The following is a 114734-nucleotide window of genomic DNA, read 5'->3' on the forward strand; positions in this document are numbered from 1 at the left end:
GTTCAGCCAGGCCCAGAACACTGTCACCGGGCGGGCGTTGAGGCAGATCGCCGTTGATAGTTCACCGCCGTCAGCGATGCGCACAAACTCAATCGGTACGGCAGGTCCATCATGATGCCACTGACTGGCCACCGGCAGTGCGCCAGGTTTCCAGATTAACGATCCCCATCCCAGGCAGGCAATTTTCATTCTTTTCTCCTGTGTCCCTGTCGGCGTGATCGCGACAGCGTCAGATAAAGCGTAGCCCGTTACGCTTAATCGTTACAGGGATCACCTTTTCAGGGCAGTAAAGCGGGCGCAAAAATGGCATGATCGCCGCGCAGTCACTTTGCACAACCTGACGGTTTTTTCAGTAATCCATGCGTGTTTGTCTTCGCGGCTTGAACTTTTATCGTCAGGTAGTGTAAAAAGTGGCGCACGCAATCGATTACCTCTGCATGCACGGATCATTTTTACGCTTCACCGATCCGTCTGCAGCTGAGGCTGAGAGTGGGGCAAACGTTTACCTGCCTGACGGCTCAGGTTACTGGCGGCTTTTAAACACGGACTATCTGATGAAAACCACGCAAACTGGCACGCTGGGCGCGCTTGAGAGTGACGTCGATACGGGATGGCGTAAAACCGACACCATGTGGATGCTGGGTTTATACGGCACCGCAATCGGAGCCGGTGTGCTGTTCCTGCCTATCAATGCCGGTGTCGGCGGGCTGATCCCGCTCATTATCATGGCGGTGCTGGCCTTTCCGCTGACCTTCTTCGCGCACCGCGCCCTGACGCGTTTTGTCCTTTCCGGTAAAAATCCGGCGGGTGATATCACTGAGGTGGTCGAGGAGCATTTCGGCGTTGGCGCGGGCAAGCTGATTACGCTGCTCTATTTCTTCGCGATTTACCCGATTCTGCTGATGTACAGCGTGGCGATCACCAACACGGTGGAAAGCCTGATGGTGAACCAACTCGGCCTGGTGCCGCCGCCGCGGGTGCTGCTGTCGCTGCTGCTGATTGTCGGCCTGATGACCATTGTGCGCTTCGGCGAGAAGATGATTGTCAAAGCGATGAGCGTGCTGGTCTATCCCTTTGTGGCGGTTTTGATGCTGATGGCCTGCTATCTGATCCCGCACTGGCACGGGGCTGCACTCTCAACCCTGAACGTTCAGCCTGCGGGCAGCAGCCTGTGGATGACGCTGTGGCTGGCGATACCGGTTATGGTCTTTTCGTTTAACCATTCACCCATCATCTCCTCCTTTGCACTGGCGAAGCGCGAAGAGTATGGCGACGCCGCCGAGAAAAAATGCTCGCGCATTCTGGCCTGCTCGCACCTGATGATGGTGGTGACGGTGATGTTCTTTGTCTTCAGCTGCGTGCTGAGTCTGTCGCCTGACGATCTCCATGCCGCCAAGGCGCAGAACATTACCATTCTCTCCTATCTGGCGAACCATTTTCAGGTGCCGATGATTGCCTGGCTCGGGCCGCTGATTGCCATTGTGGCGATCACCAAATCGTTCCTCGGCCACTATCTGGGCGCGCGCGAAGGGTTTAACGGTATGGTCAATAAGGCGCTGCGCAGCCGCGGTAAAACTATCGCGCCTGCCAGACTGAATCGCCTGACGTCACTCTTTATGTTGCTTACCACCTGGCTGGTGGCAACACTGGACCCGAATATTCTCGGCATGATTGAGACGCTGGGCGGGCCGGTAATTGCCATGATCCTGTTCCTGATGCCGATGTATGCCATTCACAAAGTGCCGGCGATGCGTAAGTACAGCGGGAAAATCAGTAACCTGTTTGTGGTGCTGATTGGTCTGATTGCCATCTCCGCGATTTTCTATTCGCTGGTGAAGTAACAGATCAATCAACAGGCGCCTCTCCGCGGTATTGAGAGGCGTCTGCTGTTCTGCCCGCCACGCGTCATTTCTCCATGTATCGCCAGCCCTTGTCTCCCTGTTTTAACCAGCCGCCGCACAGTGAACCCTCTCCGTCAGACGCATCTCGTCAGCAATATTTACATTTGTTACTTTTTCACATGGTAGAGTTAACGCGAATAATTATTATTCCTTTAAAGGACAGGAGAAAAATGAAAATCGGGATTGTTGCTGCCACCACACTGTTACTGTCAACCGCCTGCGCGGCAACCACCTATCCGGTCACGGTGACTGATATGGATGGTCAGAAAATTACGCTGCAAAAAGAGCCGCAGCATGTGATTTTGCAGGACGGACGCGACGTGATGGCGCTGGCCTTACTGGATCGACAGAACCCGTTTCAGCGGGTCGTTGCCTGGAATAACCTGCCGAAAAAGCAGGATACCCAGACCTGGGATCTGCTGAAGCAGCGCTGGCCGCAGGCGGCATCGATTGTGGATATGGGCTTTAACGATCAGGGGCAGGTCAATCTGGAGAGCGTGCTGGCGAAGCAGCCCGACCTGATGATTGCGCAGCTGCGCGCCAAACCGGCACTGACGCAGTCGGGCGTGCTGGCTACCCTGAAAAATCTGCATATCCCGGTGCTGTTCCTGGATGATGAGCTCCACCCCAAAGAGAACACCCTGAAGAGTGTGAAAGTGCTGGGTACCGTTCTGAATCGCGAAACCGAAGCAAAAGCCTACGCCGATTTTTATCAGCAGCGCTGGCAGATGATTCAGCAGAAGATCGCCCAGGTGCCGCACAAGCCGACGGTATTTATTGAACCGATTGCCGGTAACAGCGACAACTGCTGCTTTACCCATGGTCATAACGGCTGGGGTGCGCTGGTGGAAGCGGTCGGCGGGAAAAATATCGGCTCAGCGCTGCTGCCCGGCAGCTCAGGTTTTGTGTCGCTGGAGAAGATTATCGCCATGAAGCCGGACGTTTACATCATGACCGGCTCGAAGCGTCCGAACAGCAATGTGCTGCCGTTTGGTTATGGTGCCAGTCAGACCGACGTGACAGCTACCTTTAACCGCCTGCAGAGTCGTACCGGACTGGAGCAGATCGAACCGGTGAAACAGAAACGGGTCTATGGCGTTTATCACCATTTTTATAATCACCCTTACAACATCATCGGTATGGAAATTCTGGCTAAAGATCTCTATCCAGAGGTATTCCGTGATCTCGATCCGACGGCCGATTATCACCATATCGTAAAACAGTTCACGGCGTTGCCGGATGCGCCGGTGATCCTCAGCACGCCATAACCGGGTAAAGCGCCGGGGTGCATTTCAGCACCCTGACGTTGAACAGGTTTTAACGGGTCAGCCCGAGACGTGATGTTCAGGCTGCCCGGTTAACATCTGGATTGCGTCAGAAGAGTTTTAAAGATATGACCTGTGTTAAGAAATCGCTAAGCAAGCGTAATACTGTGTAAGTTACGGGATTTTAAGACTTTTACAGATGTCTCTCACCAGAATTATTGCCATGATGCCGATCAACGGTGCCTGAACAGCCGTTATTTTCGGAGGCAGTATCATGAAAAAAACAACATTAACGCTTATCGCTTCACTTTTAACATGCAGCACGCTCTTCTCTCAGGTTTCACTGGCAGACGATCATGATGACGGTCAGCGTAAGCCGGTGCCGCATCAGGACAGTGATAAACGCCCTGACAATCGCGGTCCCGATCAGAATCGAGACCGCGGCAACAATCGCCATGATAATAAGCCTCACGACATGGGCAATAATCGGCATGATGAAGATAACAACCATCGTGGCAGAGAATCCCGCAATGACCGTGACCATTTCGCCTGGCAGGGCCACGACTTCCGTCGCGGCCATCCTGTCCCGCAGGAATACCGTGGCGACCATTACCGCGTAGCCGACTGGCATGAACGCGGTCTGCGTGAGCCGCCGCGCGGTTATCACTGGGCAAACATCGACGGCAACTATGTGCTGATTGCTGCCGCGACCGGTGTGATTACCGCGCTGGTGCTGAACAGCGCCCTGAACTGATTCTATCCTGACCCGATCACCAGGGATGGCTACGGCCATCCCTCTTTTTTTCCGTTTTGCTGCGCCAGCGGCTATCCTGAGACTCCACGCTGAAAATTTCCTGTGTAAGGAGTCATGATGACGACGGTTAAGATGGTTGCAGTCGATATGGATGGCACATTTCTGGACGATAATAAGCAGTACAATCGATCCCGCTTTCTCGCCTGCTATCAGCAACTCACCGCCCGCGACATCAAATTTGTGGTGGCCAGCGGCAATCAGTACTACCAGCTCAAATCCTTTTTCCCGGAGATCGCCAGCGATATCGCCTTTGTGGCGGAAAACGGCGCATGGATTATCGATCGTGACGAGGAGCTGTTTTGCGGTGCCTTTGAACGCCACGATGTAGAAGCGGTGATCAGCACTCTGCAAAACGGCAATTACCCTGGCCTGCGTTACCTGCTGTGTGGTCGTAACAGCGCGTATTACTTCGACGGCATGGAAGAGAGCTGGCTGAAGAAGATGCGCCATTACTGTCACCGGCTGAAGCCGATTCATCATCTGGATGAGGTGCAGGATGACCGGCTGTTTAAGTTCGCGCTGAACCTCTCGGATGATTACATCGAGCCACTGATGGCGGATATTGAGCGACTGCACCAGGGACGGGTGGCCGCGACGTCAAGCGGTCATGGCTCGGTCGATCTGATCGTGCCGGGAAATCACAAAGCGCACGGTCTGGATCTGCTGGCAAAACGCTGGGGGATCACGCACGACCAGGTGCTGGCCTTTGGCGATGGCGGTAACGATCTGGAGATGCTGAAACAGTCCGGCTTCAGTTTTGCCATGGACAATGCGCCAGAGCGGGTGAAGCAGGCGGCACGTTTTGCCGCGGCGTCTAATAATGAGAAGGGCGTGTTGGAGATCATTGAGCAGATGCTGGCAGGTGAGGGGCCTTTTGCCGCCCCGCGGCGCTGAGACTGAACGTGCCAGGATAGCGCTGAGCTGCTGCATGACCTGCCAGGCTGGCAGGTCAGTGAAGGAGGCCAGCGCGTTGATCACGCCGTGATGTGCCAGGCCTGCGCAATCATCGTCTGCATCTGTTCGCGGCTGTAATTCACCAGCGAATTTTTACTGTTGGCACGCGCCAGGATCCACTCCACCTCAGTGCGGCTCAGCGACGGGCCATCCTGCCAGAACGGCGTGATGGCATGCTGCTGCAGCCACTGCTTCAGAAACTGTGCCGGTGAATCTGTGGATTCGCTGAAGAGCTGCGGGTGCAGCTCCGCCATCAGCGTACACTGCAGCGGCTGCTGGCTGTCAGACAGCAGATCCAGGAACGAAAACAGCAGGCGCCCGCACACTTCACCGTGATGGAACGGTTTAATCGCGCCCAGTTCCCCGGCAATACCGTGGATCACGCCCAGACCCGCACTGCTGAGACTGACGCCCCCCAGCCACGATGCCATCATCATTGCTTCACGTGCCGCGTCACCCGCCGCATCCTCGCGATTGAGGGCAGGCCACGCCTGAACAAACTGACGCAGACCGGTCAGCGCCAGCTGGCGGGTGAAGAGGTTGCCTTTGCCGGAGAGATACGCTTCAAACAGATGGGTAAAAGCATCGATGCCGCAGGTCGCCAGCACCTGGTCAGGCGCGCCTTTTAGCAGATCCGGATCAAGAATCGCGACCTCCGGCACAAAGACCGGGTGGCGCAGTGACGCTTTGATCTGAATATCCTGCTGGTCTGTCACCACCGCATTTTGCGTGACTTCGCTGCCGGTCCCGGCCGTTGTCGGAACCGCAACCAGCGGCAGCGTGATGGGCTGAACCGCAGTGTCACCTACCTTCTCCAGATAACGGGCCGTGGGCAGCGGGTGTTGGATCATGGCGCTAAAGGCTTTCGCCGCATCCAGCACGCTGCCTCCGCCAATCGCGACCACCCGATCAACATGACCGCGCCAGCGCGCAACCCAGCCATCGATCTCAGCGGGCGAGGCTTCATGGCTGACAATTTCATAACCGAGAATGTGATCGTTGAGTTCAGCTTTTATCCGGGCATAGGCTGGCCCCTGCAGGAAAGATTGTCCACAAAACAGCAGGGTAGGTTGTGACCGGGCGGCCAGCAGCGGCACCAGTTTATCCAGACTACCGCGGCCAAAGAGGGTTCGTTGATTACTGTACAGCTCACTCAGGTTCTCACTCACCAGCGCATCCTTTTTACATTTCGCTAAAATCTGAGTGTAACGAAAAGCGCGGCGCCAGCATGGGCAAACTTTCTGATAACACACTGGCAAAAAGTTGATCATCTTCGCAAAACAGAAATTCACCGTCGGCGGGGTGGTGCTTTCCTGCGGATGTTACCCTTAACATGTTATCGGTAACAGCGCTTGTCGGGATGTGTAAGCATCTTACAGCGCACTGTTTTGCAGCCCTCCGGGGATCATGATAATAAACCGACACTGAATTCCCTTCAGTGCGCAAGGTGGAGAAAACCTATGCCATTACTCTATGTGGCGATCGGCGTCGCGTTACTGCTGCTGCTGATGATTCGCTTTAAGCTTAATGGATTTATCGCGCTGATCCTGGTGGCGCTGGCGGTCGGTGTGATGCAGGGCATGCCGGTAAATAAAGTCATTACCTCAATCAAAGCGGGCGTAGGCGGCACGCTGGGCAGCCTGGCGCTAATCATGGGCTTTGGTGCCATGCTCGGTAAGTTGCTGGCCGACTGCGGCGGTGCGCAGCGTATTGCCACCACCCTGATTGAAAAATTCGGCACAAAGCATATTCAGTGGGCACTGGTGCTGACCGGTTTTATCGTCGGTTTTGCGCTGTTCTACGAAGTGGGCTTTGTCCTGATGCTGCCGCTGGTGTTCAGCGTGGCGGCGTCGGCGCGTGTGCCGCTGCTCTATGTCGGGGTGCCGATGGCGGCTGCTTTATCAGTGACGCACGGTTTTCTTCCCCCGCACCCTGGTCCTACAGCCATTGCCACGCTGTTTAATGCTGACATGGGTAAAACGCTGCTGTTCGGTACGCTGCTGGGTATCCCTACGGTGATTCTGGCGGGTCCGGTTTATGCCCGTTTTCTGAAAAACATCGACAAACCGATTCCACAGGGGCTTTACAACCCGAAGACCTTTACCGAAGCGGAAATGCCCAGCTTTGGCGTCAGCGTCTGGACGGCACTGGTGCCGGTGGTGCTGATGGCGCTGCGTGCCGTGGCGGAGATGCTGCTGCCAAAAGGCCACGTACTGCTGCCCTATGCGGAGTTCTTTGGCGACCCGGTAATGGCAACGCTGATTGCGGTACTGATTGCGATCTTCACCTTTGGCCTGAATCGCGGTCGTACGATGGAACAGGTGATGGATACCCTGACCGACTCAATCAAGATCATCGCTATGATGCTGTTGATCATTGGCGGTGGCGGGGCCTTCAAACAGGTGCTGGTGGACAGCGGCGTGGATAAATATATCGCCAGCATGATGCACTCGACTCAGCTTTCACCCATCTTTATGGCCTGGTCGATTGCTGCTGTGCTGCGTATTGCCCTGGGTTCTGCCACGGTAGCGGCGATTACCGCCGGGGGCATTGTGGCACCGTTGATTGTCACCAGCGGTGCCAGCCCGGAATTAATGGTTATCGCCGTGGGTTCCGGCAGTGTAATCTTCTCGCACGTTAATGACCCTGGCTTCTGGCTGTTCAAAGAGTATTTCAACCTGACGATTGGCGAAACCATTCGCTCCTGGTCGGCGCTGGAGACCATTATTTCGGTCTGTGGTCTGGTGGGTTGCCTGCTGCTCTCCTGGGCGATTTAACCTCTGGCCGCTGGCAACCCTGCCAGCGGCTCCTCTCTTTGCTTCTCTCTGGCCCGTTTCTTTTTGTATCGCGGGCAGCCTCCAGAGCCGGCTTATTCGCAGCCTGTAACCACGAATATAAAAAGGGCCGCAAAACGCGGCCCACAGGTCTGTAATAACGTAAATCTGGCCTCTTAATGAGGCGGTTCAAAACCGGCTTTGACCATCTGTTCGCGTAGCGCTCGCGCAATTTCGCGATTGCCGCCGGTGACCGGATAGATAACGTTGTTTACCACATCATCAAGATAGTGCTCGTCAAACTCCTGCATAGAGAGCTGCGTGCCGCCTTCATCGTTGATGGCGAAAGAACCTTTGATGTGGTTACCGCTGTTTTTTGCCTTAAGGCTGTAGCGGCCCATGCTGGTATTAATCGTGCTCATAAGATCTCCTCGCGACTCATTTCAATCTCATCACTACTGAGGCCTGCCTTGCCGCCTGAATTTTAGCCAGGAATGGTCTGTAAAACGAAGAAAGAGGGCCAGTAAGAAGTGGTGTTGCGATCGTTATCTCAGAACATAAATAAAAGCGAAATCTGCTGAACTTATGAGCAGTTGAACTCTGAGTGAAGCGGCGTGACAAATTTTTCTGTCTATACTGCTTACAGGAAAAATGTTTAATCAGTGAGGGGAAAAGGAAATGAAAATTATTCTGTGGATTATCGCGATCATTTTTATCGTGGGCTTACTGACCCTGACAGGGGTGTTCAAACTGATTTTCTGATGTCATAGTTTTGTTAAAGCTTCAGCGACGGCGGGCACCTAATCAGGTGCCCGAACTGTTTTCTGGCTTGCTAACAAATACTGGCTAATGGGATCCATCGGCGTATTCGGTAGCAGATCCTGTGAGCCCAGCTGTTTTTTACAGCATGCACAGCAGGCACCATGAAAGTTGCGCTTACCCTCCCGATAATCAGTGAAAACGAACCGTGCGCTTCCACACTGGCTACAGCGTATCTTCATCACCATTCTGCGTCTCATCCTCCTTTTTAATGCGCCCTGACGGATGCCTGCCTCTGTACGGTTAAGCAGATTTTATCTATTGCTGCGCAACATTATTCCGGACTGCGATGAGAAACGTAATTTCTTATAACGCTGATTGTTTGTTGCCAAATGCGAATTCAACCACTAAAAAGCACTTCATTGATCTCGCTCAATGTTTCTTTGCTGTTGGTTAAAATATCCGCGAACACCCCACTCTGACTGGGATTATTGGCACTTAACGCTTATCCTGGTGCAATTAAAAGCAGGAACCGCGCTCAGAAATTTAAGAATTTTTGCTCATTTGATGAGCATTTGTGCCGCAATGACTACGAGAGACCTTAAAAATGGGTCAGGCAGAGAAAAGCGCTGTTCCGATGAAGATAAAAAAATTGCGTTTTTACTTCTGTCGCCTTCATTAAGAAGAGGAACACGTCTTAATAAGATTTTTCTTTTTAACGTGAGTGCTATGTAACTCTTAAAGAGAAAAGGTGCGTCTTTCCAGCGGGTTAGCTTTCAGTGCAGGTCATCGACCTGCTAGCTGTTTACGGACGATTCGCAAGTCCGGAAGCAGGAAAGTGTGATGGATGCACGGAAAGGCGATATTTATCACTTTTTCATCAAATCGGACTGGACAAATCTCTCCGCAATTGCTGTACTAGACCCCGACACAGTTTAGTGTCCATTTTTCATGTAAAGGTAATATAGATGTCTAAGATCAAAGGTAACGTTAAGTGGTTTAATGAATCTAAAGGATTCGGTTTCATTACTCCTGAAGATGGCAGCAAAGATGTATTCGTACATTTCTCTGCAATCCAGAGCAACGGCTTCAAAACTCTGGCTGAAGGTCAGCGCGTAGAGTTTGAAATCACCGACGGCGCTAAAGGCCCATCTGCTGCTAACGTTATCAGTCTGTAAGTTAACAGTCAGAATTCTAAAAACCCGCCTGATGGCGGGTTTTTTTATGGCTGTAATTTGCGCTTCATCCCTTTCATCGTAACCTCCTGTATCGTCCCTGTGGCCGCACAAACTGCGCGGCGGTACACAATAAATTCCCGTAACATATTTATAACAACCTGACATGCAGCTTTTTAGTTTGCGACGCTATATAACTGAGCGACAGAACCCGGTGAGTGAGGAGGCAGGATGAACATACGTCAGGCAGAATTGAAAGACAGTTTTGCGTTGAGTGCCCTTTTGAGCGAGTTAGGCTACGGCGGCACCGAAAGCTTCATTGAACAGCGCCTGGCGCAGTTATGCAGCGATCCCAGTGAAGCGCTGCTGGTGGCGGAACATGGCAGCCAGGTGCTGGGTTTTCTTTCCCTGCATTTTATTCCTCAACTGGCCCTGGCTGGTGATTTTGCCCGCATCAGCTACTTCTGCATTGCAGAGGGTGAGCGCAGTAAAGGCGTCGGCCAGCAGCTGCTTCAGCACGCTGAAACGCTGGCAGCGCGTCGTGGCTGCGACCGTATGGAAGTCCATTGCCATCAGTCACGTCTCAAGGCGAATCAGTTCTACGCCCGCGAAGGTTATACTGAGTCCCCCCGTTATCTCATCAAAGATCTGCAAGCGGGTTAACTTCCCGTCCGGAGGCGATGACCAGTGCCCCGGCAATCATCTCCCGCTGTTCATCCCTGAGGCTGGCGATGCTGACGCGAATAAACTGCGTGGGGCCAAGCCGACAGCGCTCGCCTGGCACGACCGCAATCCCGCGGGCCGCCAGCGTAATCATGGCAAACTGCTCCGACGCTACCGGGATATAGAGGCTTAACCCGTCGCGAAGCGGCAAAGGCAGACCGCGCCGCGCCAGCGACGTCAGCATCGCTTCGCGTCGTTGCCGGTAAATTGCGCGCGCGGTGGCAATCTGCTGTTGCGTTGCCTCATCCTCCAGCAGCCACGCGACTGCGTCCTGCAGAATGCGGCTGGTCCAGCTGACGCCAAAATTTCGCCATGACTGAATCCGCTTCACCATCTCCGAGGTGGCAGAGAGCACGGCCAGCCGCAGATCCGGCCCGTAGGCTTTGGAAAATGAACGGATGTGTAGCGTTCTCTCAGGAAAACAGACGCCCAGGCTCCAGCTCGCCTCCGCGGAGAGATCGCCAATCCCATCATCCTCAACAATCAGTGTGCTGCTCATTTGCAGAACCTGCGCCAGTGCCTGACGTCGCGCCACACTGATGCTGTTCCCGGTAGCGGAGTGAGTACGGGGCTGATAGATCAGCATCACCGGTGCCTGCTCCAGCAGAACAGACAGGACCTCAGGCAGCGGACCCTCCTCATCACACGCCAGCGGCAGGATCTCTGCGCCGACGTTATCCAGCATATCGAGCAGCCGGGTTGCGGTTGGATCTTCAATAATCACCCGGTCACCCGGCGAGACGAGGGTCTGTACCAGCAGGTTCATCGCATCAAAACCGCCATCCGTTGCCAGAAACGCTTCTGCCGCATAGGGCCAGCGCGGCTTAATCGCCTGAAGCAGCGGCGCTGAAATCGCTTCACGGGTGTAGCTATTGAGTTGCGGTGAGCGCAGGGCCGCCTGCAGCGCTTGCTGCAGATCAGGCAGCAGGGCAGGGTCGGGCGAGGCCAGAGTCAGATCGGCGCGGATGTTTTCGCCGTAGTTACCGATCTTCTCAAAGCGAATCGGACGCGGCATCACCGTGTTGCCACTGACCCAGACGCCACTGCGTCCTTTGCCCGCCAGTACTTTCTGCTTTCTGAGTTGCGCCCAGGCAGCAGAAACGGTTGCCGGACTGATGCCCAACTGCTCCGCAATCTCCCGTACCGCAGGCATCTGCATGCCTGTCGCAATCTGTCCATCCCGAATCAGGGCGGAGGCGGCCTGGGCGATGCCTTTCACTGAAGGCGATGTTATCTGGCTGCAAAACCAGTTGAGGTCAACGCTCTCTGTCATAAGAAAATACTTTGTTCAGTAACAAAATAGTGATTGTTCAGATAAGTATTACGGCTCTAGTATCAAATTCAAGCACTATTTTAAGCCCCTTACCGACGGCGAAGCGTAAATGGAGAGATCATGGCAAAGCTACTCATCAGACTGGCGGTACGCGACTGGGACTACTTCACCCCACTGGCGCTGGGCGATATCAGACCGGAAGGCTTTGATCTGCAGATCGAGCGCGTCGGCACGCTGGTGAATGACCTGGCGACCAGCCCTGATTATGACGCGGGCGAAGTCTCCTTCAGCCGCTACGCCCAGAGCCGGGCCAGAGGCGACGAAACCTTACTCGGCCTGCCGCACTTTCTGATGCGCGGCTTCCGTCAGCGCTGCATCATCACCACCGCCAGCAGCTCCCTCACTACGCCTGCAGAGCTGAAAGGCAAAAGGATTGGCGTCACCGGCTGGCAGGATTCGGGTAATACCTGGACACGCACGGTGCTGCGTGAAGCAGGCGTCGAAATTGATGATGTCTTCTGGTATGCCGGTCGTCTTACGGCAGAGCATCCGATAGTCGATCGGCTGGCGGGATTTGGCCGGCCCGGCCGCATTGAGCCGGCTCCTGATGAGCGACCGCTGATTGAGATGCTGCAGGCAGGTGAGCTGGATGCCATCTTCACTCCCTTTATGCCGGAGGGCTTTTTCCTGCCTGATTCGGGTCTGCGGCAGCTGCAGACCGATTTTTATCGGGCGGAACGGGACTACTTTCACCGTGTCGGCTATGTGCCGGGCATTCATATTCTGGCCCTTAAACCGGCGCTGGCGGCGGAACATCCGTGGCTGCCTGCGGCGTTAAGTGAAGTGATCGATCGCTCTTATCAGCTGTGGATGCAGAAAAGAGAGAAATATGCCGACACCACGCCGTGGCTGCTGGACGATTTGCGACGCACTGCGCAGGAATTACCGGCGGACTGGAATCAGAATGGTTTTAGCGCTAACAGGAAGATGATTGCGGACTTTAGCCGCGAGCTTTATCAGCAGGGACTGACCCACCAATTACTGACGCCGGAAGCGATGTTTCCGGCCGCTGCGGGAGAAGAGAAATGATGAAAGTGGCACTGGGACAGTTTGCGGTAAGCCGCGAATGGCAGGACAACGCTCATATCTGTCTGGATTTAATGCAGCGGGCGTCAGACGGGGGGGCCGATCTGCTGGTCCTGCCGGAAGGTGTGCTGGCGCGTGATATTGCCGACCCTGATTTAGTGCTGAAGGCAGCACAGCCGCTGGATGGCCCTTTCCTGAGCCAGTTGCTGGCCGCCAGCAAGCACACTACGCTGACCACCATGATGAGCGTTCACGTTCCCACCGACCAGCAAAAAGCGCTCAACGTGCTGGTGGCTATCCGTAACGGTGAGATCATCGCCGCCTATGAAAAGCTGCATCTGTACGATGCCTTTGCGATGCAGGAGTCGCAGCGGGTCAATCCGGGCCACGTCATTCCGCCGCTGATTGACGTCGCGGGTATGAAAGTCGGATTAATGACCTGCTATGACGTACGTTTCCCGGAGCTGGCGCGTCGGCTGGTGCTGGATGGTGCAGACGTACTGGTGCTGCCTGCAGCCTGGGTTAAAGGTCCGCTGAAAGAGATGCACTGGGAGTTACTGACCCGCGCCCGTGCGCTGGAGAATACCTGCTATATGGTGGCGGTGGGCGAGTGTGGCCCACGCAATATCGGCAACAGTCTGGTGGTCGATCCGCTGGGCGTCGCGGTGGCGAATGCGGCGGAGTCACCCGCACTACTGTTTGCCGAACTCGACCCTGAGCGCCTCGCCTATGCCCGCCGGGTACTGCCAGTGCTGGAGAACCGACGCTTCGCCCGTCCCGAACTCAACTGATCCGCTGAACCAGGAATTCCTTATGACGAAGAGAGCAACCGCCTTAATCGTGGCGCTGGGGCTGACTGCCTCCCTGGCGCAGGCTGCCGACGCTATTCCGGTGCAAAAAGTTGACCAGGCGCTGCATGATCGGCTGCCGGATGAGATCAAAAAAGCGGGCAAAATGATTTCAGTGAACAACGGTTCATTTCCGCCCTATGAAATCGTTAATGGCCCGCACGCGATGGCGGGCGCCTCAGCGGAGCTAACCACCGCGCTGGCGCAACTGCTGGGTGTGAAGATCGAGCATGCGACGGTGAGCGGCCTGTCAGGCGTGCTGACCGGCATCAATGCGGGTCGCTATCAGCTGGCGATTGGCCCGATTGGTGATTACCCGGACCGCCAGCAGAAAGTGGACTTCGTCGATTTTGTGCAGGAGTTTGTGGTGTTCGGCGTGCAGAAAGGGAATCCGGCAAAAATTAATCAGCTGGATGACACCTGCGGCAAGCGTATTGCGGTTATGGCCGCCGGCTCTGCGGAACAGGTTATCCGTAAACAGTCAGCGCAGTGTGTGGCCGATGGAAAGCTGGCGGTGACGGTGCAGGCCTTTACCGATCAGCCTTCGTCTATTCTGGCGGTGCGCTCTAAACGTTCCGATGCCTTCTTCTCATCACAGGCTCCACTGACTTACTTTGTTAATCAGGCGAAGGGACAACTTGAACTGGCGGGCAAAGGGCACAAAAACGGTTTTGGCGATATCTTCCAGGGTACTGTGGTGCCAAAAGGCTCACCGCTGGGCCTGGTGGTGCTGGATGCCTACAAAGAGCTGTATCAGAACGGCACTTATGCAGCGATCATGAAAAAGTGGCAGCTTGAGGGCAACATGACCAAAGCGCCCGGGCTGAATCTGGCGAAAGAGGCCAGCAAATGAGCCCGTCTCGCCATCTGCACCGCGATGAGAGTGGCGAGGGGCAGCTGCGCGACGTGGCGTTCGCCCGCAGCGCGCCCACTTACGGCCGCTGGATCAGCTGGATTCTGGTGCTGGTAATCGGCTCGAATCTGCTGTGGCTGGTGGCGACCAATCCTAATTTTGAGTGGCAGGTGGTGCTGAAGTGGTTTACCGAAGAATCCGTACTGAAAGGGTTGCAGGTCACTCTGGGGCTGACGGTCGTGTCGATGATACTGGGCACGCTGCTGGGTCTGCTGCTGGGCGTCTGGCGGCTCTCTGAAAACCGGCTGCTGCGCGGCGTCGCCGGACTCTATATCTGGTTCTTCCGGGGTACGCCGCTACTGGTGCAGCTGATCTTCTGGTACAACCTTTCTACGCTGTTTCCCGCGCTGTCGCTGACGCTGCCGTGGAGCAGCGTCACGCTGGCCAGCTGGAACACCAACGATCTGATTACGCCGCTGACGGCAGCCATTGCCGGGCTGGCACTGAATGAAGCGGCCTATATGGCGGAAATTATTCGCGCCGGTCTGCTGTCGGTGGATAACGGTCAGGTGGAGACCACGCAAGCCTTTGGCATGAGCCGGTCGCGGGCGCTGCGACGCATCATTATTCCGCAGGCGATGCGGTCTATCATTCCGCCCACCGGCAACCAGTTGATCAGCATGATCAAGGCGACGTCGCTGGTCAGCGTGATCGCGATGGGCGATCTGCTCTACTCGGTACAGGCGATCTACAACCGCACCTTTGAGATCATCCCGATGCTGATGGTGGCAGTGATCTGGTATCTGCTGATCACCTCGATCCTCAATCTGGGCCAGTCCGCCATCGAGCGCTACTATGCACGTGGCACCCGCCGGGTGGCCAGCGCCCCCAGACGCGCCGCGACGGTAGCGGGCAGCGCGCAATCTCAGCGGGAGGAACAATGAGTCAGAGTGAACCCCTGGTCTGTGCCCGTAACGTGCAGAAGAATTATGGCGACAATCAGGTCCTGAAAGGAATCGATCTGGATGTCTGGCCCGGCGAAGTGGTGGTGATTCTCGGACCCTCCGGGTCCGGCAAATCCACGTTTCTGCGCTGCATCAATCATCTTGAAGAGATGAACGCCGGATCGATTCGGGTCGGCGAAGAGCAGATTGGCTATGTGCTGAAAGGGCATGTGCTGCATCGGCTTTCGCCACGCCAGATCGCCCGTCAGCGTCAGAAAATCGGCATGGTGTTTCAGCAGTTCAATCTCTATCCGCATATGACGGTGCTGCAGAACATCATTGAAGCGCCCATCGGCGTGCATAAATTTCCGCGTCAGGAGGCAATGGCACACGCCCGAGCGCTGCTGGCGACGGTGGGATTAAGTGATAAAGCGGACGCCTGGCCGCGCCACCTGTCGGGTGGACAGCAGCAGCGTGTGGCGATTGCGCGGGCGCTGGCAATCAAGCCGCAGCTGATGCTGTTTGATGAACCGACCTCTGCACTCGATCCGGAACTGGTGGGGGAAGTCCTGGCAACCATGCGTACCCTGGCCGATCAGGGTTTGACGATGATTGTGGTAACCCACGAAATCAGCTTTGCGCGGGAAGCCGCCGATCGCGTCGTCTTTATGGATGGCGGGGTGGTGGTGGAGCAGGGCACGCCAGAAGAGGTGATCGCGAATCCGCAGCATCCACGGACCCAGGCGTTTCTCAGTCGCTTCATCTGAGATCTTACTCTGTTACAGATTCCAGTTGTCGCCGCAGGCAAACTGCGCGTAAATAACAGTCACCGTGATTCGATAAAGTTGAAAGGTTAAATATGGAAGGTATCAGTATTGCCAAGCTGCTGATTATCGGTGCGCTTATCGTACTGCTTTTTGGTACCAATAAGTTGCGCTCTCTGGGCGGCGATCTGGGCTCCGCGATCAAGGGCTTCAAAAAAGCCATGAAAGACGAAGATACCAGTGCAACCCGAACAACGGCTGAAGACGTGCCGGCAGAACGCGTCGTTCATAAAGATTAATCGGTTATTTGCTGCAAATAACTGTTACTTTTTATTTCAGGCCATTTCAGGCACGTATAAAAAAACCAGGCTGTTTCCAGTCTGGTTTTTTGTTTTTCAGGCGTCTGATAGCAGAGGTGTACTTATTTCACTTCTTCGCCTTTAGCCTGCATATCCGCATGATAGGAAGAGCGGACAAACGGACCGCACGCGGCATGGGTAAAGCCCATCGCCATCGCTTCTGCTTTCATCTCATCGAACTCGGCCGGGCTGACGTAGCGCTGAACCGGCAGGTGGTGGCGGCTCGGCTGCAGATACTGTCCCAGCGTCAGCATGGTGACGCCGTGGCGACGCAGATCGCGCATCACCTCAACGATTTCGGCGTTGGTTTCACCCAGGCCCACCATCAGACCCGATTTGGTCGGGATATGCGGATGTGCTTCTTTGAAGCGCTCCAGCAGCTTCAGTGACCACTCGTAGTTCGCGCCCGGACGTACCTGACGGTAGACGCGCGGTACGTTTTCCAGGTTGTGGTTAAACACATCCGGAGGCGTCGCGGTGAGAATCTCCAGCGCGCGATCCATACGGCCACGGAAGTCCGGCACCAGTGTTTCAATTTTGATGGTGGGATTTTTTTCGCGAATCGCGCTGATGCAGTCGGCAAAGTGCTGCGCGCCGCCATCACGTAAATCATCACGGTCAACCGAGGTGATGACCACGTAGCGCAGGCCCATATCGGCAATCGTCTGCGCCAGTTTCGCGGGTTCATTAGCATCCGGTGCATTAGGACGGCCATGCGCCACATCGCAGAACGGACAACGACGGGTACAGATTGCGCCCAGGATCATAAAGGTGGCGGTGCCATGGTTAAAGCATTCGGCAAGGTTAGGGCAGGACGCCTCTTCACAGACCGAGTGCAGCCCGTTTTTGCGCATCGCAGCTTTGATACCCTGAATACGACTGGAGTCGGCTGGCAGCTTGATTTTCATCCATTCCGGCTTACGCAACATCTCCTGCCGTTCAACAGCCACGGTTTTCACCGGGATCAGCGCCATTTTGTCTGCGTCACGATATTTGACGCCGCGTTCCATCTGAATTGGTTTACTCATAAATCAGCAGGTTCCGGTCGGATTGCGATTTGAAAGCGTTCCCAATCAAACCGGGAAGGGGGCTTTCAACTTTATTTGAAAAAAGTGCAAAAATTATATCATCTCATCGTCTGGGAAGCAGCCACCGTCAGCGCTGAAAAGTTACATATTTGTAAATTCGCATTCTGCGTTAAGGCTTAACAGGAAGATCGCCTGCTATCCATTCAACATTTTCATAACCTGCCAGCCGCGCAAAGGCGCTGACCAGCGGAGCGCGTACCTGCTCTGTGGTCACCTCTGGCTGGAAATGTTTTAACTGGGTCATGCTCATGCCAGCGTAACCACAGGGATTAATGCGCAGGAAAGGCGACAGATCCATGGCCACATTCAGCGCCAGACCGTGAAACGAGTAGCCTTTGCGAATGCGTAATCCCAGCGAGCAGATTTTCTCTTCCCCGACATAGACGCCGGGTGCATCTGCGCGGGCGCGGGCGCTGACGCCGAATTCTGCCAGCGTAGCGATCACCGTCTCTTCAAGAAAAGTCACCAGCTGGCGCACGCCGAGCTTACGGCGTTTTATATCGATCAGGACATACATGACCTGTTGTCCCGGCCCGTGATAGGTGACCTGACCGCCACGATCGCTCTGCACCACCGGAATATCACCGGGCATCAGCAGATGTTCTGCTTTTCCCGCCTGACCCTGCGTAAAGACCGGAGGATGTTCGACCAGCCAGATTTCGTCACGACTCTGGTCATCGCGCTGGTCAGTATAGTGGTGCATGGCGTCAGAGACGGATTGCCAGTCGCACAGACCGGACTGGCGGACAAAGAGGGTTTCAACTGACAAAACGATAGCCCGCTAAAGGAAAAAACGCTGAGGATAACGTCGGCAAACCGTCAGGCTGTGGCGCCTTGCCGACCCGTAAATTACAGTACCATCCGCACAATTTCGATCTGGCCCAGCTCTTCGTACAGACGTTCGACCTGCTCGATGTGGGTGGCGTTGATAGTGATGTTTACGGAGTGATAGTTGCCTTTGCTGCTCGGCTTAACTTCAGGGCTATAGTCGCCGGGCGCATGACGTTGCACCACTTCAACCACTTGATCAACCAGCTCCGGTTGCGCCAGACCCATTACTTTATAGGTAAACGGGGTAGGAAATTCGAGCAGCTCATTCAGTTTGGTTTTCATATTTACTCCGGTGCATAAAAAACAGGCTCCCGCCTGAGCGGGAGCATCATAATATCTGGTAATGGGGACGAAGGGGCGATTTTTCAATCACCCTTTACGCTTAACCGAACCAGTGATGGAACATCAGTTTGATGTAATCCACGATACGGCCAAAGAAACCACCCTCAGAGATCTCGTTCAGCACCACCAGCGGACGCTGTTCGATCGTCTTGCCATCCAGCTGGAAGTTGATGCTGCCGACAACCTGGTTTTTCTTCAGTGGGGCGTGCAGTTCTGTGTTGGTCAGCACATAGCTGGCTTTAAGATCTTTCATACGGCCACGCGGAATGGTCAGGTAAGCATCTTTTTCCACGCCCAGTTGTACACGGTCATTATCACCAAACCAGACCGGCTCAGAGGCGAACTCTTTACCCGCTTTCAGTGGCGCAACGGTTTCAAAGAAACGGAAGCCCCAGGTGAGCAGTTTCTTGCTCTCAGTTTCACGACCTTTGAAGGTATGACCGCCCATGACCGCAGAGATCAGGCGCATCTGGCCTTCGGTCGCTGACGCCACCAGGTTGTAACCGGCTGAGTTAGTATGACCGGTTTTGATCCCATCCACGTTCAGGTTGGTGTCCCACAGCAGACCGTTGCGGTTCATCTGGCGGATATTGTTGAACGTGAACTCTTTCTCTTTATAAACAGCATACTCTTCCGGCACGTCGCGGATCAGCGCCTGGCCAATCAGCGCCATGTCGCGCGCGGAGCTGTACTGACCTTCAGCGTCCAGACCATGGACGGTCCCGAAGTGAGTATTCTGCAGGCCAATCGCTTTAACGTAGTTGTTCATCAGATTAACGAAAGCATCCTGGCTGCCGGCGACATAGTCAGCCATCGCAACACAGGCGTCGTTACCGGACTGCAGCACAATTCCACGGGTCAGCTGAGAAACCGGTACGCGGTCGCCTGGCTTCAGGAACATCAGCGAGGAGCCTTTGAAGACCGGGTTACCGGTCGCCCAGGCATCCGGACCGACGGTGACCATATCGTCCTGATGAATTTTGCCCGCTTTCACGGCCTGTCCAATGACATAGCTGGTCATCATCTTGGTCAGACTGGCAGGATCGCGGCGTGCATCGGCGTTTTTCTCTGCCAGCACTTTGCCCGAGTTGTAGTCGATAAGGACATACGCTTCGGCATCAATGTCCGGCACGCCCGGAATCATGGTCTTGAGATTGACGTCATCAGCAATAGCAGCATGGCTGAGAGAGAAAGCGATCAGTGATCCCACTGTCAGGCGTTTCAGCAAACGAGATGATTTCAGCGTGTTCATGTGTAGGACTACAACATCCGTGAGTTTGAGGTTAAAAATGTCACTCATCATACCCAATGCCAGTGAGTCTGGCACCGGGCGTGATGATTGGGTTGTTAGCAGACGTAACGTGTCGCTGTCTGATAAACCGATCAGCGACGCGTGTTAGTAATAAATGAGGCGGTCTGGCCTTCACTGCTCAGGCGCTGTTGTAGCGCAGCCGCTTCGGCGCGTGAGCTGTAGCCGCCGAGCTGAACGCGATAAACGTTGTTGCCCGCGTCTTCGACCTTGCCGGGCACACCGTAACGCTGGCTCAGGCTTTTCATCATCTGCTGAGCACGCGCCGGGTCATTTAGTGCACCGACCTGTACGACATATCCGGCTGCGGCACCACTGCTGGCTGCCGGCGCGGAACTGGCGACTGCAGGAGCAGCACTGCTGGCGGCTGGTGCGGAACTGGCAGGCGCGGCGGCGGGTGGTTCACTGCCTTCCAGCACGCCGTTCGCTAATGGCTGAGGTGCGCCAAGAAAGCCGCTGCTCTGTACCGGCGCGCCCATGTTGTCACCGCCCTGCAGCGTGCTGTTGCTGATGGCTTCCACGTTTTGAGCAGGCGGTTCAGCGTTTGCGGCGTTGCCGCCATTCATCACCGCACCACCACTCAGGTCCGGGCGGGCAGGCAGCGAGTAGCTCTGTTTGGCGACCACAGTACCAATGGTGCCCGGGCCTGAGAGCGTACCGTCGGGAGCCACCTTGATATAGTCGACCCGCACCCGAGAATTATTGGAGATGTTCAGACGGTCACCGGCTGCCCGCGACAGGTCGATGATGCGTCCTGGCGTGTAGGGGCCGCGATCGTTAACGCGCACCACAATCTGACGGCCGTTCGCGATATTGGTCACGCGCACATAGCTCGGCAGCGGCAGAGTAGGGTGGGCGGCCGTCAGCGCATCGGGATCGTAGGCTTCGCCGGTAGCGGTGCGGTTGCCCTGTGCCTCTTCGCCGTACCAGGTGGCCAGGCCGACCTCGCTGTAGTTCGATGGATCTTTGATGATGCGATAATTTTTGCCATTAACGCTGTAATCCTGGCTGGTGCCCGGATTAACTGGCTCATAACGAGGCTCAACGCCTGGAATCTCTACGACCGGTCCATTGTAAGCCGGTTGCGGCGGCGCCGTATTTTGGGGTTCGGGCGTGGTACAGGCCGCCAGAACCAGTGATGCCAGTGCAACGCCAAGCCATTCCTTACGCATCTGCAGCCTCTTAGACACTTTTAGATAACATTTTTCGGTGAGTGTGGATCGACATCACAATGCCGAATCCCGCCATAAGCACGATAAGCGCGGAGCCGCCGTAACTGACGAGCGGCAGCGGCACGCCAACTACCGGTAAGATACCACTAACCATGCCAATGTTAACGAAAACATAAACGAATAAAATCAGCATTAAACCGCCCGCCATGACCCGGCCAAACGTGGTCTGCGCGCGGGCTGCGACAACCAGTCCCCGCATGATCAGCAGCAGATAAAGGGTCAGCAGCAGCAGTACGCCAACCAGACCCAGCTCTTCGGCCAGAACCGCGAAGATAAAGTCGGTATGACGCTCCGGCAAAAATTCCAGCTGAGACTGGGTGCCCTGCAGCCAGCCTTTGCCGCGCAGTCCGCCTGAACCGATGGCGATTTTCGACTGGATGATGTGATAACCGGCACCCAGCGGATCTGTTTCCGGGTCGAGCAGCATCATAACGCGGTCACGCTGATAGTCGTGCATCAGGAAGAACCACAGAATCGGGATAAAAGCCGCGACCAGCAGAACGGCAACGCCAATCAGTTTCCAGCTCATTCCCGAAAGGAACAGGACAAACAAACCGGAAGCGGCAACCAGAATCGAGGTGCCGAGATCGGGCTGCGCGGCGACCAGCAGGGTCGGCACGAAAATCAGCAGCAGCGCAATGCCGGTGTTTTTCAGGGTTGGCGGACAGACATCGCGGTTAATAAAGCGCGCCACCATCAGCGGCACCGCGATTTTGGCAATCTCCGAGGGCTGAAAGCGAACAAAGCCGAGATCGAGCCAGCGCTGCGCCCCTTTACTGATCTGCCCGAAGGCATCGACCGCCACCAGCAGAATGACGCAGACAATATAGAGATAGGGTGCCCAGCCCTCATAAACGCGCGGCGGCACCTGCGCCAGCACAATCATAATCACCAGTCCCATCGCGATCTGACCGAGTTTACGCTCCATCATGCCGGGATCCTGACCACTGGCACTCCAGATCACCACGGCGCTGTAGGTCAGCAGGCCGAGAATGATCAGCATAAACAGCGGATCGATGTGGATGCGCATCCAGATCGATCGTTTCTGCGGACTATCTTGCATCGACATGTTTATTCACCTTCATAACCGGGCGGCACAGGGGCGGCGTCCGGCAGGACAGTATTGTTATCACCCAACATAATGTGATCCAGAATCTGGCGCATGACGGTGCCGACAGCCGGACCGGCGCCACCGTTTTCCAGGATAATGGTCACTGCGACCCGAGGCTTGTCATAAGGGGCAAACGCGGTCATTAATTTATGGTCGCGTAATCGTTCAGCAATTCTGTGGGCATTATAGGTTTCGTTCTCTTTCAGGCCAAAGACCTGCGCCGTACCGGACTTGGCGGCAATTTTATAAGGCGCATCAGCAAAGCTTTTGTGTGCAGTACCGTTGGGGCGATTCGCCACGCCGTACATGCCATCTTTAGCGATTTCCCAGTAACCGGAATGAATATCACCGATCGGGGCTTCTGGCGGCTGGCGATAGGGCACAAGGGTCCGGCCTTCGCGGGTGGCGCGCAGCATATGCGGCACCTTGACGACGCCGTCGTTGATCAGAATCATCATCGCTTTGTTCATCTGCAATGGGGTAGCCGTCCAGTAACCCTGGCCGATCCCCACCGGAATGGTGTCACCCTGATACCACGGTTTTTTAAAGCGTTTCATTTTCCAGTCGCGGGTTGGCATGTTACCGGCGCTCTCCTGCGGTAAGTCGATGCCGGTCCGGCTGCCGTATCCGAATTTATTCATCCACTCTGACAGTCGGTCGATACCCATGTCATAGGCGACCTGATAGAAGAAGGTATCGGCAGACTCCTCCAGCGCTTTGGTGACGTTAAGACGACCATGCCCCCACTTTTTCCAGTCGCGGAAGCGCTTTTCTGAACCAGGAAGCTGCCACCAGCCCGGATCGAACAGGCTGGTGTTGCGGTTAATCACGCCCGCACTCATGGCAGAGACCGCCACATAAGGTTTCACTGTTGAAGCCGGCGGGTAAGCTGCCTGAATCGCACGGTTATAGAGTGGGCGATTTTCATCTTCCAGCAGGCCGCGATAATCCTTACTGGAAATACCGTCGACAAACAGGTTGGCATCGTAACTGGGTGTGGAGACCATGGCGAGAATTTCGCCGGTGCGCGGATCGCTGACGACAACAGCAGCGCGACTGCCCGCCAGCAGGGTCTCGACATACTGCTGCAGTTTGAGATCGATAGTCAGATAGATATCACGGCCAGCCTGAGGTGACTCCTCGTGCAGCTGGCGAATAACCCGGCCCCGGTTGTTAACCTCAACCTCTTCAAAGCCGGTTTTGCCGTGCAGCAGACTCTCGTAATACGCTTCAATGCCCAGCTTGCCGATGTCGTGCGTGGCAGCGTAGTTCGGCCATATGCCTTCTTTGTCGAGGCGTGCAACGTCACGATCGTTGATTTTTGAGACGTAGCCGACTACATGCGTCAGCGTGGCACCGTAGGGGTAGTAGCGGCGCTGATAACCTTTAACTTCCACGCCGGGAAAGCGGTACTGATTGACCGCAAAGCGTGCCACCTGAACTTCATTCAGACCGGTTTTAACCGGAATGGAGGTAAAGCGACGCGACCGTTTGCGCTCTTTCTGGAAGTTTTCAAGGTCTTCGTCCGTCAGCTCAAGAACCGGGCGTAAGTTTTCCAGCGTCTGCTGCAGGTTATCAACTTTCTCCGGCACCAGTTCTGCCTGATAGATGGTGCGGTTCAGTGCCAGCGGCGTACCGGTGCGATCGTAGATAATGCCGCGGCTGGGGGCGACAGGCACCAGTTTAATGCGGTTCTGGTTGGAGCGGGTGCTGTAATCATCAAAGCGAAGGATCTGCAGATGGTAAAGGTTAACTACCAGTACTGAAGAGAGCAGTAAGATACCGACGAAGGCGATGAACGCCCGACGGACAAAGAGTTTCTGTTCGGCGCTGTAATCGCGAAAGGCGTTGCTTTGTAATTTCATCCGCTACTTGTCATGTCTGATGTGGGCTGATCGGTCATTCACGATGATAAGGATGATTAGTCGTTATACTCCAGGCCCGGTACAGACTTTCGGCCACCAGCACGCGCACCAGCGGATGAGGTAACGTCAATGCTGACAGTGACCAGCTCTGCTCTGCCGCCGCTTTACAGGCGGGAGCCAGGCCTTCAGGCCCGCCAATCAGCAGGCTGACATCGCGACCATCCAGCTTCCAGCGTTCAAGCTGCTGCGCCAGCTGCGGGGTTTCCCACGGTTGGCCAGGAATATCCAGCGTGACAATGCGATTGCCTTTGCCGACCGCCGCCAACATCGCTTCACCCTCTTTTTCAAGGATGCGTTTGATATCAGCATTTTTGCCGCGTTTACCTGCGGTGACTTCGGTCAGCTCAAACGGCATATCTTTCGGGAAGCGGCGCAGATATTCCATGAAACCGGTCTGCACCCAGTCGGGCATTTTTGTGCCGACGGCAACAAGTTGCAGTTTCACCGATTAGCCCCAGAGTTTTTCCAGCTCATACAGCTGGCGACTCTCTTCCTGCATCACATGTACGATGACATCACCCAGATCAACCACGACCCAGTCTGCCGCGCCTTTGCCTTCAATGCCTAATGGCATCAGGCCCGCTAAACGGGATTCCTGCTCAACGTGTTCTGCGATCGAAGTCACATGACGCGTGGAGGTGCCGGTGCAGATGATCATGAAATCGGTGATGCTGGATTTGCCCTGAACGTCGATGGTGACAATGTCCTGGCCTTTGAGATCATCAATCTTATCAATAACGAACTCTTGGAGTGCTTTACCTTGCAAAAGGTTCCCCTTGGAATCTGGTGGTATCGGGCTGGCTGTAGGCCCGGAGAGTGCAGCCAAAATTTAAGCGGCGCAGTATAGCATGCCCGGATCAGTCGCGATATAAGCCTTCGCGGTCGATATAGTCGATAACCGCCGCGGGCAACAGGTCGTCGCAGGGCTGGTTCTGATGGCGACGGCGACGGATTTCAGTCGCCGAAATGTCATAGAGCGGGGTTTCCGCCAGCCAGATATGGCCTGCGGGCTGCTGATGCAGTTGCCGGATATCCTGAGCAAGGTTTTGTTCGAGCCACTGCTGCATCTCCGGCGCGTCAAACCGGGTCGGATAGCCGGGGCGCTGGCACACCAGCAGATGGCAGAGTGACAGCAGATCCTGCCAGCGATGCCATTTCGCTAAGCTCAGCAGGGAATCCTGACCAATAATAAAGCCCAGCGGCTGTTCTGCACCGCGTTCGGCGCGCCAGGCTTCCAGGGTAGTTACGGTCCAGGAGGGGGTGTCGCGCTCCAGCTCACGGGTATCAATCTCAAACAGCGGTAAGCCGCGGATCGCACAACGCAGCATTGCCACCCGCTGGGCAGCACTGGCTTCCGGTTGCGGGCGATGCGGTGGCACATTGTTTGGCAGCAGCGTCACATGCTGCAGGCCGGTCTGTTGAGCCAGCGCTTCGACCGGACGCAGATGACCAAAATGAATCGGGTCGAAGGTGCCACCAAACAGCGCGTGTAACTCAGACATGGGCAAAACTCGTCGGAAAAGCACGACTGCTGAGCAGCAGCGTCAGGGTCTGTAACTGTGGCCACACCGGCTGCCCATAGTCCTGTTTCAGGGTGATCTCAATCTGGCTCAGCAGATGAATGGCGCGTTGCAGACGCGTGGCGTCCAGGCGTTGCAGTGCGTCGGTGAACAGCGCGCGGCGGTTCTGCCAGATCCGCTGCTGATCCATCAGCGTACGCAGCGGCTGCTGCGACTGGTGGCGCTGCAGATGCAGCAGTGTCAGCAAATCGCGCTGCAGCGTACGCAACAGAATCACGACCTCGCTCTCTTCTTTCTCCAGCTGATGCAGGATATGCAGCGCGCGACGGCTCTTACCCGCCAGCAGAGCATCCACCCAGTGGAAGGGGGTAAAGTGTGCGGCATCACTGACTGCCTCTTCAACACGGGGCAGGGTCAGCTTGCCGTCAGGCCACTGCAGCGAGAGACGCTCCAGCGCCTGGGCCAGCGCCAGCAGATTACCTTCATAGCAGTAACACAACAGCTGCACAGCTGCGTCATCGACCGAGAGTTTCAGCGCCTTAGCGCGATTCACGACCCAGCGCGGCAGTTGCGCCTGTTCAGGCGTCTGGCAGGGCACTAAAACTGCAGAGGCGGACAACGCTTTAAACCATGCACCGTTTTCCTGCGCTTTGGTCAGCTTTGGCATCCGGCAGATCAGCAGAATATCGGCGTGCAGCAGCTGCGACAGCTTAACCAGCTGCTCGGCCATTGCGGCGTTGGGGCCATTCTCGGGGAATTGCAGCGTCATGGTCTGACGCTGCGCAAACAGACTCAGTGACTGACAGCTGACAAACAGGCTCTCCCAGTCGGTCTGGGCGTCCAGCGTAAAACTAAAATGTTCTTCAAATCCCTGTGCGGTTGCGGCGGCACGGATGGCATCCGCACTCTCCTGCAACAGCAGCGGTTCGTTTCCGGCTAAAAAATAACAGGCGCGCAGCCCCTCACGGAGTTGCGCGCTGAGTTGCTCAGGGTAAATCCTGATCATTGCAGGCTGGTAGCAGAGGAAGACGGTGCTTCCTGTGAACCCTGACCCGGAACCGGAATCACTGACGCCGGTAAGGTCTCTTTGTTGTTGATCTGTGCAGCATGCACGGTCAGCAGTTTACGTACCAGCTGTTCGGCAGCACGCTGACGCATCTCCTGCGTAATCAGATCCTGCTCAGCATCTTTCGCCAGCGCAGCATTCGGGTTATCGAAGAATGAACGATAAACCGTGGTGCTGATTGGGTAGATTCCTTTGCCCGGCAACAGGACCTGCGCCGTAAGGGTCATGACCAGCTGATACTCAGCAGAGGTGCCGCTGATAAAGACCGATGCGGTGTTACGTCCCGATACCTCAGGACCCAGACGCAGCGTCGGAATATCGGTGCGGTTCTGTTTGTTGTCTTCAACGATGGTGACATCGTTGATACGCAGTTGCTGACGCACGGTACGCGCCAGCGGTCCATACGGATCGCCGGTTGAAACAATCAGGGTTTTCAGTTCGCTGGGCACCTGCGTGGTGCCGCGCGGATGAAAACCACAGCCAGCGGTGATCACCACCGCCAGCATGACAAACAGCCTGATAATCGGATGTCGCACAGTTCCTCCTGAACTTAACCTACGACCAGGTTAAGCAGTTTGCCCGGTACATAAATGACTTTACGGATAGTCACGCCGTCCAGATACTTCGCCACCAGATGCTCCTGAGCAGCGCGTGCCTGAACCTGTTCCTGTGTTGCATCGGCAGGTACGGTAATTTTGCCACGCACTTTACCGTTCACCTGCACCACGACCAGCAGTGAATCTTCAACCATAGCGGCTTCATCAGCCACCGGCCAGCTCGCTTCGTCGATGGTACCTTCGCCACCCAGCGTCTGCCACAGAACATAGCAGGCGTGCGGGGTAAACGGATAGAGCAGACGGACGATAGCCAGCAGCGCTTCCTGCATCAGAGCGCGATCCTGCTCGCTTTCCTGCGGGGCACGTGCCAGTTTGTTCATCAGCTCCATAATCGCTGCAATGGCGGTGTTGAAGGTCTGACGACGGCCAATATCATCCGCCACTTTGGCGATGGTTTTGTGCAGGTCACGACGCAGCGATTTCTGCTCGTCATTCAGGCTCTTCACATCCAGCGCCACGGTCGCACCCTGTGAGGTGTGCTCGTAGACCAGCTTCCAGACACGCTTCAGGAAGCGGTTAGCCCCTTCAACGCCCGACTCCTGCCACTCCAGCGTCATATCTGCCGGTGAAGCAAACATCATGAACAGACGTACGGTATCCGCGCCATAACGCTCAACCATCAGCTGTGGGTCGATGCCGTTGTTTTTCGACTTCGACATTTTACTCATGCCCGCGTAGATCACTTCGCGGCCTTGCGTATCCACCGCTTTCACTATGCGGCCTTTCTCGTCACGCTCAACCTCAACGTCAACCGGTGAAACCCAGTTACGCTCGCCGTTGTTACCGAGGTAGTAGAAGGCGTCAGCCAGCACCATGCCCTGGCACAGCAGACGTTTGGCTGGTTCATCAGAGTTCACCAGGCCCGCATCACGCAGCAGCTTGTGGAAGAAGCGGAAATACATCAGGTGCATGATGGCGTGTTCAATACCACCCACATACTGATCGACCGGCAGCCAGTAGTTTGCCGCGGCCGGATCCAGCATGCCTTCTTTGTAGCTGGCGCAGGTATAGCGCGCGTAGTACCAGGAGGACTCCATGAAGGTGTCAAAGGTGTCGGTTTCACGCAGAGCAGGCTGGCCGTTCACCGTGGTTTTCGCCCACTCCGGATCGGCTTTGATCGGGCTGGTAATGCCATCCATCACCACATCTTCCGGCAGGATCACCGGCAGCTGGTCTTCAGGTGTCGGCATTACGGTGCCATCTTCCAGCGTGACCATTGGGATTGGTGCGCCCCAGTAGCGCTGACGGGAAACACCCCAGTCGCGCAGACGGTAGTTCACTTTACGCACGCCCACGCCTTTTGCCGCCAGAGAATCCGCAATGGCGGTAAACCCTGCGGCGTGATCCAGACCGTTGAACTCACCTGAGTTAAACAGCGCGCCTTTGTCGGTCATTGCCGCGGCGCTGACGTCAGGAATAGAGCCATCCAGGTTGAGTACCACTGGCTTGATCGCCAGATCGTATTTAGTGGCAAACTCCCAGTCGCGCTGGTCATGCGCTGGGACCGCCATGACAGCGCCGGTGCCATATTCCATCAGCACGAAGTTAGCGACCCAGACCGGGAGAAGCTCACCGGTGAGCGGATGAATAACAGACAGGCCGGTCGCCATGCCTTTCTTCTCCATGGTCGCCATATCGGCTTCGGCCACTTTGGTATTGCGGCATTCAGCGATAAAGTCAGCCAGTGCCGGATTGTTCACCGACGCCTGGGTTGCCAGCGGATGACCTGCCGCAACGGCGACATAGGTTGCGCCGATAAAGGTATCCGGGCGGGTGGTGTAGACAGTGACTTTCTCTTCGCTGTCAGCAACGTCGAACGTGATTTCGACGCCTTCAGAACGGCCAATCCAGTTACGCTGCATGGTTTTGACCTGCTCAGGCCACTCTTCCAGCGTATCCAGGTCGTTCAGCAGCTCTTCCGCATAATCGGTGATTTTGATAAACCACTGCGGGATCTCTTTGCGCTCAACTTTGGTGTCGCAGCGCCAGCAGCAGCCATCGATCACCTGCTCGTTCGCCAGCACCGTCTGATCGTTCGGGCACCAGTTCACGGCGGAAGTTTTTTTATAGACCAGGCCTTTCTCATACAGTTTAGTGAAGAACCACTGTTCCCAGCGATAGTACTCTGGCTGGCAGGTCGCCAGTTCACGACTCCAGTCATAGCCAAAGCCCAGCAGTTTAAGCTGGTTTTTCATGTAGGCGATATTGTCGTATGTCCAGGGAGCCGGTGCGGTGTTGTTTTTGACCGCAGCGCCTTCCGCAGGCAGGCCGAAAGCATCCCAGCCAATCGGCTGTAGTACGTTTTTGCCGAGCATACGCTGATAACGCGCGATTACGTCGCCGATGGTGTAGTTACGAACGTGGCCCATATGCAGGCGGCCAGAAGGATAGGGCAACATGGAGAGGCAATAGTATTTCTCTTTACCTTCCTGCTCAGTCACTTTAAACGTTTCGTTTTCATCCCAGTGTTGCTGCACACGGGATTCAATCTCTTCCGGGCGGTATTGCTCTTGCATGGCTGCCTGTGGTCCTTTATGAATAACATTTTTCGGGCTCTGTGATCCGCATAGCATACCCATAAGGCCGCGTATCAACAACACTTCCCACTTTTGCTGGCACGATTTCTGCTGAAAGCGTCAGCCTCTTCACCCTTTTGTAATTCACTGTACAGACGACACGGCAAAAGCCGCATTGCGACTAAACTTAATTCAGCGAGGGTCTGCATAAAGGAGAATAAAATGAATAAAGTAGCTCAGGAATATCGCGAGTCGTTAGCCGTACTGACCGAACGTCTCCGTCAGGGCGATCGTAACCTTGATGAGCTGATTGCCGGTCGACGCAGCCAGTTACGGGTGCGCGATGACATGACGGAAAAAGAGATTGATCAGGCGCTGAGCTCGGTGCGCCGTGATTTGGGCGAGTTTGCACGCAGTTATACCGATGTGGAAGAGCCGCTGGCGGATTCACTGTTTATGCGCATTATTCGTGAGAGCGTCTGGAAAGAGCTGGCGGATATCACCGATAAAAGTCAGCTGGAGTGGCGCGAAGTCTTCCAGGATCTGCATCATCACGGTGTGTATCAGAGCGGTGAAGTGGTGGGGCTGGGCAATCTGGTGTGTGAGAAGTGTCAGTTTACCCGGGCGATCTATACGCCGGAAACCCTGTCGCGCTGTCCGGAATGCGGCAACGACCAGTTTCAGCGTCAGCCTTTTGAACCCTGATAACAACAACGATGCGGGCCACTCAGGTGACCCGCATCGGTTATTTAGTGCAGAATTTTAGCGAGGAAATCTTTCGCACGGTCAGACTGTGGGTTATTAAAGAAGTCATCTTTATTGGTGTCTTCGATAATTTTCCCTTCATCCATGAAGATCACGCGATTCGCCACTTTACGGGCGAAGCCCATCTCGTGTGTTACCACCATCATCGTCATCCCCTCCTGCGCCAGCTCAACCATCACATCCAGCACTTCGTTGATCATTTCCGGGTCCAGCGCCGAGGTCGGTTCATCAAACAGCATCGCGATAGGATCCATGCAGAGCGCACGTGCAATTGCCACGCGCTGCTGCTGACCGCCGGAGAGCTGGCCAGGAAACTTCTCAGCATGCGCTGACAGTCCCACACGCTTCAGCAGTTTTAGCCCTTTATCGCGGGCCGCCGCTTTGTCACGCTTCAGCACTTTTACCTGTGCCAGTACCAGATTGTTGATAATGCTCAGATGCGGGAACAGCTCGAAGTGCTGAAACACCATACCGACCTGACTGCGAAGTTGTGCAAGGTTGGTTTTTTTGTTGTTCACCTCGGTGCCGTTGACCGCAATCACGCCCTGCTGAACAGGCTCAAGTCCGTTCACCGTTTTGATCAGCGTCGATTTACCGGAGCCGGACGGCCCGCAGACCACCACTACCTCACCGGTTTTGACCTCGGTTGAGCAGTCGGTCAGCACCTGAAAGTGACCATACCACTTAGAAACATTTTTCAGGCTAATCATTTAAACCGTCCTTTTTCTTTTCAGATAGCTGACCAACAGCGATGCGCTCAGGCTGATAACGAAGTAGACCAGACCTGCAAACAGAACCATTTCAACCTGGGTGCCGTCGCGCTCACCAATGGTGGACGCGGTACGGAAGAAGTCCGCCAGGCTTAAGACATAGACCAGCGAGGTATCCTGGAACAGCACGATACCCTGCGTCAGTAACAGCGGAACCATGGCGCGGAACGCCTGCGGCAGGATGATCAGTCGCATTGCCTGCCACTGTGTCATACCCAGCGCCAGCGCGGCGTTGCCCTGTCCACGTGAAATACTGATGATGCCGGCACGAATGATTTCGGAGTAGTAGGCCGCTTCAAACAGCGAAAAGGCAACCATGGCGGAAATCAGCCGGATATCGGTTTTCGGCGACAGGCCCAGCACCTGCTGCAGGAAACTCGGCACCACCAGATAGAACCACAGCAGCACCATCACCAGCGGCACCGAGCGGAACAGGTTGACGTAGATTTTGGCGAACCAGCTGACGGGCTTAAAGCTCGACAGACGCATCACCGCCAGCAGGGTGCCCCACAGAATGCCGAAGACCACGGCGGTGATGGTGATCTTGAAGGTAATCACTAAGCCGTTAAGCAGATAGGGCAGGCTGGGTGTAATCGAACTCCAATCAAAATCGTACATTACTTGCCTCCCGCATTGCCTGGCAGCCGGACTTTGCGCTCGACCAGACTCATCAACAACATAATCACCAGGTTAATCGCGACGTAGGCCAGCGTAATGGCGGTAAAGGATTCATAGGCGTGAGCAGAATAGTCGAGCAGTTTGCCCGCCTGTGCCGCCATATCGACCAGACCAATGGTGGAGGCGATAGCGGAGTTCTTCACCAGGTTCAGCATTTCCGAGGTCATCGGCGGCACAATCACGCGATACGCATTCGGCAGCAGGACATAGCGATAGGTCTGCGGCAGCGTTAATCCCATCGCCAGACCGGCATTTTTCTGTCCTGCCGGCAGTGACTGAATGGCTGCGCGCACCTGCTCGCAGACGCGGGCGGCGGTAAACAGGCCAAGACAGATCATTGAAGAGAGGAAGAACTGAATGTTGGGGTCCAGCTCAGACTTAAACCACATGCCAAGCTTTTCGCCCACCAGTTCGGGCGCGACCAGATACCAGAAGAAGAACTGGACGATCAGCGGGATATTACGAAACAGTTCCACATAGCAGGTGCCAATGGTCGACAGCAGGCGATTCGGCACTGTGCGCAGAATGCCGAAAAATGAACCCACGCAGAAGGCGATAATCCAGGCGCAGCAGGAGACGGCTATCGTCACCTGAAAACCGGACCACAGCCAGCCGAGGTAGGTCGTGTTACCGAACGGGGCCTGTTCGAGGAATATGCCCCAGTTCCAATCGATACCCATAACGAGCTCCGGAAAAAAAGGGTAGCTAAGCTACCCTGAAGATTGATGAACGGCGTTTTATTGCCTGACTCAGGGGAACGACCCGGGTCAGTCAGTCTGTCCATGCCGCGGTTTCAGCAATCGAGAGGGCAGCCAGGCCGCCCTTGTTATACCCGCCGTCTTTCAGGCTGCATTTTGTTGGCGACGTTCACGCATCCAAATGCCTTACCTGAGTAAGGTCACCGGGATGCATTCTCCTGCCGACTCAATGCAACCTGAGATCCATTGGGTATTTTTTTGTTAATTCAGTGCTTTGTCATTTGGCGTTTTGAACAGGGCTTTCATGTCATCAGAGAGTTCAAAGTTCATGTTCAGATTCTTTGGTGGAATCGGCTGTTTGAACCAGGTATCGAACCATTTTTCTGCCTGCCCTGAGGTCTGGGCTTTAGCAATGGTTTCATCGACCAGCGCTTTAAACTGCGGATCATCTTTACGCAGCATGCAGCCATAGGCCTCTTTTGACTGTGGCGTACCTAAGATTTCCCAGTTATCCGGCTTTTTGGCTTTGGCGCGTTCGCCGGCCAGCAGAGCATCATCCATCATGAAAGCCACGGCACGGCCGGTTTCCAGCGTACGGAAAGAGTCGCCGTGATCTTTGGCGCTGATGATGCGCATATCCAGTTTCTGTTCGTCGTTGAGTTTATGCAGCAGCACTTCAGAGGTGGTTCCTGAAGTCACGACCACGGTTTTGCCTTTCAGATCGGCGAAATCTTTGATCGGGCCATCTTTTTTAACCAGCAGACGGGTGCCGATGACAAAAATGGTGTCAGAGAATGCGGCCTGTTTCTGGCGCTCAAGGTTGTTGGTAGTGGAGCCACACTCATAATCGTAAGTGCCGTTTTGCAGCAGCGGAATACGGTTTTGTGAGGTGATCGGGATCATTTTGACCTGCAGGTCCGGCTTGTTCAGCTTCGCTTTAATGGCTTCCACGATGGCGTTTGAGTAAGCCTGTGAATAGCCGACGACTTTTTGCTGGTTGTCATAGTAAGAAAAGGGAACTGATGATTCGCGATGCCCGACCACAATGACGCCGTTGTCATTGATCTTCTTCAGGGTGCCGCTGAGATCTTCCGCCTGGGCCGCTCCCGCCGCTGCGCTGATCAGCAGAAGAGATAATGCCACTTTGCGTAGTTGCATGTTCCAACTCCTTCGTATGAAAAAGGCCCAGGCTATTACCTGTGCTGATTATGATATTGTGTCTGTTATTTGCTGCGTTTCTGCTCATTCTGCGGATTAAATGGGCGCAGAAGAGTCACTAACATAGCGGATTGTTAACGCAATGAAACAAAAAAGTTTCTTTTTTGCGAGGCGATCCGCACCAAAAAAAGGCAAATATCTTACTCTGCGCGTTAGCGGTGCAGCAGAAGCGACTGTTTTGGTGCAACCTGCCAGGCGTCGGCGCCTGCAATCCGCCTGTCGGCGAAAAACAGTGAAACATTCTGCAATCATCGTGCCAGAAAGCGGTGCAGCGCGAGAAAGGCAGCAGAGTATGTGGTCAGGGGAGTGAGATATACCGGGGAGGCAGTAAAGAAAAAAGGCGAAGCCTGCGCTTCGCCTTTAAGGATCGGATAGGTTACCGGCGTCGACGCAGCAGAGCTATCAACGCCGCCAGCAGCGTCAGTGACCAGACTGGCCAGATGCCCGCCCGCGCATACGGGGTTTCACCCTGCGTCGGCGTGACCTTGCTGGTCAGCACATCGCGGGTAAACTGCGGCAGCATCGCCTCCACATCACCACTGGCATTGACCACCGCCGTCACGCCGTTGTTGGTGCTGCGCAACAGCGGACGTCCCAGCTCCAGCGCCCGCATTCTCGCCATCTGGAAGTGCTGCCATGGGCCGATTGAGTGACCAAACCAGGCATCGTTCGAAACGGTCAGCAGGAAATTAGTGTCGGGATGGAAGTTAGCCCGCACCTGTTCACCGAGCACAATCTCATAACAGATGGCGCTCGTCAGGTTATAGCCCGCCACGCTGAGTTGCGGCTGGAGATAGTTGCCACGGCTGAAGGCTGACATCGGCAGATCGAAGAACGGGGCCAGCGGACGCAGCAGATCGGCCAGCGGCACAAATTCGCCAAACGGCACCAGATGATTCTTCTGGTAACGATTGCCGCTGAAGTAGTTGTACGGCGTTTTGCCGCCCAGCACGATCACGGTGTTGTAGTCGTGATAACGATTCTGCTCCAGCCGGGAGTCAACGATGCCGGTGACCAGCGAACTGCCGCGTTCACGCAGTTCATCATCCAGCGAACGCAGGAACGGCTGCTGATTGCTTTCCAGATCGGTAATTGCAGACTCTGGCCAGATAATAATCGGCGCCTTACCCATCAGCGGCTGACTCAGACCGTTATAGATGCGCAGGGTCGTGAGCAGTTGCTGAGGATCCCACTTCATCGACTGCGGGATATTTCCCTGCACCAGCGCCACTTCTACGGCACGCTCCGGCATTGGCTGAACCCACTGGATGTAGCGCATCGGCCACGGCAGGGCCAGCAGCAGCAACGCCGCCACCAGACTTCTGACGTTGCGCTGCTGCAGGGCATAAGCCAGCAGGCCAGCAATGACCATCAGCAGGAAGGTCAGGGTCTCTACACCCGCCAGCGGGGCCAGGCCTTTTAACGGACCGTCGATCTGGCTGTAACCAAACTGCAGCCACGGAAAGCCGGTCAGCACCCAGCCGCGCAGGAACTCGGTCATCTGCCACAATGCCGGTGCAGCCAGTGCCAACCGCCACAGCGTCGTGCGCGGCCAGATGCGATTCAGTACACCGGCAAACAACGCCGGGTAGATCGACAGATACGCCGCCAGCAGCGCCACAATAAAGACATTAACCGGGCCAGGCATACCGCCAAAGGTGGCGACACTGACGTAAACCCAGTTGATGCCGCTGCCGAACAGACCTAAACCCCAGACAAAGCCGATCGCGGTGGCCTGTGGGCTGGAGCGGTTCAGGGTGAGCAGTTGTAAGCCGCACAGCGACAGCAGTGCGGCGGGCCAGAAATCGTAAGGAGAAAAGGCGAGGGTGCCAACCGCACCCGTTATTAAAGCCAGCAGCAGGCGAACCCGCTGGCGCGGGTAGAGTGAGGCTAAAGCCATAGACTTATTCGTCTTCCAGTTGGGGTTGTGGCGAATTTTCCGGAATAGTCACGTGAACCTGGATGATGCGGCGGCTGTCAGCCATCGCCACCTTGAACTGGTAACCCTCAATCTCAATGCTTTCACCGCGTGCGGGCAGATGGCCGAAGCCCTGCATGACCAGACCACCAATGGTGTCGACTTCATCATCACTGAACTGTGTGCCAAATACCTCATTGAAATCTTCAATGGCGGTCAGTGCGCGCACCGTGAAGGTGTGACGGTTGAGCTGACGGATATCACGATCTTCTTCATCGTCATACTCATCTTCAATCTCACCCACGATCAGCTCAAGAATATCTTCAATGGTCACCAGACCGGAGACACCACCAAACTCATCAATAACAATCGCCATGTGGTAACGCTGTGAGCGGAACTCTTTCAGCATCCGGTCAACACGTTTACTTTCAGGCACCACCACCGCAGGACGCAGCACTTTCTCAATGCTGAACGGCTCTGATTCACTGCTCATAAACGGCAGCAGATCTTTCGCCATCAGAATCCCTTCCACATGATCTTTGTCTTCGCTGATCACCGGGAAGCGGGAATGCGCGGAGTCGATAATGACATCCAGACACTCTTCGAGGCTCTGATTACGTTTCAGGGTGATCATTTGCGAACGCGGGATCATGATGTCACGCACGCGCTGCTCCGCAATATCCAGTACCCCTTCGAGCATGTCGCGGGTGTCCTGGTCAATCAGCTCTTTGTTATTCGAGTCGCGGATCAGCTCCAGGAGCTCATCACGGTTTTTTGGTTCACCGTGAAAGAGTTGGTTGATCAACAGGGAGAAAAATCCCTTTTTACTACTGGGTGCATCGCTGTTTTGAGAATGGTCGTCGCTCATGGCGGTTTTTAAAGATCTCTCTGGTGAGGAATAGGTGCTGTCAGCAAACCGTGCTGACAGCCGGATTGCCTGAATTCAGGATTCAGGCGTCTTCTTTCTCCGAAATGTACGGATCAGGATACCCAAGAGCAAGCATTATCTCGGTCTCCAGTCCTTCCATCTCGTCAGCTTCGTCGTCTTCAATATGGTCGTAACCCAGCAGGTGGAGCGTACCGTGTACCACCATGTGTGCCCAGTGGGCTTCAACGCTTTTTCCCTGTTCTGCGGCTTCCTGCTCAACCACCTGACGGCAGATGATCAGATCGCCCAGCAGCGGCAGCTCAATGCCCGGCGGCGCTTCAAACGGGAAGGAGAGGACGTTGGTTGGCTTGTCTTTGCCACGATAAGTCAGATTAAGCTCATGACTTTCCGCTTCATCAACCAGACGTACTGTGACTTCGCTTTCGGGCTGGAAAGGGGTCACAGCCGCTGAAAGCCAGCGGTGAAACTGGCCTTCATCAGGCAGATCAGCGGTGTTATCACAGGCGACTTGCAGGTCGAGAATCACCTCGCTCATTTGCTCTCCTGCGTGGCGCTCTGTGCTGCCAGCGCTTCACGTTTACGCTCTTCAGCCTGCTGGTCACGGCGGGTCTGATCGGCGGCTTCCCAGGCTTCATAAGCGGTGACAATGCGGGCAACGACCGGATGGCGCACCACATCTTCGCTGTGGAAGAAGTTAAAGCTGATCTCTTCCACGTCCGCCAGCACCTCGATAGCATGACGCAGGCCCGACTTGACGTGACGGGGCAGGTCGATCTGGGTGACGTCGCCGGTTATGACCGCTTTGGAGTTGAAGCCGATGCGCGTCAGAAACATCTTCATCTGCTCGATGGTGGTGTTCTGGCTCTCATCAAGAATGATGAACGCATCGTTCAGGGTACGACCGCGCATGTAAGCCAGCGGGGCAACTTCAATAACGTTACGCTCCATCAGCTTTTCAACGCGCTCGAAGCCGAGCATTTCAAACAATGCATCGTAGAGCGGACGCAGATAAGGGTCGACTTTCTGGCTCAGGTCGCCCGGCAGGAAGCCGAGCTTTTCACCCGCTTCGACGGCAGGGCGGGTCAGCATGATGCGGCGAATCTCCTGACGTTCCAGCGCATCCACGGCCGCAGCCACCGCCAGATAGGTTTTACCGGTACCGGCCGGGCCAACACCAAAGGTAATGTCGTGGTCGAGCACATTCGCGATGTACTGGGCCTGATTTGGCGTGCGCGGTTTGATCACACCACGCTTGGTCTTAATGTTGACCGCTTTACCGTACTCCGGCACGCTTTCAGCGGTTTGCTCCAGTACCCGGCTCTCTTTGATCGCCAGGTGAATCTGGTCAGGCTCGATATCCGGGATCTCACCACGCATTGGCGCGGTATCGACATACAGGGTCTTCAGGATATCTGCGGCGGCATTGACGCAAAGTGGACGTCCAACCAGCTTGAAGACGTTGTCGCGACGATTGATCTCAATGCCCAGACGACGCTCAAGCTGTTTCACATTATCGTCGAAAGGACCGCACAGGCTCATCAGACGACGGTTATCAGCCGGTTCAAGGGCGATTTCACGAGTTTCGATATTCAAACGAATCCTTTGGGTCACTCAGGGCCAGTTATGGGATGTGTCTGACGCACCGTTGGGCTTAACCGGATGCACCATAACGAAATTATTTATGCCGTAACGCCTGGGCGCAAGCTTAAGGAGAGATATTTGGGCGACACTTTCAGAAACCAAGTGTCGCGGCGTGAAATTGGCGGCAACGCAATGCGCGCTGCCGCTCAATATAGCAGGTATCACGGCTGGAACAGACCCACGCCGATTTCGTTTTCTTTGCGGGTACGGGCAATCACGGATGCCGGGCTTTGCGCCATGCGCAGGCCCATCTCTTCTTCAGTACGCACCAGCTTGCCGCGCAGCGAGTTGGTGTAGACATCGACAATTTCAACATCTACAAAGCGGCCAATCATCTCAGGCGTGCCTTCAAAGTTGACCACACGGTTATTTTCGGTGCGGCCAGAGACTTCCATGACGTTCTTGCGGGAGATGCCTTCCACCAGAATACGCTGCACGGTGCCGAGCATGCGGCGACTGATCGCCTGCGCCTGCTGGTTAATGCGGTCCTGCAGGATCCACAGACGCTGCTTTTTCTCCTCTTCGCTGACATCATCCGGCAGGTCAGCGGCGGGTGTGCCGGGACGGGCAGAGTAGATAAAGCTGAAGCTGACGTCGAAATTGATGTCGGCGATGAGCTTCATGGTCTGTTCGAAATCCTGCTGGGTTTCACCGGGGAAGCCAATGATAAAGTCGGAGCTGATCTCAATGTCCGGGCGCGCCGCGCGCAGCTTGCGGATAATCGCCTTATACTCCAGCGCGGTATGCGCGCGCTTCATCAGTGTCAGAATACGGTCTGCGCCACTCTGAACCGGCAGATGCAGGAAACTCACCAGCTCCGGGGTGTCGCGATAGACATCAATGATGTCATCGGTGAACTCAATTGGGTGGCTGGTGGTGAAACGAATGCGGTCGATGCCGTCGATGGCGGCGACCAGGCGCAGCAGCTCAGCGAAGGTACAGATCTCACCATCAAAGGTGGCACCTCGATAAGCGTTGACGTTCTGACCCAGCAGGTTAACTTCACGCACGCCCTGCGCCGCTAGCTGGGCGATCTCCAGCAGTATGTCATCGCTGGGACGGCTCACTTCCTCACCACGGGTGTAAGGCACCACGCAGAAAGTACAATATTTGTTGCAGCCTTCCATAATGGAGACAAAGGCTGTCGGGCCTTCTGCTCGCGGTTCCGGCAGGCGGTCAAATTTCTCAATTTCCGGGAAGCTGATGTCGACTACCGGACTTTTAGTGCCGCGCACGGTGTTGATCATCTCCGGCAGGCGGTGCAGTGTCTGCGGACCAAACACAATATCTACGCAGGGCGCACGCTGACGAATATGATCGCCTTCCTGCGACGCCACACAGCCACCGACGCCGATAATCACATCCGGGTTGCGCTCTTTGAGTTTTCTCCAGCGTCCCAGCAGATGAAACACCTTCTCCTGCGCTTTCTCACGAATGGAGCAGGTGTTAAGCAGCAGAATATCCGCCTCTTCAGGGACCTCGGTCAGCGTATAGCCGTGCGTACTGTTCAGCAGATCAGACATCTTGGATGAATCATACTCATTCATCTGACATCCCCAGGTTTTGATATGCAGTTTTTTTGTCATCGCGCTAGCCATTGATTCAGTGCAGTGAAGTGAGGGGCGCGTATTGTAATGCTTTGATGCTGTGGTGACCAGCCTGAGGGCTTTTCTGCCAGCCATCGGGTTTTCCGGTACACTTTGCTCTATTCAGACCCGCGATGCGCAGGCTGGCGGGAATAAGAGAGGGAGTTAAGCAATGCAGGGTAATCAGTTTGATGTCGTGATTGTCGGCGGTGGCATGGTCGGTGCTGCGCTGGCCTGTGGACTGACACAGCAACATTTTCGCGTAGCGGTGATTGAGCGTGCTGAACCCGCGCCATTTGATGCCGACAGCGACCCCGATCTGCGAATTTCAGCGATCGGATCCTCCTCGGTGGCGTTGCTGAAGCAGCTCAACGTCTGGCCGCGGGTCGAAGCGATGCGCAGCGCGCCCTATCGCAGACTGGAAACCTGGGAGTGGCAGACGGCGCAGGTGAGTTTTGATGCGGCCTCGCTGGGCCTGCCTGAACTGGGCTTTATGGTTGAGAACAGCGTGCTTCAGCGGGCGTTATGGGAGGAGATGCAGTCGCTGGGCGTGACCTGCTATTGCCCGGCCACGCTGGAAAACCTGCAGCCAGAAAATGGCGGCTGGCGCGTCGACCTTAACGACGGCGTGGCCTTACATACCCGGCTGGTAATTGGTGCAGATGGCGCAAACTCGCAGGTGCGGCAGATGGCCGGGATCGGGATTCATGGCTGGAGCTATGCGCAGTCCTGTTTACTGATTAGCGTAACCTGCGACCATCCGGCAGGGGATGCGACCTGGCAGCACTTTACGCCTCAGGGACCACGGGCCTTTTTGCCGCTATATGGCAACCGGGCCTCGCTGGTGTGGTATGACGCGCCCGCAAGAGTGCGACAGCTTCAGGCGATGCCAATAGCCCAGCTGGAGAAAGAGATTGCCAGCCACTTCCCGGCGCGGCTGGGACGGTTCAAAGCCCATGCGGCGGGCGGCTTTCCGCTGGTGCGACGTCACGCTTCACGCTATGTCCTGCCGGGGCTGGCGCTGGTCGGCGATGCCGCGCATACCATTAACCCGCTGGCCGGGCAGGGCGTGAATCTGGGGTATCGCGATATTGATGCGTTGATTGATGTGCTGGTAAGCGCGCGCGGTGCAGCGGAGGACTGGGCGTCAGAGCGGGTATTACAACGCTATCACCGTCAGCGTCGCAAAGACAATATGCTGATGCAGGGCGGGATGGATCTCTTTTACTTTGCCTTCAGCAACCAGCTGGCACCGCTGAGGTTTGCGCGAAATCTCGGACTGATTGCCGCTGAACATTCTGGCGTACTGAAGCGGCAGGTATTGCGTTACGCGCTGGGGCTATAGCCGCTTACGCATTCAGGCTCGCCCCAGGGCGGGCCAGTAATCAGGATGGTGGAGAAGGGACAAAAACAACAAAGCCCGCAAAAGCGGGCTTTGTTGTGCAATTTGGCTGGGGTGCAGGGATTCGAACCCCGGAATGCTGGTATCAGAAACCAGTGCCTTACCGCTTGGCGACACCCCAATAATGGGTTTTTCAAATTGTCTTTGTATGGCTGGGGTGCAGGGATTCGAACCCCGGAATGCTGGTATCAGAAACCAGTGCCTTACCGCTTGGCGACACCCCAATTATATGGTGGCTACGACGGGAATCGAACCTGTGACCCCAGCATTATGAGTGCTGTGCTCTAACCAGCTGAGCTACGTAGCCAAATTGTACTGCATTTCAATGATGGCTGGGATACCTGGATTCGAACCAGGGAATGCCGGTATCAAAAACCGGTGCCTTACCGCTTGGCGATATCCCATTCGTCCGTTCTCAGCATACAAGAATCATCGAAATTGGCTGGGATACCTGGATTCGAACCAGGGAATGCCGGTATCAAAAACCGGTGCCTTACCGCTTGGCGATATCCCATCCACGCTGCCGAATAATGAAATGGTGCGGGAGGCGAGACTTGAACTCGCACACCTTGCGGCGCCAGAACCTAAATCTGGTGCGTCTACCAATTTCGCCACTCCCGCAAAAAAAGATGGTGGCTACGACGGGAATCGAACCTGTGACCCCAGCATTATGAGTGCTGTGCTCTAACCAGCTGAGCTACGTAGCCATCTTTTTTTCGCGTTACCTTCATCGGCGTTGCGGGGCGCATTATGCGGAGTTGACCAGACAGCGTCAACAAGTTTTTTACCGTTTTTTGCCAGATAATCGCTGTTTGACTGGCTTATAACCAGCCTGGCGGTTTATTCGGCAATTTTTCAGTGAATACAACGCTAATCGTAAAAAAAATGGGCCATAACCGGCCCATTCTGGTGGCTTTCTGTCGGCTTATTTATAGGCTGACTGATGCACACCCACGGCACGTCCGGAAGGATCGTCCATGTTTTTAAACGCTTCATCCCACTCAATCGCTTTAGCTGACGAACAGGCGACCGATGGACCACCAGGCACACACTCTGCCGCACTGGCTAACGGGAACAGCTCTTCGAAGATCTCACGATAGAGATAAGCTTCTTTCGAACCCGGCGTGTTGAACGGGAAGCGGAAATGGGCGGTTGCCAGCTGCTGGTCGCTGATTTGCTTCGCGGCCACTTCCTTGAGTGAGTCGATCCAGCTGTAACCCACACCATCAGAGAACTGCTCTTTCTGACGCCACGCTACGCTCTCTGGCAGGTAAGAGGAGAAGCATTCACGCAGAATGTGTTTCTCCATTTTACCGTTGCTGCCACACATTTTGTCGGCAGGGTTGATACGCATTGCCACATCCAGGAATTTTTTATCCAGGAACGGTACGCGGGCTTCAACGCCCCAGGCAGACATCGCTTTGTTAGCGCGGGCGCAGTCAAACATATGCAGCGCCTGCAGTTTACGCACGTTTTCTTCGTGGAACTCTTTGGCGTTTGGCGCTTTATGGAAGTAGAGATAGCCGCCAAACACTTCATCTGCACCTTCGCCAGACAGCACCATCTTAATACCCATCGCTTTGATTTTACGCGACATTAAGTACATCGGCGTGGAGGCGCGAATGGTGGTGACGTCATAGGTTTCAATGTGATAAATCACATCGCGGATGGCATCCAGACCTTCCTGCACGGTGAAATGAATTTCGTGATGCACGGTGCCCAGATGTTCCGCGACAGATTTTGCTGCTTTTAAATCAGGTGAACCTTCCAGTCCGACCGCGAAAGAGTGCAGCTGCGGCCACCATGCATCACTTTTATCCTGATCTTCAACCCGTTTTGCCGCAAAACGCTTGGTCACAGCTGAAATGATAGAGGAGTCCAGACCGCCTGACAGCAGCACGCCATAAGGGACATCTGACATCAGGTGGCTTTTCACGGACTCTTCCAGCGCATGTTTCAGGCCAGCCGCATCTGTGGTGTTGTGTTCAACGTTCTTGTATTCCATCCAGTCACGCTGCCAGTAACGACGGATTTCACCATCGGTGCTGGAGAGGTAGCTTCCCGGCGGGAACTCTTTGATCGAACGGCAGGCCGGTACCAGCGCTTTCATTTCTGACGCAACAAACAGGTTGCCGTGCTCATCGTTACCCATGTAAAGCGGGATGATGCCGATATGGTCGCGGCCAATCAGATACGATTTCTTAACGCTGTCATAGAGGATAAAGGCGAACATGCCTTCCAGCTCATCAAGGAAGTCGACACCTTTCTCCTGATAGAGCGCCAGAATCACTTCACAGTCAGAACCGGTCTGAAATTCGTAGCGATCGCTGAGTTCAGCGCGCAGTGCCTGATGGTTGTAAATTTCGCCGTTAACGGCCAGTACGTGGGTGTGATCGGCGTTGTACAGTGGCTGTGCGCCGTTGTTAACGTCAACAATTGAGAGGCGTTCATGCGCCAGAATAGCCTTGTCATCTGCATATACACCTGACCAGTCCGGGCCGCGATGACGCATTAAACGTGAACATTCCAGCGCTTTTTTGCGCAGCTCAACAGGATCGGTTTTCAGATCCAGCACACCAAAAATTGAACACATAACTGACTCCTGATCTCACCTTACGGCGATGTTATCTTTTGCGTTTGTCCGGCAGCCTGACGCTGCGTGATAGATAAGAAAATGCGCTATTTGGTGTATTCAATGCAAGAGGAATCGTGATTTACTGATAAAAATATTGCTCACATGGCGATAAAATTGAATAAACGACAATTTAAATGTTGTTTTGTTGTTGGATCGGCAATGAAAAGGCATTTGTGAGTAAAAAACAGGCAGCGGAAGTAGGCGGGAGCATGAAAAAAAGGGGGGACGCATCACAGATTAAACGGATGCGTCATAAGAGAAATGAATCAGAACAGGTCAATATCGGCAACAGAAGGGTAGATCCAGTCCGGACGGAACGGCATGGCATCGATATCGCTCAGCGTCGAGACGCCTGACAGCACCAGTACTGTCTCAAGACCTGCCTGGAAACCGGCGAGAATATCGGTTCGCAGGTTATCACCCACAATGACCGTCTCTTCTGAGTGGGCCTGCATTTTATTCAGCGCGGCGCGCATGATGTAAGGGCTGGGTTTGCCCACAACAAACGGGCTACGTCCTGAGATCTTCTCAATCCCGGCGCAGAGCGCGCCACAGGCGGGTATAAAGCCGCGCGCGTGCGTATCGGGGTTAGTGGCGATAAAGCGCGCGCCGTTAGCGACGAAGAAGGCCGCTTTGTGCATCATGTCCCAGTTGAACGAACGCGTCTCCCCGACAATGACAAAATCGGGATTCACATCCGTAATGGTAAAACCCGCTTTATAGAGCTCATGAATCAGCGCGCCTTCACCAATGACATAGGCCTTTTTACCCTCCTGACGACGCAGGAAGTCGGCGGTAGCCATGGCAGAGGTATAGAAAACGGATTCAGGAACCTCAACACCAGCAGAAGCAAAGCGGTTAGCCAGATCCTGCTCTGTCTGCGAGGGATAGTTCGTCAGCACCACCAGCGGCATCTCTTTGACCAGAATACGCTGTAAAAATTCCTGTGCGCCAGGAACGGCCGTGTTGTCGTGCATCAGCACGCCATCGATATCACAAATTACGCTTTTAATGGTCATAGTCAGATCCGATGTGGCCCGCCACAACAGCGGGTTAGCTTAGAGCCTGTCCCATTAGGCTATTTTATTTGTCATTCTAAACCTGGGCAGTGCTCACAATCCTCACGTACTACGTGTACGCTCCGGTTGTTCCGCGCTGTCCATGTCCAGACTGCCTGCACCAATTACGCCTACTGGGATAGGCTCTTAGTCTTCCAGAAGATGTTGCAGCAGAATGCCGTTAAGCATGGCACGTTTAGCCAGCGCAAACGCACCAATCGCAGAACGGTGATCCAGGGTAGAACGCACCACCGGCAGATTTTTACGAAAGGCTTCTAATGCCTGGGTATTGATGCAGCCTTCAATCGCGGGCAGCAGCACTTTTTCTGCTTCCGTAATCTCGCCCGCCAGCACCACTTTTTGTGGATTAAACAGGTTAATCGCGATGGCAATCGCTTTGCCCAGATACCGGCCCACCTGTTCAACCACTTCGCAGGCCAGCGCATCACCCTGATTGGCCGCTTTGCAGATGTGGGACATCTGGCACGCCTCCAGCGTCAGTACACTGGGGTAGCCCTGATTCAGCAGATGCCGCACTCGATTCTCAATGGCGCCGTTAGCGGCAATGGTTTCAAGGCAGCCAAAGTTACCGCAGTGACAGCGCTCGCCAAGCGGGTCAACCTGGATATGGCCGATTTCGCCGACGTTGCCGTTGCTGCCGAGGAAAATATGGCCGTTAGCAATAATGCCGGCACCGGTGCCGCGGTGTAAGCGCACCAGGATTGAGTCAGCACAGTCGCGGCTTGCACCGAAATAGTGCTCGGCCAGCGCCAGACTGCGAATGTCGTGCCCCACAAAGCTGGTGACGTTGAACCGTTTTTTCAGACTGGCGACCAGCGGCCAGTGGCTGACAGAGATGTGCGGCATATAACGGATCACGCCGTTAATCGGATCAACCAGGCCTGGCAGGATGACGGAAATCGCGATCAGCTCGCGTATTTTACGCTGGTGCTGCTCAATGAAGCCGCTGATGGCGTTAAACAGCGCATGTTCCAGTGTCTCCTGGGTGCGTTCCGGCAGCGCATAATCCTCCTGCGCCAGCGATTTACCGCTGAGGTCGAACAGGGTCAGAGTCGCATCGTTGCGGCCGAGGCGAACCCCGATGGTATGAAAGTGGCGGGTTTCAGTGATAATCGAGATAGCGCGGCGACCACCGGTAGACGCCTGCTGGTCTACCTCTTTGATCAGGCCGCGCTCAATCAACTGGCGGGTAATTTTGGTGACGCTGGCGGGGGCGAGTTGGCTGAGTTCGGCAATCTGAATGCGCGATATCGGCCCCTGTTGATCAATCAGCCGGTAAACCGCTGCGCTATTAAGTTGCTTAACAAGATCGACATTTCCTATTTGTGACTGGCCGCCAGTGGTCATTCAGTGCTTACTCGCTCAGGACGTCGTCTCCGTTGACTAACGTCTTAATGATTTTAAAGTCGCGCGTAAACACAGTCAGGTTCGCGATTTTTCCTGCTTCGATCGAGCCCAACTGTTTTTCCACGCCCATCGCCCGTGCCGGGTAGAGTGATGCCATGCGTAACGCTTCGTCCAGTGCGATACCGACATGCTCGACGCTGTTTTGTACTGCTTCTATCATCGTCAGGGCCGAACCACTAAGTGTGCCGTTTTCGTCAACACAGAGGCCGTCACGATAATAGATTGTTTTGCCTGCAAAAATAAACTCGCTGATGTCAGCGCCAGCCGGTGCGGTGGCATCGGTTACCAGCACCAGTTTGTCGCCTTTAATGCGTTTTGCATTGCGCACGTTAGCGTAATGTACATGTAAACCATCCGCAATAATGCCGCAGTATACATCAGGCGAATCAAACAGCGCACCGATAAGCCCGGGTTCACGTCCGGCAAACGCCGGCATAGCATTGTAGAGGTGGGTCGCGAAACTCACGCCAGCAGAAAAACCCGCTTTTGCCTCTTCATAGGTCGCATTCGAGTGACCCGCTGAGACAATGATTCCGGCGTCGGTCAACTGACGAATCACGTCGCTGCCGGCGTTTTCTGGTGCAAGGGTGACTTTGGTGATGACGTCGGCGTTGTCGCAAAGATACTGCACCATCGCCGCATCCGGCAGGCGAATCAGTGCCGGATCGTGGGTGCCTTTTTTCGCCTTACTCAGCCACGGGCCTTCCAGATGCAGACCCAGCGCCTGATGCTCATGCTTCTGCAGGTAAGCGCGCATGGTTTCAATTGCCCGCTTCATCAGCGCGTCGCTGCTGGTGATCAGCGTCGGTAAAAAGCTGGTGCAGCCAGACTTTTCATTGGCGCGCTGCATCGTTTCCAGCGTCTCAATGCTGAGCGCATCAAGGCTGTCATTGAACTGAACGCCACCGCAGCCATTGAGCTGCAGATCGATAAAGCCTGGCGCAATAATCGCACCCGCCATATCCTGCTGCTCAATATCAGCCGGAAGCGATTCACGTGGGCAGACGCGCGCAATAAGCCCGTCAGCCACCACGACGGCGTGATTATCCAGAATCTCATGGCCGCTGTAGATTCGACCGTTTACTAATGCGTACATCTTTCTTCTCCCGTCCTGGCCTGCTGTCACTCAGCGTAACAGCAGGGGAAGACACTATTCTGTTACACGCCTTTCATATTTTCCGCTTCCATTTCGCGGAAATATTTCACGGTTTTGACTTTCAGTTCCATGGTGGCTGGCTCATCACAGACCACAACCGATTTCGCATGCAGCTGCAGGCAGCTGATGGTCCACATATGATTCACGTTGCCCTCAACCGCTGCCTGCAGCGCCTGCGCTTTGACATGGCCGGTAACCAGAATCATCACTTCTTCTGCATCAAGCAGCGTGCCGACGCCGACCGTCAGCGCATACTTAGGCACCTGATCCACGTCACCGTTAAAGAAGCGCGAGTTCGCTACGCGGGTATCATGAGTCAGGGTTTTAATGCGGGTACGGGAAGCCAGCGAAGACGCCGGTTCGTTAAAAGCGATATGACCGTCGTTGCCGACACCGCCCATAAACAGGTGAATTTTACCCAGTGCGCGAATTTTCTCTTCGTACTGACGACATTCTGCGTCAATATCGGGCGCATTACCATTCAGCAGGTTGATATTTTCCGGTTGAATATCAACGTGATCGAAGAAGTTGCGATACATAAAGCTGTGATAGCTTTCAGGATGCTCTTTTGGCAGACCGACATATTCATCCATATTGAAGGTCACGACATGTTTAAAACTGACCTGGCCCGCTTTGTGCATATCAATCAGGTGTTTGTACGCCTCCAGTGGCGTGCCGCCGGTTGGCAGACCCAGAACAAAAGGTCTGTCCGCCGTGGGGTTAAACGCATTGATGCGGTTAACAATATGTCGGGCGGCCCATTTACCCACCTGGGTTGGCGTCGCTAAAGGAATCAGTCTCATATTTCACCTCATTTGAAAATAGAAAGGGGATCGCTAAACCGTTGCGTTAGTCATCAGCCTGAGCAGATTGTCTATTCTCGCTACGGGCGGAGCGTAATTCAATATTTCGGATCATAAAATAAGTTTGTGGTGATAGCCAGATGTTGCCGTGTTACATGATGTTTTTTAGTGATAAAAATCACATTTACCAGGGTTTTAATTTGCGAGGCGAATTAATTTATCATTACACTTCGCAGCGTGATATGAAGTGTATTAACGATCTTTGCAGCTGACATAACAACATTAAGCGGCGCAAAGCGACAAGTCAGGCTCATAGGGGGAAGGGGATATGTTAGGTTATTTACAGAAGGTGGGGCGCGCACTGATGGTGCCGGTAGCAACCCTGCCAGCAGCAGCAATATTAATGGGGGTGGGTTATTGGATCGATCCGGACAGCTGGGGTGCAGGTAATGCGCTCGCTGCGTTGCTGATCAAATCCGGTGCCGCCATCATCGAAAACATGTCAGTGCTGTTTGCGATTGGTGTCGCATATGGCATGTCAAAAGATAAAGATGGTGCCGCTGCCCTGACTGGCTTTGTCGGCTTCCTGGTTGTTACCACGCTCTGCTCACCGGCCGCGGTGGCGATGATACAGAAGATGCCGGTTGACCAGGTGCCAGTGGCGTTTGGCAAAATCAACAACCAGTTTGTCGGTATTCTGGTCGGTATTCTGTCGGCAGAGGTCTATAACCGCTTCAGCCATGTCGAGCTGCCTAAAGCGCTTTCCTTCTTCAGCGGACGCCGGCTGGTGCCGATTCTCGTCTCGTTCCTGATGATCTTCGTCGCTTTCATTCTGATGTATATCTGGCCGGTTATTTTTAATGGCCTGGTGGGCTTTGGTGAGCATATCCAGAAGCTCGGCTCTGCCGGTGCCGGTATCTACGCCTTCTTCAACCGCCTGCTGATTCCGGTCGGTCTGCATCATGCACTGAACTCGGTGTTCTGGTTTGATGTTGCCGGCATTAATGACATTCCTAAATTCCTGGGCGGTGCGCAGTCACTGGCTGATGGATCGGCAACCGTGGGCATCACAGGCCGTTATCAGGCGGGCTTCTTCCCGATTATGATGTTTGGTCTGCCGGGTGCTGCGCTGGCTATCTACCACTGCGCGCGTCCAGAGAACCGTGTCAAAGTCGGTAGTATCATGCTGGCTGCAGCGTTTGCTGCTTTCTTTACCGGTATCACCGAACCGCTGGAATTCTCCTTCATGTTCGTGGCACCCGTGCTCTATCTGATCCACGCCGTCCTGACCGGCATCTCGGTCTTCATCGCTGCCAGCATGCACTGGATTGCCGGATTTGGTTTCAGCGCCGGGCTGGTGGATATGGTGCTGTCGACCCGTAACCCGCTGGCGACACACTGGTACATGCTGATTCCGCAGGGCCTGGTCTTCTTTGTTATCTACTACGTGGTGTTCCGCTTCACCATCAAAAAATTCAACCTGATGACGCCGGGCCGTGAGCTGGCTGTTGCCGGTGATGAAAGCGATGGTTATGACGTTAACGTCGATAAAACTGACAATGGTGAAACGGCTACTGAATCGCTGGCGCGCCGTTATATTGGTGCCGTGGGTGGCTCATCTAACTTAACCAGCATCGATGCCTGTATTACCCGCCTGCGTCTTAACGTGAATGATTCGGCTCAGGTCAATGAGGGCGTTGCAAAGCGTCTGGGTGCATCCGGGGTGATCCGTCTTAATAAGCAGAGCGTACAGATCATCGTAGGTACCCAGGCCGAAAGCATTGCCTCGGCGATGAAAAAAGTGCTGACCAAAGGCCCGGTCGCAGCCGCTGCTACCAGCAGTGCGCCAGTGGAACCTGACGTTAAACCGCAGGCCGTGCTGAACAGTGAGAAGCGTGTTATTGCGACATTGCTGGCACCGGTAACGGGCGAAGTGGTTGCGCTGGATGATGTGCCGGATGAAGCCTTTGCCAGCAAAGCGGTAGGCGATGGTCTGGCGATCAAACCCAGCGACAAATGGGTCGTGGCTCCAATTGCCGGTACGCTGGTGAAAATCTTCAACACCAATCACGCTTTCTGTCTGGAAACGGAAAATGGTGTAGAGATTGTGGTGCACATGGGACTGGATACCGTGGCGCTGGAAGGTAAAGGCTTTACCCGCCTGGCTGAAGAGGGGGCCACGGTGGTCGCCGGTCAGCCTGTGCTGGAAATGGACCTTGAATTCCTGAACGCCAATGCCCGCTCGATGGTGAGTCCGGTGGTTGTCAGCAACAGCGATGATTTCGCCGGTCTGACATTACTGGCCCGCGGTCAGGTGGTGGCAGGTGAAACTCCGCTGTATGAAGTGAAAGGCTAATCCCCGCAACAGAACCCCACAGGCAGGAAGCGATTCCTGCCTTTTTTGTTTTAAAGGCTTAACAAACGGTTGTTTCCCTCAGACGCTTTGTGGATCATACTCCGTTACTTCGTGGTACAAATCACCCGTTATTCGTATTGAGGATTTTTGAGATGAGTGAGGCTGAAGCCCGCCCAACTAACTTTATTCGTCAGATCATTGACGAAGATTTGGCGAGCGGTAAGCACAGCAGCGTGCATACCCGTTTTCCGCCAGAGCCCAATGGCTATCTGCATATTGGTCATGCGAAATCGATCTGTCTGAATTTTGGCATCGCCCAGGATTATCAGGGGCAATGCAACCTGCGTTTCGACGATACCAATCCGGTTAAAGAGGATGTGGAATTTGTTGAATCCATCAAGCGTGACGTCCAGTGGCTGGGTTTTGAGTGGAGCGGTGAGGTCTGTTACTCATCAAACTATTTTGATCAGCTTTATGACTATGCCATCGAGCTGATTTCTAAAGGTCTCGCCTACGTTGATGAGCTGAGTCCGGATCAGATTCGCGAATATCGCGGCACCCTGAAAGAGCCGGGCAAAAACAGCCCTTATCGCGACCGCAGCGTGGAAGAGAATCTGGCGCTGTTTGAGAAGATGCGTAACGGTGAGTTTGCCGAGGGCACGGCCTGTCTGCGCGCTAAAATCGACATGGCCTCTAATTTCATCGTGATGCGCGATCCGGTGCTTTATCGCATCAAGTTCGCGGAACACCACCAGACCGGCAACAAGTGGTGCATCTACCCGATGTATGACTTTACCCACTGCATCTCCGATGCGCTGGAAGGCATTACGCACTCGCTGTGTACGCTGGAGTTCCAGGACAACCGCCGACTCTATGACTGGGTGCTGGATAACATCACCATTCCGGTTCATCCTCGTCAGTATGAGTTTTCGCGCCTGAATCTGGAGTATGCGGTGATGTCGAAACGCAAACTCACTCAGCTGGTGACTGAGAAGCACGTAGAAGGCTGGGACGATCCGCGCATGCTGACCGTTTCAGGTCTGCGTCGTCGTGGATATACCGCCGCCTCTATCCGCGAATTCTGCCGTCGTATTGGCGTGACCAAGCAGGATAACATCGTGGAGATGGCCTCGCTGGAATCCTGTATTCGCGACGACCTGAATGAGAATGCGCCACGTGCCATGGCCGTGCTGGACCCGCTGAAAGTGGTGATTGAAAATCTGCCAGCAGGCCATAACGAAATCATCACTATGCCAAATCATCCGGGTAAACCGGAGATGGGCACGCGTGAAGTGCCGTTCAGCCGTGAGATCTGGATCGACCGTGCCGATTTCCGCGAAGAGGCGAACAAGCAATATAAGCGTCTGGTGCTGGGCAAAGAAGTCCGCCTGCGTAATGCCTATGTGATTCGTGCTGAGCGCGTCGCTAAAGATGAAGCGGGCAACATCACCTGCATCTACTGCACCAGCGACACAGATACGCTGAGCAAAGATCCTGCCGATGGCCGTAAGGTCAAAGGGGTGATTCACTGGGTGTCTGCGGATCACGCGCAGCCAGCAGAGTTCCGTCTGTATGATCGTCTGTTCAGTGTGCCAAATCCGGGCGCGGCAGAGGACTTCCTGGCGGTAATCAATCCTGAGTCACTGGCGATCAAACAGGGCTTTGTGGAACCGGGCCTGCGCGATGCAGAACCGACCACTCCATTCCAGTTTGAACGTGAAGGTTATTTCTGTGCCGACAGCGTTTACTCTAAACCGTCGCAGCTGGTGTTTAACCGCACCGTCGGTCTTCGTGATACCTGGGCGAAAACCGGCGAATAAATTTTTTTGAGGCTGACCTCATAAAATGACAAAAGGGCGATTTATCGCCCTTTTTTGTTGCCCCGATTTTAATCATTGCCGACGATTATTCTGACCTAACCGCAACCGATTAAATGCCGCATTGTGAGAGAAATCTGAGTTTAAAAAAATTAATCAATTTCCGGATGTGAATTATCCGCTTTCAGGTAGGCTATGCGCTCTCAGAGGTTGCAAAGCGGGTTACAGAAGGAAAAAAAATGACAGTTCTCGCCCAGGAAGCCAGAAACAGTGTGGTCGTTTTACATCAGCTCATTGAACGTATTTTTAACCAGCCTGCCGGATCTGATGACAGTTTTGAGCTGCTGATGTCCTATTTCCATCCTGAATTCCGCATGGTCACCCCAAAGGGCAGAGAGTACAATCTGAACGAGGTCGAGGAACTCTTCAGGCAGTTGCAGGGACAGCGCGAAGGGATGCGTATTGCCACCTGCGAGCACGTCATCCTTTCTCATCATGAGAAAGAGATCACCGTGCAGTATCGCGAAATGCAGATGATGAATGGCAATAATCAGAGCCGTATTTCGCTGGCGATACTGGACTGCAGCAGCTCCATTCCACGCTGGCGCTATCTGCAGGAGACGCTGGTCGCCTGATATCACAGCCCAGGACAGACGAAAAAAAAACCGGTGAATTCACCGGTTTTTTTATTTCAGGTCGCGTTACTGGTCGTGCAGGGTTTCATCTTCCCGGCAATCGCCCAGCGTACAGTGTCCATAGAGATAGAGGCTGTGGTTGGTCAGTTTGATGCCATGACGGGTGGCGATTTCACGCTGACGCGTTTCGATCGACTCATCGCTGAACTCAATAACTTTGCCGCAATCCAGGCAGATTAGATGATCGTGGTGATGCTGCTGCGTCAGTTCAAAGACAGATTTGCCGCCTTCAAAGTTATGACGGGTCACGATACCAGCGTCATCAAACTGGTTCAGAACACGGTAAACGGTAGCCAGGCCAATCTCTTCGCCGATGTCGATCAGGCGTTTGTACAAATCTTCCGCACTGACGTGATGGCACTCAGGTTCCTGAAGCACTTCCAGAATTTTCAGTCTGGGCAGCGTCACTTTCAGGCCAGCCTTCTTTAATGCGGTGTTGTTGTCAGTCATGCGGATTTTGTCCTGTCACTATATTCACTTTTGTGGCTTGTCGCCTTGAATGTCGATCTGCGCTCATTCTCATTTGCGTCTCATTATAGAACTGAAGCGATGAAATGAAAACCAGAGGGCGTGCCTGAATCATCACGGGCTGTGGGGGATAGGTCACCGGGCCGGGGAGGATTCTGGCAGATGTCTGTTGGTACATCGCTTAGTCTTGCCGCCTGAGAAATAAGCGGAAGATCGATGCGGGTATTCTACAGATTAAACGGAGAAAGTTAAAAAAATGTGGCTATTATTTCTATAGGAATTTCCATTGCCTCAATGTGAGCTGGCGCTCACATTGAGTCGGGCAGGATCAGGCTTCGAGGATATCTTTCAGCTGCAGTTCATCAGAAATCTGCTTAACCCACTGCTCTACGCGCTGGTTAGTCAGTTCAGGCTGGCGATCTTCATCAATGGCCAGACCCAGGAAGTGGGTATCATCTGCCAGACCTTTTGAGGCTTCGAAGTGGTAACCTTCGGTTGGCCAGTGTCCGACAATCACGGCACCGTGCGGCTCAATGATGTCACGGATCGTGCCCATCGCATCACAGAAGTACTCCGCGTAATCTTCCTGATCGCCGCAGCCAAACAGCGCAACCAGCTTGCCGTTGAAATCGATCTCTTCCAGCGTCGGGAAAAAGTCATCCCAGTCGCACTGCGCTTCACCGTAGTACCAGGTCGGAATGCCCAGCAGCAGGATATCAAACGCTTCCAGATCTTCTTTTGTGCTTTTCGCGATGTCATGCACTTCTGCAACGTCTGTACCCAGCTGTTTCTGGATCATTTTTGCAATGTTTTCGGTATTGCCGGTATCGCTGCCAAAGAAGATGCCTACGAGTGCCATGAGTAAAATAACCTCTTAAATCCTGATAATGAGATGTGTGCCGCAGCACATTTCAGCGAATAATAGCAGACGAGAGAAAACCGGTGAACGGTTAAAGCCCCGACATTTGCTCCTGCGTGCGATTTGCCCGCATTAATCCAGTTTGAGCTGTGCCAGCAGCATCTGTTCAATCAGCTCGCTGCGGCTGAGATTGCGCTGTTCTGCCAGCGTGTTGAGCGCATCGACGGCTTCACTGTTCATTTTCAGTTCGACACGACGAAGTCCGCGTCCTTTGTCACGTTTAAGCTGATTGCGCTTGTTGATGCGCAGCTGTTCATCACGCGAAAGCGGACTGGTTTTGGGTCGACCAGGGCGGCGCTCATCAGCAAAGAGATCGAGCGTCGTGCGGTCAGTCTGTTCTTTTGCCATGGCTTAGTAAAACTGAATGGGGGCGGGCGCCAGTCACTCACCGCGCAGATTATAAATTATTGGCTATTGCCGCAGCAAAACGGACGCGCGGCAAAATTTTAGCGCGCCATCATACTTCACGCTTACTCCGGACGCCAATCCTAAACCTTTGCCGCCATCTATTTGCTTTTAAAGCGCAAAAAAGCGACGGACACTGCGCAAAACGGCATCGGGTTTCTCTGCATGAACCCAGTGTCCCGCGCCTCCAATGACATGTGCCTGCGCGGCCGGGAACTGCTGCAACAGCGCATCGCGGTAGCGGTTGTCCAGATAGCTGGAGTCGCCTCCGCGAATAAACAGTGCCGGATGATCCCATGCCGGAACGGGCTGCCAGCCCGAAATCGTGGTGTAGTTATCCCACAGCACCGGGACGTTGAAGCGCCACTCGCCCGCCTGAAATGACTTCAGCAGGAACTGAATCACCCCTTCTTCATCGATAAGCGTACGCATAATCTTCGCCGCCTCACTGCGTGACGAGACGCCTGCGTCGGTTACAGCACGAATACCGGCAAAAATCTCATCATGGCGGCGGGTCTGGTAGTCGACCGGAGCGATGTCAATCATCACCAGCCGCTCGATGCGGTCCGGCACCAGCGCGCTCATGGTCATGGCGATCTTCCCGCCCATTGAGTGACCGATCACCGCGACGCGTTCAATGCCGTGCGCATCCAGCGTATCGACCATGTCCTGCGCCATTACAGCGTAGTTCATCTCGTCAGATCGTGGTGAGAGTCCGTGGTTGCGGACATCAACCTGCAGCAGAGGCCCGGCATCTTTGAGCCCACGCGCCAGCACGCCAAGGTTATCCAGACTGCCAAACAGGCCGTGGATAAGCAGGACAGGTAAGGAATCAGCAGGGGATTGTTCAGTTTGCAGACGGGCGTTCAAAATCATAGCAAAGTTCTTAAGTTTGAGACCTGTGCTTAGGTTATCATGGTTTCACCTTTTCAGGCGCGCCGGTTCCGGCGGCATTAGGACATATTCTGACTTTTGCCCGTAAACCGTTTGATTGCTAACAACCCGCCTGAATTTAACTTTATAATCCTGATGTTAGAACCCGCACATCCTTTGAATTGCCTGACTATACTCAGAGCTTTTCAGGAAACAGGTGGTTCTGTCATGAGAAAGAACCGTACGGAATAAGATGAAAACGATCGAAGTTGACGAAGAGCTCTACCGTTATATTGCCAGCCACACGCAACACATTGGTGAAAGCGCATCCGACATTCTGCGTCGTATGCTGAAGTTCACTGCCGGTCAGACTGCACCCGCTTCGCCTGCTCAGCCAGCCTCAAAAGAGGCAGCGAAAGAGTCTCAGCCTGCGTCCGTGGGTTCGCGCCCGCAGGATCGTGTCCGCGCGGTGCGTGAGCTGCTGCTTTCCGATGAATATGCGGAGCAGAAGCGGGCGGTGAACCGCTTTATGCTTATCTTGTCAACGCTCTATCGTCTTGATACTGCAGCTTTTGCTGAAGCTACTGCATCTCTGCAGGGCCGCACCCGCGTCTATTTTGCTGGTGATGAGCATACGCTGTTACAGAATGGCACCCATACTAAGCCGAAGCATGTGCCCGGCACACCGTACTGGGTGATCACCAACACCAATACTGGTCGTAAATGCAGCATGGTCGAACACATCATGCTCTCGATGCAGTTCCCGGCGGAACTGACCGAGAAAGTTTGCGGCACCATTTAAAACTTAAGCGTCAGGGAGCAGCGCCAATGGCCAATCACCCACGTGCCGGGCAACCCGCCCAGCAGAGCGATTTGATTAACGTTGCACAATTAACGTCACAATATTATGTCCTGCAGCCCGATGTGGCGAACCCGGAACATGCGGTGAAATTTGGCACCTCTGGCCATCGCGGCAGTGCAGGGCGTCAGAGCTTCAACGAGATGCACATTCTGGCTATCGCGCAGGCGATTGCCGAAGAGCGTAAAAAGAACGGCATCACCGGGCCGTGCTACGTCGGTAAAGACACCCATGCGCTGTCAGAACCGGCGATCCTGTCGGTACTGGAAGTGCTGGCGGCGAACGGCGTTGATGTGATTGTGCAGCAGGACAATGGCTATACGCCGACCCCTGCGATCTCGAACGCTATTCTTGAGCACAACAAAGCGGGCGGCCCGCTGGCTGACGGCATCGTTATCACGCCTTCGCACAACCCACCGGAAGATGGCGGCATCAAGTACAATCCACCTAACGGCGGACCGGCTGATACCAACGTCACCAAAGTAGTGGAAGATCGCGCTAATCAGCTGATCAAAGATGGGCTGAAAGAGGTGAAACGTCTGCCGCTGGAACAGGCGATGGCGAGTGGCCATGTTGTCGAGAAAGATTTGATCCAGCCGTACGTTGAAGGTCTGGCCGAGATTATCGACTTCCCGGCGATCCAGAAAGCGGGCCTGAAGCTGGGTGTTGATCCACTGGGCGGTTCCGGTATTGCTTACTGGCAGCGTATTGCTGAGCACTACAAGCTGGATCTGACGCTAGTGAATGACGCGGTCGATCAGACCTTCCGCTTTATGCACCTTGATAAAGATGGTGTTGTGCGCATGGACTGCTCGTCTGAAAGCGCAATGGCAGGCCTGCTGGCCTATCGTGACAAGTTTGATCTGGCGTTCGGCAACGATCCCGATTATGACCGTCACGGCATTGTGACCCCGGCGGGTCTGATGAATCCAAACCACTATCTGGCGGTCGCGATCAACTATCTGTTCCAGCATCGTCCACAGTGGGGCCAGGATGTCGCCGTGGGTAAAACCCTGGTGTCCAGCGCCATGATTGACCGTGTGGTCAACGACATTGGCCGCAAGCTGGTGGAAGTGCCGGTTGGTTTCAAATGGTTTGTTGATGGTCTGTATGACGGCAGCTTCGGTTTCGGCGGCGAAGAGAGCGCGGGTGCATCATTCCTGCGTTTTGATGGCACGCCATGGTCAACGGACAAAGATGGCATCATCATGTGTCTGCTGGCGGCTGAAATCACCGCTGTGACCGGTAAAAACCCGCAGCAGCATTATGACGAGCTGGCCGCGCGCTTTGGCGCACCAAGCTACAACCGTCTGCAGGCATCCGCCACTTCAGCGCAGAAAGCTGCACTGTCGAAGCTGTCACCAGAAATGGTAAGCGCGGATACGCTGGCGGGTGATCCCATCACCGCGCGTCTGACTGCGGCACCAGGTAACGGTGCGTCTATCGGCGGTCTGAAAGTGATGACGGAGAATGGCTGGTTTGCTGCTCGTCCGTCAGGCACCGAAGACGCCTACAAAATCTACTGTGAAAGCTTCCTGGGCGCAGAACACCGCGCGCAGATTGAGAAAGAAGCGGTAGAGATTGTCAGCGAAGTGCTGAAAAACGCCTGATAGTCGGGTAAAGAAAAGGCGCCTCTGGCGCCATTTAGATTGTTGACAAAATCTACTCCAGTTAGCTGCGGGAACGTGCCAGCACAGGAAACAGGGTCAGATCGGAAAGACGCAAAAGCCGTCATCCATGACAGGCTCGGCCCACGCCATCCATGGCATGGGACGCTTTCCTCCTCTGACCCAGTTTCCTGCGCCTCAGGTTTATTCGTTGCGGTCAGATTCACTCTGATTTGAGTTTGTTTGCAGTTATGAAAGGCGCCTCTGGCGCCTTTTTTATGGCATAAAGCGATAGCCAATCCCGGTTTCGGTCAGCAGATGGGCCGGTTGGGTCGGATTCGCTTCCAGCTTCTGGCGCAGATGCCCCATATAAATGCGCAGATAGTGGCTGTGCTCCACCGCATTGGGCCCCCAGACCTGGCTCAGCAGCTGCCGCTGCGTCAGCACCTTGCCGGCATTATTCAGCAGAATGCTCAACAGACGAAATTCAATCGGCGTGAGGTGAATCTCACTGCCGCCGCGCTGTACCCGCCGTGCGGCAAAATCGACGCTGACGTCGGCAAACTGAATTCTTGCTTCGGGCTGCTGACCACCATGACGGCGCAGTGCAACACGGACGCGCGCCAGCAGTTCGCCAATGCCAAAAGGTTTGGTCAGATAGTCATCCGCCCCGGCATCCAGTGCGGCGATCTTATCCTGTTCATCACTGCGCGCCGACAGCACTATCACCGGTATGGCACTCCACTGGCGCAGGTCACGGATAAAATCGGTGCCATCCCCATCCGGCAGGCCAAGATCGAGGATCACTAAATCAGGTTTACGGGTTGCCGCTTCAATCAGTCCGCGTTGCAGCGTATCGGCGTCAAACACCTTCAGATCTTCATTTTCCAGCGCCAGCCGGACAAAACGGCGGATCTCTTTTTCATCTTCAACGATCAAAACCGTGGTCACGCAATACCTGCCTTGAGTGAGAGCCGAAGCGCTACTTTATCAATATTTTATGCTGCCGTCCGCGCGCGTCATCTTTCGGGCATTCAAACCCTCTCGTAACCTGGCGGTAACTTATCTGTAACTAAATTACAGGTTAATTCTTAAACAGCAAAAATAGCGACAAATAAGTGGTCAGATGAGTAGTAAAATTACACAACCTGGCGTAAAGTTGAACACAGATCACATTCGCACACTTTAACTTACCGGGAGGAGAAACCATGTATCAGGCTTATCCACGTTATAAAATACTCGCGCGTCGTACGCTGGTGGTTCTTCTCGGCGTTCTGGCACTGCCTGTTATGCTGTTTCGACAGGATCGGGCACGCTTCTACAGTTACCTGCATCGCGTCTGGTGCAAGACCAGCGCAAAGCCAGTCTGGCTGGCGCAGTCTGAAGCCGGTGGTGGCGCATTCTGGTAATGAGCCCTCCCGCAGAACAGGCCTGGTCATCTGACCGGGCTTTTTTTTGCGTTTTTTCTGAGAATAAGCGGTCCGGAACCGCGTTTTCCCCCTTTATTCCGGACCATTTTGCGCTACACTTAAACCTCTACAAGATTTCGGAGGTTGTACAAGTATGAGCAAAAAAATCCCCGTTGGAATCAGTGCATGCCTGCTCGGTGATAGCGTGAGGTTTGATGGTGGCCATAAGCGTCTTACTTTTGCAACTGAGGATCTTACGCCATTTGTCCGCTTTGAGCCGATCTGTCCTGAAATGGCGATTGGGCTGCCTACGCCGCGTCCGGCATTGCGTCTGGTAAAGCAGGGTGATGATGAGGTGCATCTTTGCTTCAGCAAAGACGGCGGCGAAGAAGTCACCGCTCAGATGCGTGACTGGTCTGCGGAGCGGGTAAAATCGCTGCATCATCTCTCCGGTTATATCCTGTGCGCCAAGTCGCCCAGCTGCGGGATGGAGCGCGTACGGGTCTACGAACCCGACAACAACAATAACCGCAAAGTGGGCACCGGCATTTTTGCTGAATTCCTGCAGCGCGAGATGCCCTGGCTGCCGCTGGAAGAGGATGGTCGTCTGCACGATCCCGCTCTGCGAGAGAACTTTATCGGCCGTATCTGCGCACTGCATGAATTTAATCAGATGTGGGAAAGCGGCCTGACCCGTCACGGGCTGATCGCCTTTCACAGCCGCTACAAACTGATGATGCTGGCGCATTCGCAGGAGAAATATCGCGAGCTGGGACCCTTTGTTGCTTCGATGAGCCAGTGGGATTCGCTGGATGCCTTTGCCTTTGAGTACCGCAATCGCATGATGGAACTGATGTCACGTCCCGCCTCACGTCGTAATCACACCAATGTGCTGATGCACGTGCAGGGCTACTTCCGCCGCCAGCTAAGCTCACCGCAGCGTCAGGAGCTGGCAACGCTGATTGACCGCTATCGTCAGGGTACACAACCGCTGCTGGTGCCCATTACCATTCTCAAGCACTACATGGCTGAGTTTCCGCATCCGTGGCTGGCACAGCAGCGCTATTTCGATCCCTATCCCGAAGCCTTGTGCTTACGCTACGGACAGTAATTCAGGAGGCGTATGACCACTCATCTGGTCTGGCTGCGTAATGATTTACGCATCAACGATAATCTGGCACTTCACGCCGCCTGTCGCGACAGCAAGGCAAAAGTGATTGCGCTCTTCCTTGCTACGCCGGAACAGTGGCAGCAGCATGACATGTCACCCAGGCAGGCGGCGTTTATTCACGCCAGTCTGGTGGAAGTACAGAACGCGCTGGCTGAGCGGGGCATTGCGCTGCACTATCAGGCGTGTCACGCCTTCAGCGACAGTATCGATGCGCTGGCCGAATTCTGTGACAAGCACCATGTCGACCAGCTCTTCTATAACTATCAGTATGAAGTGAATGAGCGTCAGCGCGATGCCGAGGCGGAAAAGCGTCTCGATGACGCGGGCGTGATCTGCCAGGGCTTTGATGACAGCCTGCTGCTGCCACCTGGCAGTGTGCAGAGTGGCGATCGCTCAATGTATAAAGTCTTTACGCCGTTCAGCAAAGCCTTTGTCCGCCGTTTGCAGCAGAGTCTTCCGGAGTGCGTGCCTGCACCTAAGCCGCGCGACGGTGCGCCGCTGAAAACCACCCCAATCCCTGCGTTTGACTGTCCGACCGAAGCCTTTGATGAGGATTTGTTTCCGGCAGGCGAAGCGGCTGCCCTGAAGCGGTTGCGCCATTTCGCCACTCAACCCATTATCGATTATCCCGCGAAGCGCGACCTTCCTGCGCTGGACGCTACCAGTCGCCTGTCGGTCTATCTGTCGACCGGCGTGCTGTCGCCTCGTCAGTGCCTGCATCGCGTGCTGCATGAACATCCCGATGCGCTGGATAACAGTCGCGCATTTACCTGGCTGAACGAGCTGATCTGGCGTGAGTTCTATCGTCATCTGCTGGTGGCCTATCCGGCACTGTGCCGGCACAAGCCATTTATTGACTGGACGCGTAACGTGGAATGGCAGCGTGAAGACGCGCATTTCGATGCCTGGAAAGCGGGAAAAACAGGCTATCCGATCGTCGATGCTGCAATGCGTCAGATGAAGGCGCTGGGCTGGATGCACAACCGTTTACGGATGATCACCGCCAGTTTCCTGGTTAAAGATCTGCTGATCGACTGGCGCGAAGGCGAACGCTATTTCATGCAGCAGCTGATTGATGGCGACCTGGCCGCAAACAATGGTGGCTGGCAGTGGGCGGCTTCCACCGGTACAGATTCAGCACCCTATTTCCGCATTTTTAACCCGACCACACAGGGCGAGCGCTTCGATGAGCAGGGCGAGTTTATCCGTCACTATCTGCCGGAGCTGGCGGATGTCCCTGACAGCCATATTCACCAGCCCCACGTCTGGGCGGAAAAGAACAACAGGAAACTCGATTATCCGGCACCAATCGTGGATCATAAGGCAGCCCGTAAAAAGACATTAGACGCCTTTGAGCGCGCCAAAAGCGCCGCCTGAGGCCTCGAAGGAGCCTGAATGAACCATTATGAATTAGAGACGCTGATCAATCAGCAACTCGACAGCCACAGCTTCAGCGACTATGCCCCCAACGGGTTGCAGGTTGAGGGACGCAACGAAGTTAAAACGATTATCACCGGCGTGACGGCCTGTCAGGCCTTGCTGGATGAGGCGGTCGCACGTCAGGCCGATGCAATAATCGTCCATCATGGCTACTTCTGGAAAAGTGAACCGGCCGCGATTAAAGGCATGAAGCGCCGCCGTCTGCGGACGTTGCTGGCTAACGATATTAATCTCTATGGCTGGCACCTGCCGCTTGATGCGCATTCAGAACTGGGCAACAACGCCCAGCTGGCGAAACTGCTGGATATCGACGTACGTGGCGAAGTCATGCCGCTGGTGTTCTGGGGTGAGCTGGCTGAGCCGATCTCCGGTGAACAGCTGGCCCGCCGAATTGGCGATAAGCTGGGACGCGAACCGCTGCATTGCGGTGATAACGCGCCAGCACTGATCCGTCGCATCGCCTGGTGCAGCGGTGGCGGACAGGGCTTTATCGACCAGGCCGCCGCTGCGGGCGTTGATGCCTACATCACCGGTGAAGTCTCTGAACAGACCATTCACAGCGCACGCGAGCAGGGGCTGCATTTCTTTGCCGCAGGTCATCACGCCACCGAGCGTGGCGGCGTAAAAGCGCTGGGCGAGTGGCTGGCACAACACCACAATCTTGATGTGACCTTCATCGATATTCCTAATCCTGCCTGATCTCTCCCTTGTCCTGCGCGCCTGCGCAGGACCTAAATCTGTTGACACATCCCTGCCACTTTCGCATAACTATTTGCTTTAAGTAGATAAGCCATCGGCTGATCCGGGCATCCGGTCAGGTCGGCCAGGCACGATCTCAATCAGGCGGGAGGTAGCTGTTGCAACGAGCACGGTGTTATTTATTGGGTGAACGCGCTGTCGTGCTGGAGCTGGAGCCGCCGGTCTCACTGGAGAGTCAGCAGCGTATCTGGGGACTGAACCAGCGACTGCAGTCGGATGCGGGCGTGCTGGAGGTCATTCCTGGAATGAACAATATCACCCTGATTCTGCGCGATCCCCAGCAGAGTGCGCTGGATGCGATAGAGCGGCTTCAGCGCTGGTGGGAAGAGAGTGAAGCGCAGTTGCCAGAATCGCGTCTGGTGGAGATCCCGGTGATCTATGGCGGCGAACATGGCCCCGATCTGGTGGTGGTGGCGGAACATGCCGCGCTGACGGCCGGTCAGGTGGTTGAGCTGCACAGCAGCAGCGACTATGTGGTGTTTTTTGTCGGCTTTCAGCCGGGCTTTCCCTATCTGGGCGGACTGGATCCGCGCCTGCACATACCACGCCGTGCGGAGCCGAGAGTTGCGGTACCGGCCGGATCGGTTGGCATCGGTGGCAGCCAGACGGGCGTCTATCCGCTGGCTTCGCCCGGCGGCTGGCAGTTAATCGGCCAGACCCGCACCGCGCTGTTTGATCCCCTGCAACAACCGCCCACACTGCTCCGTCCCGGTGACAGGGTTCGCTTTGTGCCGCAACAGGAGGGCGTATGTTAAATATTCTTCGCGCCGGGCTGGCCGCCACCCTTCAGGATGCGGGCCGCTACGGCTGGCGTCAGTATGGCATCAGCCCCGGCGGCGTGCTGGATCATCCCGCGATGTTCACCGCCAATGTGCTGGTGGGCAATGCGCCTGACAGCGCGGTGCTGGAGCTGGTGCTCGGCCAGTTCAAAGCGGAGTTTACCCGCGACGGCTGGTTCGCACTGACTGGCGCAGGCTGCCATGCGGAGCTGGACGGTCAGCCGGTCTGGACGGGCTGGCGCACGCCGGTGAAACGCGGCCAGGTCCTGTCGCTGGCGATGCCGCAGCGCGGCATGCGCAGCTATCTGGCAGTGCAGGGTGGTTTTGACATCCCTGCGGTGCTCGGCTCAGCCAGCACCGATCTGAAAGCAAAATTTGGCGGATTTCACGGTCGCGCCTTACGGGATGGCGATCAGATCCCGCTGGGCAAACCGACGCGTCAGTTCGACCGCAAAGTCGGGGTACGGCAGCTGCTGTGGGGCAATCGCATCCGCGCACTGCCTGGTCCGGAATATCACGAGTTCAGTCCCGACGCGCAGCAGGCGTTCTGGCGTACCGCATGGAAACTCAGCCCGCAAAGCAACCGGATGGGATACCGGCTTGAGGGACGTGAGCTTAAACGTGAAAGTCCGCGTGAGCTGCTGTCACACGGCGTGATGCCGGGTGTGATTCAGGTACCGCCGAACGGACAGCCTATCGTGCTGATGGCGGATGCCCAGACCACAGGCGGCTATCCGCGGATCGCCTCCGTCATCGAAGCCGATCTCTATCATCTGGCGCAAATCCGCCTCGGTGAGCCGATTCACTTTATTCATTGCACGCTGCCGGAAGCGATGCTGGCACGTCAGCATCAGCAACGCGCGCTGGACCAGATGAAATGGGGACTTCATGAAAATTGATTTAAACGCCGACCTGGGCGAAGGCTGTGCCAGCGATCAGGCGCTGCTTAAACTGGTGAGTTCCGCCAATATCGCCTGTGGCTTTCATGCAGGGGATGCGCAGACCATGCTGCAGTCGGTGCGCTGGGCGCAGGCATCCGGCGTCGCCATCGGCGCGCATCCTGCTTTCCCCGATCGGGAGAACTTTGGCCGCAGTGCCATGCAGCTGCCACCGGAAACGGTCTATGCCCAGATGATCTACCAGATTGGCGCGCTGAAAAGCCTGGCGGAAAGCGAAGGTGCGCGGCTGGTTCACGTTAAGCCGCACGGCATGCTCTATAACCAGGCCGCGGCTAATCCGGTGCTGGCAGACGCCATTGCCCGCGCCATCCGTGCCGTCGACAGCCAGCTGATTGTGGTGGGACTGGCGAACAGCGAATCGATACGTGCCGCATCGCACTACGGTTTACGCACGCGGGAAGAGGTCTTTGCCGATCGTGGCTATCTCAGCAGCGGTGCGCTGGTGCCGCGCAGCGAGCCGGGCGCGCTGATTGACGATGAGCAGCAGGCTATCGATCAGACGCTGACGATGGTGCAGCAGGGCAAGGTAAAAAGTATCACGGGAGAATGGGTGGCAGTGAATGCGCAGACCGTCTGTTTACATGGCGACGGCGCGCACGCCCTGCAGTTTGCACAGCGGTTGCGTGATGCATTTGCCGGACAGCAGATCCGCGTCACCAGCATCTGAAAACACGATTTAGCCCGGCTTATGTCGGGTTTTTTAACTCTGGGGGAAATCCATGGAAAGTGCAGTGAATCTCTGGCCTTTACTGGGCATTGCCGCGATCGTCGTCGGCTTCGTATTACGTTTTAATCCGGTGCTGGTGGTGATTGTCGCCGGCTTTGTGACCGGTCTGGCGGCGATGATGCCGCTGGCGGACATTCTGGAAAAGCTCGGCGCGGGTTTTCTGAATACCCGTAACCTGCCACTGATTCTGCTGCTGCCGCTGGCGGTCATTGGGCTGCTGGAGCGTCACGGGCTGAAGGAGCGCGCACAGGCGTGGATCGCTCAGATTAAAACCGCCACCGCCGGACGTCTGCTGATCGTCTACCTGTTTGTACGTGAAATAACTGCGGCGCTAGGGTTAACCAGTCTAGGCGGGCATCCACAGATGGTGCGTCCGTTGCTGGCCCCGATGGCAGAGGGCGCAACGGAAAACCGCTACGGCGAAATCACACCTGAACTGCGTCATAAGCTGCGTGCCATGTCAGCAGCCACCGACAACGTCGGCCTCTTCTTTGGTGAAGATATCTTCGTGGCATTTGGCGCGATTATCTTTATGCACAACTTCATGCAGGAGTCGGCCGGGATTCAGACCGAACCGCTGCACATTGCGTTATGGGGCATTCCGACTGCTATAGCCGCCTTCCTGATCCACTCGGCACGTCTGGTGCGACTCGATCGTCAGCTGGCGCGTGAGCTGCAGCTGCTGAACAACCAGGCGCTGAAAGCCAAAGGAGGTCAGTAATGTTCCAGCAACAATATCTGATGTGGCTGGCGGGCATTATCCTGCTGGTGGTGGCTATCCTCTCGTGGCGTGACAGTGCGAACCCACGCCGCTTTACTACCGGACTGTTCTGGGCCTTGTATGGCCTGGTGTTTCTGGTGGGTGACTGGACGACGCAGATGATGAGCAGTCTGATGGGCTCGGACGCGATGGGCACCCGAATGCTGCACATCACCATCGGTGTCATTGTGGTGGTAATGGCGCTGATTGCCGGTCTGGGTGGTGTCCGGCTGGGTCGTTATCATCAGCGCAGTGATGAAGAGAAGCAGGCCAGTGCGCTGCGTCTGCGCAACAAACTGTTTCTGCCTGCGCTGGCGATTCCGGTCGTGACCGTGGTCGGTGTGCTGGCGTTTAACCATATTCCCGGTCTGCAGGAAGCGGTGTTCGGTCCCGGCAATCACGCCACGCTGGTGACACTTTTTTCAATGATGGTCGGCTGTGTCATTGGCTGGCTGGTGGCGTTGAAGCTGACCCATGAAAAACCGGTGCAGTCGATGCAGGAGACCCGTCGCCTGCTGGATTCGATTGGCTGGGCCTTTATCCTGCCGCAAATCCTCGCCACTCTCGGACTGCTGTTTACCAGCGCGGGCGTGGGCAGTGCCATTTCGCATCTGACCGAAACCTGGCTGGCGGTGGATAACCGGTTTATTGCGGTAACGGTCTATGCCGTCGGGATGGCGCTGTTAACCATGATCATGGGTAACGCCTTTGCGGCATTTCCGATTATCACTGCAGGCGTCGGCATTCCGATTCTGGTGTTTCAGCACGGCGGAAATCCGGCAGTAATGGCGGCGATTGGTATGTTCTCCGGCTACTGCGGCACGCTGATGACGCCGATGGCGGCCAACTTCAATATTGTTCCGGCGGCGCTGCTGGAGCTGCCCGATCGTAACGCTGTCATCAAAGCTCAGATTCCGACTGGTGTGCTACTGTTAATCGTTAACATTTTCCTGCTCTATTTCCTGATGTTCCTGTGAGGCTGCATGAAAACTGTCCTGATGACCGCTTTTGAACCCTTTGGCGGTGAAACGATTAATCCCTCCTGGGAAGCGGTACGCGCGCTGGAAGGCAAACAGATTGGCGGGGCGACGATAGTCATCCGCCAGCTGCCGGTGGTGTTCAGTGAGGTGCTGAACGTGCTGAACCGGGCACTGGATGAGGTGAAACCGAATGCAGTGCTGTCGGTAGGGCAGGCGGGCGGCCGCAGCGACATTACCGTAGAACGTATCGGTATTAATGTTGATGACGCGCGCATCCCGGACAACGCGGGAAACCAGCCCGTCGATGAACCGATTGTGGCAGGCGGCCCGGCAGCCTATTTTTCCCGGCTGCCCATCAAAGCGATTGTGGCCGCAGTGCGTGAAGCGGGGATCCCCGCATCGGTCTCGCAGACGGCAGGCACCTTCACCTGTAACCGGGTGATGTATGGTCTGCTGCACTGGCTGGAGCAGCAGAAAAGTCCGGCGCGCGGTGGCTTTATTCATATTCCCTATCTGCCTGAACAGGCGGCGCAGCATCCGGGGGCACCCAGCATGGCGGTGGCGACCATCATTCAGGCGCTGGAGATTGCTGTAAAAGTGACGCTGGAGACCGGCGACGATATCAAACAGGCTGGCGGCGCCACCCATTAAGAGGAAGAACGATGCCTGAAGGACCGGAAATTCGCCGCGTGGCGGATAAGCTTGAAGCCGCCATTGTGGGGCAGCCGTTAACGGAGGCGTGGTTCGCGTTTCCTCAGCTCAAGACTTACGAACCCTCGCTGATTGGTGAGCAGGTGCAGGCGATTGAGACGCGGGGCAAAGCGCTGCTGACACATTTCAGCAATGGCCTGACGCTCTACAGCCATAACCAGCTTTATGGTGTCTGGCGCATTGTGAAACCCGATACTGAACTCAATACCACGCGTCAGTTGCGGGTGCGGCTGGCGACGGCGGGCAAAGCGATTCTGCTTTACAGCGCCTCCGATATTGAACTGCTCAACGCAGATACGCTGGCGGCGCATCCGTTTCTGACCCGCATCGGACCGGATGTGCTGAACAGCCAGCTTAACGTTGAAGAGGTGAAAGAGCGGCTGCTGTCGCCCCGGTTCCGGCGGCGACAGTTTAGTGGTCTGCTGCTGGATCAGGCTTTTCTGGCCGGGCTGGGAAATTACCTGCGCGCCGAGATTCTCTGGCTGGCGCAACTGCTGCCAAATCATCGGGCGCAGGATCTCAGTGACGATCAGCTGACAGCTTTCAGCGAGGCGCTGTTATCGGTGCCGCGTCATGCTTATCGGATGCGGGGAACCATGAAGAAATATCATGAGGAAGCGGCGTTTCAGTTTGAGGTGTTCCATCGGCAGGGCAAGAAATGCCGGCGTTGTGGCACGGTGATTGAGAAAGGCACGCTTTCATCACGGCCTTTTTACTGGTGTCCGGGTTGTCAGGGATAGAAAGGGCATGAAGTTAAAAGCGGGTGAGGGTAGAAACAAGCTGCTGTAAGACCGAGCCTGCTCAGGAAACACGGTCAGATCGGAAAGACGCAAAAGCCGTCATCCATGACATGCTCGGCCCGCGCGATTACGCACCTCATCCCTGAGATGCGCCCGTTGCCGGGCCAACGCTTTGCGTTGTTCAAAAACGCTCCCGGCGTTTTTGTCCCTGGCGCGGGACGCTTTCCTCTTCTGACCGTGTTTCCTGCGCGTTGAACTTATTCGTTGCGGCCAGATTCACCCATATGCAGGCTTATCAACTGGCTGAGCGGAGATCCCTCTCCGCCATCCATCAAATCTTACTTCTTCAGCTGTGAGCTGAATTCGCGCTCGGTATAACCGGTGTAGAGCTGACGCGGCCGGGCAATTTTCATGCCTTCGTCGTGCATCTCTTTCCAGTGGGCAATCCAGCCAACCGTACGGGCCATCGCGAAGATCACTGTAAACATGGACGAAGGAATACCCATCGCTTTCAGAATGATACCGGAGTAGAAGTCCACGTTTGGATAGAGTTTACGCTCGATAAAGTACGGGTCGTTCAGCGCAATGTGTTCCAGCTCCATCGCCACTTCCAGCAGGTCATCCTTCATTCCCAGCTCATTCAATACTTCATGGCAGGTATCGCGCATCACGGTTGCTCGTGGGTCATAGTTTTTATAAACGCGGTGACCAAAGCCCATCAGACGGAAGGAGTCATTCTTGTCTTTGGCGCGTTTAACAAATTCCGGAATGTGCTCAACGGTGCTGATCTCTTCCAGCATACGCAGGGTCGCTTCGTTGGCACCGCCGTGCGCCGGTCCCCACAGAGAGGCGATCCCTGCGGCGATACAGGCAAACGGGTTCGCGCCGCTTGAACCGGCAGTACGTACGGTAGAGGTTGAGGCGTTCTGCTCATGATCAGCATGCAGAATCAGGATACGGTCCATGGCGCGTTCCAGCACCGGGTTCACTTTGTACTCTTCGCACGGCGTGGCGAACATCATGTGCAGGAAGTTACCGGCGTAAGAGAGGTCATTGCGCGGATAAACAAACGGCTGGCCGATTGAATATTTGTAACACATCGCTGCCATGGTCGGCATTTTAGAGAGCAGACGGAATGCCGCGATTTCGCGGTGGCGCTCAATGTTTACATCCAGTGAATCGTGGTAAAACGCAGCCAGTGCACCGGTCACACCGCACATTACCGCCATCGGATGTGAGTCACGACGGAAGCCATGGAACAGGCGGGTAATCTGCTCATGAATCATGGTGTGACGGGTAACGGTGGTACGGAACTCATCAAACTGTTTCTGATCTGGCGCTTCACCGTTCAGCAGGATATAGCAGACTTCCAGATAGTTAGAGTGGGTCGCCAGCTGAGAAATCGGGAAACCACGGTGCAGCAGGATGCCTTCATCACCATCAATAAAGGTGATGGCAGATTCGCAGGACGCCGTAGATGTAAAACCGGGATCGAAGGTGAACAGGCCACTTGAACCCAGAGCGCGGACATCAACCACATCCTGGCCCAGCGTACCTTTCAGTACGTCCAGTTCAACAGATGTTCCATCTTGCAGGGTTAGCGTTACTTTTTTATCTGTCATTTTCGTCTCCATAGCGCCTTATGTAGGTAAGGATCTTTAGACACCTGAAACGCGTTCATGTTGCGGTTGGCAAAACTACACAGTATCACTCTGCGGGTATAAAGCGGGTGCAGGGTACAGAGTGAGCGGCGCGTTCCCAGCGGGAACCGGTGAGCCATGGACATGCTGCATATCGCGGTTGTTAAAGATCCGGTCAGGACATAACTTCTTGGTAACCAATAACCTGATGCTTTTTAAAGCTCATATTCGCAATGTTACATAACTTGCGCTTAGGGGAAAGTGTATCCCCATAACTTTTGTGCATCATAGGAATTTACAGGCTTAGTTTGTAACTGAATTGTTGAACTATTGTCAAATCAGATAATTAAAATTGTATCAATTGTGAAAATCGTGAGTAGGATCACTGTTCCACCTAAAATATACCAAAGAGTTTGTAGGGGAATTGTAATCAGAATGTGATCCTCCTATACTCCTGGCAGGTCTCCGGAACACCCTGACACCAGGAGCCACCCAGCGTTTACTACCGCGTCAATTAACACTGGATGTTGCTTGTTTGGTGACGGTTAAGTCTGCCACACGTTGTGATTAGACTCCGCCTCAGGTCCGGAGGAAGCAAAATAAAAAAGAGCTGTGTGGGCAAAACCGTGAAAAAACAAAGACCTGTCAACTTGGATCTCTCGACGATCCGGTTTCCCGTTACTGCAATATCGTCCATTCTTCACCGCGTCTCCGGCGTAATCACCCTGGTTGCCATTGGCATCCTGCTGTGGCTGCTCGGTCTCTCTCTCTCTTCTCCTGAAGGTTTCCAGCACGCTGCATCCATCATGGATGGCTTCTTCGCGAAGTTCATTATGTGGGGCATCTTAACCGCGCTGGCCTATCACGCGGTGAGCGGGATTCGTCATATGTTGATGGATTTTGGTTATCTGGCTGAAACGCTGGAAGTGGGCAAGCGTTCTGCTCATATGACTTTTGTGATCACTGTCGTGCTGGCAATTCTGGCGGGAGTTCTCGTATGGTAAGCAATGCATCCGCATTGGGTCGCAACGGCATTCAGGACTGGCTGCTGCTGCGGGCAACTGCAATTCTCATTACGCTCTACATCGTCTATATCCTCGGTTTCGTGGTGATGACAGACACGCTGACTTATGACCTGTGGCGTGGCTTCTTCGCTTCGGCATTCACTAAAGTGTTCACGCTGCTGACGCTGTTCTCCATTCTGATTCACGGCTGGATCGGCATGTGGCAGGTGTTAACAGACTACGTTAAATCACTGCCAATGCGCCTGTTGTTGCAGTTTGTGATTGTCGTGGCGCTGCTGTGGTATGCGATTTATGGATTTGTTGTGGTGTGGGGTGTGTAAATGAGTTTGCCAATCAGAGAGTTTGATGCCGTGGTGATCGGCGCAGGTGGCGCAGGAATGCGGGCCGCACTGCAAATCTCCCAGGCCGGTCAGAGCTGTGCCCTGTTATCGAAAGTTTTCCCGACCCGTTCCCACACCGTATCTGCGCAGGGCGGTATTACCGTTGCGCTGGGTAATACCCATGAAGATAACTGGGAATGGCATATGTACGACACCGTCAAAGGTTCCGACTACATCGGTGACCAGGACGCGATTGAATATATGTGTAAAACCGGCCCGGAAGCGATTCTGGAACTGGAGCACATGGGCCTGCCGTTCTCGCGTCTGGAAGATGGTCGTGTCTATCAGCGTCCGTTTGGTGGTCAGTCGAAGAACTTCGGCGGCGAGCAGGCGGCACGTACCGCTGCAGCAGCTGACCGTACCGGCCACGCCCTTTTGCATACCCTTTATCAGCAGAACCTGAAAAACAAAACCACCATCTTCTCTGAGTGGTATGCACTGGATCTGGTGAAAAACGCCGATGGCGCGGTAGTCGGTTGTACCGCTATCTGCATCGAAACCGGCGAAACCGTTTATTTCAAAGCGAAAGCGACCATTCTGGCCACCGGCGGCGCGGGCCGTATCTATCAGTCCACCACCAATGCACATATCAACACCGGCGACGGCGTGGGTATGGCACTGCGTGCGGGCGTGCCGGTGCAGGATATGGAGATGTGGCAGTTCCACCCAACCGGTATCGCCGGTGCGGGCGTGCTGGTCACCGAGGGCTGCCGTGGTGAAGGCGGCTATCTGCTGAACAAACATGGCGAACGCTTCATGGAGCGTTATGCGCCAAACGCCAAAGATCTGGCGGGCCGCGACGTCGTTGCGCGCTCAATGATGATTGAAATCCGTGAAGGTCGCGGCTGTGACGGTCCGTGGGGCCCGCACATCAAACTGAAACTCGATCACCTGGGTAAAGAGGTGCTTGAGTCACGTCTGCCTGGCATCCTCGAACTGTCACGCACCTTTGCTCACGCCGATCCGATCAAAGAACCTATCCCGGTCATTCCGACCTGCCACTACATGATGGGCGGTATTCCGACCAAAGTGACCGGTCAGGCACTGCGTGTGAATGAGCAGGGGGAAGATGTGGTGATTCCTGGCCTGTTCGCTGTCGGCGAAATTGCCTGCGTATCGGTACACGGTGCCAACCGTCTGGGCGGCAACTCACTGCTTGACCTGGTGGTCTTTGGCCGCGCAGCGGGTCTGCACCTGCTGGAGAGTATTCAGGAGCAGGGCGAACTGCGTGACGCCACGGAAGATGAAATCGCCGTGGCGATGGCGCGCTTCAACCGCTGGGAAAACAACACCACCGGTGAAGATCCGGTTGAGATTCGTAAAGCGCTACAACGCTGCATGCAGAACAACTTCTCTGTATTCCGCGAAGGCGACGCGATGGCGCAGGGTCTGGAAGAGCTGAAAGAGATTCGCCAGCGTCTGAAATCAGCGCGTCTGGATGACCGCTCACCGGATTTCAACACCCAGCGTATTGAGTGTCTGGAGCTGGATAACCTGATGGAGACGGCCTTTGCCACGGCGGTAGCGGCTAACTATCGCACCGAGAGCCGCGGTGCGCACAGTCGCTTCGACTTCCCGGATCGTGATGATGAAAACTGGCTGTGCCACAGTCTTTATGTCCCGGAAACCGAAAGCATGACACGCCGTGAGGTAAACATGCAGCCGAAACTGCGCGCGGCGTTCCCGCCGAAAGTGCGTACCTACTAATTTCGGAGACGATCATGAGACTCGAGTTTTCAATTTATCGCTACAATCCGGACGTCGATGACAAGCCGCGCATGCAGGATTACACCCTGGAATCGGAAGATGGTCGCGACATGATGCTGCTGGACGCGCTGATTCGCCTGAAAGAGAAAGATCCGACGCTGGCGTTTCGTCGCTCCTGTCGTGAAGGCGTCTGCGGCTCTGATGGCCTCAACATGAACGGTAAAAATGGACTGGCCTGCATTACGCCGGTCTCGGCCCTGGGCAACGGCAAACAGAAAATCGTTATCCGTCCATTGCCAGGCTTACCGGTTGTGCGTGACCTGGTCGTAGACATGAGCCAGTTTTATGCGCAGTATGAGAAAATTAAGCCTTTCCTGTTGAATAATGGGGAAAATCCGCCAGCACGTGAGCATCTGCAGTCACCGGATGAGCGCGAGCACCTGGATGGCCTGTACGAGTGTATTCTCTGTGCCTGCTGCTCAACCTCATGCCCATCATTCTGGTGGAATCCTGAGAAGTTCATCGGTCCTGCCGGCCTGCTGGCGGCATACCGTTTCCTGATTGACAGCCGCGACACCGAAACGGATGCGCGTCTCGACAATCTGAATGACGCTTTCAGCGTATTCCGCTGCCATAGCATCATGAACTGTGTGAGTGTCTGTCCGAAAGGGCTGAACCCGACGCGCGCCATCGGCCATATCAAGTCGATGCTGCTGCAGCGCGGCGCATAAGTCGTTTCTGCCGGGAACTTCAGGTTCCCGGTGTTTTAACGGAAGCCTCTGTAAGCGCGGTGATGACCACGTTTACAAAGGTTCCCTTACGGGCCACGCGCGCTGCGCAAAGTGCTCGTATCGCTGAACTCACTACGGCAAACCGCGAAAGCGGCAACAAATGAAACCTCAAAAAAGCATAGCAATGCTTAAGGGATCACAATGCAGAACAGCGCGATGAAGCCCTGGCTGGACTCTTCCTGGCTGGCCGGCGCGAATCAGTCTTACATAGAGCAGCTCTATGAGGATTTCCTGACCGATCCTGACTCTGTCGATGCAGTGTGGCGCTCGATGTTCCAACAGTTACCGGGCACCGGAATGAAACCTGAGCAGTTTCACTCCACCACACGTGAGTACTTCCGTCGCCTGGCGAAAGACGCATCTCGTTACACCTCATCTGTCTCCGATCCGGAAACCAACTCCAAGCAAGTGAAAGTGCTGCAGCTGATCAACGCGTTTCGTTTTCGCGGTCATCAGCACGCCAATCTCGATCCGCTTGGCCTGTGGAAACAGGATCGGGTCGCCGATCTTGATCCCGCTTTTCATGACCTGACCGAGGCCGATTTTCAGGAAAGCTTTAACGTAGGCTCTTTTGCCATCGGTAAAGAGACCATGAAGCTGGCCGATCTCTTCGACGCGCTGACGCAGACGTACTGTGGCTCAATCGGTGCGGAATATATGCACATCAACAACACGGATGAGAAGCGCTGGATCCAGCAGCGTCTTGAGTCTGTGGCGGGCCGTGCAGCGTTCAGCAACGAAGAGAAAAAAGGTTTCCTGAAAGAGCTGACCGCGGCAGAAGGGCTGGAAAAATATCTCGGGGCGAAATTCCCGGGTGCCAAACGCTTCTCGCTGGAAGGCGGCGATGCGCTGGTGCCCATGCTGCGCGAAATGATCCGTCACGCTGGCAAGAGCGGTACCCGTGAAGTCGTGCTGGGCATGGCGCACCGTGGTCGTCTCAACGTGCTGATCAACGTGCTGGGTAAAAAGCCACAGGATCTGTTCGATGAGTTCGCCGGTAAGCATAAAGAGCATCTTGGCACCGGTGACGTGAAGTACCACATGGGCTTCTCTTCTGACGTGGAAACCGAAGGCGGCCTGGTTCACCTGGCGCTGGCGTTTAACCCGTCACACCTGGAGATCGTCAGCCCGGTCGTTATGGGTTCCGTGCGTGCCCGTCTGGATCGTCTGGATGAGCCTGCGAGCAATAAAGTCCTGCCGATCACCATTCATGGTGACGCGGCGGTGATTGGCCAGGGCGTGGTTCAGGAAACCCTGAACATGTCACAGGCACGCGGTTATGAAGTGGGCGGTACTGTTCGCATCGTCATCAACAACCAGGTTGGTTTTACGACGTCCAACCCGAAAGATGCGCGTTCAACGCCTTACTGCACCGACATCGGCAAAATGGTGCTGGCACCGATTTTCCACGTCAACGCGGATGACCCGGAAGCGGTCGCCTTTGTGACCCGCCTGGCGCTCGACTATCGCAACACCTTTAAGCGTGATGTGTTTATCGATCTGGTCTGCTATCGCCGTCATGGTCACAACGAGGCCGATGAGCCAAGTGCGACTCAGCCGCTGATGTACCAGAAAATCAAAAAGCACCCGACGCCGCGTAAAATTTACGCTGACCGTCTGGAAGGTGAAGCCGTTGCCACGCAGGAAGATGCGACCGAAATGGTCAATCTTTACCGTGATGCGCTGGATGCGGGCGAGTGCGTAGTACCAGAATGGCGTCCGATGAGCCTGCACTCCTTTACCTGGTCACCTTACCTGAACCATGAGTGGGATGAGCCTTATCCGGCCCAGGTCGACATGAAACGTCTGAAGGAACTGGCGCTGCGTATCAGCCAGGTACCTGAAGAGGTTGAGGTGCAGTCGCGTGTTGCCAAGATTTATAACGACCGTCGTCTGATGGCTGAAGGCGAGAAAGCCTTTGACTGGGGCGGCGCGGAAAACCTGGCCTACGCCACGCTGGTTGATGAAGGCATTCCGGTGCGTCTGTCGGGTGAAGATACCGGTCGCGGCACCTTCTTCCATCGTCACGCGGTGGTTCATAACCAGGCAAACGGCTCAACCTACACCCCTCTGCACCATGTGCACAGCGGCCAGGGCCAGTTCAAAGTCTGGGACTCCGTGCTATCAGAAGAGGCGGTACTGGCCTTTGAATATGGCTACGCCACTGCTGAGCCACGCATCCTGACCATCTGGGAAGCGCAGTTTGGTGACTTCGCCAACGGTGCACAGGTTGTTATCGACCAGTTCATCAGCTCCGGTGAGCAGAAATGGGGCCGTATGTGTGGCCTGGTGATGCTGCTGCCGCACGGTTATGAAGGTCAGGGGCCAGAGCACTCCTCTGCGCGTCTGGAGCGTTATCTGCAACTCTGCGCTGAGCAGAACATGCAGGTCTGCGTACCGTCAACGCCTGCGCAGGTTTACCACATGCTGCGTCGTCAGGCGCTGCGTGGTATGCGCCGTCCGCTGATTGTGATGTCGCCGAAATCGCTGCTGCGTCATCCGCTGGCGATCTCTACGCTGGATGAACTGGCTAACGGCAGCTTCCAGCCGGCGATTGGCGAAGTGGATAATCTGGATGCGCAGGGCGTGAAACGCGTCGTGCTGTGCTCCGGTAAAGTCTATTACGACCTGCTTGAGCAGCGTCGTAAAAATGAGCAGACCGATGTGGCGATTGTCCGTATCGAGCAGCTCTATCCGTTCCCGCATCACGCGGTTCAGGAAGCATTAAAAGCGTATTCTCACGTACAGGATTTTGTCTGGTGTCAGGAAGAGCCGCTGAATCAGGGCGCCTGGTACTGCAGCCAGCATCATTTCCGTGAAGTTGTGCCGTTTGGTGCGACCTTACGTTATGCAGGCCGCCCGGCCTCCGCCTCACCGGCCGTGGGTTACATGTCCGTACACCAACAACAGCAGCAAGACCTGGTTAATGACGCGCTGAACGTTAATTAATTAAAAGGAAAGATAATGAGTAGCGTAGATATTCTCGTTCCCGACCTGCCTGAATCGGTTGCCGATGCCTCCGTGGCAACCTGGCACAAAAAACCAGGCGATGCAGTGACTCGCGATGAAGTGCTGGTCGAAATCGAAACCGACAAAGTGGTGCTGGAAGTGCCAGCCTCTGCTGACGGTATTCTGGAAGCGGTTCTGGAAGAAGAGGGCGCCACCGTCACTTCACGCCAGATTCTGGGTCGTCTGAAAGAGGGCAACAGCGCCGGTAAAGAGACCAGCGCGAAGTCTGAAAGCAAAGAGTCTACCCCGGCTCAGCGTCAGACTGCGTCACTGGAAGAAGAGAGCAACGATGCGCTCAGCCCGGCCATCCGCCGTCTGATTGCCGAGCACAACCTTGATGCTTCGCAGATCAAAGGCAGCGGTGTGGGCGGACGTCTGACCCGTGAAGATGTTGAAAAACATCTGGCCAACAAACCGCAGACCGGCAAAGCCGCCGCACCTGCGGCAGAAACTGCAGCCGTGCAGCAGCCTGTGGCGAATCGCAGCGAAAAACGCGTGCCGATGACCCGTCTGCGTAAGCGTGTTGCCGAGCGTCTGCTGGAAGCGAAAAACAGCACTGCGATGCTGACCACCTTCAACGAAATCAACATGAAGCCCATCATGGATCTGCGCAAGCAGTATGGTGAGGCCTTCGAGAAGCGTCACGGTGTACGTCTGGGCTTTATGTCCTTCTACATCAAAGCGGTTGTTGAAGCACTGAAACGTTACCCGGAAGTGAATGCCTCCATCGATGGCGAAGATGTGGTTTACCACAACTACTTCGACGTCAGCATCGCGGTCTCTACACCACGCGGTCTGGTGACACCGGTTCTGCGTGACGTTGATGCACTGAGCATGGCGGACATTGAGAAGAAAATCAAAGAGCTGGCAGTGAAAGGCCGTGACGGCAAGCTGACAGTTGACGATCTGACCGGCGGTAACTTCACCATTACCAACGGCGGCGTCTTTGGTTCCCTGATGTCCACCCCGATCATCAACCCACCGCAGAGCGCCATCCTGGGCATGCACGCTATCAAAGATCGCCCGATGGCGGTCAATGGTCAGGTTGTGGTGCTGCCAATGATGTACCTGGCGCTCTCCTACGACCACCGTCTGATCGATGGCCGTGAATCAGTGGGTTATCTGGTTGCAGTGAAAGAGATGCTGGAAGATCCGGCGCGTCTGCTGCTGGATGTCTGATTTTCACCGGGCGCGCCTCGCGCGCCCAACCTCAATACTCTTTTCAGACCTGAATGGATAGAACATCATGAACTTACACGAATACCAGGCGAAACAACTGTTTGCACGGTATGGCATGCCGGCACCAACGGGTTACGCCTGTACTACACCACGTGAAGCGGAAGAAGCAGCCTCTAAAATTGGCGCAGGCCCGTGGGTAGTTAAATGTCAGGTTCATGCCGGTGGCCGCGGTAAAGCGGGCGGTGTGAAAGTGGTTAACAGCAAAGAAGAAATTCGCGCATTTGCTGAAAACTGGCTGGGCAAACGTCTGGTGACCTATCAGACAGACGCAAACGGCCAGCCGGTAAACCAGATTCTGGTTGAAGCGGCAACCGACATCGATCAGGAGCTCTACCTGGGCGCTGTGGTCGATCGCGCAACGCGTCGCGTGATTTTCATGGCCTCAACCGAAGGTGGCGTGGAAATTGAAAAAGTGGCGGAAGAGACCCCGCACCTGATCCACAAAATGGCGCTGGATCCACTGACCGGTCCGCAGCCTTATCAGGGCCGCGAGCTGGCATTCAAACTGGGCCTGACCGGTAAGCTGGTTGGCCAGTTCACCAAGATCTTCATGGGTCTGGCAACGCTGTTCCTGGAGCGCGATCTGGCGATGGTTGAGATCAACCCGCTGGTCATCACTAAGCAGGGCGATCTGATCTGCCTGGATGGCAAACTGGGCGCCGATGGCAATGCCCTGTTCCGCCAGCCAGAGCTGCGCGAAATGCGCGATCCAAGCCAGGAAGACCCACGTGAAGCGCATGCGACACAGTGGGAACTGAACTATGTTGCGCTGGAAGGCAACATCGGTTGTATGGTTAACGGCGCAGGTCTGGCGATGGGCACCATGGACATCGTTAAGCACCATGGCGGTCAGCCAGCCAACTTCCTTGATGTCGGCGGCGGCGCAACTAAAGAGCGCGTGACCGAAGCCTTCAAAATCATCCTGTCTGACGATGCGGTTAAAGCCGTCTTCGTTAATATCTTCGGCGGTATCGTACGCTGTGACCTGATTGCCGACGGCATCATCGGCGCAGTGGCTGAAGTGGGTGTTAACGTGCCAGTGGTGGTACGTCTGGAAGGTAACAACGCCGAGCTGGGCGCACAGAAACTGGCGGACAGCGGTCTGAACATCATTGCAGCAACCAGCCTGACAGACGCCGCACAGCGTGTTGTTGCTGCCGCGGAGGGTAAATAATGTCCATTCTGATCGACAAAAACACCAAAGTCATTTGCCAGGGTTTCACCGGTGGCCAGGGGACTTTCCATTCTGAGCAGGCGCTGGCTTACGGTACTCAACTGGTTGGCGGCGTGACGCCAGGCAAAGGCGGCACGACGCATCTCGGCCTGCCGGTGTTCAACACTGTACGCGAAGCGGTAGAAGCGACCGGCGCAACCGCCACCGTGATCTACGTTCCGGCACCTTTCTGTAAAGATGGCATCCTGGAAGCGATCGAAGCGGGCATCAAGCTGATCATCACCATCACCGAAGGCATCCCGACGCTGGATATGCTGACCGTGAAAGTGAAGCTGGATGAAGCGGGCGTGCGGATGATCGGTCCAAACTGTCCGGGCGTAATCACCCCAGGCGAATGTAAGATCGGCATCATGCCGGGCCACATTCACCAGCCGGGCCGCGTCGGTATCGTTTCCCGTTCAGGCACCCTGACCTATGAAGCAGTTAAGCAGACCACTGACATCGGCTACGGCCAGTCAACCTGCGTCGGCATCGGTGGTGACCCGATCCCTGGCTCTAACTTCATCGACATCCTGAAAATGTTCCAGGATGATCCACAGACTGAAGCGATCGTGATGATCGGTGAAATCGGTGGCAGCGCAGAAGAAGAAGCCGCAGCCTTCATCAAAGAGCACGTGACCAAGCCGGTTGTGGGCTACATTGCTGGCGTCACCGCGCCGAAAGGCAAGCGTATGGGCCATGCGGGCGCCATCATTGCCGGTGGTAAAGGTACAGCAGATGAGAAATTTGCTGCACTGGAAGCCGCAGGCGTGAAAACCGTTCGCAGCCTGGCTGACATCGGTGACGCCGTTAAAGCCGTATTACCGGCAAAATAAGTCGTCGTCATCTGAGACTAAGCCACCTCCGGGTGGCTTTTTTTTGCCGGTAACGCACAGACATCACTCAGACATTTAAAGAGAAGAGGGCGTGGTCAGATAACCATGCAGGTATTAGTTGCGTTAATAAAAAGTGGCAAAGGTAAACTATTTTCCCTCGTCTTATTTCATTAATGACATCTTATTAACAAGAAACCCACCTGGCTCTATCTGGAAACTTATTGCGTTAATCCAGATCAATTAATCGCGATTTATATCCAACTATATCGCTGGCAAAGCGCAACGCTAAGAGCGTAAATTGCGCTGCATCAATCCAGCCTTTTACACAAATTTTCAAACGTCTGCTCAACCCGGGATGACACCCGCTTTCCTCCTGTTAAAGCACGCGTTAATGAAAGCGCGGATTGACAATTTTCAGAGCTGCTTTATTCGCTACTCGCCTGTTCGGGCAGCTCACAGATTTGTTCTGCTGGTCATAAAGAAACTGGAATCAATAAACAGCCGTTCCTGACTCTGATTACGTTCGTTCTGATCGCGCGCGTGACGGAGACAAAGCGAGGAGCAAGGAGTCCTTATGTTAGATATCGTCGAACTGTCGCGGTTACAGTTTGCCTTAACAGCGATGTACCATTTTCTGTTCGTCCCTTTAACGCTGGGTATGGCGTTTTTGCTGGCGATCATGGAGACGGTCTATGTCCTGAGCGGTAAACAAATTTATAAAGATATGACGAAGTTCTGGGGCAAGTTATTTGGTATTAACTTTGCGCTGGGTGTTGCTACCGGCCTGACCATGGAATTTCAGTTCGGAACAAACTGGTCATATTACTCTCACTACGTCGGCGATATCTTCGGCGCGCCGCTCGCCATTGAAGGTCTGATGGCGTTCTTCCTGGAATCGACCTTTGTCGGCCTGTTCTTTTTTGGCTGGGATCGGCTGGGTAAAGTGCAGCACATGGCGGTGACCTGGCTGGTAGCGCTGGGCTCGAACATGTCTGCGCTGTGGATTCTGGTTGCTAACGGCTGGATGCAGAATCCCATCGCCTCTGAATTCAACTTCGAAACCATGCGCATGGAGATGGTTAGCTTCTCAGAGCTGGTACTGAACCCAGTGGCGCAGGTGAAATTCGTTCACACCGTAGCGGCCGGTTACACGACCGGTGCGATGTTCATTCTGGGCATCAGCGCGTGGTACATGCTGAAAGGGCGCGACCTTGCTTTTGCTAAACGCTCGTTCGCTATTGCGGCCAGCTTTGGCATGGCGGCGGTCCTCTCCGTGATCCTGCTGGGCGATGAGTCAGGCTATGAAATGGGCGACGTGCAGAAAACCAAGCTGGCCGCTATCGAAGCGGAGTGGGAAACCCAGCCGGCACCCGCCTCATTTACGCTGTTTGGCCTGCCCGATCAGGCAACGCAGGAGAACCGGTATGCCGTGCAGATCCCGTGGCTGCTGGGCCTGATCGCGACCCGATCCATCGATAAGCCGGTTACCGGCCTGAAAGATCTGATGGCTCAACATGAAGTGCGCATCCGCAACGGCATGAAAGCCTACACGTTGCTGAATGAACTGCGCAGCGGCAGTCAGGATCCCGCAGTACGTGACGCGTTCAACAGTCACAAGCAGGATCTCGGTTATGGTCTGCTGCTGAAGCGCTATACCGACAATGTGGCGGATGCGACCGAAGCGCAGATCAAACAGGCGACGCAGGACTCTATCCCGCGCGTAGCGCCGCTCTATTTCGCATTCCGCATTATGGTGCTGTGTGGCGTACTGCTGCTGGCCATTATCACGCTCTCCTTCTGGAGCGTAATACGCAATCGCGTGGGCAAAAATCGCTGGTTACTGAAAGCGGCGCTGTTTGGTATTCCGTTACCGTGGATTGCCGTCGAGTCAGGCTGGTTCGTCGCCGAGTATGGTCGTCAGCCCTGGGCTATCGGTGAAATCCTGCCGACCGCGGTGGCCAACTCCTCGCTGACTGTTGGCGATCTGCTGTTCTCGATGCTCCTGATCTGCGGACTCTACACGCTGTTCCTGGTGGCAGAAATGTACCTGATGTTCAAATTCGCCCGCCTTGGGCCGAGCAGCCTGAAAACCGGGCGATATCATCATGAGCAGATTACGGCAACCACTCAGCCGGTTCAGGGATAAGGAGAGCGACCATGTTTGATTATGAAGTTCTGCGCTTTGTCTGGTGGCTGCTGATTGGCGTGCTGCTGATTGGCTTTGCTGTCGCAGATGGTTTTGATATGGGCGTCGGCATGCTGACACGCATTCTGGGCCGCACCGATACTGAACGTCGCATCATGATTAACAGTATCGCCCCGCACTGGGACGGTAACCAGGTCTGGCTGATCACCGCGGGTGGCGCACTGTTTGCCGCCTGGCCAATGGTCTACGCGGCAGCCTTCTCCGGCTTCTATGTGGCGATGATTCTGGTGCTCGCGTCACTCTTCTTCCGTCCGGTCGGTTTCGATTACCGCTCGAAGATTGAAGATAACCGCTGGCGCGGTACCTGGGACTGGGGCATTTTCATTGGCAGCTTCGTGCCACCGCTGGTGATTGGCGTGGCCTTTGGCAACTTGTTACAGGGCGTGCCGTTCCATGCCGATGCGTATCTGCGCCTGTTCTATACCGGCAACTTCTTCCAGCTGCTGAATCCGTTTGGCCTGCTGGCGGGTGTGGTCAGTGTGGCGATGATTCTGGCACAGGGCGCAACCTACCTGCAGATGCGCACTACTGGCGAACTGCATCTGCGTTCGCGTACCGCTGCACAACTTGCCGCGCTGGTGATGATGGTCTGCTTCATCCTGGCGGGTGTCTGGGTGAAATACGGTATCGATGGTTATGTGGTGACCAGCACAATGGATCACTTCGCCGCCTCGAACCCACTGGGAAAAACCGTCGTGCGCGAAGCGGGCGCCTGGATGGTCAACTTCCAGAACCATCCTGTACTGTGGCTGTTCCCGCTGCTTGGTTCGGTGCTGCCGCTGCTGACCGTACTCTGCTCGCGGGTTGAAAAGGGTGCCTGGGCGTTCCTGTTCTCATCACTGACGCTGGCCTGCGTCATCATGACTGCCGGCATTGCGATGTTTCCGTTCATCATGCCATCCAGCACCGTACCGGGGACCAGCCTGACCATGTGGGACGCCACGTCCAGTCTGCTGACGTTGCAAACCATGACCGTGGCCGCCGCTATCTTTGTCCCAATCATTCTGATTTACACCACCTGGTGCTACTGGAAAATGTTTGGCCGTATTACCAAAGAGCAGATTGAAAGCAACAGTCACTCACTCTATTAATAAAGGAGATGTCGCATGTGGTATTTTGCCTGGATTCTCGGCACGTTGCTGGCCTGTGCCTTTGGTATCGTGACCGCGCTGGCGATTGAACACGTTGAAGCGCAGGATGAGACTCACTGATGCGCACGCCAGTTCGGATGCTCTATGATCTGATGGATAAGGGCCCGTTACGGGCCCTTTCACTGCTGCTGGCGCTGCTGACGGCGGGCGGCGTGATGTGGGATCCGACCCGTTTTGCCAATCAGGCGGGCCAGCTTCCTGCTCTGCAGGGGCTGGTGCTGATCTGGGCGGTCTGCTGCGGCGTAATTCACGGTGTGGGTTTCCGACCACGGAAAACCCGATGGCAGGCGATGTTTACGCCGTTACCGGCTCTGCTGGTGTTAGTGATTGCGCTTTACCGTTTTTATCTTTAATCCTCCACCTCACCCGCGCTGTCAGTGAATATTTGTCAGCATCTGGTCAATAAATCTCTCTGAAATCGTTCCGTTTGTTACGGAGCGATAATTATTTTCGCCTGGCTCTGGCGACCCATTCCCAACCCCAATTCTCTTGCGTATAGTAGCAACGTTTAAAACGAGGCCGGGATGTAGAGTGAGTACAACGCTGTTTCGCTGGCCGGTTCGGGTCTACTACGAAGATACTGATGCCGGTGGTGTGGTTTATCACGCCAGCTATATCGCTTTTTATGAACGAGCACGTACCGAAATGTTGCGACAGCACCATTTCAATCAGCAGACGCTGTTAGAACAGCAGATCGCTTTTGTGGTACGGCGCATATCGGTGGACTATCTGGCGGCGGCGCGTCTTGATGACCTTCTGGAGATCCAGAGTGAGGTTACCTCAATGACACGGGCAACCATGACGTTCACGCAGCGTATCGTGAATACTGAAGGCAAAGTGCTCAATGAGGCAGAAGTCCTGATTGCCTGCATTAACCCACATCTGATGAAGCCGATTGCGCTTCCCAAGTCTATTGTCGCGGAGTTCAAGCAGTGACTGACATGAACATTCTTGATTTGTTCCTGAAGGCGAGCCTTCTGGTCAAACTTATCATGTTGATTTTGATCGGCTTTTCTATTGCCTCCTGGGCCATCATTATTCAGCGCACACGTATTCTGAATGCGGCGGGAAGAGAAGCGGAGGCGTTTGAAGACAAATTCTGGTCCGGTATCGAACTCTCGCGCCTGTATCAGGAGAGCCAGGAGCGCCGGGAAGAACTGGGCGGCTCGGAGCAGATTTTCTATTCCGGCTTCAAAGAATTTGCCCGCCTGCATCGCGCCAATAATCATGCGCCGGAAGCGGTCATTGACGGGGCGAGTCGTGCTATGCGCATCTCAATGAACCGTGAGCTGGAAGCACTGGAAAACCACATTCCATTCCTCGGCACCGTCGGCTCTATCAGTCCTTACATCGGGCTGTTCGGTACCGTCTGGGGAATTATGCACGCCTTTATCGCGCTGGGCGCGGTGAAGCAGGCGACGCTGCAGATGGTGGCACCGGGTATCGCTGAAGCACTGATTGCGACCGCTATCGGTCTGTTTGCCGCGATTCCGGCGGTCATGGCGTACAACCGTCTGAACCAGCGCGTGAACAAACTGGAGCAGGGCTACGACAACTTTATGGAAGAGTTCACTGCCATCCTGCATCGCCAGGCTTTCTCCAGCGATAGCGCTAAGTAAATAGAGGTTAATGATGGCCAGAGTACGTGGTCGCAAAAGCCGCGACCTGAAGTCGGAAATCAACATCGTTCCGCTACTGGACGTCCTGCTGGTGCTGTTGCTGATCTTCATGGCAACGGCACCCATTATTACCCAGAGCGTGGAAGTGGATCTGCCTGATGCGACCGACTCTAAAACGGTTTCCAGCGATGATAATCCGCCGGTAATTGTTGAAGTCGCGGGCGTGGGGCAGTACAGCCTGGTCGTGGATCACGACCGCATGGACCAACTCCCGCCTGAGCAGGTAATCAGCGAAGCGCAGCGTCGACTGGAAGCGAATCCTAAGACGGTCTTTTTGATCGGGGGCGCGAAAGAGGTGCCTTACGATGAAATTATTAAAGCGCTCAACCTGCTGCACCAGGCGGGTGTTAAATCTGTCGGTTTGATGACGCAGCCGATTTAAAATCGAACCGTTTTTTGGGAACCGAGTGTGTCGAAGGCAACCGAGCAAAACGAGAAGTTAAAGCGCGCGATAATCATTTCGGTGATTCTGCATATCGTGCTGATCGCGCTGCTGATTTGGAGCTCGTTTAATGAGCACGTTGACCCCAGCAGTGCGGGTGGCGGAGGCAGTGATATTGATGCAGTGATGGTCGATCCCGGTGCCGTCGTGAGTCAATACAATCGTCAGCAGAACCAGCAGAGCGACAGCCAGCGGGCTGAGCAGCAGCGTAAAAAGCAGGCGCAGCAGCAGGCTGAAGAGCTGCAACAGAAGCAGGCTGCTGAACAGCAGCGTCTGAAAGCGCTGGAAAAAGAGCGTTTAGCCGCGCAGGAAACCGCGAAAGAAGAGGCTAAACAGCAGGCTGAGCAGCAGAAAGCCGCTATCGATGCTGCTAAACAGGCTCAGGAGCAACAGAAAACGGCGGAGGCGGCGGCAGCCAAAGCGAAAGCGGATGCGAAAGCCCAGGCAGATGCACAGGCAAAAGCCGCCGCCGAGCAGGCGAAGCAGGCCGCAGCCGACGCAAAGAAGCAGGCTGATCAGCAGGCGAAAGCCGCCGCGGCGGCCGCCGCAAAAGAGAAAGCCGTTGCGGAAGCCAAAGCAAAGTCTGAAGCGGATGCAAAAGCGGCAGCCGAAGCCAAAGTGAAAGCGGCGGCGGAGGCAAAAGCTAAAGCGGCCGAAGAGGCGAAAGAAAAAGCCGCTGAAGCCAAAGAAAAAGCAGCCGAGGCAGCAAAAGAGAAAGCTGCAGAAGCGGCGAAAGAGAAAGCTGAGGCCGCTAAAGAAGCGGCTAAAGAGAAGGCAGAAGCGGCTGCAAAGGCGAAAGCCGATGCTGCGGCAAAAGCCAAAGCCGATGCGGCAGCCAAAGCAAAAGCGGATGCTGCTGCTAAGGCCAAAGCAGATGCGAAAGCGAAAGCCGCAGCTGATGCCGCCAATGGCAGCGATGTCGATGATTTACTGGGCGGACTCGCTTCCGGCAAAAATGCACCGAAAAGCGGCACTTCCGGTGGCGCAGCAGGGCAGGGAAACCAGAAGAAAGCGGGCGCATCAGGCGCGGAAATCAACTCCTATATGGGGCAGGTTGTCAGTGCGATTCAGAGCCGATTCTACGATGCCGATCTGTATCGCGGAAAAACCTGTGATTTGCGGATTAAACTTGCGCCTGATGGCTTGTTAATCGATGTTAAGTCAGAGGGTGGCGATCCTGCGCTCTGTCAGGCCGCGATTGCTGCCGCTAAACAGGCACGCATTCCGAAGCCGCCTTCGCAGGCGGTCTACGAAGTGTTTAAAAACGCCCCAATGCGTTTTAAACCGCAATAATGCAGTAACGGGCGGCAAGTTGTTCTATGTTTAGCTTGCCGTACTTAAGTTGTACTCGTGGTTTCCAGGAACAGTGCCAATTATCGTGGACTGAGGTTCAGATAAGGGAGATAAAATGAAGCAAGCTCTTCGCGTTACGTTAGGCTTTTTTATCCTGCTGTGGGCAGCCGTGCTGCATGCAGAAGTTCGAATTGAGATCACCCAGGGTGTCAACACTGCACGCCCGATTGGCGTGGTGCCGTTTAAATGGGCGGGAGCGGGTGCCGCGCCGGAAGATGTCGGCGGCATCGTAGCGGCTGACCTGCGCAACAGTGGTAAATTTAATCCACTGGACCGCTCGCGTCTGCCACAGCAGCCTGCCAGCGCGCAGGAAGTTCAGCCTGCCGCCTGGAGCGCGCTCGGCATTGATGCCGTTGTCGTCGGTCAGGTCGCTTCTAACCCGGATGGCAGCTATCAGGTTTCTTACCAGTTGGTGGATACCGGCGGTGCGCCAGGTACCGTACTGGCACAGAACTCGTATAAAGTGACTAAACAGTGGCTGCGTTATGCTGCCCACACGGCCAGTGATGAGACGTTCCAGAAGCTGACCGGCATTAAAGGCGCTTTCCGTACCCGTATCGCCTATGTCGTGCAGACCAACGGCGGTCAGTTCCCGTATGAGCTGCGCGTGGCTGACTACGATGGTTACAATCAGTTCGTGGTACATCGTTCACCACAGCCACTGATGTCGCCAGCCTGGTCTCCGGATGGCAGCAAAGTTGCCTACGTGACCTTTGAAAGCGGCAAATCTGCGCTGGTGGTTCAGACGCTGTCTAACGGTGCTATCCGTCAGGTCGCCTCTTATCCACGTCATAACGGTGCACCGGCGTTTTCGCCAGATGGCTCTAAGCTCGCTTTCGCGCTCTCTAAAACCGGCAGCCTGAACCTCTATGTGATGGATCTGGCGTCAGGTCAGACGCGTCAGGTGACAGATGGCCGCTATAACAGCACTGAACCAACCTGGTTCCCGGACAGCCAGACGCTGGCTTATACCTCGGATCAGGCGGGTGCCCCTCAGATCTATAAAGTTGGTCTGAATGGCGGCACGCCACAGCGTATTACCTGGGAAGGTGGTCAGAACCAGGATGCGGATGTTGCAACAGATGGTAAATCTATGGTGATGATTAGCACCAGCGGTGGTGCTCAACACGTCGCCAAACAGGATCTGGAAACGGGAGCCGTTCAAACGTTAACGGACACGTTCCTGGATGAAACGCCGAGCCTGGCACCAAACGGCACAATGGTAATCTATAGCTCTACTCAGGGGATGGGTTCCGTGCTGCAGTTGGTTTCAACCGACGGTCGTTTCAAAGCGCGTCTTCCGGCAACTGATGGACAGGTCAAATTTCCTGCCTGGTCGCCGTATCTGTAATGTCTGACAGTTCAGACATCGCAAACAATAAACAATAATGGGATTTTTGAAATGCAACTGAACAAAGTGCTGAAGGGTTTGATGCTGGCTCTGCCGGTTCTGGCAGTAGCGGCTTGTAGCTCACACAAGAACAACAACAATGACCAGACTGGCATGGGCGCTGATGGCGCTTACGGTGCAAACTCTGGCATGAACGGTAACGGCGGCAACATGTCTTCTGACGAGCAGGCTCGTCTGCAGATGCAGCAGCTGCAGCAGAACAACATCGTGTACTTCGGCCTGGACAAGTATGACGTTCAGTCTGATTACGCACAGATGCTGGATCAGCACGCGACCTTCCTGCGCAGCAACCCATCATACAAAGTGACCATCGAAGGTCACGCGGATGAGCGCGGTACGCCGGAATACAACATCGCCCTGGGCGAACGTCGTGCTAACGCTGTTAAAATGTACCTGCAGGGTAAAGGCGTGTCGGCTGATCAGATGTCTATCGTTTCTTACGGTAAAGAGAAGCCAGCCGTTCTGGGTCATGACGAAGCAGCGTATTCTAAAAACCGTCGTGCCGTACTGGTCTACTAAGAGAATCACATGGTTAGTAACTTCAGATGTCATCTGTTGAGTCTGTCGTTACTGATTGGCGTAGCGGCCCCCTGGGCCGCTAATGCCCAAGCGTCAATCAGTAGCGTTGGCTCCGGCTCGGTCGAAGACCGTGTCACCACTCTTGAACGAATCTCTAATGCCCAGGCACAGCTGATGCAGCAACTGCAGCAGCAGATGAGCGATAACCAGCGTGATATCGATGCGCTGCGTGGGCAAATCCAGCAAAACTCGTATCAGTTGAATCAGGTGGTTGAGCGGCAGAAGCAGCTTTACCAGCAGATTGACAGCCTGAGCAGCGCCAGCAGCAGCGGCGGGCAACAGGCTGCCGGCAGCGATGCCGCAGCAGATACCGGCGCAGCAGCCACCGCAGGCGCGGCAGCATCCACGGAGAGCGCACCTGCGCAGACCGGTGACGCTAACAGCGATTACAATGCGGCTGTGGCGCTGATTCTGGAGAAGAAACAGTATGACCAGGCGATCAGTGCGCTTCAGGCGTGGGTAAAACGTTACCCGGATTCGACCTATCAGCCGAATGCGAATTACTGGCTGGGTCAGCTGAACTACAACAAAGGCAAAAAGGACGACGCGGCGTATTATTACGCTACGGTAGTGAAGAACTATCCGAAGTCGCCGAAAGCTGCAGAAGCGTTGCTGAAAGTGGGTGTCATCATGCAGGAGAAGAAAGACACGGCGAAAGCCAAAGCGGTCTTCCAGCAGGTGGTCAAACTTTATCCAGACACCGAATCTGCTAAACAGGCGCAGAAACGTCTGGCAAGCCTGTAATTTGTCCGGTTCAGACCAGATATCGTGTGATTTCTGGTCTTGCCGTATGAAAGGTAAGCAACTGAAGCATTTAGCAGAAATAAGAGTTGCGCTACCCCGCTAAATCAGTAATATATGCCGCCGTTGCCGGGACACATTGCAAAGTGTCTGGTAAGCCTGAAGATGGGTCGTTAGCTCAGTTGGTAGAGCAGTTGACTTTTAATCAATTGGTCGCAGGTTCGAATCCTGCACGACCCACCATCTCCTTCAGACGCGCTTTACCGCGCAGTTTTAAGAAGAACACTTCAGCATTGCTTCACAACCTAAGATGGGTCGTTAGCTCAGTTGGTAGAGCAGTTGACTTTTAATCAATTGGTCGCAGGTTCGAATCCTGCACGACCCACCATCCTATCTCAGCCGCCTGGCGCGCTGAACGGTTGTAAGCCCCCAGCGGGTCGTTAGCTCAGTTGGTAGAGCAGTTGACTTTTAATCAATTGGTCGCAGGTTCGAATCCTGCACGACCCACCAATTAAGAAAGAAGCGCCTTTAAGGCGCTTTTTTCGTTTTCAGAGCACGGTATTCACCGTGCAGGGTGAGAACCTGCAGCAGGTTCGACTGAATCGCCCGGCGATTCAGGCTGATGCTTCAGCATCACCCTGAGGGCGAGGCCCTGGAAGGGCCGAGGCAATCCTGCACGACCCACCAATTAAGAAAGAAGCGCCTTTAAGGCGCTTTTTTCGTTTTCAGAGCACGGTATTCACCGTGCAGGGTGAGAACCTGCAGCAGGTTCGACTGAATCGCCCGGCGATTCAGGCTGATGCTTCAGCATCACCCGGAGGGCGAGGCCCTGGAAGGGCCGAGGCAATCCTGCACGACCCACCAATTAGAAAGAAGCGCCCTTTGGGCGCTTTTTTCGTTTCTGCGGTATCTGGCTCACGTTAAATGTATAAAGCCACTGGCGTTTGAGGTAGTGGGCAAAGTCTGGCGCAGTTCGCTGAGAGATCCAGCCTGCGCAGAGAACACGGTCAGATCGGAAAGACGCAAAAGCCGTCATCCATGACACGCTCGGCCCGCGCCGTCCTGGCGCGGGACGCTTTCCTCCTCTGACCGTGTTCCCTGCGCATCGGGCTTAATTGTTGCTGGAGGATTAAAGCTGATTTAGCTTTCTCAGCCATCTAAAAGCGCTGCTGGCGATAATTGCGCAGGACGCTTTCTTCTTCTGAGCGTATTAACTGCCCGTTTTGCTTTTGCTTTGCGGGGAGAGTTGCCCTGTACTCATCCTCACGCCTTTTTCTTCACCTTCGCCACTGCCAGGCTCTCCCAGATATGCATCACCGCATAGCTGCGCCAGGGACGCCAGAATTGCGAACGCGCTTCCGCTTCTCTGGATGACATGCCGCCCAGGTTGTTACGGATGGCGATATCTTCCTTGGGAAAGGCATCCGGCCAGCGCAGGGCGCGCATCGCGATATAGTGCGCAGTCCAGGGACCAATGCCCGGCAGGCTGACCAGCTTTTTTATCACCTCGTCAGGCTGCTGAGCGGCGCTGAGACGCAGGTCACCGCTGGCGCAGGCGCTGGCAAAGGCGATGATGGCGCGGGAGCGCGCGGCGCTGACAATGCCCATCGGTGCGACATCGTCCACCGTCAGTCCGGCGATGCGTTCAGGAAGCGCGGTATAACGGGTGAGATCGGCAAAAGGCGTCTCGCAGGGCTCACCAAAGGCGGCGGCAAAACGGCTGCTGACCGTGGTGGCCGCTTTGACGGTTACCTGCTGGCCGATAATGGCGCGCACGCCCAGCTCAAAGGCGTCGAATGCGCCGGGCACGCGCAGACCGGGATGTGCGATCAGGCTGGGTGCCAGCAGCGGATCCTGGGCCAGGCAGGCGGCGATACGCTGTGGCTGCGCATCGAGATCGAACAGGTCACGCAGACGGCGCAGCAGCAGAGGCAGCACTGGCGTCAGGGACGTTGAGAGCGTCACCTGCAATGCGTTCTTCTGCGGCAGATGGGAAACGCTGACCCAGCCCCGGCAGCGACCCAGCGCCACAGTGCGTCGCCAGCTGCCATCTTCCACCGCTTCGACCTCCTTCATCAGGTGCGTCTGCAAAAACCAGAGCATCGCCGCCCAGTCATAGGGGGGGCGATAGGTCAGCCGCAGCGTCACGCGGTCGCCGGGCTGCGCACGCTTAGTGCCAGTGTCATCCCGGCGCAGCGCGCTCGGCGTCATGCGGTAGCGCGCCTGGAAAACATCATTAAACCGGCGCAGGCTGCTGAAACCGCTGGCGTAGGCGACCTCTGTGACAGGCAGTTGTGTTTCTGTCAGCAGCTGTTTTGCCAGCAGCATTCGCCGCGTCTGCTTCAGCTCCAGCGGCGAAACGCCGAGTTCATGCTGCACGATACGGCGCAGCTGACGCAGGCTGAGGCCGAATTCCGCAGCAATTGCTTCCAGGCCTTCGCGCTCCTCCAGCATGCCTTCCTCGATACGCTGAATCAGCCGCTCTGCGACGCGATGCGGCTGATCAACCGGCGCATTGCCGGGTGCCAGTTCTGGCCGACAGCGCAGGCAGGGGCGAAAGCGCGCTTTTTCCGCCGCCTCAGCGCTGCTGAAGAAAAGGCAGTTCTTCTGCATGGGTGCTTTAACCGGGCAGACCGGACGGCAATAGATACCGGTTGACGTCACACCCACAAAGAAAACGCCGTCAAAGCGGGTATCACGAGAGGTCAGCGCCTGGTAGGCAATTTCGGGATCGAGCATGGCATTTCTCCGGCAAATAGGGACAGCCTATACCGGCTGGATCCGTCAGACTGGCTGTTTTCGGACAGCAAAACAGTTTAACGCCATGACCGGAAACAGCCAGTCAGGGGGAAAAAAAGTGCGATACTGGATGACGGAACCGTGACGGGAGAATCACCATGTACTACTTCAAACCGATAGCTACCCCGGTAGGTGAACTGAAACTGGTCGCCAGCGACAGTGGCCTGGCGGGCATCTTGTGGGAAAACGACGATCCGAAGCGCACCCGATTTTTGCCGCAGACGCGCAATGACGATCATCCCATTCTGATCGAAACTGAGCGTCAGCTCAGCGAATACTTTACCGGTGAGCGTCACTGCTTTGAGCTGCCACTCGACATGGTCGGCACCGACTTTCAGAAAAAAGTCTGGCAGGCGCTGGTGGCGATTCCATTTGGTGAAACGCGCAGCTACAGTCAGATTGCCAGAGAGATCGGTCATCCGCAGGCAGTACGGGCGGTCGGCGCGGCCAATGGTCGTAATCCACTCTCCATTGTTGCGCCATGCCACCGCGTGATTGGCGCTAACGGCAAGCTGACCGGCTTTGCAGGCGGGCTGGACATCAAAGCTTCCCTGCTGGCGCTGGAAGCGCCGCAGTCGCTTATCGATAAAGCAGCTTCAGAGCCGGTCCAGTTAGTGATACAGGCGGACTAAAAATCCCACGACACAGTCTGGCTTTTCCGCTATCTTGTTTAGCATATAAAACACGATGGTGGATTTAACGCCATTATTCGCCTTTACTGGCGATTTTCGTTAATTAGATAAAACGAGAGCTGTGTCATGAGTGTGATGTTCGATCCTGAAAGCGCCGTTTACCCTTTTCCGCCTAAACCTGCTCGTCTGAGTGATGACGAGAAGGCGTTTTACCGTGAGAAAATCAAAGCGCTGCTGAAGGCGCGTAACGCGGTGATGGTGGCGCACTACTACACCGATCCGGAAATCCAGGCGCTGGCGGAAGAGACCGGCGGCTGCGTCTCCGACTCGCTGGAGATGGCGCGTTTCGGCAGTAATCATTCCGCCACCACACTGCTGGTGGCAGGCGTGCGCTTTATGGGCGAAACCGCCAAAATCCTCAGCCCTGAAAAAACCGTGCTGATGCCGACGCTGCAGGCGGAGTGCTCACTGGATCTCGGCTGCCCGATTGAAGAGTTTAACGCCTTCTGCGATGCCCATCCCGATCGCACCGTCGTGGTCTATGCCAACACCTCAGCGGCGGTCAAAGCGCGGGCCGACTGGGTAGTGACCTCCAGCATTGCGGTTGAGCTGATTGAGCATCTCGACAGCCTGGGCGAAAAGATTATCTGGGCGCCGGATCGTCACCTGGGCCGCTACGTCACTCAGAAGTCGGGCGCGGACGTGCTGTGCTGGCAGGGCGCCTGCATTGTGCATGACGAGTTTAAAACCCAGGCGCTGCAGCGTATGAAAGCGCTCTATCCCGACGCGGCGGTGCTGGTGCACCCGGAGTCGCCACAGGCCATTGTCGATCTGGCGGACGCCGTTGGCTCGACCAGCCAGCTGATTCAGGCGGCGAAATCCCTGCCACATCCACAGATGATTGTGGCGACCGATCGCGGCATCTTCTACAAAATGCAGCAAATGGTGCCGGATAAAGAGCTGCTGGAAGCGCCGACCGCGGGCGAGGGCGCAACCTGCCGCAGCTGTGCACACTGTCCGTGGATGGCGATGAACGGCCTTAAAGCCATCGCAGAGGCGCTGGAGACGGGCGGCACGGAACATGAGATTCAGGTGGATGAGACGCTGCGAGAGGCGGCGTTACTGCCGCTAAATCGCATGCTATCCTTTGCAGCGGAACTTAAACTCAACGTGAAGGGCAACGCCTAAGCGTTCCCGGACAGGTGCTCAGCATGGACTTCTTCAGCACACATAATATTCTGGTTCACATTCCTCTGGGTGCCGGAGGCTACGATCTCTCATGGATTGAGGCCATCGGCACGCTGGCGGGCTTACTCTGTATCTGGTTTGCCAGCCTGGAAAAAATCATCAACTATCCGTTCGGTCTGATCAACGTGACGCTGTTTGCGGTGATCTTCTTTCAAATCCAGCTCTATGCCAGCCTTCTGCTGCAGCTCTTCTTCTTTGCCGCCAATATCTATGGCTGGTACGCCTGGAGCCGTCAGACCGCCGATCATCAGGCCGAGCTGAAAATCCGCTGGCTGCCACTGCCCAAAGCGCTCGCCTGGGCGGCGGGTTGCGTGATCGCCATTGCGCTGATGACACTTTATATCGACCCGGTGTTTGCGCTGTTAACCCGTGCAGCGGTGACGCTGATGAACAGTATTGGCCTGTCGGTTGCGATGCCCGCGTTGCAGCCGGATGCCTTCCCGTTCTGGGATTCCTGCATGATGGTGTTGTCGATTGCGGCGATGGTGCTGATGACGCGCAAATATGTTGAGAACTGGCTGCTGTGGGTCATCATCAACGTGATTAGCGTGATGATTTTCGCCCGTCAGGGCGTCTATGCGATGTCGCTGGAGTATGTGATCCTGACACTGATTGCGCTGAACGGATCGCGTATGTGGATCCGCAGCGCGCGGCAACAGGGTTCCCGCGCGCTGTCGGCTCAGTGAGTATGCGCTTCGCCTTTAGCGTGAGCAGGGTCATGATCATGGTCGTGAGAATGACTGTGGTCATGGCCGGAGGCAGCCGCGCTGCTTAAGCCGAGTTCACACTCGGCGCCGGCGCAGGGCTGATATTCCATCTGCACCGTCGCATGCTCAATCTGGTAGTTCTCGCGCAGGTAGTCGTGAATACGATGCAGCAGCGCATCGTGATCGTAAGGCGGGATCACCTGCGCATGCAGTGTCAGCAGCGGCTTTTCGCCGACCTGCCACAAATGCACATGGTGAACATTGCGCACTTCGGCGATGTTCAGTGTCAGATCCCGTATCAGCCGGTTCACATCCAGTGAATGCGGTGCCCCTTCCAGTAACTCCTGCAGACTTTCACGCAGCAGCGCCCAGGCGCTGCGCAACACCAGCAGCGACACCAGCAATGACAGAATCGGGTCGATAGGCGTCCAGCCGGTCAGCAGAATAATCACCGCTGCCACGATCGCGCCCACCGAACCCAGCAGGTCACCCATGACATGCAGCGCGGCGGCACGCACGTTGAGGTTCTTCTCACCGCTGCCGTGGTGCAGCAGCCAGAACGACAGAATATTGGCCAGCAGGCCGCCAACAGCGATCCCCAGCATCAGGCCGCCCGTGACCGGCTGCGGGTCGGCAAAGCGGCGCACCGCTTCCCAGACGATCAGCGCAGTAATGCCCAGCAGTGCGATGGCGTTAACAAATGCGGCCAGCGTAGTCAGGCGCAGCAGGCCAAAGGTGTGACGTGCATTGGGTTTACGGCGCGAGAACTGCACCGCCAGCAAGGCCATCAGCAGCGCGGCGGCGTCGGTCAGCATATGCCCGGCGTCCGCCAGCAGCGCCAGTGAACCCGAGAGCCAGCCGCCAATCACTTCAGCAACCATGAAGACGACGGTCACCCCGAAGGCGGCCGCCAGACGCGTGCGATTACTATCCTGCCCGCTATGAGTGTGGGTATGTGCCATAAGTTTCCAGTTTTTTCAGTAACCTGTTTGCGAATAATATCAGTAATTGCCACGTCTCAGACGTGTCCTGATGCTGTTTAACCTGCTCCGTCAGCTGCTGGCTGAGCTGCGCGCCATGCTCCAGCCCTGCCAGCAGGCAGCTTCCTTTCATCCGGTGTGCTGCTTCGGCGAACTGCGTCCAGTCTGCGCGTTCGTGTGCCTCACGCATCACCGCCAGGTCCTGTGTCACCGTACTGTGCAGCGTCTGGCTCAGACGGCTGAGGAATTTGTCATTCTGCTGCGCCAGCTGCCACAGATTGTCATCCAGCGTCGCCAGCGGGTCTTCCTGCCACGCCTGTTGCCACTCTGCCAGCAGCGCGCTGAGATCGGCTAACTGCACCGGTTTAATCAGCACCCGCTCGCCCGCCTCAGGCGGCCGTGACAGCAGCTGCGCGTCAGCCGAGCAGAGCACCCGCATCGCCTGACGTCTACGCTGGCGGTCACGCCGACGCAATATCCGCAGCAGCAGCGTACCGTCAGGGCGCGGCATCATCTGGTCGATAAACAATAGATCATAAGGCTGCTTTGCGTCGGCCTGCAGCAGCGCGCGTCCCTGTTCGAAGGTGTCAGCCTGAATCGCAAAGCGCGCCAGCTGCTGCTGCATCACCAGCAGATTGGCTGGATGGTCATCGACAATCGCCACCTTAAGCTGAGGAAAGCCGGGCAGGGACGTCTCATCCGCGTGGCTTAGCGGCGCGCAGATCTCCAGCGGCAGCGTTACGGTGACCTGAGTGCCGTCACCAGGTTCAGAGGTGAGCCGGATGTCGCCGCCCATCCGCAACACCATTTCGCGGCAGATAAACAGTCCCAGCCCGCTGCCCTGCACCGAAACGGATTTTCCGGACGGCGCCTGATACCACGGGTCAAACAGCTTCTGCTGTTCCTCCGGCGGAATCCCACTGCCGCTGTCGCTCACCGTCAGAACCAGCTGCTGCTCAGCGGCCAGGGCCAGACGAATCGCGCCGTGACGGGTAAATTTCAGCGCATTGGTCATCAGGTTATTGACCACCTGCTGCAGGCGGTCGGCATCGATCAGCACGGTGTCAGGCAGCGGCGTCAGCGCCTCGACGATCAGACGCGGGCCATCAGCGCGCATCAACGGATGATAAAAATGCTGCTGTTGATTGAGCCACTGCGCCAGTGCCAGCGGACGGGGTGCCAGGGTAAAACTGTTGCTCTCGATGCGCGCATGATCCTGCAGGTCATTCAGCAGAGTCAGCAGCGATTGTGCGCTGCTGTGCAGCAGCGAAAGATTCTGGCTACTGTGCTGTTGTTTCTCCAGCTCCAGCAGACCCAGGATCGCCTGCATCGGCGTGCGCAGTTCATGACTGACGGTCGCCAGGAACTGGCTTTTCATCGCATTGGCATGTTCCGCCTGCTCACGCTGCTGACGTTCCCGGCGCTGCTGCCAGTAGCGGCGCGCCAGCAGTAACAGCAGCAGCAAAATGGCTGCACCGGCTACTGCCAGCACCACCATCGGCAGCGAACGCATCACCATCACGCTGCCGGGCTGCGGCGGCGTTGACCAGCTATCACGCATCTGGCTCTGGGTATCGGCCGGAATCTGCTGCAGCGCGCGATCCAGCAGGGTGCGCAGCGCTGGCTGGTCCGGTGTGACGCCGAGTGCAATCGGCCAGGCGATGTCGCTGGCGGCAAAGGCGAGGTGAATACGGGCATCATCGCGGCTGGCGATACGCCAGCGGGCGGAGAGCACGTTATCGACCAGCGCGTCGATCTGCCCCTTTGCCAGCGCGTCATAGAGGCTATTACGGTCGGCAAACAGCTGTGGCTGCAGATCCGCAGGCAGCAGACGTAGCGCCAGGTCATCCTGCAACACGCCGATCCGCTTGCCGCGCAGGTCGCGCCAGTGTGCCAGCGTATCGGACTGGACGCTGTAGATGCCCCACAGCGCGCGCCACACCGGCAGCGACGTGCTCTGCATCGCATCGCCATTCAGCGGCTGCATCAGCTGCAGCATCGCCTGCTTTTGCTGAATCAGCGTGCTGGCCTGGCGGGGATTACTGACCCACACCGGCTCAAACTCTAATCCGGTGCTCTGCGCAATCGCTTTCAGCAAGTCCACGCCATAGCCCCGGGCGGTTCCGCTGGCATCGCGGTAACTCCAGGGATAGTTGTCCGGCTCGGCGGTGTAAGTAATACGCGGATGATCGGCAATCCAGGCGCGCTCAGCAGGGCTGAGCATCAGGGTCTGGGTATCCTGATAGCGCGGCAGGCTGCTGCTCCAGCGCGCCTGTAGCGTGTTCATCAGTTCTGCAGGCAGCTGACGCAGGCTCTGATTTATCCAGCTGATAAGCTGGGGATCGCGCGCCACCGCACGCAGGTTGAGCTGGCCGGCCTCGATGTGGGAGGCGATCTGATAAATCTGGCCCTGTTGCAGCTGGCTTAGCAGAAAGCCGGCGCTGGTTTCATCCGCCACCACATAGTCATTCTGCTGATTAAGCAGGGTATAGAGCGCCTGCAGATCGCTGCTGTAGCGTCGCCAGCTGTGACGGGCCGCCAGCGCAGATGGCAGCTGAGCCAGGGTGCTGTCACTGATTGCAAGCGACGCATTCTGGCTGTTAAACATCACGGCACGCTGGTTTTGCTGATTGCGATAAACCCGCAGCGGACTGCTGAACCAGTTTTCGCTGCTCAGGGTGCCGGATGGCAGCGGGGCACTCCACATGCCCAGCGCAAAATCGATCTGGCCGCTGGTCAGGGCCTGCATCAGATGCGGCTGATCGCTGTAAAGGTTGAGGGTGAACTGCGCGCCGGTCAGCTGTCGCAGCGCGGAAAGATAGTCGGCGTTGATACCATAGAGGTCATTGCCGATACGCATCGCCCAGGGCGCGTGGTTTTCTTCCAGCAGGCCGACGCGCAGGATCCTGCCCTGCATTGTTTCCGCATGGGTTACCGGCAGCATCATCGGCAGGTTGACGCTGCTCACCGGACGCACATCAGCCAGCGCGGAGCAACACAATAAAAGCAGCATCAGTAGAATAACTCTCACTGCTGGGCTTTCCACAGGTCAGCCAGTTCCACCACTGATCGGGCACCGGTTTTTTCCAGGATGTTCTTTTTATGGGTGCTGACCGTTTTGTTACTGATGTGCAGCTGAGCCGCGATTTGCAGATTGGATAACCCACTGGCCAGCAGTGCCAGAATCTGACGCTCCTTCTGGGTCAGCGGCAGCTCAGGCTCATCATCCATCTCCGGAAAGGCCGTCTGACCGCCCAGCACCGCCAGGATGGCGCTGAGCAACTGCGTCATGCGCTGACTCTTTACCACGTAACCGGCGGCACCCAGCGCCTGAGCGCGACGCATATAGTGGCGGGTCTGCTGCGCAGAGTAGATAAGGACCGGGCAATCAGGACGATGGATCTTGAGGCGACGCAGGAACTCCAGCCCATCGCTGTCCGGCAGGCCGATATCCAGCACAATAATGTCCGGTTGCTCCTCAAGTAAGGGGCGGGCGGCTTTTTCACTGCTGGCAGAAAGCAGCTTAACGGGTATGGGCGACTGGCTCAGGGCAGCTTCAAGTGCCACTTCAACCAGCGGATGATCGTCAATCAAAAGCAAAACGGCCATGAAGGATTTCCTGTAAATTTCACAGGATTAGCATAGCGGAAGAGTGGGGCTGAGGGGAGAAAAACCCGGAGAGCCGCAGCTCTCCAGGCTAAACAAAATTACTGTGAAGTGCCGTCGGTTTTCGTGTTTACATCACCGCCGCCCACTTTAGTCTGAACTTTTTTATTCACGTTCGGACATTTGCCATCTTTACACTGGCTGTTCTGGTCAATTTCGTTAGCAGACATATTACCATTGCTGGTGGTGCTGCCGGACGTTGCAGGATTAGTGTTAGTACCAGTGTTATTAATTTTGCTGTTATCGACATTATTTGGTGGCAGATTCTCTTTCGCTCCACCCGCTGCTGCACCTGCACTGGCCGCCTGGTTCGCTGTACCGTTATTGCTGCTGCTGTCTGCAGCCAGTACCGCACCGCTGCTCAGTGTCATTGCTGCTGTCAAAAAAATTAAGGCAAACTTTTTCATCATTATGCTCCCGTTAATAAATGAAGAGGCTTTAAGCCCAGAGGTGCAATTTCGGGTAAAGAAATCCCTGACGAAATAAAATTCGCCAGTTGGCTTAAACAGGGTAATTAAATAAGGTAAGCGGGACGTTCCTCAGTGCTTACCATTAAAAAGTTTAGTCGCTAACCTGATTAATGCAAATATGACCCGCACATTTAACCCGCAGCGGGAATTTACACCCCTGACGCTTCGGGCTACATTGGACAGGATGTGTCCGGCGGGCGCCGGGCAAGAAATAATATGGAATCAGTATGAATTACCAGAACGATGATTTACGCATCAAAGAGATTAAAGAGCTGTTACCTCCTGTTGCGCTGCTCGAAAAATTCCCGGCGACCGATCGTGCTGCACAGACCGTTTCACAGGCCCGTCAGGCGATTCATCAGATCCTGCAGGGCAAGGATGATCGTCTGCTGGTGGTGATTGGACCCTGCTCAATTCATGACACTGACGCGGCGAAAGAGTATGCAAGCCGCCTGCTGGCACTGCGTGATGAGCTGAAAGGCGAGCTGGAAGTGGTCATGCGGGTCTATTTTGAAAAGCCGCGCACGACGGTGGGCTGGAAAGGGCTGATTAATGACCCGTATATGGATAACAGCTACCAGCTGAACGACGGTCTGCGTCTGGCGCGTAAGCTGCTGCTGGAGATTAATGACAGCGGTTTACCGGCGGCGGGCGAGTTTCTGGATATGATTACCCCGCAGTATGTGGCAGACCTGATGAGCTGGGGCGCGATTGGTGCGCGTACTACGGAATCTCAGGTTCACCGCGAGCTGGCATCCGGTCTTTCCTGTCCGGTAGGCTTTAAAAACGGCACCGATGGCACGATCAAGGTGGCGATTGATGCGATCAACGCAGCGGGCTCCCCGCACTGTTTCCTGTCAGTAACCAAGTATGGTCACTCCGCGATTGTGGAAACCAGCGGCAACGGTGACTGCCACATCATCCTGCGCGGCGGCAAAGAGCCGAACTATAGCGCGCAGCATGTCGCTGATGTTAAAGCGGGTCTGGCGAAAGCGGGTCTGCCACAGCAGGTGATGATCGATTTCAGCCATGCCAACAGCAGCAAGCAGTTCCAGCGTCAGATGGTTGTGGCAGACGATGTTTCACAGCAGCTGATCAACGGTGAGCAGGCGATTGTCGGTGTGATGATTGAGAGTCATCTGGTGGAAGGCAACCAGAGCCTGGAGAGCGGCGAGCCGCTGGTCTATGGCAAAAGCGTCACCGACGCCTGTATCGGCTGGGAAGATACCGACAAAGTGCTGCGTCAGCTGGCGGCAGCGGTTAAACAGCGCCGCGGTTGATTGGCTATCCACACTCATTAACAAAGTCTGGCCGGATTCGCTGTGGAGAGTGAGCCTGCTCAGGGAACACGGACAGATCGGAAAGACGCTCAAGCCAGTCCCTGGTCGCTCTGCCCGCGCCATCCCTGGCGCGGGACGCTTTCCTCTTCTGACCCTGTTCCCTGCGCGTCGAGCTAGTTTATTGCTGCCAGACTTAGACGGATTTGAGTATGTGATTAGTCTGGTACGTGCTGACATCCAGGCTTTTACTCTGGCAGTTAAACATGACGCGCAGCATTGCCGGGCGCAGCCCAATAAAAAAGGCCAGACTTTCGTCTGGCCTTTTTGCCTTCCAGCGAGGAATTACTTCGCTTTACCCTGATTCGCAACGGCGGCAGCTTTCGCAGCAATCTCGTCCTGGTCGCCCAGGTAGTAGCGTTTCAGCGGTTTGAAGTTTTCATCGAACTCATACACCAGCGGAACGCCGGTAGGGATGTTCAGCTCGAGAATTTCATCTTCGCTCAGGTTATCCAGATATTTCACCAGCGCACGCAGTGAGTTGCCGTGTGCAGCAATGATCACTTTCTCACCGCTTTTGATGCGCGGCAGAATGGTGTCGTTCCAGTAAGGGATAACGCGGTCAATGGTCAGCGCCAGGCTTTCGGTCGTTGGCAGCTGCTCCGGGGTCAGTTTCGCATAACGCGGGTCATGGCCCGGGAAGCGCTCATCCGAACGATCCAGCTCTGGTGGGGTAACGGCAAAGCCGCGACGCCACTGCTTAACCTGCTCGTCGCCATATTTGGCAGCAGTTTCCGCTTTGTCCAGACCCTGCAGCGCACCGTAGTGACGCTCGTTCAGACGCCAGGTTTTCTCAACCGGCAGCCAGGCCTGATCCAGCTCATCCAGCACATTCCACAGCGTATGAATCGCACGCTTCAGTACGGAGGTGTAAGCGAAATCAAAAACAAAGCCCTCTTTCTTCAGCAGCTGACCTGCTGATTTGGCTTCGCCACGACCTTTCTCAGAAAGGTCAACATCATACCAACCGGTAAAGCGGTTTTCGTTGTTCCACTGGCTTTCGCCGTGTCGCACCAGAACCAGCTTAGTTACAGCCATAGCTTAACTCCTTAATACTGTGATGTTTCTGTGAGATTGGAAACCTGCTGCTGCCCGCCTGAAACACGAGCTGATTGCGCCATACCATAACGGAAAAGCGGGCAGCGCGTAAGCCTGTGTGTGACGCACTGCGCGTTTTTCAGCCGGAGGCTCAGCGTGGCGTGAAGCGATACCGCGTCACGGATTCCCAGCGATCTCCCGGCTGCAGCCAGCAATCCGGCTGAGGCCACTCAGCATGATTAGGCGAATCCGGTAAAAATTCACTCTCCAGCGCAATGCCCTGGAATGCAGTATAGCTCGCCTGCTCACGGGCACGCGTGCCGGCCAGGTAGTTGCCGGTGTAGAACTGCAGTGCCGGTGCCGAGGTGGTTACGCTGAGCTGCAATCTGCCATCTTCCGACCAGAGTTCCGCCGCAGGCTGACTATCGTCGCCTGCACTGTTGAGCAGAAACGCATGGTCATAACCCTTCACCGCCCGCTGGTCGTCGTCTGCCAGGAAATCCTGCGCCACGACTTTGGCGTTGCGGAAATCGAAACTGGTATCGGCGACGGCTTTCAGCGGCGCATTCGGAATCCCTTCGCTGTCGACCGGCAGATACTGGTCGGCGTGCAGTTGTAAGCGATGCTGGCGTGCGTCGCCATGATGCGCATCAAGGTTAAAGTAGGCATGGTTAGTCAGATTGACCGGGCAGGGCTGGTCGCAGCGCGCTTCATAGCGGATGCTCAGGCAGTTCTGGTCATCCAGCTGATAGTGCAGGTCGGCAATCAGATTGCCCGGATAGCCTTGATCGCCATCCGGCGAATCGATGCGGTAATGCACCTCGCTGTCGGACTGGCTGACAATCTGCCAGCGGCGTTTATCAAAGCCTTCCGGCCCGCCATGCAGCTGATGGGCACCCTGGTTTGGCACCAGCTGGCGGTTCAGCTTATTGAGCTTTGCTCCGGCGATGCGGTTGGCGTAACGGCCCACCGTGGCACCCAGATAGGCATCCTGATGCAGATAGTCAGAGGGTGTGGCGCAGCCGAGCAGCGCTTCACGCACGGTGCCATCCTGCATCGGGATGCGGGCAGAAAGCCAGGTTGCGCCCCAGTCCATAAAGGTCGCCAGCATGCCGTTGGCATTGCGCAGTACCGTTATGCGCCACGGCTGACCGTCGGGCGCATGGGAGTTGACGTCATTCAGCATTGGCCCGCTCCTTCAGAGGCTTTGCAGACGTAGAAGGTCTCTTTGATGCCGGTCGCGGCTTCATACTGCTCTGCAACGGCGGCTTTCACCTGATCGACCAGATCCAGTGGCATCAGTGCCACGATGCAGCCACCAAAGCCGCCGCCGGTCATACGCACGCCACCACGTTCACCGATCTGCGCTTTCACGATCTCAACCAGCGTATCGATCGGCGGTACGGTGATCTCGAAATCGTCACGCATCGAGGCGTGTGATTCGGCCATCAGCTGGCCCATACGGGTCAGGTCGCCCTGAGTCAGCGCATCGGCCGCTTCCAGCGTACGGGCGTTCTCGGTCAGGACGTGACGCACGCGTTTTGCCACCTGCGGATCGAGCTGCGCCTGCGCCGCTTCAAACTCGGCCAGTTCAACGTCACGCAGCGCCTTCCTGTTGAAGAAACGCGCGCCCGCTTCACACTGCTCGCGGCGGGTGTTGTATTCGCTGCCGACCAGGGTGCGACGGAAGTTGGAGTTGATGATCACCACCGCAATATCTTCCGGCATCGACACCGGACGCGTGCCCAGCGTGCGGCAGTCGAGCAGCATGGCGTGATCTTTCTGCCCCAGTGCGGAAATCAGCTGGTCCATGATACCGCAGTTACAGCCAACAAACTGGTTCTCCGCTTCCTGACCATTCACCGCGATGGCTGCGCCATCCAGCGGCAGGTTATAAAGCTGCTGCACCACGGTGCCAACCGCGACTTCCAGCGAGGCGGATGAACTGAGGCCCGCACCCTGCGGCACGTTGCCGCTGATCACCATATCGATGCCGCCGAAATCAGCATGACGCTGCTGCAGATGTTTCACCACGCCGCGCACATAGTTAGCCCACATTGGTTCCTGCACGCTGACGATCTCTTCGTCCAGCGAGAAGGTGTCCTGCGCATTCTCATAATCGGCCGCGACCACGCGAATCTGGCGGTCGTCACGGCGGGCACAGGCGATCACTGTCTGGTAATCGATGGCGCACGGCAGCACAAAGCCGTCGTTATAGTCGGTGTGCTCGCCAATCAGGTTAACGCGGCCCGGCGCCTGAATGGTGTGGGTGGCGGCGTAACCGAAGGTGTCAGAGAAAAGCTGCTGCGTGATGGTTTTTAAGCTCATTGTTGTGCCTCACGGAAGTGAACGTCGCTGACAGAACGCAGACGTTCCGCCGCCTGTTCCGCCGTTAAATCGCGTTGGGTTTCGGCCAGCATTTCATAGCCAACCATAAATTTACGTACCGTTGCTGAGCGCAGCAGCGGCGGATAGAAGTGCGCATGCAGCTGCCAGTGATCGTTGGCTTCGCCGTTAAACGGCGCGCCGTGCCAGCCCATGGAGTAGGGGAAGGAGCACTGGAACAGGTTGTCGTAGCGGCTGGTCAGCTGCTTGATGGCTTTCGCCAGATCGGCACTCTGCGCTTCACTGAGATCGGTCAGCTGTTTAACGTGCGCTTTCGGCAGCAGCAGGGTTTCAAACGGCCAGGCGGCCCACCACGGCACCACGGCCAGCCAGTGTTCGGTTTCCACCACGGTGCGGCTGCCATCCTGCTGCTCGCGTGCCAGATAATCGACCAGCATCGGCGAGCCATGTTTAGCGAAATAGTCGCGCTGATGATCATCTTCGCGCTGCGCTTCATTCGGCAGGAAGCTGTTAGCCCAGATCTGACCGTGCGGATGCGGGTTAGAGCAGCCCATCGCCGCGCCTTTGTTCTCAAACACCTGCACCCACGGATAGTGCTGACCCAGATCGGCGGTCTGCGCCTGCCAGGTGCGCACCACTTCTTCCAGCGCGCTCAGTGACATCTCCGGCAGAGTTTTGCTGTGATCGGGCGAGAAGCAGATGACCCGACTGGTGCCGCGTGCGCTTTCACAGCGCATCAGGATATCGTCGCTCTCGGGCGCGTCAGGCGTGTCGGTCATCAGTGCAGCAAAGTCATTGGTAAAGACGTACGTGCCAGCATAGTCCGGGTTTTTGTCACCGGTGATGCGGGTATTTCCGGCACACAGGAAGCAGTCCGGATCGTGCGACGGTAAGGTATTGACCGCCGGCGTTTCCTGCGCGCCCTGCCACGGACGTTTGGCCCGATGAGGTGAAACGAGAATCCATTGATCAATCAGTGGATTGTAACGGCGATGCGGGTGATCGACCGGGTTGAATTTTTCCATGTGAGATCCTGGTAAGCGTCAAAAGCCAGAGAGGCATCGGTAAAAAGTAGCACATCAGCGCGCCCGAAAGCGTGATCAAGTCTGGATAAATGGTATCGTTTACACAAGCTGAATATTCTTATTTCGTGGCGTTGCGTGCGCATTCAGAAGATTAAAGGTGGGAAGGAATGGTAGCGCTTACACAGAGGTGCATTAAAACGCCGCGATAGCGGCGTTGCAGGTTGCTGACAAACCCAATCAGGGTTGCTCTGACAGCAACGCGTTAGCTAAAAGCGCAGGCAACAAGGGCAGAGGAGGAAAGCGTCCCGCGCCATGGACAAAAACGCCGGGAGCGTTTTTGAACAACGCAACGCGTTGGCCCGGCAACGGGCGCACCTTATGGATGAGGTGCGTACTAAAAACGCCGGGAGCGTTTTTGAACAACGCAACGCGTTGGCCCGGCAACGGGAGCACCTCAAGGATGAGGTGCGTACTATAAAAACGCCGGGAGCGTTTTTGAACAACGCAACGCGTTGGCCCGGCAACGGGCGCACCTCAGGGATGAGGTGCGTAATCGCGCGGGCCGAGCGGCCATGGATGGTTTAAGCGACTTTCCGATCTGACCGTGTTGCCTTCGCAGACTCGGTCTCACAGCTGGGTATGGCAGACTTTGTCAGCAATCTCGTTGAGGGACATTGTTAACGCATTAGCGCAGCGTTTCCTGCTGAAAAGCGTAGCCGCCATCATCGGGAACAAAGCTCAGGCGATGCGTGATACAGGCGGGGGCATCTTCGACATGGTGCGATACAAACAGCAGCTGAGTGCGTCCCTCGCCAATCAGCACGTCGACAAAGCGCCGTACCAGCTGACGGTTAATCGGGTCGAGGCCCTGGAGTGGCTCGTCCAGAATCAGCAGCGTCGGATGCTTAACCAGCGCGCGGGCAATCAGCACCAGCCGCTGTTGTCCCCATGAGAGCGAGTGGAACGGCGCATCGCCCAGCCGGTTATCCATTCCAAGCAGTGTCAGCCACTGTTGTGCCAGCGCTTTCTGCCGATCGGACGCCGCCTGATAGAGGCCGATGGAGTCGAAGAAGCCCGACAGGATCACCGTCCGCACATTGGTGCTGACGCGATAATCGAGGTGCAGGCTGCTGCTGACATAGCCAATATGCTGTTTGATATCCCAGATGGTTTCGCCACTGCCGCGACGACGGCCAAACAGGGTGAGATCATTGCTGTAGCCCTGCGGATGATCGCCGGTTACCAGACTCAGCAGCGTCGATTTCCCGGCGCCATTCGGACCGGTAATCTGCCAGTGCTCGCCCGCGTTAACCTGCCAGTCCAGCCCCTGAATCACCGGCTTATCATTGTAGGAGACGGTGCCGTTGCGCAGGATAACGCGCGGGGCATCATCCGCCAGTGAAGGCAGCTGATCCGGCACATCCGCTTCGGGCAGCGCCATACCCATCAGCTGCTCACTGTGTGCCAGCTGTGCCACCAGCGCTTCCGTTAAAATCGTCTGGCGCGGCCCGCTGTGAGTGAGCGTGCACTCCGCCAGCACACCCACCTGCTGAACGAAATCGGGAATGTCGTCAAAGCGATTAAGCACCAGCACCAGCGTAAACGCCGGATGCTGCAGATTGCGCAGCGTGTCGGTCAGGCTGGCACGCGACGCCACATCCAGTCCGTCAAACGGCTCATCCAGAATCAGCAAATCTGGCTGGTTCATCAGCGCCTGGCAAAGCAGGGTTTTGCGGGTTTCGCCGGTTGAGAGATATTTGAAGCGGCGTGACAACAGCGGTTCGATGCCGAACTGCTGTGCCAGTTGTTTGCAACGTTCCGGCTGCTGCACTTCCGCCTGAATCACCTCTGCCACGGTCAGTCCGGTATCCTCTTCACCTTCGCTGAGCATATCGGTGTTGTTGCGCTGCCACTCCTGCGCCACCAGCGTCTGTAACTGCTCCAGCGACAGACGGACCGGCCTTGTGAAATCGCTGCTGACTGAACCCGCCAGCGGCGGCAGTTCACCGGAGAGTGCGCGCGCCAGTGAGGATTTACCGCTGCCGTTGGCACCGACAAAGGCCCAGCTTTCGCCGCGCTGCAGTTCCACCTGATTCAGCGTCAGTATCCGGGTATCGCTAAGATGAAACGTGCCTTGCAAAATATGCAATGAAGCCATGATCTGTTCCATTTTCTGCATCGTGTCACTGAGTTGTAACCATTGGCTGTAATGATGTCAAATCAGCCGCTAGAGCAGGGTGGCGACGATGGCGTTCTCCGCATTGAAACTGGCGATCACCGCGTCGCCGGGCTGCAGCTTCAGCTGCTGTAGCTGTTCATTAGTAAGAGTGGCACACAGGGTTTCGCCGCTGGCGAGCTGCATCAGCACCTCAGTCATCTGCTCACCCGGTTCGATGGCAGTGACGGTGGCCGCCAGCTGATTGTCTTCCTCTGCGGCGTCACGACTGATGCGGATCCACGGCGCTTTGATCAGCACCAGCACCTCTTTACCCGCCGCCAGCTGCAGACGATCGGCGCTGCGCTGGGTCAGCGCCACATTGAGCTGGGTGACGCCATCAGCCAGCTGAATCAGCAGATGCTGAACCACCTGCTGCGCATCGTTGCTGACCACGGTGCCGAACAGCTGGTTGCGGGCGCTGGTCTGCAGTGAGAAGCGGGCGATGGCCGCCAGCAGGCTGTCGAGCGGCAGCGTATCCTTCTGCAGCGCATCGAAAGCTTTCTGCTGGATCTGCTCCATCAGATGAAACAGCTGAATCAGGCGTTCACCGTAGCGGGTCAGCGTGGCACCGCCGCCGCCTTTGCCGCCGGTTGCCCGCGCCACCAGCGTTTCATCCGCCATCTGGTTCATCTCATTAATCGCATCCCAGGCACTTTTGTAACTGATACCAGCCAGTTTCGCCCCCTGACTGATCGATCCGGTCTGCTGGACGCGTTTCAGCAGCTCAATACGCCGCGGATCGGCAAACAGTTTCTGTTGTAAACGGATATGAAGGGATAGTTCAGCTTCCATGACAGCTCCGGCAAAGAGTTAAGGCGAAGGCCGATGATAGCGGCGTTTTATGACCAAAGTAAAAGCACGAAAAGGGCTGCGCAAAATTTTACTGACCCGTTACAATCACTTTTTTGTTAGCAGAGTGAGACTCTCCATGCTGGAATTACTGAAAAGCCTCGCCGTGGCCGTACTGATGGTCCCTGTGGTAATGGCGCTGATGCTGGGTATGATTTATGGCCTGGGTGAAGTGTTTAATATCTTCTCTAAAGTGGGTCATCGCGAAAAATCTTCAGCCCGTTCGCATAATTAATTTCTGCCACGCCCGCCATCCAGGCGGGCGTCGTCATTTTTGTCCCGCACCGATTCAACCTTCTCTGACGCCTGCCGATAATTTACTGAACCTCCCTGATATTGCGTTATATTATCCGCTACACAACGAATAGCCGGAGAGAATCATGTCATTTAATTACACCCGCTGGGGCGTCGCGGCGCTGGTTACCGTGTCGCTGGCCGGACAGGCCGTGGCCGCCGATAACATTACCGTGTTTGCCGCGGCTTCGCTGACCAATGCGATGCAGGATATTGCCAGTCAGTATCAGAAGGAAAAGGGCGTAACGGTCGTCTCTTCGTTCGCCTCATCCTCCACGCTGGCGCGTCAGCTTGAACAGGGCGCGCCTGCCGACCTGTTTATCTCTGCCGATCAGCAGTGGATGGATGATGCCGTAGCGAAGAAAAGCGTGATAACCCGCACCCGCTACACCCTACTGGGCAACGACCTGGTACTGATTGCGCCACGCAGTGCCGCAGCTAAAGCGGTGACGCTGGATCCTCAGACCGACTGGAAAACATTGCTTCACGGCGAACGTCTGGCGGTTGGCGATCCGGACCATGTTCCTGCGGGTATCTATGCTAAAGAGGCGTTGCAAAAACTGGGCGCCTGGGACGGCGTAGCGCCCGCGTTAGCGCCCGCTAATAATGTGCGGGCAGCGCTGGCGCTGGTCGAGCGTAACGAAACGCCTTATGGCATTGTCTACGGTTCGGACGCCGTCGCCAGCGACAAAGTGCAGGTGGTGGGGCGTTTTCCGGCAGACAGCCATAAACCGGTGGAATATCCGATGGCGATCGTAAACGATCACGACACGGCTACCGTTAAAGCCTTTTATGATTACCTGAAAGGACCGCAGGCTGCGGCGATTTTCAAACATTATGGATTCACACCGACGAAATGATACTCAGCGATCCCGAATGGCAGGCAGTACTGCTTAGCCTTAAAGTCTCTGGCATAGCCGTGCTGGGCAGTCTGCCGTTTGGCATCCTGATGGCCTGGATTCTGGTGCGCTGCCGTTTCCCCGGCAAAGCGCTGCTCGACAGCCTGATTCACCTGCCGCTGGTGCTGCCGCCGGTAGTGGTGGGGTATCTGCTGCTGGTTAGCCTGGGACGACGCGGGATCATTGGTGAAAAGCTGTTTGACTGGATTGGTTTCAGCTTTGCGTTCAGCTGGCGCGGGGCGGCACTGGCGTCTGCCGTCATCGCCTTTCCACTGATGGTTCGCGCCATCCGGCTGGCGCTGGAAGCGGTGGATAGCCGGCTGGAGCAGGCAGCGCGTACGCTGGGTGCCGGACGCTGGCGGGTCTTTTTCACTATCACACTGCCGCTGACGTTGCCGGGTGTGATCGCCGGAACGGTACTGGCGTTTGCCCGATCGCTGGGCGAATTTGGCGCCACGATCACGTTCGTGTCCAATATTCCCGGTGAAACGCGCACGCTGCCGCTGGCGATGTTTACCCTGATCGAAACGCCCGGTGCAGAGGGTGCGGCGGCGCGACTCTGCGTGATCGCTATCGTGCTGGCACTGGGTTCACTGCTGGCGTCGGAATGGCTGGCACGGGCAGGACGCAAGCGGATGGGAAGCTGATGCTATCACTCAACTTTATGCAGCAGCAGGGCGATCATCAGCTTGAGGTCGATCTACAGATCCCGGCCAAAGGGATCACCGCCATTTTCGGTGTTTCCGGTGCCGGTAAAACCTCACTCATCAACGCCATCAGCGGACTGACTCAGCCACAGCGCGGGCGAATTGAGCTTAACGATCGCCTGCTGTTTGATGCAGAGCAGAAGATTGCGCTGCCGCCGGAAAAACGCCGCATCGGTTATGTGTTTCAGGATGCTCGGCTGTTCCCGCACTACCGGGTCCGGGGCAACCTGCAATACGGTATGGCGCCGTCAATGAAAGCGCAGTTCGACAGTCTGGTCTCGCTGCTGGGGCTGGAGGCGCTGCTGTCGCGCTTTCCGCTGTCGCTGTCGGGCGGTGAAAAGCAGCGGGTCGCGATTGGCCGGGCGCTGCTGACCGCACCGGATATGCTGCTGCTGGATGAGCCGCTGGCGTCGCTGGATCTGCCGCGCAAACGTGAACTGATGCCTTATCTGCAAAAGCTGGCGAAGCAGGTCGATATTCCGATGCTCTACGTCTCGCACAGTCTGGATGAAATCCTGCACCTGGCTGATAACGTGCTGGTACTGGATGCGGGCAAGGTTAAAGCCTTTGGTCCGCTGGAGCGGGTCTGGAGCAGCAGCGCGATGCGGCCCTGGCTGCCGGTGAGCGAACTGACCAGCGTGCTGCGGGTGCAGGTGCTGGAGCAGCATCCCGACTATCCGATGACCGCACTGTCGCTGGGCGATCAGCACATCTGGGTCAGCCGGGTAAATCAGCCGGTGAAAACGCCGCTGCGTATTCGCATCGCCTCATCCGATGTTTCGCTGGCGCTGCAACCGCCGCAGCATACCTCCATCCGCAACATTTTACCGGCACAGGTCGTTGAGCTGCTGGAGGTCGGAGACCAGGTGGAGGTGAAGCTGCGTATCGGCATCAGCGAACTCTGGGCGCGCATCACGCCGTGGGCGCGCGATGAACTGGGCATCCGGCCCGAACAGTGGCTCTATGCCCAGATTAAAAGCGTCTCCGTGACGCCCTGATTACAGGACGAACTGACGGAGAGTATCGGCAATACCGGTTTCAAGGTTAGTGCCGATCACCTTTTTCGCCCGTGCTTTGATCGCCTCGTCGGCATTGCCCATCGCCACGCCCAGTCCGGCCGTTTCCAGCATGCTGAGGTCGTTGTAGTTATCACCAAATGCGATCACATCGGACATGCTCAGCCCCAGCGATTCAACCCACTGCGCCAGCCGTTTGCCTTTGCTGTTGCCGCCTTTAGCGATATCCACCTGATCGTGCCATGACCATTCGCAGGCCAGCCCCAGCTCCGCTTCCACCGCAGTGGCGAACTGTTGCAGCTCCTGATGATTGTCGTGCGACAGGGCAAACTTCCAGATCGAACCGGCGTCACGTGCCGCCTGGGCTAAATCAGGCACCTGACGGAACAGCGGACGCTGATGCTCAGGCAGCGATTCGGCCCATTTCAGCGTGCGCATCACGTGACCGGTCGGCGTCTGATAGAGCATCACATCATCCACGTAGAGCAAGCCGTGAATCTGCTGCTGATCCAGCCTCTCAATGACCTGTAACGCCAGCTGCGGGTCGAGAGGATCAGATGCCAGCACCTGTTTCGCCTGGTAATCATACAAATAGGTGCCATTACAGCAGATTGCGGGTGTATCCAATTGTAGTGCCTGATAAAAAGGGTGGATAGCGCAGTGATGGCGTCCGGTCACAATAGCGACATGAACACCCGCCTGGCGGGCCTGGTTCAGTGCGTCAATTGACTGCGGCAGAATCGTTTTGGCTGGAGTCAGCAGCGTGCCGTCGAGGTCGAGGGCAATTACCCGGTAGCTCATTCATCCTCTCGTTTTTTCAGGTTTGCAGAGGCTGAAGTCTACACCTGTCCACGGTCCGGAGACAAAAAACAGGGCACAAATGATTCCAGCGCAGGCCAATAAAACACGCTACAGTGATTCACAGATCATGATCAGGCAGCAAAAAAGGAGAATGCATGAAACAGGTTGTCTACACCGCCAGTCCCGAGAGCCAGCAGATTCACGTCTGGCAGATGAATGATGAGGGTGCGCTGACGTTGCTTCAGGTGATTGATGTCGCCGGCCAGGTTCAGCCGATGGTGGTGAGTCCGAAACGCGATTTTCTCTATGTCGGTGTGCGTCCCAATTTTCGCGTGCTGGCGTTCCAGATTGCCGCCGATGGCACGCTGACCGAAGCCGGTCAGGCACCGCTGCCGGGCAGTCCGACTCACATTTCCACCGATCGCGAGGGCCGGTTCCTGTTCTGCGGTTCCTACAATGATGCCTGCGTCAGCGTCAGCCCGATTGGCGATGATGGCATTCCGCAGGCCCCACTGCAGGTGATCAACGGTTTGGATGGCTGCCACTCTGCCAATATCGATACCGATAACAAGACACTCTATGTACCGGCACTGAAGCAGGACCGTATCTGTCTGTTTGCGCTGGGCGCAGACGGTCAGCTGACGCCGCGCAAACAGGCGCAGGTCACGACGGTAGAAGGCGCAGGTCCGCGTCATATGCAGTTTCATCCGGGCGGGCAGTTTGCTTACTGCGTCAACGAGCTCGACAGCACGGTTGATGTCTGGGCATTAAATACCGGTGAAGGCGAAGCAGAAAGCGTGCAGACGCTGGATATGATGCCGCCTGACTTCAGCGGTACGCGCTGGGCAGCCGATATTCATCTGACGCCGGATGGCCGTTTCCTCTACGCCTGCGATCGCACCAGCAGCACGCTGGCAATTTTCAGCGTAAGCGAACTGGGCGATGAACTGACGCTGGAAGGGTTCCAGCCGACGGAAACGCAGCCGCGCGGGTTCAATATCGATCACAGCGGACGTTTTCTGGTGGCGGCGGGACAGAAATCGCATCACATCGAAGTGTATGCGATTAGCGAACCGAAGGGGCTGTTACAGCCGCTGGGACGTTATGCGGTAGGGCAAGGCCCGATGTGGGTGGTGATTCATCAGCTGCAGGCGTAACGCATCCTGAAAAAC

108 protein-coding genes, 10 tRNA genes and 2 other RNA genes (1 of these 120 cut by a window edge) are annotated in these 114734 nt (G+C 55.7%); 64 read left to right on the plus strand and 56 right to left on the minus strand.

The window, feature by feature from the left end; genetic code table 11:
* On the minus strand, window positions 1–189 hold the start of the coding sequence (locus BY447_RS15675; protein WP_110331495.1) for a hypothetical protein. Its footprint begins 402 nt before the window's first position; the window shows 189 of its 591 coding nt (coding positions 1–189); the start codon lies at window positions 187–189; its stop codon lies off the left edge, out of view.
* Window positions 190–554: 365 nt separating this feature from the next.
* Here BY447_RS15675 and BY447_RS15680 point away from each other — a divergent pair, with 365 nt between their 5' ends.
* The 4 genes from BY447_RS15680 (at window position 555) to BY447_RS15695 (ending at window position 4874) form a co-directional block, all read left to right on the plus strand.
* On the plus strand, window positions 555–1841 hold the full coding sequence (locus tag BY447_RS15680; RefSeq protein ID WP_033732037.1) for an HAAAP family serine/threonine permease: 1287 nt from the start codon (window positions 555–557) through the stop codon (window positions 1839–1841).
* A 230-nt stretch (window positions 1842–2071) separates the two neighbouring features.
* The gene (locus tag BY447_RS15685) at window positions 2072–3169 is read left to right on the plus strand and encodes an ABC transporter substrate-binding protein (RefSeq protein WP_013357078.1); all 1098 of its coding nucleotides are present in this window, start codon (window positions 2072–2074) and stop codon (window positions 3167–3169) included.
* Between the two features lie 271 nt (window positions 3170–3440).
* Window positions 3441–3920, plus strand: coding sequence for an RcnB family protein (locus BY447_RS15690; RefSeq protein ID WP_110331496.1), 480 nt, complete (start codon window positions 3441–3443; stop codon window positions 3918–3920).
* Window positions 3921–4037: 117 nt separating this feature from the next.
* On the plus strand, window positions 4038–4874 hold the full coding sequence (locus tag BY447_RS15695; RefSeq protein ID WP_110331497.1) for a Cof-type HAD-IIB family hydrolase: 837 nt from the start codon (window positions 4038–4040) through the stop codon (window positions 4872–4874).
* Window positions 4875–4954: 80 nt separating this feature from the next.
* On the opposite strand, the gene BY447_RS15700 is transcribed toward BY447_RS15695, so the two are convergent.
* Entirely contained in the window at window positions 4955–6103 is a 1149-nt protein-coding gene (locus BY447_RS15700) for an iron-containing alcohol dehydrogenase (protein WP_110331956.1), read from the minus strand.
* Between the two features lie 291 nt (window positions 6104–6394).
* Here BY447_RS15700 and gntT point away from each other — a divergent pair, with 291 nt between their 5' ends.
* On the plus strand, window positions 6395–7711 hold the full coding sequence (gene gntT, locus BY447_RS15705) for a gluconate transporter (RefSeq protein ID WP_013357083.1): 1317 nt from the start codon (window positions 6395–6397) through the stop codon (window positions 7709–7711).
* Between the two features lie 173 nt (window positions 7712–7884).
* Here gntT and BY447_RS15710 read toward each other — a convergent pair whose 3' ends face one another.
* Window positions 7885–8130, minus strand: coding sequence for a hypothetical protein (locus tag BY447_RS15710; RefSeq protein WP_013357084.1), 246 nt, complete (start codon window positions 8128–8130; stop codon window positions 7885–7887).
* 1305 nt (window positions 8131–9435) lie between these two features.
* Between BY447_RS15710 and cspE the strand changes: the two genes are divergently transcribed.
* Together cspE and BY447_RS15725 are read left to right on the plus strand one after the other, a co-directional pair.
* Window positions 9436–9645: a transcription antiterminator/RNA stability regulator CspE gene (gene cspE, locus BY447_RS15720; RefSeq protein ID WP_006118399.1), complete on the plus strand. Its 210-nt coding sequence runs from the start codon at window positions 9436–9438 to the stop codon at window positions 9643–9645.
* Window positions 9646–9873: 228 nt separating this feature from the next.
* Window positions 9874–10305 (plus strand): GNAT family N-acetyltransferase, encoded by a 432-nt coding sequence (locus BY447_RS15725; protein ID WP_033782287.1) that lies wholly within the window; start codon window positions 9874–9876, stop codon window positions 10303–10305.
* On the opposite strand, the gene BY447_RS15730 is transcribed toward BY447_RS15725, so the two are convergent.
* Window positions 10283–11638, minus strand: coding sequence for a PLP-dependent aminotransferase family protein (locus BY447_RS15730; RefSeq protein WP_110331498.1), 1356 nt, complete (start codon window positions 11636–11638; stop codon window positions 10283–10285). The two genes, BY447_RS15725 and BY447_RS15730, sit on opposite strands and share 23 nt — an antisense overlap.
* A 120-nt stretch (window positions 11639–11758) precedes the next feature.
* On the opposite strand from BY447_RS15730, the gene BY447_RS15735 reads away from it, so the two are divergent.
* The 6 genes from BY447_RS15735 (at window position 11759) to tatE (ending at window position 16432) form a co-directional block, all read left to right on the plus strand.
* A complete protein-coding gene (locus BY447_RS15735; RefSeq protein WP_110331499.1) occupies window positions 11759–12727 on the plus strand; it encodes an ABC transporter substrate-binding protein in 969 nt (322 codons plus the stop codon).
* The gene (locus BY447_RS15740; protein WP_110331500.1) at window positions 12727–13515 is read left to right on the plus strand and encodes a deaminated glutathione amidase; all 789 of its coding nucleotides are present in this window, start codon (window positions 12727–12729) and stop codon (window positions 13513–13515) included. Before BY447_RS15735 ends, BY447_RS15740 begins: the two co-directional genes overlap by 1 nt.
* Before the next feature lie 22 nt (window positions 13516–13537).
* On the plus strand, window positions 13538–14425 hold the full coding sequence (locus BY447_RS15745) for an ABC transporter substrate-binding protein (RefSeq protein ID WP_110331501.1): 888 nt from the start codon (window positions 13538–13540) through the stop codon (window positions 14423–14425).
* Window positions 14422–15369, plus strand: coding sequence for an amino acid ABC transporter permease (locus BY447_RS15750; RefSeq protein WP_110331502.1), 948 nt, complete (start codon window positions 14422–14424; stop codon window positions 15367–15369). Before BY447_RS15745 ends, BY447_RS15750 begins: the two co-directional genes overlap by 4 nt.
* Window positions 15366–16136, plus strand: a complete 771-nt coding sequence (locus BY447_RS15755; RefSeq protein ID WP_061061894.1) for an amino acid ABC transporter ATP-binding protein — start codon at window positions 15366–15368, stop codon at window positions 16134–16136. The genes BY447_RS15750 and BY447_RS15755 overlap by 4 nt, the downstream gene beginning before the upstream one ends.
* A 92-nt stretch (window positions 16137–16228) precedes the next feature.
* The gene (tatE, locus tag BY447_RS15760; RefSeq protein WP_003854033.1) at window positions 16229–16432 is read left to right on the plus strand and encodes a twin-arginine translocase subunit TatE; all 204 of its coding nucleotides are present in this window, start codon (window positions 16229–16231) and stop codon (window positions 16430–16432) included.
* 122 nt (window positions 16433–16554) lie between these two features.
* Here tatE and lipA read toward each other — a convergent pair whose 3' ends face one another.
* From lipA to leuS, 13 genes are all read right to left on the minus strand, one after another.
* Window positions 16555–17520: a lipoyl synthase gene (gene lipA / locus BY447_RS15765; protein WP_013357091.1), complete on the minus strand. Its 966-nt coding sequence runs from the start codon at window positions 17518–17520 to the stop codon at window positions 16555–16557.
* A 169-nt stretch (window positions 17521–17689) separates the two neighbouring features.
* A complete protein-coding gene (lipB, locus tag BY447_RS15770) occupies window positions 17690–18349 on the minus strand; it encodes a lipoyl(octanoyl) transferase LipB (RefSeq protein ID WP_110331503.1) in 660 nt (219 codons plus the stop codon).
* Window positions 18350–18429: 80 nt separating this feature from the next.
* Entirely contained in the window at window positions 18430–18693 is a 264-nt protein-coding gene (gene ybeD / locus BY447_RS15775) for a DUF493 family protein YbeD (protein ID WP_013357093.1), read from the minus strand.
* A 100-nt stretch (window positions 18694–18793) separates the two neighbouring features.
* A complete protein-coding gene (dacA, locus tag BY447_RS15780) occupies window positions 18794–20005 on the minus strand; it encodes a D-alanyl-D-alanine carboxypeptidase DacA (RefSeq protein ID WP_033732040.1) in 1212 nt (403 codons plus the stop codon).
* 131 nt (window positions 20006–20136) lie between these two features.
* Window positions 20137–21234, minus strand: a complete 1098-nt coding sequence (gene rlpA, locus BY447_RS15785) for an endolytic peptidoglycan transglycosylase RlpA (protein WP_110331504.1) — start codon at window positions 21232–21234, stop codon at window positions 20137–20139.
* 10 nt (window positions 21235–21244) lie between these two features.
* Window positions 21245–22357 (minus strand): peptidoglycan glycosyltransferase MrdB, encoded by a 1113-nt coding sequence (mrdB, locus tag BY447_RS15790; RefSeq protein WP_033784531.1) that lies wholly within the window; start codon window positions 22355–22357, stop codon window positions 21245–21247.
* An 8-nt stretch (window positions 22358–22365) separates the two neighbouring features.
* On the minus strand, window positions 22366–24270 hold the full coding sequence (gene mrdA, locus BY447_RS15795; protein ID WP_013357097.1) for a peptidoglycan DD-transpeptidase MrdA: 1905 nt from the start codon (window positions 24268–24270) through the stop codon (window positions 22366–22368).
* Window positions 24271–24304: 34 nt separating this feature from the next.
* Window positions 24305–24775, minus strand: coding sequence for a 23S rRNA (pseudouridine(1915)-N(3))-methyltransferase RlmH (gene rlmH, locus BY447_RS15800; RefSeq protein ID WP_013357098.1), 471 nt, complete (start codon window positions 24773–24775; stop codon window positions 24305–24307).
* Window positions 24776–24778: 3 nt separating this feature from the next.
* The gene (gene rsfS, locus BY447_RS15805) at window positions 24779–25096 is read right to left on the minus strand and encodes a ribosome silencing factor (RefSeq protein WP_013357099.1); all 318 of its coding nucleotides are present in this window, start codon (window positions 25094–25096) and stop codon (window positions 24779–24781) included.
* A 91-nt stretch (window positions 25097–25187) separates the two neighbouring features.
* A complete protein-coding gene (gene nadD / locus BY447_RS15810) occupies window positions 25188–25832 on the minus strand; it encodes a nicotinate-nucleotide adenylyltransferase (protein WP_061061898.1) in 645 nt (214 codons plus the stop codon).
* Window positions 25825–26856: a DNA polymerase III subunit delta gene (gene holA / locus BY447_RS15815; RefSeq protein ID WP_110331505.1), complete on the minus strand. Its 1032-nt coding sequence runs from the start codon at window positions 26854–26856 to the stop codon at window positions 25825–25827. Before holA ends, nadD begins: the two co-directional genes overlap by 8 nt.
* Complete coding sequence (gene lptE, locus BY447_RS15820) at window positions 26853–27452, minus strand: LPS assembly lipoprotein LptE (RefSeq protein WP_013357102.1); 600 nt, start codon at window positions 27450–27452, stop codon at window positions 26853–26855. Before lptE ends, holA begins: the two co-directional genes overlap by 4 nt.
* Before the next feature lie 14 nt (window positions 27453–27466).
* A complete protein-coding gene (gene leuS, locus BY447_RS15825; protein ID WP_110331506.1) occupies window positions 27467–30049 on the minus strand; it encodes a leucine--tRNA ligase in 2583 nt (860 codons plus the stop codon).
* 222 nt (window positions 30050–30271) lie between these two features.
* Here leuS and BY447_RS15830 point away from each other — a divergent pair, with 222 nt between their 5' ends.
* Entirely contained in the window at window positions 30272–30754 is a 483-nt protein-coding gene (locus tag BY447_RS15830) for a zinc ribbon-containing protein (RefSeq protein ID WP_013357104.1), read from the plus strand.
* 44 nt (window positions 30755–30798) lie between these two features.
* On the opposite strand, the gene BY447_RS15835 is transcribed toward BY447_RS15830, so the two are convergent.
* The 9 genes from BY447_RS15835 to miaB all read right to left on the minus strand — a co-directional run bounded on the left by BY447_RS15835 (window position 30799) and on the right by miaB (window position 40212).
* Window positions 30799–31524, minus strand: a complete 726-nt coding sequence (locus BY447_RS15835) for an amino acid ABC transporter ATP-binding protein (protein ID WP_013357105.1) — start codon at window positions 31522–31524, stop codon at window positions 30799–30801.
* Complete coding sequence (gltK, locus tag BY447_RS15840; RefSeq protein ID WP_013357106.1) at window positions 31525–32202, minus strand: glutamate/aspartate ABC transporter permease GltK; 678 nt, start codon at window positions 32200–32202, stop codon at window positions 31525–31527.
* Complete coding sequence (locus tag BY447_RS15845) at window positions 32202–32942, minus strand: amino acid ABC transporter permease (protein WP_013357107.1); 741 nt, start codon at window positions 32940–32942, stop codon at window positions 32202–32204. The genes gltK and BY447_RS15845 overlap by 1 nt, the downstream gene beginning before the upstream one ends.
* Window positions 32943–33221: 279 nt before the next feature.
* Window positions 33222–34118, minus strand: a complete 897-nt coding sequence (locus BY447_RS15850) for an amino acid ABC transporter substrate-binding protein (RefSeq protein WP_013357108.1) — start codon at window positions 34116–34118, stop codon at window positions 33222–33224.
* Between the two features lie 436 nt (window positions 34119–34554).
* Window positions 34555–36078, minus strand: coding sequence for an apolipoprotein N-acyltransferase (gene lnt / locus BY447_RS15855; protein WP_110331507.1), 1524 nt, complete (start codon window positions 36076–36078; stop codon window positions 34555–34557).
* A gap of 4 nt (window positions 36079–36082) precedes the next feature.
* Window positions 36083–36964 carry a CNNM family magnesium/cobalt transport protein CorC gene (gene corC / locus BY447_RS15860; RefSeq protein ID WP_013357111.1) on the minus strand — a complete coding sequence of 294 codons (882 nt, stop codon included), beginning with the start codon at window positions 36962–36964 and terminating at the stop codon, window positions 36083–36085.
* Window positions 36965–37046: 82 nt separating this feature from the next.
* Entirely contained in the window at window positions 37047–37520 is a 474-nt protein-coding gene (ybeY, locus tag BY447_RS15865; RefSeq protein ID WP_013357112.1) for an rRNA maturation RNase YbeY, read from the minus strand.
* Window positions 37517–38578: a PhoH family protein gene (locus BY447_RS15870; protein WP_013357113.1), complete on the minus strand. Its 1062-nt coding sequence runs from the start codon at window positions 38576–38578 to the stop codon at window positions 37517–37519. The genes ybeY and BY447_RS15870 overlap by 4 nt, the downstream gene beginning before the upstream one ends.
* Window positions 38579–38787: 209 nt before the next feature.
* Window positions 38788–40212, minus strand: a complete 1425-nt coding sequence (gene miaB, locus BY447_RS15875; protein ID WP_033731849.1) for a tRNA (N6-isopentenyl adenosine(37)-C2)-methylthiotransferase MiaB — start codon at window positions 40210–40212, stop codon at window positions 38788–38790.
* Window positions 40213–40384: 172 nt separating this feature from the next.
* Here miaB and ubiF point away from each other — a divergent pair, with 172 nt between their 5' ends.
* On the plus strand, window positions 40385–41557 hold the full coding sequence (ubiF, locus tag BY447_RS15880) for a 3-demethoxyubiquinol 3-hydroxylase (protein ID WP_033782316.1): 1173 nt from the start codon (window positions 40385–40387) through the stop codon (window positions 41555–41557).
* Window positions 41558–41660: 103 nt separating this feature from the next.
* Here the strand turns inward: ubiF and BY447_RS15885 are convergent.
* The 12 genes from BY447_RS15885 to nagB all read right to left on the minus strand — a co-directional run bounded on the left by BY447_RS15885 (window position 41661) and on the right by nagB (window position 48694).
* A tRNA-Gln gene (locus BY447_RS15885) sits at window positions 41661–41735 on the minus strand.
* 28 nt (window positions 41736–41763) lie between these two features.
* Window positions 41764–41838 (minus strand) — tRNA-Gln (locus BY447_RS15890).
* A 6-nt stretch (window positions 41839–41844) separates the two neighbouring features.
* Window positions 41845–41921: transfer RNA gene (locus BY447_RS15895), tRNA-Met, on the minus strand.
* Between the two features lie 22 nt (window positions 41922–41943).
* Window positions 41944–42018 (minus strand) — tRNA-Gln (locus BY447_RS15900).
* 35 nt (window positions 42019–42053) lie between these two features.
* A tRNA-Gln gene (locus tag BY447_RS15905) sits at window positions 42054–42128 on the minus strand.
* A gap of 22 nt (window positions 42129–42150) precedes the next feature.
* A tRNA-Leu gene (locus BY447_RS15910) sits at window positions 42151–42235 on the minus strand.
* Window positions 42236–42244: 9 nt separating this feature from the next.
* Window positions 42245–42321 (minus strand) — tRNA-Met (locus tag BY447_RS15915).
* 218 nt (window positions 42322–42539) lie between these two features.
* Window positions 42540–44207, minus strand: coding sequence for an asparagine synthase B (gene asnB, locus BY447_RS15920; RefSeq protein WP_013357116.1), 1668 nt, complete (start codon window positions 44205–44207; stop codon window positions 42540–42542).
* A 308-nt stretch (window positions 44208–44515) separates the two neighbouring features.
* Window positions 44516–45268 (minus strand): HAD-IIA family hydrolase, encoded by a 753-nt coding sequence (locus BY447_RS15925; RefSeq protein WP_110331508.1) that lies wholly within the window; start codon window positions 45266–45268, stop codon window positions 44516–44518.
* Between the two features lie 186 nt (window positions 45269–45454).
* Window positions 45455–46675, minus strand: coding sequence for a DNA-binding transcriptional regulator NagC (gene nagC / locus BY447_RS15930; RefSeq protein WP_033731851.1), 1221 nt, complete (start codon window positions 46673–46675; stop codon window positions 45455–45457).
* Between the two features lie 7 nt (window positions 46676–46682).
* A complete protein-coding gene (gene nagA / locus BY447_RS15935; protein ID WP_095707559.1) occupies window positions 46683–47831 on the minus strand; it encodes an N-acetylglucosamine-6-phosphate deacetylase in 1149 nt (382 codons plus the stop codon).
* A 62-nt stretch (window positions 47832–47893) separates the two neighbouring features.
* The gene (nagB, locus tag BY447_RS15940) at window positions 47894–48694 is read right to left on the minus strand and encodes a glucosamine-6-phosphate deaminase (protein WP_013357120.1); all 801 of its coding nucleotides are present in this window, start codon (window positions 48692–48694) and stop codon (window positions 47894–47896) included.
* 328 nt (window positions 48695–49022) lie between these two features.
* On the opposite strand from nagB, the gene nagE reads away from it, so the two are divergent.
* The 3 genes from nagE (at window position 49023) to BY447_RS15955 (ending at window position 53502) form a co-directional block, all read left to right on the plus strand.
* The gene (gene nagE / locus BY447_RS15945; protein WP_110331509.1) at window positions 49023–51050 is read left to right on the plus strand and encodes an N-acetylglucosamine-specific PTS transporter subunit IIBC; all 2028 of its coding nucleotides are present in this window, start codon (window positions 49023–49025) and stop codon (window positions 51048–51050) included.
* 152 nt (window positions 51051–51202) lie between these two features.
* A complete protein-coding gene (gene glnS, locus BY447_RS15950; RefSeq protein ID WP_013357122.1) occupies window positions 51203–52870 on the plus strand; it encodes a glutamine--tRNA ligase in 1668 nt (555 codons plus the stop codon).
* Window positions 52871–53106: 236 nt separating this feature from the next.
* Window positions 53107–53502: a hypothetical protein gene (locus BY447_RS15955; RefSeq protein ID WP_110331510.1), complete on the plus strand. Its 396-nt coding sequence runs from the start codon at window positions 53107–53109 to the stop codon at window positions 53500–53502.
* Between the two features lie 66 nt (window positions 53503–53568).
* Here BY447_RS15955 and fur read toward each other — a convergent pair whose 3' ends face one another.
* From fur to ybfF, 4 genes are all read right to left on the minus strand, one after another.
* Entirely contained in the window at window positions 53569–54012 is a 444-nt protein-coding gene (gene fur / locus BY447_RS15960; RefSeq protein ID WP_009091454.1) for a ferric iron uptake transcriptional regulator, read from the minus strand.
* A gap of 346 nt (window positions 54013–54358) precedes the next feature.
* On the minus strand, window positions 54359–54889 hold the full coding sequence (gene fldA / locus BY447_RS15965) for a flavodoxin FldA (protein ID WP_013357124.1): 531 nt from the start codon (window positions 54887–54889) through the stop codon (window positions 54359–54361).
* Window positions 54890–55021: 132 nt separating this feature from the next.
* Window positions 55022–55297, minus strand: a complete 276-nt coding sequence (gene ybfE / locus BY447_RS15970; RefSeq protein WP_003852811.1) for a LexA regulated protein — start codon at window positions 55295–55297, stop codon at window positions 55022–55024.
* 168 nt (window positions 55298–55465) lie between these two features.
* Window positions 55466–56230, minus strand: coding sequence for an esterase (ybfF, locus tag BY447_RS15975; RefSeq protein WP_033782330.1), 765 nt, complete (start codon window positions 56228–56230; stop codon window positions 55466–55468).
* Between the two features lie 250 nt (window positions 56231–56480).
* Between ybfF and seqA the strand changes: the two genes are divergently transcribed.
* Together seqA and pgm are read left to right on the plus strand one after the other, a co-directional pair.
* Window positions 56481–57029, plus strand: a complete 549-nt coding sequence (gene seqA / locus BY447_RS15980) for a replication initiation negative regulator SeqA (RefSeq protein WP_013357126.1) — start codon at window positions 56481–56483, stop codon at window positions 57027–57029.
* A 26-nt stretch (window positions 57030–57055) separates the two neighbouring features.
* Window positions 57056–58696 (plus strand): phosphoglucomutase (alpha-D-glucose-1,6-bisphosphate-dependent), encoded by a 1641-nt coding sequence (gene pgm / locus BY447_RS15985; RefSeq protein ID WP_033731859.1) that lies wholly within the window; start codon window positions 57056–57058, stop codon window positions 58694–58696.
* A gap of 273 nt (window positions 58697–58969) precedes the next feature.
* Here pgm and kdpE read toward each other — a convergent pair whose 3' ends face one another.
* Complete coding sequence (gene kdpE / locus BY447_RS15990) at window positions 58970–59644, minus strand: two-component system response regulator KdpE (RefSeq protein ID WP_033782331.1); 675 nt, start codon at window positions 59642–59644, stop codon at window positions 58970–58972.
* Between the two features lie 257 nt (window positions 59645–59901).
* Here kdpE and BY447_RS15995 point away from each other — a divergent pair, with 257 nt between their 5' ends.
* The 11 genes from BY447_RS15995 (at window position 59902) to nei (ending at window position 69128) form a co-directional block, all read left to right on the plus strand.
* On the plus strand, window positions 59902–60102 hold the full coding sequence (locus BY447_RS15995) for a DUF2517 family protein (RefSeq protein WP_013357130.1): 201 nt from the start codon (window positions 59902–59904) through the stop codon (window positions 60100–60102).
* A 154-nt stretch (window positions 60103–60256) separates the two neighbouring features.
* Window positions 60257–61213 carry a YbgA family protein gene (locus BY447_RS16000; RefSeq protein WP_013357131.1) on the plus strand — a complete coding sequence of 319 codons (957 nt, stop codon included), beginning with the start codon at window positions 60257–60259 and terminating at the stop codon, window positions 61211–61213.
* Window positions 61214–61225: 12 nt separating this feature from the next.
* Window positions 61226–62650 (plus strand): deoxyribodipyrimidine photo-lyase, encoded by a 1425-nt coding sequence (gene phrB, locus BY447_RS16005; RefSeq protein ID WP_110331511.1) that lies wholly within the window; start codon window positions 61226–61228, stop codon window positions 62648–62650.
* An 18-nt stretch (window positions 62651–62668) separates the two neighbouring features.
* Entirely contained in the window at window positions 62669–63412 is a 744-nt protein-coding gene (locus tag BY447_RS16010; RefSeq protein ID WP_110331512.1) for a type 2 GTP cyclohydrolase I, read from the plus strand.
* Window positions 63413–63570: 158 nt separating this feature from the next.
* Window positions 63571–64227 carry a 5-oxoprolinase subunit PxpB gene (pxpB, locus tag BY447_RS16015; RefSeq protein WP_013357134.1) on the plus strand — a complete coding sequence of 219 codons (657 nt, stop codon included), beginning with the start codon at window positions 63571–63573 and terminating at the stop codon, window positions 64225–64227.
* The gene (pxpC, locus tag BY447_RS16020; RefSeq protein ID WP_013357135.1) at window positions 64221–65150 is read left to right on the plus strand and encodes a 5-oxoprolinase subunit PxpC; all 930 of its coding nucleotides are present in this window, start codon (window positions 64221–64223) and stop codon (window positions 65148–65150) included. The genes pxpB and pxpC overlap by 7 nt, the downstream gene beginning before the upstream one ends.
* Window positions 65140–65877: a 5-oxoprolinase subunit PxpA gene (gene pxpA / locus BY447_RS16025; RefSeq protein WP_110331513.1), complete on the plus strand. Its 738-nt coding sequence runs from the start codon at window positions 65140–65142 to the stop codon at window positions 65875–65877. The genes pxpC and pxpA overlap by 11 nt, the downstream gene beginning before the upstream one ends.
* Before the next feature lie 52 nt (window positions 65878–65929).
* Window positions 65930–66658, plus strand: a complete 729-nt coding sequence (locus BY447_RS16030; RefSeq protein WP_033731868.1) for a DUF969 domain-containing protein — start codon at window positions 65930–65932, stop codon at window positions 66656–66658.
* A complete protein-coding gene (locus tag BY447_RS16035) occupies window positions 66658–67674 on the plus strand; it encodes a DUF979 domain-containing protein (RefSeq protein WP_110331514.1) in 1017 nt (338 codons plus the stop codon). Before BY447_RS16030 ends, BY447_RS16035 begins: the two co-directional genes overlap by 1 nt.
* A gap of 6 nt (window positions 67675–67680) precedes the next feature.
* Window positions 67681–68328, plus strand: coding sequence for a pyroglutamyl-peptidase I (pcp, locus tag BY447_RS16040; protein ID WP_110331515.1), 648 nt, complete (start codon window positions 67681–67683; stop codon window positions 68326–68328).
* Between the two features lie 11 nt (window positions 68329–68339).
* Window positions 68340–69128, plus strand: a complete 789-nt coding sequence (gene nei / locus BY447_RS16045; protein ID WP_013357140.1) for an endonuclease VIII — start codon at window positions 68340–68342, stop codon at window positions 69126–69128.
* Between the two features lie 338 nt (window positions 69129–69466).
* Here nei and BY447_RS16050 read toward each other — a convergent pair whose 3' ends face one another.
* On the minus strand, window positions 69467–70750 hold the full coding sequence (locus tag BY447_RS16050; RefSeq protein WP_013357141.1) for a citrate synthase: 1284 nt from the start codon (window positions 70748–70750) through the stop codon (window positions 69467–69469).
* A gap of 632 nt (window positions 70751–71382) precedes the next feature.
* Between BY447_RS16050 and sdhC the strand changes: the two genes are divergently transcribed.
* From sdhC to BY447_RS16170, 24 genes are all read left to right on the plus strand, one after another.
* Complete coding sequence (gene sdhC / locus BY447_RS16055; protein ID WP_033782341.1) at window positions 71383–71772, plus strand: succinate dehydrogenase cytochrome b556 subunit; 390 nt, start codon at window positions 71383–71385, stop codon at window positions 71770–71772.
* The gene (sdhD, locus tag BY447_RS16060; RefSeq protein ID WP_107319420.1) at window positions 71766–72113 is read left to right on the plus strand and encodes a succinate dehydrogenase membrane anchor subunit; all 348 of its coding nucleotides are present in this window, start codon (window positions 71766–71768) and stop codon (window positions 72111–72113) included. The genes sdhC and sdhD overlap by 7 nt, the downstream gene beginning before the upstream one ends.
* The gene (sdhA, locus tag BY447_RS16065; RefSeq protein WP_013357143.1) at window positions 72114–73880 is read left to right on the plus strand and encodes a succinate dehydrogenase flavoprotein subunit; all 1767 of its coding nucleotides are present in this window, start codon (window positions 72114–72116) and stop codon (window positions 73878–73880) included. It abuts the gene before it with no gap.
* Between the two features lie 14 nt (window positions 73881–73894).
* Window positions 73895–74611 carry a succinate dehydrogenase iron-sulfur subunit gene (locus BY447_RS16070; protein ID WP_013357144.1) on the plus strand — a complete coding sequence of 239 codons (717 nt, stop codon included), beginning with the start codon at window positions 73895–73897 and terminating at the stop codon, window positions 74609–74611.
* 201 nt (window positions 74612–74812) lie between these two features.
* Window positions 74813–77620 (plus strand): 2-oxoglutarate dehydrogenase E1 component, encoded by a 2808-nt coding sequence (gene sucA / locus BY447_RS16075; protein ID WP_033731875.1) that lies wholly within the window; start codon window positions 74813–74815, stop codon window positions 77618–77620.
* Between the two features lie 15 nt (window positions 77621–77635).
* Window positions 77636–78859, plus strand: a complete 1224-nt coding sequence (odhB, locus tag BY447_RS16080) for a 2-oxoglutarate dehydrogenase complex dihydrolipoyllysine-residue succinyltransferase (RefSeq protein WP_013357146.1) — start codon at window positions 77636–77638, stop codon at window positions 78857–78859.
* 67 nt (window positions 78860–78926) lie between these two features.
* The gene (gene sucC / locus BY447_RS16085; protein WP_003853151.1) at window positions 78927–80093 is read left to right on the plus strand and encodes an ADP-forming succinate--CoA ligase subunit beta; all 1167 of its coding nucleotides are present in this window, start codon (window positions 78927–78929) and stop codon (window positions 80091–80093) included.
* Window positions 80093–80968, plus strand: coding sequence for a succinate--CoA ligase subunit alpha (gene sucD / locus BY447_RS16090; RefSeq protein ID WP_013357147.1), 876 nt, complete (start codon window positions 80093–80095; stop codon window positions 80966–80968). Before sucC ends, sucD begins: the two co-directional genes overlap by 1 nt.
* A gap of 574 nt (window positions 80969–81542) precedes the next feature.
* On the plus strand, window positions 81543–83114 hold the full coding sequence (gene cydA / locus BY447_RS16095) for a cytochrome ubiquinol oxidase subunit I (RefSeq protein WP_110331516.1): 1572 nt from the start codon (window positions 81543–81545) through the stop codon (window positions 83112–83114).
* Window positions 83115–83125: 11 nt separating this feature from the next.
* A complete protein-coding gene (gene cydB, locus BY447_RS16100) occupies window positions 83126–84265 on the plus strand; it encodes a cytochrome d ubiquinol oxidase subunit II (protein WP_110331517.1) in 1140 nt (379 codons plus the stop codon).
* Between the two features lie 15 nt (window positions 84266–84280).
* Complete coding sequence (gene cydX / locus BY447_RS16105; RefSeq protein WP_013357150.1) at window positions 84281–84385, plus strand: cytochrome bd-I oxidase subunit CydX; 105 nt, start codon at window positions 84281–84283, stop codon at window positions 84383–84385.
* Window positions 84385–84678 carry a cyd operon protein YbgE gene (gene ybgE / locus BY447_RS16110; protein WP_110331518.1) on the plus strand — a complete coding sequence of 98 codons (294 nt, stop codon included), beginning with the start codon at window positions 84385–84387 and terminating at the stop codon, window positions 84676–84678. Before cydX ends, ybgE begins: the two co-directional genes overlap by 1 nt.
* Before the next feature lie 178 nt (window positions 84679–84856).
* A complete protein-coding gene (gene ybgC / locus BY447_RS16115; protein ID WP_010260759.1) occupies window positions 84857–85261 on the plus strand; it encodes a tol-pal system-associated acyl-CoA thioesterase in 405 nt (134 codons plus the stop codon).
* Entirely contained in the window at window positions 85258–85944 is a 687-nt protein-coding gene (tolQ, locus tag BY447_RS16120) for a Tol-Pal system protein TolQ (RefSeq protein ID WP_003853142.1), read from the plus strand. The genes ybgC and tolQ overlap by 4 nt, the downstream gene beginning before the upstream one ends.
* A 13-nt stretch (window positions 85945–85957) precedes the next feature.
* The gene (gene tolR / locus BY447_RS16125; RefSeq protein ID WP_013357153.1) at window positions 85958–86386 is read left to right on the plus strand and encodes a colicin uptake protein TolR; all 429 of its coding nucleotides are present in this window, start codon (window positions 85958–85960) and stop codon (window positions 86384–86386) included.
* A 27-nt stretch (window positions 86387–86413) separates the two neighbouring features.
* Window positions 86414–87739, plus strand: a complete 1326-nt coding sequence (tolA, locus tag BY447_RS16130; RefSeq protein ID WP_013357154.1) for a cell envelope integrity protein TolA — start codon at window positions 86414–86416, stop codon at window positions 87737–87739.
* Between the two features lie 115 nt (window positions 87740–87854).
* A complete protein-coding gene (tolB, locus tag BY447_RS16135) occupies window positions 87855–89150 on the plus strand; it encodes a Tol-Pal system beta propeller repeat protein TolB (protein ID WP_110331519.1) in 1296 nt (431 codons plus the stop codon).
* A 51-nt stretch (window positions 89151–89201) separates the two neighbouring features.
* Window positions 89202–89729, plus strand: a complete 528-nt coding sequence (gene pal, locus BY447_RS16140) for a peptidoglycan-associated lipoprotein Pal (RefSeq protein ID WP_003853135.1) — start codon at window positions 89202–89204, stop codon at window positions 89727–89729.
* A gap of 9 nt (window positions 89730–89738) precedes the next feature.
* Complete coding sequence (cpoB, locus tag BY447_RS16145; protein WP_110331520.1) at window positions 89739–90533, plus strand: cell division protein CpoB; 795 nt, start codon at window positions 89739–89741, stop codon at window positions 90531–90533.
* 164 nt (window positions 90534–90697) lie between these two features.
* A tRNA-Lys gene (locus tag BY447_RS16150) sits at window positions 90698–90773 on the plus strand.
* Between the two features lie 69 nt (window positions 90774–90842).
* Window positions 90843–90918 (plus strand) — tRNA-Lys (locus tag BY447_RS16155).
* Between the two features lie 46 nt (window positions 90919–90964).
* Window positions 90965–91040 (plus strand) — tRNA-Lys (locus BY447_RS16160).
* A gap of 43 nt (window positions 91041–91083) precedes the next feature.
* Window positions 91084–91217, plus strand: a non-coding RNA gene (locus BY447_RS16165) — RtT sRNA.
* Window positions 91218–91260: 43 nt separating this feature from the next.
* Window positions 91261–91394, plus strand: a non-coding RNA gene (locus tag BY447_RS16170) — RtT sRNA.
* 399 nt (window positions 91395–91793) lie between these two features.
* On the opposite strand, the gene BY447_RS16175 is transcribed toward BY447_RS16170, so the two are convergent.
* A complete protein-coding gene (locus tag BY447_RS16175) occupies window positions 91794–93269 on the minus strand; it encodes an AlkA N-terminal domain-containing protein (protein WP_110331521.1) in 1476 nt (491 codons plus the stop codon).
* A gap of 158 nt (window positions 93270–93427) precedes the next feature.
* Here BY447_RS16175 and BY447_RS16180 point away from each other — a divergent pair, with 158 nt between their 5' ends.
* The 3 genes from BY447_RS16180 (at window position 93428) to pnuC (ending at window position 95895) form a co-directional block, all read left to right on the plus strand.
* The gene (locus tag BY447_RS16180; protein ID WP_110331522.1) at window positions 93428–93961 is read left to right on the plus strand and encodes a methylated-DNA--[protein]-cysteine S-methyltransferase; all 534 of its coding nucleotides are present in this window, start codon (window positions 93428–93430) and stop codon (window positions 93959–93961) included.
* Between the two features lie 126 nt (window positions 93962–94087).
* The gene (gene nadA, locus BY447_RS16185) at window positions 94088–95149 is read left to right on the plus strand and encodes a quinolinate synthase NadA (RefSeq protein ID WP_110331523.1); all 1062 of its coding nucleotides are present in this window, start codon (window positions 94088–94090) and stop codon (window positions 95147–95149) included.
* Window positions 95150–95172: 23 nt separating this feature from the next.
* The gene (gene pnuC, locus BY447_RS16190) at window positions 95173–95895 is read left to right on the plus strand and encodes a nicotinamide riboside transporter PnuC (protein WP_110331524.1); all 723 of its coding nucleotides are present in this window, start codon (window positions 95173–95175) and stop codon (window positions 95893–95895) included.
* On the opposite strand, the gene zitB is transcribed toward pnuC, so the two are convergent.
* The 4 genes from zitB to BY447_RS16210 form a co-directional block, all read right to left on the minus strand.
* Window positions 95889–96878: a CDF family zinc transporter ZitB gene (gene zitB / locus BY447_RS16195; RefSeq protein WP_110331525.1), complete on the minus strand. Its 990-nt coding sequence runs from the start codon at window positions 96876–96878 to the stop codon at window positions 95889–95891. The genes pnuC and zitB overlap by 7 nt on opposite strands.
* Window positions 96856–99909 carry an ATP-binding protein gene (locus BY447_RS16200; RefSeq protein WP_323859507.1) on the minus strand — a complete coding sequence of 1018 codons (3054 nt, stop codon included), beginning with the start codon at window positions 99907–99909 and terminating at the stop codon, window positions 96856–96858. Before BY447_RS16200 ends, zitB begins: the two co-directional genes overlap by 23 nt.
* A gap of 14 nt (window positions 99910–99923) precedes the next feature.
* Window positions 99924–100505 (minus strand): response regulator transcription factor, encoded by a 582-nt coding sequence (locus BY447_RS16205; protein WP_033782354.1) that lies wholly within the window; start codon window positions 100503–100505, stop codon window positions 99924–99926.
* 98 nt (window positions 100506–100603) lie between these two features.
* The gene (locus tag BY447_RS16210) at window positions 100604–100972 is read right to left on the minus strand and encodes a YbgS-like family protein (RefSeq protein WP_013357165.1); all 369 of its coding nucleotides are present in this window, start codon (window positions 100970–100972) and stop codon (window positions 100604–100606) included.
* A 287-nt stretch (window positions 100973–101259) separates the two neighbouring features.
* On the opposite strand from BY447_RS16210, the gene aroG reads away from it, so the two are divergent.
* Complete coding sequence (gene aroG / locus BY447_RS16215) at window positions 101260–102312, plus strand: 3-deoxy-7-phosphoheptulonate synthase AroG (protein WP_033731895.1); 1053 nt, start codon at window positions 101260–101262, stop codon at window positions 102310–102312.
* Between the two features lie 342 nt (window positions 102313–102654).
* Here the strand turns inward: aroG and gpmA are convergent, their stop codons facing one another.
* The 6 genes from gpmA to modE all read right to left on the minus strand — a co-directional run bounded on the left by gpmA (window position 102655) and on the right by modE (window position 109788).
* Complete coding sequence (gene gpmA, locus BY447_RS16220) at window positions 102655–103407, minus strand: 2,3-diphosphoglycerate-dependent phosphoglycerate mutase (protein ID WP_003851893.1); 753 nt, start codon at window positions 103405–103407, stop codon at window positions 102655–102657.
* A gap of 151 nt (window positions 103408–103558) precedes the next feature.
* Window positions 103559–104593, minus strand: a complete 1035-nt coding sequence (gene galM, locus BY447_RS16225) for a galactose-1-epimerase (protein ID WP_110331527.1) — start codon at window positions 104591–104593, stop codon at window positions 103559–103561.
* A complete protein-coding gene (galK, locus tag BY447_RS16230; protein WP_110331528.1) occupies window positions 104587–105735 on the minus strand; it encodes a galactokinase in 1149 nt (382 codons plus the stop codon). The genes galM and galK overlap by 7 nt, the downstream gene beginning before the upstream one ends.
* Window positions 105732–106778, minus strand: coding sequence for a galactose-1-phosphate uridylyltransferase (galT, locus tag BY447_RS16235; protein WP_095707539.1), 1047 nt, complete (start codon window positions 106776–106778; stop codon window positions 105732–105734). Before galT ends, galK begins: the two co-directional genes overlap by 4 nt.
* Before the next feature lie 685 nt (window positions 106779–107463).
* Complete coding sequence (gene modF / locus BY447_RS16245) at window positions 107464–108936, minus strand: molybdate ABC transporter ATP-binding protein ModF (protein ID WP_110331957.1); 1473 nt, start codon at window positions 108934–108936, stop codon at window positions 107464–107466.
* Between the two features lie 69 nt (window positions 108937–109005).
* Window positions 109006–109788 (minus strand): molybdenum-dependent transcriptional regulator, encoded by a 783-nt coding sequence (gene modE / locus BY447_RS16250; protein WP_110331530.1) that lies wholly within the window; start codon window positions 109786–109788, stop codon window positions 109006–109008.
* Between the two features lie 136 nt (window positions 109789–109924).
* On the opposite strand from modE, the gene BY447_RS16255 reads away from it, so the two are divergent.
* The 4 genes from BY447_RS16255 to modC all read left to right on the plus strand — a co-directional run bounded on the left by BY447_RS16255 (window position 109925) and on the right by modC (window position 112743).
* Window positions 109925–110080, plus strand: a complete 156-nt coding sequence (locus tag BY447_RS16255; RefSeq protein WP_033731900.1) for an AcrZ family multidrug efflux pump-associated protein — start codon at window positions 109925–109927, stop codon at window positions 110078–110080.
* 145 nt (window positions 110081–110225) lie between these two features.
* A complete protein-coding gene (gene modA, locus BY447_RS16260) occupies window positions 110226–110999 on the plus strand; it encodes a molybdate ABC transporter substrate-binding protein (protein WP_041456714.1) in 774 nt (257 codons plus the stop codon).
* The gene (modB, locus tag BY447_RS16265; RefSeq protein WP_110331531.1) at window positions 110996–111685 is read left to right on the plus strand and encodes a molybdate ABC transporter permease subunit; all 690 of its coding nucleotides are present in this window, start codon (window positions 110996–110998) and stop codon (window positions 111683–111685) included. Before modA ends, modB begins: the two co-directional genes overlap by 4 nt.
* Entirely contained in the window at window positions 111685–112743 is a 1059-nt protein-coding gene (gene modC, locus BY447_RS16270) for a molybdenum ABC transporter ATP-binding protein ModC (RefSeq protein ID WP_013357174.1), read from the plus strand. Before modB ends, modC begins: the two co-directional genes overlap by 1 nt.
* Here the strand turns inward: modC and BY447_RS16275 are convergent, their stop codons facing one another.
* Complete coding sequence (locus BY447_RS16275; RefSeq protein ID WP_110331532.1) at window positions 112744–113562, minus strand: pyridoxal phosphatase; 819 nt, start codon at window positions 113560–113562, stop codon at window positions 112744–112746.
* A gap of 155 nt (window positions 113563–113717) precedes the next feature.
* On the opposite strand from BY447_RS16275, the gene pgl reads away from it, so the two are divergent.
* Window positions 113718–114719, plus strand: a complete 1002-nt coding sequence (gene pgl, locus BY447_RS16280; protein ID WP_013357176.1) for a 6-phosphogluconolactonase — start codon at window positions 113718–113720, stop codon at window positions 114717–114719.
* Window positions 114720–114734: the final 15 nt, after the last annotated feature.

Source organism: Pantoea sp. JKS000250, from assembly GCF_003201065.1.
In the GTDB taxonomy this organism is placed as follows: domain Bacteria; phylum Pseudomonadota; class Gammaproteobacteria; order Enterobacterales; family Enterobacteriaceae; genus Pantoea; species Pantoea vagans.

Excerpts from the sequence above, each read along its gene's own strand:
- BY447_RS15680 (WP_033732037.1), top strand. The coding sequence starts at position 555 with ATGAAAACCACGCAAACTGGCACGCTGGGCGCGCTTGAGAGTGACGTC.
- BY447_RS15685 (WP_013357078.1), top strand. The coding sequence starts at position 2,072 with ATGAAAATCGGGATTGTTGCTGCCACCACACTGTTACTGTCAACCGCC.
- BY447_RS15690 (WP_110331496.1), top strand. The coding sequence starts at position 3,441 with ATGAAAAAAACAACATTAACGCTTATCGCTTCACTTTTAACATGCAGC.
- BY447_RS15695 (WP_110331497.1), top strand. The coding sequence starts at position 4,038 with ATGACGACGGTTAAGATGGTTGCAGTCGATATGGATGGCACATTTCTG.
- gntT (WP_013357083.1), top strand. The coding sequence starts at position 6,395 with ATGCCATTACTCTATGTGGCGATCGGCGTCGCGTTACTGCTGCTGCTG.
- BY447_RS15710 (WP_013357084.1), bottom strand. The coding sequence starts at position 8,130 with ATGAGCACGATTAATACCAGCATGGGCCGCTACAGCCTTAAGGCAAAA.
- cspE (WP_006118399.1), top strand. The coding sequence starts at position 9,436 with ATGTCTAAGATCAAAGGTAACGTTAAGTGGTTTAATGAATCTAAAGGA.
- BY447_RS15725 (WP_033782287.1), top strand. The coding sequence starts at position 9,874 with ATGAACATACGTCAGGCAGAATTGAAAGACAGTTTTGCGTTGAGTGCC.
- BY447_RS15730 (WP_110331498.1), bottom strand. The coding sequence starts at position 11,638 with ATGACAGAGAGCGTTGACCTCAACTGGTTTTGCAGCCAGATAACATCG.
- BY447_RS15735 (WP_110331499.1), top strand. The coding sequence starts at position 11,759 with ATGGCAAAGCTACTCATCAGACTGGCGGTACGCGACTGGGACTACTTC.
- BY447_RS15740 (WP_110331500.1), top strand. The coding sequence starts at position 12,727 with ATGAAAGTGGCACTGGGACAGTTTGCGGTAAGCCGCGAATGGCAGGAC.
- BY447_RS15745 (WP_110331501.1), top strand. The coding sequence starts at position 13,538 with ATGACGAAGAGAGCAACCGCCTTAATCGTGGCGCTGGGGCTGACTGCC.
- BY447_RS15750 (WP_110331502.1), top strand. The coding sequence starts at position 14,422 with ATGAGCCCGTCTCGCCATCTGCACCGCGATGAGAGTGGCGAGGGGCAG.
- BY447_RS15755 (WP_061061894.1), top strand. The coding sequence starts at position 15,366 with ATGAGTCAGAGTGAACCCCTGGTCTGTGCCCGTAACGTGCAGAAGAAT.
- tatE (WP_003854033.1), top strand. The coding sequence starts at position 16,229 with ATGGAAGGTATCAGTATTGCCAAGCTGCTGATTATCGGTGCGCTTATC.
- lipA (WP_013357091.1), bottom strand. The coding sequence starts at position 17,520 with ATGAGTAAACCAATTCAGATGGAACGCGGCGTCAAATATCGTGACGCA.
- ybeD (WP_013357093.1), bottom strand. The coding sequence starts at position 18,693 with ATGAAAACCAAACTGAATGAGCTGCTCGAATTTCCTACCCCGTTTACC.
- dacA (WP_033732040.1), bottom strand. The coding sequence starts at position 20,005 with ATGAACACGCTGAAATCATCTCGTTTGCTGAAACGCCTGACAGTGGGA.
- rlpA (WP_110331504.1), bottom strand. The coding sequence starts at position 21,234 with ATGCGTAAGGAATGGCTTGGCGTTGCACTGGCATCACTGGTTCTGGCG.
- mrdB (WP_033784531.1), bottom strand. The coding sequence starts at position 22,357 with ATGCAAGATAGTCCGCAGAAACGATCGATCTGGATGCGCATCCACATC.
- mrdA (WP_013357097.1), bottom strand. The coding sequence starts at position 24,270 with ATGAAATTACAAAGCAACGCCTTTCGCGATTACAGCGCCGAACAGAAA.
- nadD (WP_061061898.1), bottom strand. The coding sequence starts at position 25,832 with ATGTCTGAGTTACACGCGCTGTTTGGTGGCACCTTCGACCCGATTCAT.
- holA (WP_110331505.1), bottom strand. The coding sequence starts at position 26,856 with ATGATCAGGATTTACCCTGAGCAACTCAGCGCGCAACTCCGTGAGGGG.
- leuS (WP_110331506.1), bottom strand. The coding sequence starts at position 30,049 with ATGCAAGAGCAATACCGCCCGGAAGAGATTGAATCCCGTGTGCAGCAA.
- BY447_RS15830 (WP_013357104.1), top strand. The coding sequence starts at position 30,272 with ATGAATAAAGTAGCTCAGGAATATCGCGAGTCGTTAGCCGTACTGACC.
- BY447_RS15835 (WP_013357105.1), bottom strand. The coding sequence starts at position 31,524 with ATGATTAGCCTGAAAAATGTTTCTAAGTGGTATGGTCACTTTCAGGTG.
- gltK (WP_013357106.1), bottom strand. The coding sequence starts at position 32,202 with ATGTACGATTTTGATTGGAGTTCGATTACACCCAGCCTGCCCTATCTG.
- BY447_RS15845 (WP_013357107.1), bottom strand. The coding sequence starts at position 32,942 with ATGGGTATCGATTGGAACTGGGGCATATTCCTCGAACAGGCCCCGTTC.
- BY447_RS15850 (WP_013357108.1), bottom strand. The coding sequence starts at position 34,118 with ATGCAACTACGCAAAGTGGCATTATCTCTTCTGCTGATCAGCGCAGCG.
- lnt (WP_110331507.1), bottom strand. The coding sequence starts at position 36,078 with ATGGCTTTAGCCTCACTCTACCCGCGCCAGCGGGTTCGCCTGCTGCTG.
- corC (WP_013357111.1), bottom strand. The coding sequence starts at position 36,964 with ATGAGCGACGACCATTCTCAAAACAGCGATGCACCCAGTAGTAAAAAG.
- ybeY (WP_013357112.1), bottom strand. The coding sequence starts at position 37,520 with ATGAGCGAGGTGATTCTCGACCTGCAAGTCGCCTGTGATAACACCGCT.
- miaB (WP_033731849.1), bottom strand. The coding sequence starts at position 40,212 with ATGACAAAAAAACTGCATATCAAAACCTGGGGATGTCAGATGAATGAG.
- ubiF (WP_033782316.1), top strand. The coding sequence starts at position 40,385 with ATGCAGGGTAATCAGTTTGATGTCGTGATTGTCGGCGGTGGCATGGTC.
- asnB (WP_013357116.1), bottom strand. The coding sequence starts at position 44,207 with ATGTGTTCAATTTTTGGTGTGCTGGATCTGAAAACCGATCCTGTTGAG.
- BY447_RS15925 (WP_110331508.1), bottom strand. The coding sequence starts at position 45,268 with ATGACCATTAAAAGCGTAATTTGTGATATCGATGGCGTGCTGATGCAC.
- nagC (WP_033731851.1), bottom strand. The coding sequence starts at position 46,675 with ATGACCACTGGCGGCCAGTCACAAATAGGAAATGTCGATCTTGTTAAG.
- nagA (WP_095707559.1), bottom strand. The coding sequence starts at position 47,831 with ATGTACGCATTAGTAAACGGTCGAATCTACAGCGGCCATGAGATTCTG.
- nagB (WP_013357120.1), bottom strand. The coding sequence starts at position 48,694 with ATGAGACTGATTCCTTTAGCGACGCCAACCCAGGTGGGTAAATGGGCC.
- nagE (WP_110331509.1), top strand. The coding sequence starts at position 49,023 with ATGTTAGGTTATTTACAGAAGGTGGGGCGCGCACTGATGGTGCCGGTA.
- glnS (WP_013357122.1), top strand. The coding sequence starts at position 51,203 with ATGAGTGAGGCTGAAGCCCGCCCAACTAACTTTATTCGTCAGATCATT.
- BY447_RS15955 (WP_110331510.1), top strand. The coding sequence starts at position 53,107 with ATGACAGTTCTCGCCCAGGAAGCCAGAAACAGTGTGGTCGTTTTACAT.
- fur (WP_009091454.1), bottom strand. The coding sequence starts at position 54,012 with ATGACTGACAACAACACCGCATTAAAGAAGGCTGGCCTGAAAGTGACG.
- fldA (WP_013357124.1), bottom strand. The coding sequence starts at position 54,889 with ATGGCACTCGTAGGCATCTTCTTTGGCAGCGATACCGGCAATACCGAA.
- ybfE (WP_003852811.1), bottom strand. The coding sequence starts at position 55,297 with ATGGCAAAAGAACAGACTGACCGCACGACGCTCGATCTCTTTGCTGAT.
- ybfF (WP_033782330.1), bottom strand. The coding sequence starts at position 56,230 with ATGATTTTGAACGCCCGTCTGCAAACTGAACAATCCCCTGCTGATTCC.
- seqA (WP_013357126.1), top strand. The coding sequence starts at position 56,481 with ATGAAAACGATCGAAGTTGACGAAGAGCTCTACCGTTATATTGCCAGC.
- pgm (WP_033731859.1), top strand. The coding sequence starts at position 57,056 with ATGGCCAATCACCCACGTGCCGGGCAACCCGCCCAGCAGAGCGATTTG.
- BY447_RS15995 (WP_013357130.1), top strand. The coding sequence starts at position 59,902 with ATGTATCAGGCTTATCCACGTTATAAAATACTCGCGCGTCGTACGCTG.
- BY447_RS16000 (WP_013357131.1), top strand. The coding sequence starts at position 60,257 with ATGAGCAAAAAAATCCCCGTTGGAATCAGTGCATGCCTGCTCGGTGAT.
- phrB (WP_110331511.1), top strand. The coding sequence starts at position 61,226 with ATGACCACTCATCTGGTCTGGCTGCGTAATGATTTACGCATCAACGAT.
- BY447_RS16010 (WP_110331512.1), top strand. The coding sequence starts at position 62,669 with ATGAACCATTATGAATTAGAGACGCTGATCAATCAGCAACTCGACAGC.
- pxpC (WP_013357135.1), top strand. The coding sequence starts at position 64,221 with ATGTTAAATATTCTTCGCGCCGGGCTGGCCGCCACCCTTCAGGATGCG.
- pxpA (WP_110331513.1), top strand. The coding sequence starts at position 65,140 with ATGAAAATTGATTTAAACGCCGACCTGGGCGAAGGCTGTGCCAGCGAT.
- BY447_RS16030 (WP_033731868.1), top strand. The coding sequence starts at position 65,930 with ATGGAAAGTGCAGTGAATCTCTGGCCTTTACTGGGCATTGCCGCGATC.
- BY447_RS16035 (WP_110331514.1), top strand. The coding sequence starts at position 66,658 with ATGTTCCAGCAACAATATCTGATGTGGCTGGCGGGCATTATCCTGCTG.
- pcp (WP_110331515.1), top strand. The coding sequence starts at position 67,681 with ATGAAAACTGTCCTGATGACCGCTTTTGAACCCTTTGGCGGTGAAACG.
- nei (WP_013357140.1), top strand. The coding sequence starts at position 68,340 with ATGCCTGAAGGACCGGAAATTCGCCGCGTGGCGGATAAGCTTGAAGCC.
- BY447_RS16050 (WP_013357141.1), bottom strand. The coding sequence starts at position 70,750 with ATGACAGATAAAAAAGTAACGCTAACCCTGCAAGATGGAACATCTGTT.
- sdhD (WP_107319420.1), top strand. The coding sequence starts at position 71,766 with ATGGTAAGCAATGCATCCGCATTGGGTCGCAACGGCATTCAGGACTGG.
- sdhA (WP_013357143.1), top strand. The coding sequence starts at position 72,114 with ATGAGTTTGCCAATCAGAGAGTTTGATGCCGTGGTGATCGGCGCAGGT.
- BY447_RS16070 (WP_013357144.1), top strand. The coding sequence starts at position 73,895 with ATGAGACTCGAGTTTTCAATTTATCGCTACAATCCGGACGTCGATGAC.
- sucA (WP_033731875.1), top strand. The coding sequence starts at position 74,813 with ATGCAGAACAGCGCGATGAAGCCCTGGCTGGACTCTTCCTGGCTGGCC.
- odhB (WP_013357146.1), top strand. The coding sequence starts at position 77,636 with ATGAGTAGCGTAGATATTCTCGTTCCCGACCTGCCTGAATCGGTTGCC.
- sucC (WP_003853151.1), top strand. The coding sequence starts at position 78,927 with ATGAACTTACACGAATACCAGGCGAAACAACTGTTTGCACGGTATGGC.
- sucD (WP_013357147.1), top strand. The coding sequence starts at position 80,093 with ATGTCCATTCTGATCGACAAAAACACCAAAGTCATTTGCCAGGGTTTC.
- cydA (WP_110331516.1), top strand. The coding sequence starts at position 81,543 with ATGTTAGATATCGTCGAACTGTCGCGGTTACAGTTTGCCTTAACAGCG.
- cydB (WP_110331517.1), top strand. The coding sequence starts at position 83,126 with ATGTTTGATTATGAAGTTCTGCGCTTTGTCTGGTGGCTGCTGATTGGC.
- cydX (WP_013357150.1), top strand. The coding sequence starts at position 84,281 with ATGTGGTATTTTGCCTGGATTCTCGGCACGTTGCTGGCCTGTGCCTTT.
- ybgE (WP_110331518.1), top strand. The coding sequence starts at position 84,385 with ATGCGCACGCCAGTTCGGATGCTCTATGATCTGATGGATAAGGGCCCG.
- tolR (WP_013357153.1), top strand. The coding sequence starts at position 85,958 with ATGGCCAGAGTACGTGGTCGCAAAAGCCGCGACCTGAAGTCGGAAATC.
- tolB (WP_110331519.1), top strand. The coding sequence starts at position 87,855 with ATGAAGCAAGCTCTTCGCGTTACGTTAGGCTTTTTTATCCTGCTGTGG.
- pal (WP_003853135.1), top strand. The coding sequence starts at position 89,202 with ATGCAACTGAACAAAGTGCTGAAGGGTTTGATGCTGGCTCTGCCGGTT.
- cpoB (WP_110331520.1), top strand. The coding sequence starts at position 89,739 with ATGGTTAGTAACTTCAGATGTCATCTGTTGAGTCTGTCGTTACTGATT.
- BY447_RS16175 (WP_110331521.1), bottom strand. The coding sequence starts at position 93,269 with ATGCTCGATCCCGAAATTGCCTACCAGGCGCTGACCTCTCGTGATACC.
- BY447_RS16180 (WP_110331522.1), top strand. The coding sequence starts at position 93,428 with ATGTACTACTTCAAACCGATAGCTACCCCGGTAGGTGAACTGAAACTG.
- nadA (WP_110331523.1), top strand. The coding sequence starts at position 94,088 with ATGAGTGTGATGTTCGATCCTGAAAGCGCCGTTTACCCTTTTCCGCCT.
- pnuC (WP_110331524.1), top strand. The coding sequence starts at position 95,173 with ATGGACTTCTTCAGCACACATAATATTCTGGTTCACATTCCTCTGGGT.
- zitB (WP_110331525.1), bottom strand. The coding sequence starts at position 96,878 with ATGGCACATACCCACACTCATAGCGGGCAGGATAGTAATCGCACGCGT.
- BY447_RS16200 (WP_323859507.1), bottom strand. The coding sequence starts at position 99,909 with ATGCTGCTTTTATTGTGTTGCTCCGCGCTGGCTGATGTGCGTCCGGTG.
- BY447_RS16205 (WP_033782354.1), bottom strand. The coding sequence starts at position 100,505 with ATGGCCGTTTTGCTTTTGATTGACGATCATCCGCTGGTTGAAGTGGCA.
- BY447_RS16210 (WP_013357165.1), bottom strand. The coding sequence starts at position 100,972 with ATGATGAAAAAGTTTGCCTTAATTTTTTTGACAGCAGCAATGACACTG.
- aroG (WP_033731895.1), top strand. The coding sequence starts at position 101,260 with ATGAATTACCAGAACGATGATTTACGCATCAAAGAGATTAAAGAGCTG.
- gpmA (WP_003851893.1), bottom strand. The coding sequence starts at position 103,407 with ATGGCTGTAACTAAGCTGGTTCTGGTGCGACACGGCGAAAGCCAGTGG.
- galM (WP_110331527.1), bottom strand. The coding sequence starts at position 104,593 with ATGCTGAATGACGTCAACTCCCATGCGCCCGACGGTCAGCCGTGGCGC.
- galK (WP_110331528.1), bottom strand. The coding sequence starts at position 105,735 with ATGAGCTTAAAAACCATCACGCAGCAGCTTTTCTCTGACACCTTCGGT.
- galT (WP_095707539.1), bottom strand. The coding sequence starts at position 106,778 with ATGGAAAAATTCAACCCGGTCGATCACCCGCATCGCCGTTACAATCCA.
- modF (WP_110331957.1), bottom strand. The coding sequence starts at position 108,936 with ATGGCTTCATTGCATATTTTGCAAGGCACGTTTCATCTTAGCGATACC.
- modE (WP_110331530.1), bottom strand. The coding sequence starts at position 109,788 with ATGGAAGCTGAACTATCCCTTCATATCCGTTTACAACAGAAACTGTTT.
- BY447_RS16255 (WP_033731900.1), top strand. The coding sequence starts at position 109,925 with ATGCTGGAATTACTGAAAAGCCTCGCCGTGGCCGTACTGATGGTCCCT.
- modA (WP_041456714.1), top strand. The coding sequence starts at position 110,226 with ATGTCATTTAATTACACCCGCTGGGGCGTCGCGGCGCTGGTTACCGTG.
- modB (WP_110331531.1), top strand. The coding sequence starts at position 110,996 with ATGATACTCAGCGATCCCGAATGGCAGGCAGTACTGCTTAGCCTTAAA.
- modC (WP_013357174.1), top strand. The coding sequence starts at position 111,685 with ATGCTATCACTCAACTTTATGCAGCAGCAGGGCGATCATCAGCTTGAG.
- BY447_RS16275 (WP_110331532.1), bottom strand. The coding sequence starts at position 113,562 with ATGAGCTACCGGGTAATTGCCCTCGACCTCGACGGCACGCTGCTGACT.
- pgl (WP_013357176.1), top strand. The coding sequence starts at position 113,718 with ATGAAACAGGTTGTCTACACCGCCAGTCCCGAGAGCCAGCAGATTCAC.